The organism is Metabacillus kandeliae, from assembly GCF_021166585.1.
Classification (GTDB): domain Bacteria; phylum Bacillota; class Bacilli; order Bacillales; family Bacillaceae; genus Metabacillus_B; species Metabacillus_B kandeliae.
The window spans coordinates 1-114,254 of sequence record NZ_JAJOZE010000005.1 but is presented as its reverse complement, the minus strand read 5'-3'; the positions used below and the strand labels follow the sequence as shown (position 1 = coordinate 114,254).

The 114,254-nt window shown below is 44.8% G+C and carries 106 protein-coding genes, 10 tRNA genes, 1 pseudogene and 1 riboswitch; of the genes and pseudogenes, 49 read left to right on the top strand and 68 right to left on the bottom strand.

Annotated features, from left to right (window positions below; genetic code table 11):
* Positions 1 to 214: 214 nt before the first annotated feature.
* Entirely contained in the window at positions 215 to 1,894 is a 1,680-nt protein-coding gene (locus tag LRR81_RS13185; RefSeq protein WP_231789838.1) for a glycoside hydrolase family 13 protein, read from the bottom strand.
* A 13-nt stretch (positions 1,895 to 1,907) separates the two neighbouring features.
* Positions 1,908 to 2,903 (bottom strand): LacI family DNA-binding transcriptional regulator, encoded by a 996-nt coding sequence (locus tag LRR81_RS13180; RefSeq protein ID WP_231789837.1) that lies wholly within the window; start codon positions 2,901 to 2,903, stop codon positions 1,908 to 1,910.
* A gap of 156 nt (positions 2,904 to 3,059) precedes the next feature.
* Between LRR81_RS13180 and LRR81_RS13175 the strand changes: the two genes are divergently transcribed.
* The gene (locus LRR81_RS13175) at positions 3,060 to 3,485 is read left to right on the top strand and encodes a disulfide oxidoreductase (protein WP_231789836.1); all 426 of its coding nucleotides are present in this window, start codon (positions 3,060 to 3,062) and stop codon (positions 3,483 to 3,485) included.
* A gap of 30 nt (positions 3,486 to 3,515) precedes the next feature.
* Here the strand turns inward: LRR81_RS13175 and LRR81_RS13170 are convergent, their stop codons facing one another.
* Positions 3,516 to 3,908 (bottom strand): DUF5365 family protein, encoded by a 393-nt coding sequence (locus LRR81_RS13170; RefSeq protein WP_231789835.1) that lies wholly within the window; start codon positions 3,906 to 3,908, stop codon positions 3,516 to 3,518.
* 121 nt (positions 3,909 to 4,029) lie between these two features.
* Between LRR81_RS13170 and LRR81_RS13165 the strand changes: the two genes are divergently transcribed.
* Positions 4,030 to 4,938 carry an RluA family pseudouridine synthase gene (locus LRR81_RS13165; RefSeq protein ID WP_231789834.1) on the top strand — a complete coding sequence of 303 codons (909 nt, stop codon included), beginning with the start codon at positions 4,030 to 4,032 and terminating at the stop codon, positions 4,936 to 4,938.
* A 447-nt stretch (positions 4,939 to 5,385) separates the two neighbouring features.
* Here LRR81_RS13165 and LRR81_RS13160 read toward each other — a convergent pair whose 3' ends face one another.
* From LRR81_RS13160 to LRR81_RS13150, 3 genes are all read right to left on the bottom strand, one after another.
* On the bottom strand, positions 5,386 to 9,141 hold the full coding sequence (locus LRR81_RS13160; RefSeq protein ID WP_231789919.1) for a 5'-nucleotidase C-terminal domain-containing protein: 3,756 nt from the start codon (positions 9,139 to 9,141) through the stop codon (positions 5,386 to 5,388).
* Between the two features lie 889 nt (positions 9,142 to 10,030).
* Positions 10,031 to 10,861 (bottom strand): aldo/keto reductase, encoded by an 831-nt coding sequence (locus LRR81_RS13155; protein WP_231789833.1) that lies wholly within the window; start codon positions 10,859 to 10,861, stop codon positions 10,031 to 10,033.
* Between the two features lie 93 nt (positions 10,862 to 10,954).
* Positions 10,955 to 11,356, bottom strand: coding sequence for a DoxX family protein (locus tag LRR81_RS13150; RefSeq protein ID WP_231789918.1), 402 nt, complete (start codon positions 11,354 to 11,356; stop codon positions 10,955 to 10,957).
* 273 nt (positions 11,357 to 11,629) lie between these two features.
* Between LRR81_RS13150 and LRR81_RS13145 the strand changes: the two genes are divergently transcribed.
* Positions 11,630 to 12,475: an AraC family transcriptional regulator gene (locus LRR81_RS13145; protein ID WP_231789832.1), complete on the top strand. Its 846-nt coding sequence runs from the start codon at positions 11,630 to 11,632 to the stop codon at positions 12,473 to 12,475.
* A 106-nt stretch (positions 12,476 to 12,581) separates the two neighbouring features.
* Positions 12,582 to 12,761, top strand: coding sequence for a hypothetical protein (locus tag LRR81_RS13140; protein ID WP_231789831.1), 180 nt, complete (start codon positions 12,582 to 12,584; stop codon positions 12,759 to 12,761).
* Positions 12,762 to 13,069: 308 nt separating this feature from the next.
* Here the strand turns inward: LRR81_RS13140 and LRR81_RS13135 are convergent, their stop codons facing one another.
* A complete protein-coding gene (locus LRR81_RS13135) occupies positions 13,070 to 13,648 on the bottom strand; it encodes an NAD(P)H-dependent oxidoreductase (RefSeq protein ID WP_231789830.1) in 579 nt (192 codons plus the stop codon).
* Between the two features lie 351 nt (positions 13,649 to 13,999).
* A complete protein-coding gene (locus LRR81_RS21350; protein WP_231789829.1) occupies positions 14,000 to 15,484 on the bottom strand; it encodes a methyl-accepting chemotaxis protein in 1,485 nt (494 codons plus the stop codon).
* A gap of 166 nt (positions 15,485 to 15,650) precedes the next feature.
* On the opposite strand from LRR81_RS21350, the gene LRR81_RS13125 reads away from it, so the two are divergent.
* The 6 genes from LRR81_RS13125 (at position 15,651) to LRR81_RS13100 (ending at position 21,448) form a co-directional block, all read left to right on the top strand.
* Entirely contained in the window at positions 15,651 to 16,895 is a 1,245-nt protein-coding gene (locus tag LRR81_RS13125) for a M14 family metallopeptidase (protein WP_231789828.1), read from the top strand.
* A 92-nt stretch (positions 16,896 to 16,987) separates the two neighbouring features.
* Complete coding sequence (locus LRR81_RS13120) at positions 16,988 to 17,899, top strand: LysR family transcriptional regulator (RefSeq protein WP_231789827.1); 912 nt, start codon at positions 16,988 to 16,990, stop codon at positions 17,897 to 17,899.
* Positions 17,900 to 17,988: 89 nt separating this feature from the next.
* Positions 17,989 to 18,387 (top strand): carboxymuconolactone decarboxylase family protein, encoded by a 399-nt coding sequence (locus tag LRR81_RS13115; RefSeq protein ID WP_231789826.1) that lies wholly within the window; start codon positions 17,989 to 17,991, stop codon positions 18,385 to 18,387.
* 86 nt (positions 18,388 to 18,473) lie between these two features.
* Positions 18,474 to 18,833, top strand: coding sequence for a CidA/LrgA family protein (locus LRR81_RS13110; RefSeq protein WP_231789825.1), 360 nt, complete (start codon positions 18,474 to 18,476; stop codon positions 18,831 to 18,833).
* Between the two features lies 1 nt (position 18,834).
* Positions 18,835 to 19,521, top strand: coding sequence for an LrgB family protein (locus LRR81_RS13105; protein ID WP_231789824.1), 687 nt, complete (start codon positions 18,835 to 18,837; stop codon positions 19,519 to 19,521).
* A gap of 433 nt (positions 19,522 to 19,954) precedes the next feature.
* On the top strand, positions 19,955 to 21,448 hold the full coding sequence (locus LRR81_RS13100) for a peptide MFS transporter (RefSeq protein ID WP_231789823.1): 1,494 nt from the start codon (positions 19,955 to 19,957) through the stop codon (positions 21,446 to 21,448).
* Positions 21,449 to 22,172: 724 nt separating this feature from the next.
* On the opposite strand, the gene LRR81_RS13095 is transcribed toward LRR81_RS13100, so the two are convergent.
* Together LRR81_RS13095 and LRR81_RS13090 are read right to left on the bottom strand one after the other, a co-directional pair.
* Entirely contained in the window at positions 22,173 to 23,270 is a 1,098-nt protein-coding gene (locus LRR81_RS13095) for an ATP-binding protein (protein WP_231789822.1), read from the bottom strand.
* Complete coding sequence (locus LRR81_RS13090; RefSeq protein ID WP_231789821.1) at positions 23,248 to 23,919, bottom strand: cobalamin B12-binding domain-containing protein; 672 nt, start codon at positions 23,917 to 23,919, stop codon at positions 23,248 to 23,250. The genes LRR81_RS13095 and LRR81_RS13090 overlap by 23 nt, the downstream gene beginning before the upstream one ends.
* A 335-nt stretch (positions 23,920 to 24,254) precedes the next feature.
* Here LRR81_RS13090 and LRR81_RS13085 point away from each other — a divergent pair, with 335 nt between their 5' ends.
* From LRR81_RS13085 to LRR81_RS13070, 4 genes are read left to right on the top strand one after another with little or no spacing between them, the layout of a single operon-like run.
* The gene (locus LRR81_RS13085) at positions 24,255 to 25,640 is read left to right on the top strand and encodes a spore germination protein (RefSeq protein ID WP_231789820.1); all 1,386 of its coding nucleotides are present in this window, start codon (positions 24,255 to 24,257) and stop codon (positions 25,638 to 25,640) included.
* Positions 25,637 to 26,806, top strand: coding sequence for a Ger(x)C family spore germination protein (locus LRR81_RS13080; RefSeq protein WP_231789819.1), 1,170 nt, complete (start codon positions 25,637 to 25,639; stop codon positions 26,804 to 26,806). Before LRR81_RS13085 ends, LRR81_RS13080 begins: the two co-directional genes overlap by 4 nt.
* A gap of 17 nt (positions 26,807 to 26,823) precedes the next feature.
* Positions 26,824 to 27,921: a GerAB/ArcD/ProY family transporter gene (locus LRR81_RS13075; protein ID WP_231789818.1), complete on the top strand. Its 1,098-nt coding sequence runs from the start codon at positions 26,824 to 26,826 to the stop codon at positions 27,919 to 27,921.
* Positions 27,918 to 28,136 carry a hypothetical protein gene (locus tag LRR81_RS13070; RefSeq protein WP_231789817.1) on the top strand — a complete coding sequence of 73 codons (219 nt, stop codon included), beginning with the start codon at positions 27,918 to 27,920 and terminating at the stop codon, positions 28,134 to 28,136. Before LRR81_RS13075 ends, LRR81_RS13070 begins: the two co-directional genes overlap by 4 nt.
* A 66-nt stretch (positions 28,137 to 28,202) precedes the next feature.
* On the opposite strand, the gene LRR81_RS13065 is transcribed toward LRR81_RS13070, so the two are convergent.
* From LRR81_RS13065 to LRR81_RS13050, 4 genes are all read right to left on the bottom strand, one after another.
* A complete protein-coding gene (locus LRR81_RS13065; RefSeq protein WP_231789816.1) occupies positions 28,203 to 29,309 on the bottom strand; it encodes an acyltransferase in 1,107 nt (368 codons plus the stop codon).
* Between the two features lie 765 nt (positions 29,310 to 30,074).
* Entirely contained in the window at positions 30,075 to 30,269 is a 195-nt protein-coding gene (locus LRR81_RS13060) for a hypothetical protein (RefSeq protein ID WP_231789815.1), read from the bottom strand.
* Between the two features lie 81 nt (positions 30,270 to 30,350).
* Entirely contained in the window at positions 30,351 to 31,670 is a 1,320-nt protein-coding gene (locus LRR81_RS13055) for a Na+/H+ antiporter NhaC family protein (protein WP_231789814.1), read from the bottom strand.
* A 90-nt stretch (positions 31,671 to 31,760) separates the two neighbouring features.
* Positions 31,761 to 31,861: riboswitch (SAM riboswitch) on the bottom strand.
* A gap of 146 nt (positions 31,862 to 32,007) precedes the next feature.
* Positions 32,008 to 32,361, bottom strand: a complete 354-nt coding sequence (locus LRR81_RS13050) for a DUF3889 domain-containing protein (RefSeq protein WP_231789813.1) — start codon at positions 32,359 to 32,361, stop codon at positions 32,008 to 32,010.
* 168 nt (positions 32,362 to 32,529) lie between these two features.
* On the opposite strand from LRR81_RS13050, the gene LRR81_RS13045 reads away from it, so the two are divergent.
* The 5 genes from LRR81_RS13045 (at position 32,530) to LRR81_RS13025 (ending at position 37,414) form a co-directional block, all read left to right on the top strand.
* Positions 32,530 to 32,754, top strand: coding sequence for a FeoA family protein (locus LRR81_RS13045; RefSeq protein WP_231789812.1), 225 nt, complete (start codon positions 32,530 to 32,532; stop codon positions 32,752 to 32,754).
* Positions 32,751 to 34,730 (top strand): ferrous iron transport protein B, encoded by a 1,980-nt coding sequence (feoB, locus tag LRR81_RS13040; RefSeq protein ID WP_231789811.1) that lies wholly within the window; start codon positions 32,751 to 32,753, stop codon positions 34,728 to 34,730. Before LRR81_RS13045 ends, feoB begins: the two co-directional genes overlap by 4 nt.
* 24 nt (positions 34,731 to 34,754) lie before the next feature.
* Entirely contained in the window at positions 34,755 to 34,949 is a 195-nt protein-coding gene (locus LRR81_RS13035; RefSeq protein ID WP_231789810.1) for a FeoB-associated Cys-rich membrane protein, read from the top strand.
* 112 nt (positions 34,950 to 35,061) lie between these two features.
* Positions 35,062 to 35,298, top strand: coding sequence for a hypothetical protein (locus tag LRR81_RS13030; protein ID WP_231789809.1), 237 nt, complete (start codon positions 35,062 to 35,064; stop codon positions 35,296 to 35,298).
* 292 nt (positions 35,299 to 35,590) lie between these two features.
* Positions 35,591 to 37,414, top strand: coding sequence for an APC family permease (locus LRR81_RS13025; RefSeq protein ID WP_231789808.1), 1,824 nt, complete (start codon positions 35,591 to 35,593; stop codon positions 37,412 to 37,414).
* Between the two features lie 369 nt (positions 37,415 to 37,783).
* Here LRR81_RS13025 and LRR81_RS13020 read toward each other — a convergent pair whose 3' ends face one another.
* Positions 37,784 to 39,199, bottom strand: a complete 1,416-nt coding sequence (locus tag LRR81_RS13020) for an amino acid permease (protein ID WP_231789807.1) — start codon at positions 39,197 to 39,199, stop codon at positions 37,784 to 37,786.
* A gap of 326 nt (positions 39,200 to 39,525) precedes the next feature.
* On the opposite strand from LRR81_RS13020, the gene LRR81_RS13015 reads away from it, so the two are divergent.
* On the top strand, positions 39,526 to 39,954 hold the full coding sequence (locus tag LRR81_RS13015; RefSeq protein WP_231789806.1) for a pyridoxamine 5'-phosphate oxidase family protein: 429 nt from the start codon (positions 39,526 to 39,528) through the stop codon (positions 39,952 to 39,954).
* 22 nt (positions 39,955 to 39,976) lie between these two features.
* Here the strand turns inward: LRR81_RS13015 and LRR81_RS13010 are convergent, their stop codons facing one another.
* Positions 39,977 to 40,741 carry a DUF2161 domain-containing phosphodiesterase gene (locus tag LRR81_RS13010; RefSeq protein WP_231789805.1) on the bottom strand — a complete coding sequence of 255 codons (765 nt, stop codon included), beginning with the start codon at positions 40,739 to 40,741 and terminating at the stop codon, positions 39,977 to 39,979.
* A 154-nt stretch (positions 40,742 to 40,895) separates the two neighbouring features.
* Between LRR81_RS13010 and LRR81_RS13005 the strand changes: the two genes are divergently transcribed.
* Positions 40,896 to 42,560 (top strand): NTTRR-F1 domain, encoded by a 1,665-nt coding sequence (locus tag LRR81_RS13005; RefSeq protein ID WP_231789804.1) that lies wholly within the window; start codon positions 40,896 to 40,898, stop codon positions 42,558 to 42,560.
* 276 nt (positions 42,561 to 42,836) lie between these two features.
* Here LRR81_RS13005 and LRR81_RS13000 read toward each other — a convergent pair whose 3' ends face one another.
* From LRR81_RS13000 to LRR81_RS12990, 3 genes are read right to left on the bottom strand one after another with little or no spacing between them, the layout of a single operon-like run.
* Positions 42,837 to 43,574 carry an amino acid ABC transporter ATP-binding protein gene (locus LRR81_RS13000; protein WP_269448646.1) on the bottom strand — a complete coding sequence of 246 codons (738 nt, stop codon included), beginning with the start codon at positions 43,572 to 43,574 and terminating at the stop codon, positions 42,837 to 42,839.
* A gap of 12 nt (positions 43,575 to 43,586) precedes the next feature.
* Positions 43,587 to 44,252, bottom strand: a complete 666-nt coding sequence (locus LRR81_RS12995; RefSeq protein ID WP_231789803.1) for an amino acid ABC transporter permease — start codon at positions 44,250 to 44,252, stop codon at positions 43,587 to 43,589.
* Between the two features lie 21 nt (positions 44,253 to 44,273).
* The gene (locus LRR81_RS12990; protein ID WP_231789802.1) at positions 44,274 to 45,062 is read right to left on the bottom strand and encodes a transporter substrate-binding domain-containing protein; all 789 of its coding nucleotides are present in this window, start codon (positions 45,060 to 45,062) and stop codon (positions 44,274 to 44,276) included.
* 221 nt (positions 45,063 to 45,283) lie between these two features.
* Between LRR81_RS12990 and LRR81_RS12985 the strand changes: the two genes are divergently transcribed.
* Positions 45,284 to 46,627, top strand: coding sequence for a glucoamylase family protein (locus LRR81_RS12985; RefSeq protein ID WP_231789801.1), 1,344 nt, complete (start codon positions 45,284 to 45,286; stop codon positions 46,625 to 46,627).
* A 69-nt stretch (positions 46,628 to 46,696) separates the two neighbouring features.
* On the opposite strand, the gene LRR81_RS12980 is transcribed toward LRR81_RS12985, so the two are convergent.
* The 3 genes from LRR81_RS12980 to LRR81_RS12970 all read right to left on the bottom strand — a co-directional run bounded on the left by LRR81_RS12980 (position 46,697) and on the right by LRR81_RS12970 (position 49,880).
* Positions 46,697 to 47,572 carry a carbohydrate ABC transporter permease gene (locus LRR81_RS12980; RefSeq protein WP_408631605.1) on the bottom strand — a complete coding sequence of 292 codons (876 nt, stop codon included), beginning with the start codon at positions 47,570 to 47,572 and terminating at the stop codon, positions 46,697 to 46,699.
* Positions 47,572 to 48,459, bottom strand: coding sequence for a carbohydrate ABC transporter permease (locus LRR81_RS12975; protein ID WP_231789800.1), 888 nt, complete (start codon positions 48,457 to 48,459; stop codon positions 47,572 to 47,574). Before LRR81_RS12975 ends, LRR81_RS12980 begins: the two co-directional genes overlap by 1 nt.
* A gap of 176 nt (positions 48,460 to 48,635) precedes the next feature.
* A complete protein-coding gene (locus tag LRR81_RS12970) occupies positions 48,636 to 49,880 on the bottom strand; it encodes a sugar ABC transporter substrate-binding protein (RefSeq protein ID WP_231789799.1) in 1,245 nt (414 codons plus the stop codon).
* Between the two features lie 319 nt (positions 49,881 to 50,199).
* Between LRR81_RS12970 and bglX the strand changes: the two genes are divergently transcribed.
* From bglX to LRR81_RS12950, 4 genes are all read left to right on the top strand, one after another.
* Entirely contained in the window at positions 50,200 to 52,383 is a 2,184-nt protein-coding gene (gene bglX / locus LRR81_RS12965) for a beta-glucosidase BglX (protein ID WP_231789798.1), read from the top strand.
* Entirely contained in the window at positions 52,380 to 55,694 is a 3,315-nt protein-coding gene (locus LRR81_RS12960) for a GH36-type glycosyl hydrolase domain-containing protein (RefSeq protein WP_231789797.1), read from the top strand. The genes bglX and LRR81_RS12960 overlap by 4 nt, the downstream gene beginning before the upstream one ends.
* 195 nt (positions 55,695 to 55,889) lie before the next feature.
* Positions 55,890 to 56,846 (top strand): LacI family DNA-binding transcriptional regulator, encoded by a 957-nt coding sequence (locus tag LRR81_RS12955; protein WP_231789796.1) that lies wholly within the window; start codon positions 55,890 to 55,892, stop codon positions 56,844 to 56,846.
* Between the two features lie 382 nt (positions 56,847 to 57,228).
* On the top strand, positions 57,229 to 58,449 hold the full coding sequence (locus LRR81_RS12950) for a DUF3344 domain-containing protein (RefSeq protein ID WP_231789795.1): 1,221 nt from the start codon (positions 57,229 to 57,231) through the stop codon (positions 58,447 to 58,449).
* A 323-nt stretch (positions 58,450 to 58,772) separates the two neighbouring features.
* Here LRR81_RS12950 and LRR81_RS12945 read toward each other — a convergent pair whose 3' ends face one another.
* From LRR81_RS12945 to LRR81_RS12930, 4 genes are all read right to left on the bottom strand, one after another.
* Positions 58,773 to 61,232 carry a cyanophycinase gene (locus LRR81_RS12945; protein ID WP_231789794.1) on the bottom strand — a complete coding sequence of 820 codons (2,460 nt, stop codon included), beginning with the start codon at positions 61,230 to 61,232 and terminating at the stop codon, positions 58,773 to 58,775.
* 290 nt (positions 61,233 to 61,522) lie between these two features.
* On the bottom strand, positions 61,523 to 61,732 hold the full coding sequence (locus LRR81_RS12940; protein ID WP_155113881.1) for a helix-turn-helix domain-containing protein: 210 nt from the start codon (positions 61,730 to 61,732) through the stop codon (positions 61,523 to 61,525).
* A 9-nt stretch (positions 61,733 to 61,741) separates the two neighbouring features.
* Positions 61,742 to 62,218 (bottom strand): DUF2975 domain-containing protein, encoded by a 477-nt coding sequence (locus LRR81_RS12935; protein ID WP_231789793.1) that lies wholly within the window; start codon positions 62,216 to 62,218, stop codon positions 61,742 to 61,744.
* Between the two features lie 292 nt (positions 62,219 to 62,510).
* Positions 62,511 to 62,984 (bottom strand): DinB family protein, encoded by a 474-nt coding sequence (locus LRR81_RS12930; RefSeq protein WP_231789792.1) that lies wholly within the window; start codon positions 62,982 to 62,984, stop codon positions 62,511 to 62,513.
* Positions 62,985 to 63,140: 156 nt separating this feature from the next.
* On the opposite strand from LRR81_RS12930, the gene LRR81_RS12925 reads away from it, so the two are divergent.
* The 4 genes from LRR81_RS12925 (at position 63,141) to LRR81_RS12910 (ending at position 65,174) form a co-directional block, all read left to right on the top strand.
* On the top strand, positions 63,141 to 63,467 hold the full coding sequence (locus LRR81_RS12925; RefSeq protein ID WP_231789791.1) for an antibiotic biosynthesis monooxygenase family protein: 327 nt from the start codon (positions 63,141 to 63,143) through the stop codon (positions 63,465 to 63,467).
* 83 nt (positions 63,468 to 63,550) lie between these two features.
* Positions 63,551 to 63,976 carry a DMT family transporter gene (locus tag LRR81_RS12920; RefSeq protein WP_231789790.1) on the top strand — a complete coding sequence of 142 codons (426 nt, stop codon included), beginning with the start codon at positions 63,551 to 63,553 and terminating at the stop codon, positions 63,974 to 63,976.
* Between the two features lie 20 nt (positions 63,977 to 63,996).
* Positions 63,997 to 64,692 carry a Crp/Fnr family transcriptional regulator gene (locus LRR81_RS12915; RefSeq protein WP_231789915.1) on the top strand — a complete coding sequence of 232 codons (696 nt, stop codon included), beginning with the start codon at positions 63,997 to 63,999 and terminating at the stop codon, positions 64,690 to 64,692.
* Between the two features lie 14 nt (positions 64,693 to 64,706).
* Positions 64,707 to 65,174 (top strand): DMT family transporter, encoded by a 468-nt coding sequence (locus LRR81_RS12910; RefSeq protein ID WP_231789789.1) that lies wholly within the window; start codon positions 64,707 to 64,709, stop codon positions 65,172 to 65,174.
* 32 nt (positions 65,175 to 65,206) lie between these two features.
* On the opposite strand, the gene LRR81_RS12905 is transcribed toward LRR81_RS12910, so the two are convergent.
* From LRR81_RS12905 to LRR81_RS12890, 4 genes are all read right to left on the bottom strand, one after another.
* Entirely contained in the window at positions 65,207 to 66,133 is a 927-nt protein-coding gene (locus tag LRR81_RS12905) for a 3-hydroxyacyl-CoA dehydrogenase family protein (protein WP_231789788.1), read from the bottom strand.
* Positions 66,130 to 66,891: an SDR family NAD(P)-dependent oxidoreductase gene (locus LRR81_RS12900; protein WP_231789787.1), complete on the bottom strand. Its 762-nt coding sequence runs from the start codon at positions 66,889 to 66,891 to the stop codon at positions 66,130 to 66,132. The genes LRR81_RS12905 and LRR81_RS12900 overlap by 4 nt, the downstream gene beginning before the upstream one ends.
* Before the next feature lie 184 nt (positions 66,892 to 67,075).
* Complete coding sequence (gene hisD / locus LRR81_RS12895; protein WP_231789786.1) at positions 67,076 to 68,362, bottom strand: histidinol dehydrogenase; 1,287 nt, start codon at positions 68,360 to 68,362, stop codon at positions 67,076 to 67,078.
* 134 nt (positions 68,363 to 68,496) lie between these two features.
* Entirely contained in the window at positions 68,497 to 69,489 is a 993-nt protein-coding gene (locus LRR81_RS12890; RefSeq protein WP_231789785.1) for a LacI family DNA-binding transcriptional regulator, read from the bottom strand.
* Positions 69,490 to 69,656: 167 nt separating this feature from the next.
* Between LRR81_RS12890 and LRR81_RS12885 the strand changes: the two genes are divergently transcribed.
* Together LRR81_RS12885 and LRR81_RS12880 are read left to right on the top strand one after the other, a co-directional pair.
* The gene (locus LRR81_RS12885; protein ID WP_231789784.1) at positions 69,657 to 69,980 is read left to right on the top strand and encodes a DUF485 domain-containing protein; all 324 of its coding nucleotides are present in this window, start codon (positions 69,657 to 69,659) and stop codon (positions 69,978 to 69,980) included.
* Positions 69,981 to 71,510: a solute symporter family protein gene (locus tag LRR81_RS12880; RefSeq protein WP_231789783.1), complete on the top strand. Its 1,530-nt coding sequence runs from the start codon at positions 69,981 to 69,983 to the stop codon at positions 71,508 to 71,510.
* A gap of 68 nt (positions 71,511 to 71,578) precedes the next feature.
* On the opposite strand, the gene LRR81_RS12875 is transcribed toward LRR81_RS12880, so the two are convergent.
* Together LRR81_RS12875 and yhbH are read right to left on the bottom strand one after the other, a co-directional pair.
* The gene (locus LRR81_RS12875) at positions 71,579 to 72,463 is read right to left on the bottom strand and encodes a hypothetical protein (protein WP_231789782.1); all 885 of its coding nucleotides are present in this window, start codon (positions 72,461 to 72,463) and stop codon (positions 71,579 to 71,581) included.
* A gap of 149 nt (positions 72,464 to 72,612) precedes the next feature.
* The gene (gene yhbH / locus LRR81_RS12870; protein WP_231789781.1) at positions 72,613 to 73,782 is read right to left on the bottom strand and encodes a sporulation protein YhbH; all 1,170 of its coding nucleotides are present in this window, start codon (positions 73,780 to 73,782) and stop codon (positions 72,613 to 72,615) included.
* A gap of 321 nt (positions 73,783 to 74,103) precedes the next feature.
* On the opposite strand from yhbH, the gene LRR81_RS12865 reads away from it, so the two are divergent.
* Positions 74,104 to 74,943 carry an SDR family oxidoreductase gene (locus tag LRR81_RS12865; RefSeq protein ID WP_231789780.1) on the top strand — a complete coding sequence of 280 codons (840 nt, stop codon included), beginning with the start codon at positions 74,104 to 74,106 and terminating at the stop codon, positions 74,941 to 74,943.
* Positions 74,944 to 75,743: 800 nt separating this feature from the next.
* Here LRR81_RS12865 and LRR81_RS12860 read toward each other — a convergent pair.
* From LRR81_RS12860 to uxuA, 6 genes are all read right to left on the bottom strand, one after another.
* Positions 75,744 to 75,896, bottom strand: a complete 153-nt coding sequence (locus tag LRR81_RS12860; RefSeq protein ID WP_231789779.1) for a hypothetical protein — start codon at positions 75,894 to 75,896, stop codon at positions 75,744 to 75,746.
* Positions 75,897 to 75,984: 88 nt separating this feature from the next.
* Positions 75,985 to 77,880: a PrkA family serine protein kinase gene (locus LRR81_RS12855; RefSeq protein WP_231789778.1), complete on the bottom strand. Its 1,896-nt coding sequence runs from the start codon at positions 77,878 to 77,880 to the stop codon at positions 75,985 to 75,987.
* Positions 77,881 to 78,303: 423 nt separating this feature from the next.
* Positions 78,304 to 79,026, bottom strand: a complete 723-nt coding sequence (locus LRR81_RS12850; RefSeq protein ID WP_231789777.1) for a hypothetical protein — start codon at positions 79,024 to 79,026, stop codon at positions 78,304 to 78,306.
* Positions 79,027 to 79,211: 185 nt separating this feature from the next.
* The gene (locus LRR81_RS12845; RefSeq protein ID WP_231789776.1) at positions 79,212 to 79,460 is read right to left on the bottom strand and encodes a hypothetical protein; all 249 of its coding nucleotides are present in this window, start codon (positions 79,458 to 79,460) and stop codon (positions 79,212 to 79,214) included.
* Between the two features lie 138 nt (positions 79,461 to 79,598).
* Positions 79,599 to 80,435: an SDR family oxidoreductase gene (locus LRR81_RS12840; protein ID WP_231789914.1), complete on the bottom strand. Its 837-nt coding sequence runs from the start codon at positions 80,433 to 80,435 to the stop codon at positions 79,599 to 79,601.
* Positions 80,419 to 81,495: a mannonate dehydratase gene (gene uxuA, locus LRR81_RS12835; protein WP_231789775.1), complete on the bottom strand. Its 1,077-nt coding sequence runs from the start codon at positions 81,493 to 81,495 to the stop codon at positions 80,419 to 80,421. Before uxuA ends, LRR81_RS12840 begins: the two co-directional genes overlap by 17 nt.
* A gap of 125 nt (positions 81,496 to 81,620) precedes the next feature.
* On the opposite strand from uxuA, the gene LRR81_RS12830 reads away from it, so the two are divergent.
* Entirely contained in the window at positions 81,621 to 82,121 is a 501-nt protein-coding gene (locus LRR81_RS12830) for an RNA polymerase sigma factor (RefSeq protein WP_331716340.1), read from the top strand.
* The gene (locus LRR81_RS12825) at positions 82,111 to 82,749 is read left to right on the top strand and encodes a DUF4179 domain-containing protein (protein ID WP_231789773.1); all 639 of its coding nucleotides are present in this window, start codon (positions 82,111 to 82,113) and stop codon (positions 82,747 to 82,749) included. Before LRR81_RS12830 ends, LRR81_RS12825 begins: the two co-directional genes overlap by 11 nt.
* Before the next feature lie 148 nt (positions 82,750 to 82,897).
* On the opposite strand, the gene LRR81_RS12820 is transcribed toward LRR81_RS12825, so the two are convergent.
* The 3 genes from LRR81_RS12820 to LRR81_RS12810 all read right to left on the bottom strand — a co-directional run bounded on the left by LRR81_RS12820 (position 82,898) and on the right by LRR81_RS12810 (position 85,645).
* Positions 82,898 to 83,404, bottom strand: a complete 507-nt coding sequence (locus LRR81_RS12820) for a hypothetical protein (RefSeq protein WP_231789772.1) — start codon at positions 83,402 to 83,404, stop codon at positions 82,898 to 82,900.
* A 761-nt stretch (positions 83,405 to 84,165) separates the two neighbouring features.
* A complete protein-coding gene (locus LRR81_RS12815; protein WP_231789771.1) occupies positions 84,166 to 85,401 on the bottom strand; it encodes an aminopeptidase in 1,236 nt (411 codons plus the stop codon).
* A gap of 55 nt (positions 85,402 to 85,456) precedes the next feature.
* Positions 85,457 to 85,645 (bottom strand): DUF1272 domain-containing protein, encoded by a 189-nt coding sequence (locus LRR81_RS12810; protein WP_231789770.1) that lies wholly within the window; start codon positions 85,643 to 85,645, stop codon positions 85,457 to 85,459.
* 91 nt (positions 85,646 to 85,736) lie between these two features.
* Between LRR81_RS12810 and LRR81_RS12805 the strand changes: the two genes are divergently transcribed.
* Together LRR81_RS12805 and LRR81_RS12800 are read left to right on the top strand one after the other, a co-directional pair.
* Positions 85,737 to 86,192, top strand: coding sequence for a DinB family protein (locus tag LRR81_RS12805; protein ID WP_231789769.1), 456 nt, complete (start codon positions 85,737 to 85,739; stop codon positions 86,190 to 86,192).
* A gap of 172 nt (positions 86,193 to 86,364) precedes the next feature.
* Positions 86,365 to 88,158, top strand: coding sequence for an NTTRR-F1 domain (locus tag LRR81_RS12800; protein ID WP_231789768.1), 1,794 nt, complete (start codon positions 86,365 to 86,367; stop codon positions 88,156 to 88,158).
* A gap of 134 nt (positions 88,159 to 88,292) precedes the next feature.
* Here LRR81_RS12800 and LRR81_RS12795 read toward each other — a convergent pair whose 3' ends face one another.
* Positions 88,293 to 88,679: a MerR family transcriptional regulator gene (locus LRR81_RS12795; RefSeq protein ID WP_231789767.1), complete on the bottom strand. Its 387-nt coding sequence runs from the start codon at positions 88,677 to 88,679 to the stop codon at positions 88,293 to 88,295.
* 90 nt (positions 88,680 to 88,769) lie between these two features.
* On the opposite strand from LRR81_RS12795, the gene LRR81_RS12790 reads away from it, so the two are divergent.
* The gene (locus LRR81_RS12790; protein ID WP_231789766.1) at positions 88,770 to 89,750 is read left to right on the top strand and encodes an SDR family NAD(P)-dependent oxidoreductase; all 981 of its coding nucleotides are present in this window, start codon (positions 88,770 to 88,772) and stop codon (positions 89,748 to 89,750) included.
* Positions 89,751 to 89,800: 50 nt separating this feature from the next.
* On the opposite strand, the gene LRR81_RS12785 is transcribed toward LRR81_RS12790, so the two are convergent.
* The gene (locus LRR81_RS12785) at positions 89,801 to 90,139 is read right to left on the bottom strand and encodes a hypothetical protein (RefSeq protein ID WP_231789765.1); all 339 of its coding nucleotides are present in this window, start codon (positions 90,137 to 90,139) and stop codon (positions 89,801 to 89,803) included.
* Positions 90,140 to 90,282: 143 nt separating this feature from the next.
* Here LRR81_RS12785 and LRR81_RS12780 point away from each other — a divergent pair, with 143 nt between their 5' ends.
* Both LRR81_RS12780 and LRR81_RS12775 read left to right on the top strand, forming a co-directional pair.
* Positions 90,283 to 90,978: a VanZ family protein gene (locus tag LRR81_RS12780; protein ID WP_231789764.1), complete on the top strand. Its 696-nt coding sequence runs from the start codon at positions 90,283 to 90,285 to the stop codon at positions 90,976 to 90,978.
* Between the two features lie 571 nt (positions 90,979 to 91,549).
* Positions 91,550 to 91,888, top strand: coding sequence for a DUF3221 domain-containing protein (locus LRR81_RS12775; protein WP_231789763.1), 339 nt, complete (start codon positions 91,550 to 91,552; stop codon positions 91,886 to 91,888).
* Positions 91,889 to 92,005: 117 nt separating this feature from the next.
* Here LRR81_RS12775 and trmL read toward each other — a convergent pair whose 3' ends face one another.
* From trmL to queG, 3 genes are all read right to left on the bottom strand, one after another.
* Positions 92,006 to 92,488, bottom strand: coding sequence for a tRNA (uridine(34)/cytosine(34)/5-carboxymethylaminomethyluridine(34)-2'-O)-methyltransferase TrmL (trmL, locus tag LRR81_RS12770; RefSeq protein ID WP_269448645.1), 483 nt, complete (start codon positions 92,486 to 92,488; stop codon positions 92,006 to 92,008).
* Between the two features lie 45 nt (positions 92,489 to 92,533).
* Positions 92,534 to 93,424 (bottom strand): amidase domain-containing protein, encoded by an 891-nt coding sequence (locus LRR81_RS12765; protein WP_231789761.1) that lies wholly within the window; start codon positions 93,422 to 93,424, stop codon positions 92,534 to 92,536.
* An 87-nt stretch (positions 93,425 to 93,511) separates the two neighbouring features.
* On the bottom strand, positions 93,512 to 94,651 hold the full coding sequence (gene queG, locus LRR81_RS12760) for a tRNA epoxyqueuosine(34) reductase QueG (RefSeq protein WP_231789760.1): 1,140 nt from the start codon (positions 94,649 to 94,651) through the stop codon (positions 93,512 to 93,514).
* Positions 94,652 to 94,807: 156 nt separating this feature from the next.
* On the opposite strand from queG, the gene LRR81_RS12755 reads away from it, so the two are divergent.
* Positions 94,808 to 95,473, top strand: a complete 666-nt coding sequence (locus tag LRR81_RS12755) for a B3/B4 domain-containing protein (RefSeq protein ID WP_231789759.1) — start codon at positions 94,808 to 94,810, stop codon at positions 95,471 to 95,473.
* A 61-nt stretch (positions 95,474 to 95,534) separates the two neighbouring features.
* On the opposite strand, the gene LRR81_RS12750 is transcribed toward LRR81_RS12755, so the two are convergent.
* The 4 genes from LRR81_RS12750 to LRR81_RS12735 all read right to left on the bottom strand — a co-directional run bounded on the left by LRR81_RS12750 (position 95,535) and on the right by LRR81_RS12735 (position 98,501).
* Positions 95,535 to 95,608: transfer RNA gene (locus LRR81_RS12750), tRNA-Gly, on the bottom strand.
* 111 nt (positions 95,609 to 95,719) lie between these two features.
* Complete coding sequence (locus LRR81_RS12745) at positions 95,720 to 97,294, bottom strand: FMN-binding glutamate synthase family protein (RefSeq protein ID WP_231789758.1); 1,575 nt, start codon at positions 97,292 to 97,294, stop codon at positions 95,720 to 95,722.
* 248 nt (positions 97,295 to 97,542) lie between these two features.
* Positions 97,543 to 97,707, bottom strand: coding sequence for a hypothetical protein (locus LRR81_RS12740; RefSeq protein WP_231789757.1), 165 nt, complete (start codon positions 97,705 to 97,707; stop codon positions 97,543 to 97,545).
* A gap of 35 nt (positions 97,708 to 97,742) precedes the next feature.
* Complete coding sequence (locus tag LRR81_RS12735) at positions 97,743 to 98,501, bottom strand: helix-turn-helix domain-containing protein (RefSeq protein WP_231789756.1); 759 nt, start codon at positions 98,499 to 98,501, stop codon at positions 97,743 to 97,745.
* Between the two features lie 138 nt (positions 98,502 to 98,639).
* Here LRR81_RS12735 and LRR81_RS12730 point away from each other — a divergent pair, with 138 nt between their 5' ends.
* Entirely contained in the window at positions 98,640 to 98,978 is a 339-nt protein-coding gene (locus LRR81_RS12730; protein WP_231789755.1) for a hypothetical protein, read from the top strand.
* Positions 98,979 to 99,003: 25 nt separating this feature from the next.
* On the opposite strand, the gene LRR81_RS12725 is transcribed toward LRR81_RS12730, so the two are convergent.
* A complete protein-coding gene (locus tag LRR81_RS12725) occupies positions 99,004 to 99,549 on the bottom strand; it encodes a hypothetical protein (protein WP_231789754.1) in 546 nt (181 codons plus the stop codon).
* Between the two features lie 70 nt (positions 99,550 to 99,619).
* On the opposite strand from LRR81_RS12725, the gene LRR81_RS12720 reads away from it, so the two are divergent.
* The 3 genes from LRR81_RS12720 to LRR81_RS12710 all read left to right on the top strand — a co-directional run bounded on the left by LRR81_RS12720 (position 99,620) and on the right by LRR81_RS12710 (position 101,763).
* Positions 99,620 to 99,883, top strand: a complete 264-nt coding sequence (locus tag LRR81_RS12720; protein WP_231789753.1) for a hypothetical protein — start codon at positions 99,620 to 99,622, stop codon at positions 99,881 to 99,883.
* Positions 99,884 to 99,975: 92 nt separating this feature from the next.
* Positions 99,976 to 100,827, top strand: coding sequence for a DUF1206 domain-containing protein (locus LRR81_RS12715; protein ID WP_231789752.1), 852 nt, complete (start codon positions 99,976 to 99,978; stop codon positions 100,825 to 100,827).
* 228 nt (positions 100,828 to 101,055) lie between these two features.
* A complete protein-coding gene (locus LRR81_RS12710; RefSeq protein WP_231789751.1) occupies positions 101,056 to 101,763 on the top strand; it encodes an SDR family NAD(P)-dependent oxidoreductase in 708 nt (235 codons plus the stop codon).
* Between the two features lie 58 nt (positions 101,764 to 101,821).
* Here LRR81_RS12710 and LRR81_RS12705 read toward each other — a convergent pair whose 3' ends face one another.
* Complete coding sequence (locus LRR81_RS12705; RefSeq protein ID WP_231789750.1) at positions 101,822 to 102,433, bottom strand: TetR/AcrR family transcriptional regulator; 612 nt, start codon at positions 102,431 to 102,433, stop codon at positions 101,822 to 101,824.
* Positions 102,434 to 102,552: 119 nt separating this feature from the next.
* Positions 102,553 to 103,383 carry a COG4705 family protein gene (locus LRR81_RS12700; RefSeq protein ID WP_231789749.1) on the bottom strand — a complete coding sequence of 277 codons (831 nt, stop codon included), beginning with the start codon at positions 103,381 to 103,383 and terminating at the stop codon, positions 102,553 to 102,555.
* A 147-nt stretch (positions 103,384 to 103,530) separates the two neighbouring features.
* Here LRR81_RS12700 and LRR81_RS12695 point away from each other — a divergent pair, with 147 nt between their 5' ends.
* The 4 genes and pseudogenes from LRR81_RS12695 to LRR81_RS12680 all read left to right on the top strand — a co-directional run bounded on the left by LRR81_RS12695 (position 103,531) and on the right by LRR81_RS12680 (position 107,324).
* Positions 103,531 to 103,950, top strand: a complete 420-nt coding sequence (locus tag LRR81_RS12695) for an SRPBCC family protein (RefSeq protein WP_231789748.1) — start codon at positions 103,531 to 103,533, stop codon at positions 103,948 to 103,950.
* A 192-nt stretch (positions 103,951 to 104,142) separates the two neighbouring features.
* Positions 104,143 to 105,456: a short-chain fatty acid transporter gene (locus tag LRR81_RS12690; protein WP_408631607.1), complete on the top strand. Its 1,314-nt coding sequence runs from the start codon at positions 104,143 to 104,145 to the stop codon at positions 105,454 to 105,456.
* A gap of 90 nt (positions 105,457 to 105,546) precedes the next feature.
* Positions 105,547 to 106,585: pseudogene (locus LRR81_RS12685) on the top strand (IS1595 family transposase).
* A gap of 115 nt (positions 106,586 to 106,700) precedes the next feature.
* A complete protein-coding gene (locus LRR81_RS12680) occupies positions 106,701 to 107,324 on the top strand; it encodes a class I SAM-dependent methyltransferase (RefSeq protein WP_231789747.1) in 624 nt (207 codons plus the stop codon).
* Between the two features lie 156 nt (positions 107,325 to 107,480).
* Here LRR81_RS12680 and LRR81_RS12675 read toward each other — a convergent pair whose 3' ends face one another.
* From LRR81_RS12675 to LRR81_RS12605, 15 genes are all read right to left on the bottom strand, one after another.
* A complete protein-coding gene (locus LRR81_RS12675; RefSeq protein WP_231789746.1) occupies positions 107,481 to 110,078 on the bottom strand; it encodes a polysaccharide lyase 8 family protein in 2,598 nt (865 codons plus the stop codon).
* Between the two features lie 230 nt (positions 110,079 to 110,308).
* Positions 110,309 to 110,623, bottom strand: a complete 315-nt coding sequence (locus tag LRR81_RS12670; protein ID WP_269448644.1) for a DMT family transporter — start codon at positions 110,621 to 110,623, stop codon at positions 110,309 to 110,311.
* A complete protein-coding gene (locus LRR81_RS12665) occupies positions 110,623 to 110,958 on the bottom strand; it encodes a DMT family transporter (RefSeq protein ID WP_269448643.1) in 336 nt (111 codons plus the stop codon). Before LRR81_RS12665 ends, LRR81_RS12670 begins: the two co-directional genes overlap by 1 nt.
* Complete coding sequence (locus LRR81_RS12660; protein WP_231789745.1) at positions 110,955 to 111,524, bottom strand: TetR/AcrR family transcriptional regulator; 570 nt, start codon at positions 111,522 to 111,524, stop codon at positions 110,955 to 110,957. Before LRR81_RS12660 ends, LRR81_RS12665 begins: the two co-directional genes overlap by 4 nt.
* Positions 111,525 to 111,611: 87 nt before the next feature.
* Positions 111,612 to 112,145 (bottom strand): DUF6241 domain-containing protein, encoded by a 534-nt coding sequence (locus LRR81_RS12655; protein WP_231789744.1) that lies wholly within the window; start codon positions 112,143 to 112,145, stop codon positions 111,612 to 111,614.
* 505 nt (positions 112,146 to 112,650) lie between these two features.
* The gene (locus tag LRR81_RS12650) at positions 112,651 to 113,037 is read right to left on the bottom strand and encodes a hypothetical protein (protein WP_231789743.1); all 387 of its coding nucleotides are present in this window, start codon (positions 113,035 to 113,037) and stop codon (positions 112,651 to 112,653) included.
* Between the two features lie 263 nt (positions 113,038 to 113,300).
* A tRNA-Leu gene (locus tag LRR81_RS12645) sits at positions 113,301 to 113,382 on the bottom strand.
* Between the two features lie 60 nt (positions 113,383 to 113,442).
* Positions 113,443 to 113,516 (bottom strand) — tRNA-Cys (locus LRR81_RS12640).
* Positions 113,517 to 113,523: 7 nt separating this feature from the next.
* A tRNA-Gly gene (locus LRR81_RS12635) sits at positions 113,524 to 113,598 on the bottom strand.
* Positions 113,599 to 113,663: 65 nt separating this feature from the next.
* Positions 113,664 to 113,738: transfer RNA gene (locus LRR81_RS12630), tRNA-Gln, on the bottom strand.
* Between the two features lie 30 nt (positions 113,739 to 113,768).
* Positions 113,769 to 113,844, bottom strand: a tRNA-His gene (locus LRR81_RS12625).
* Between the two features lie 11 nt (positions 113,845 to 113,855).
* Positions 113,856 to 113,929: transfer RNA gene (locus tag LRR81_RS12620), tRNA-Trp, on the bottom strand.
* Between the two features lie 7 nt (positions 113,930 to 113,936).
* Positions 113,937 to 114,020: transfer RNA gene (locus tag LRR81_RS12615), tRNA-Tyr, on the bottom strand.
* Positions 114,021 to 114,033: 13 nt separating this feature from the next.
* A tRNA-Thr gene (locus LRR81_RS12610) sits at positions 114,034 to 114,106 on the bottom strand.
* 6 nt (positions 114,107 to 114,112) lie between these two features.
* Positions 114,113 to 114,188 (bottom strand) — tRNA-Phe (locus LRR81_RS12605).
* Positions 114,189 to 114,254 lie beyond the last annotated feature (66 nt).

Sequence of the window (114,254 nt, the reverse complement as noted above, 5' to 3'; positions counted from 1 at the left end):
TTACTTTAGCAGAGTTGGGGACAGGACATAGTACTGCAGTGTCTGTCCCCTGTTCCGTTAAAGTGATGGAGGACATGGACTAGGGATCACAAAGCAAGTGTTAACAAGGGTTTTAAAAGTAAGTGCCACGTCTTTTGTTCACTGCAGTATTGGGGGACAGGCGCCTAAGTGAAAAGGTGAAAAAGACAGGGCTGACATACGTCAGCCCTTTTATCTATTTCGATTTATAAACTCTTGCTTCCCAAGGCTCCAGTTCTATTTCTGACGGCATATCGCCACCCGATACGCCGTTGCTGATCAGCAGCTCATAGCTTCCTTTTATCTGTTCCGGCACAGTAAAGACCGGATTATTTCCCGAGAAATTTGTCACTACGAGGAGTTTTTCATCTCCAAGTGTTCTCGTATAGGCAAAAATTTCCGGATGTTCTTCAAGAAGGAGATCATAAGTGCCGTAAACGATGATGTCGTGCTGCTTTCTAAGCTGGATCAATTTTTTATAGTAGTGGAAGACAGAGTCTTTGTCTTCTAATGCCTGTGCGGCATTGATTTCAGTATAGTTCGGGTTCACGCCGAGCCATGGTGTTCCTTCTGTGAAGCCTCCGTTTTCTGTGCTGTCCCATTGGACAGGTGTCCGGGCGTTATCGCGGCCTTTTCGGTAAATGGAGGCCATGATTTCTTCTGGGGCTTCCTGTTTGTCATTGACGCGCTCGTTGTACATGTTAAGTGTTTCAATATCTTTGTAGAAGGTGATGTCATCGTATTTGACATTTGTCATTCCGAGTTCTTCACCCTGGTAAATATACGGTGTTCCCTGCATCATGTGCAGGCAGGTTGCGAGCATTTTGGCTGATTTTACCCGGTACTTGCCGTCGTCGCCGAAGCGGGACACAATTCTTGGCTGGTCGTGGTTGTTCCAGTACAGGCTGTTCCACCCTTTTCCTTCAAGGCCTTTTTGCCATTTGGTCATGGTTGTTTTGAGGTCTTTCAGGTCAAGGTCTTTGTAGTGCCATTTGTTTTGGCCGTGAACAGTGTCGAGGTCCATGTGTTCAAATTGAAAAACCATGTTGAGTTCATTTCTGGATGAGTCTGTGTAGAGAATGCCTTCTTCAGGCGATACGCCGGGCATTTCGCCTACTGTGATGAGGCCATTACCAGACAGGACTTTTTGATTCATTTCCTGCAGGTAGTCATGAATTTTCGGGCCGTTCATGAAATAGTCTGAGCCTGAGGCATAGTCGCTTCCTTCAATAGGCTCTCCGTCCGGCAGTCCTTCTACTTTTGAGATAAAGTTGATGACGTCCATCCGGAACCCGTCAACGCCTTTGTCGATCCAGAATTTCATCATATCGTATACTTCCTGTCTGACTTTTACATTTTCCCAGTTTAGGTCAGGCTGTTTTTTGGAAAAGATGTGCAAAAAGTATTCATCTGTTGCTTCGTCATATTTCCACGCAGAGCCGCTGAAGACGGATTCCCAGTTGTTGGGTTCCCTGCCGTTTTTTCCTGGGCGCCAAATGTAGTAGTTGCGATACTCGCTGTCTTTTGATGATTTGGATTCAAGAAACCAGCCATGTTCATCAGATGTATGGTTCACCACAAGGTCCATCATGAGCTTGATGCCGCGCTTGTGCATTTCCTGGAGCATTTCCTCCCAGTCTGCCATTGTACCGAATTCATCCATAATGTCTCTGTAGTCGCTGATATCATAGCCGTTGTCATCGTTTGGCGATTTATAGACAGGTGAGAGCCAGACAACATCCACTCCAAGCTCCTGCAGGTAATCAAGCTTTGAAATGATGCCTTTGATGTCCCCGATTCCGTCCCCGTTCGAGTCCTTAAAGCTCCGCGGATAAATTTGATAGACGACCGCTTCTTTCCACCATTGTTTCTCCATTTTTCTCTCTCCTTTAGCTCAGTCTTCTGACTGATTTTCTTTCTTTTATAAAGTAAGGCATATACTTGCTTTCTACAGGCTCTTCCTGAATGAGGGTAATTAGCTTCCTCACTGCTTCTGCCCCCATTTCCTGGATTGGCTGATGGATGGTTGTCAGCGGCGGCACTGCCATTTCAGCCATTTCTGTGTCATCATATCCAATGACCGACAGCTCATCAGGTACATGAATGCCTTTTTCATAGCAATAGGAAAAGATGCCGAGTGCCATTTCGTCGCTTGCAGCGAAAATGGCTGTTAAGAAAGGGTTTTTCTCAATAAGCCTTGTGATGGCTTCATAGCCGCTTTTAAAACCAAAATCCCCGTACTCGATCAAATTCGGTTCTGGCATAATGCCGTGATCGGCAAGGGCTTGAAGAAATCCAGCGACACGGGGTGCGCCGGAAATGGGATCTTCCTTTGTTCCGCTGATCATTCCGATGTTTTGATGTCCCATTTTTATTAAATATTCAGCGGCAGCATAGGCCGCTTCCTGATCATTTACTTTCAGGTAGGGAATATTTTCAGAATAGGCATCAACAGCAAGTACCGGTATTTTTAATGCGAGAATTTCCTCCTCGTACTGGTCAATTCTGGCTTCACTGGCGAACAAAATGCCTTCGACCTGCTTTTCTCTCAGCAGATTTAAATAGTCCATTGTCCGTTTTCCATTCGAATCTGTGTTGCAGATTATCACGCTGTATTGGTGGATGTGTGCTTCTTCTTCAATTCCGTGAAGAAGTTTGGCTGAAAAGCTTGAAGAGACTTGCGGCAGCAGAACGCCGATTGTATTCGTTTTTCTGTTGACGAGGTTTCGGGCAACGGCATTCGGCTTGTATCCCAACGAAGCGATCACCTCGGCAACTTTTTTGCGGGTTCCTTCTGAATAGCCGGGAAGACCGTTCACAATACGGGAGACCGTTGCAACAGAAACACCCGCTTCTCTTGCGACATCCTTTATCGTTGGCTTCATTTTTCTTCATCCTTTTCAAACGTAAACGTTTACGTTATTAGTTTATCGAAATGTTGAAAACGTTGTCAATTCATAAGATGACTTTCTTCCAATTTACAATACTTTTTCCCCATACTATAATTTTCTTAGATAAAAACTGACTAACAAGGAGAAATTATGGCAAGATTGAAAAACCCTTCCTTTTTGCTGGCCGTCGCGTGGATTGCTTCTATTGTGTCAACGCTTGGAAGCCTCTATCTTTCAGAAGTGCTGCATTTCCTTCCCTGCAAGCTTTGCTGGTTTCAGAGAATCTTTATGTATCCGCAGGTGCTGCTTCTCGGTATTGCTCTCTATAGAAAAGAGTATACCATGGCTATTTACTCCCTCGTATTGTCAATTGCCGGAGCCTGTATTTCTCTTTACCACTATGGCGAGCAAAAAATTCCTTTTTTGCAGCAAAATTCGGGGTCGTGCGGAGTCGTATCGTGCGGCAATGATTATTTGAATTGGTTCGGCGTCATAACAATTCCGCTGCTTGCGCTGATTGGATTTGTCATTATCGCTGTTTCCAGCACTTTGCTTTTAAAAGCAGAAAGAGCATGAAAAAAAGCAGCCCCCGAGGCTGCTTTTCCATTAAATCATCCAGTCATTCGCCGCTTTCCCCAGCGTTCCAGGCTGGTTTCTGCGCGTGAGAAACTGTTCGAAGGAGAGCGGAAACGCGAAGCCGTATTCATTTAAAATACGGATATTGCGGTAGTACATATCCTGATATTTGCTTTCGATCTGGCAGTTCGGGCTTTCTAAAAGCGCAACAAGGGTCTGCAGGCTTGAAATAATTTGAAAAGCTTCTTCAATTGTGCCATTGTAGTATTGCTTACTTTCTTCAGGCAGCAATATTGAAAGCTCTTTGAATTCTTCAATATCATCGTTGGAAAAATGCAAAGGAAAGATGTCCTCATATATTTTTCCGATCAGTTCCTCAATATGTTTTTCCTGTTCTTCCGTGGAAGCTGTTACGATTTTCATCATTCTCATCCTTTGTAATTGACCTTGATAATTAAAAGGATAGCATACGTTCAAGCAGTGTTTTTAGAGGTAAGTGTTTCCTAGACAGCATGGATCAGTAATAAAGAAAGAAGGTGCTTTAATGAAAATTAAAGGCGAATGGCTTGAATATAAAGCCGAGCTGAAAAACGGCCCAGTTTATTTAAATGAATATTTGCAGAAAGTAATTGGTGCCTCTAAAGCCAATATTTTGGAATGGAGGAAAACTGGGGCTATTCAGTGGAATAATGAAATACTTGGCGACTTCAATCCGCTTGTACAGGATGGCGACCAGATTCTGCTTCATGTGTTTGCGGAAGAAACGGAAGACCTGCAGCCAGAGTATAAAGAAATCGAAGTGCTCTTTGAAGACGAGCATCTTCTTATAGCCAATAAGCCAGCCGGTATGGCAACCCATCCGAATGAACAAAACCAAAAGGGCACTTTTGCCAATGCGCTTGCATTTTATTATCAAATGACTGGCCAGCATTGCAGAGTCAGGCAGGTTCACAGACTGGATCAGGACACATCAGGGGCGATCGTCTTTGCCAAGCATGCCCTCGCTCAGACGCTCCTCGATAAAGCCCTGCAGGAGCACCTGATCAAGCGGACATACATCGCGCTCGCTGAAGGCAGGCTGCACCGGAAAAAAGGGACATTTAACGATCCGATCGGCAAGGACCGCCATCATCCGACGAGAAAAAGAGTATCAGAAAACGGACAGGCTGCTGTTACCCATTATGAAGTAATCAAAGGTCTCAGGGAGCAAAAGCTGACCATCGTGAAGCTGCAGCTTGAAACAGGCAGAACGCACCAAATCAGGGTGCACCTGAGCCATGCAGGAAATCCAATCGCAGGCGATGAATTATACGGAAGCGAAAATTCCCAGTTCAGCAGCCAGGCGCTGCACGCCGCAGAAATTAACCTGACCCATCCGTTCACAGGGGAAGCATTAACCATCAGAGCACCCTTCCCTGAAGAAATGGCAGATGTGATTGGGGATATTTTTTAAATAAGCGGGAGTGCAGCGCTGGGCATGCTCCTCCTGGTCTGCTGCCTGCAGCCAATGGCTGGCTGCTCCATATTGGGTGATTTCCACTTGCAAAACAGTGGTATTGAGTGATTTTCAGCCAAAAATGAACCCTTTTGCAGCTATTTCATTCATTTTTACTTTATCTGACTAAAGAAAATCACTGATTTTCGAAGTTTATATGCGGGTTAGAGAGATTTATTTGCAGCTTTTCGAATTTTATTTGCAGGTTTTGGAATTTTATCTGCAAGTTGCATTGGAAATTTGCGGGTTCGAACTTTCACGTGCAGGTTCAGCTTTTTATTTGCAGGTTCAGCTTTTTATTTGCAGGTTCAGCTTTTTATTTGCAGGTTCAGCTTTTTATTTGCAGGTTCCACGCAAGACAAATAAATAACAAGAGGGCAGCCCTCCTAGGCTGCCCTCCTTCTATTAAGATGCTTTCGTATTGCTCTTCTTCTCTGCTTTTTCCTGTTCAATCAGCTGATTAATAGCTTTCACAATCGCTTCGCGGTCTTCCTGAACGATGTCCTTATCCTTGTAGCGTGGAATTCTCATCGCTAAGTCAGTCAGCTCATCCAGTCCCCTTTTTTGGAATAGGCTGCGGTAGCTAGGGATTTTATCAGCAAGCACGAAGTTCAGCTCAGCTTTTGCCAGCTGTGCCAGAATGTTTGCTTTGACTGATGCCTTCGCTCTTGCATTGGCAACAAGCGTCACCAGTTCCTTGAATGTGATTTTTTCAGCTTCTGCTTCAATGACTGCTGTGATTGTTTTGGCTTCTTCTGCATTGTGCACTTTATCAATTGCACGGTAGGAAACGTTTTGCTCTCCGGCCTGCGTCAGTTTGACTGGCTCTGTGTAAGTCATCCATTCGCCGCTGCCGAGTTTGTACTGAATTTTATCAACGCCTGTTCCAGTATCCTGCGCTGAGAGCGTCAGCACAGCTTCCTTGGAGTAATGTCCGTTTGCAAGATCCGGCTTGGAAAGTTCAGCAGTTGTTACAGGTGCTGCGATATCATCTGAAATTCTTCCTTCAGCCTTGTAGTTGAACGGGCTCTTCAGGCTTTTTACATAGGCAACGGTTGCTGTCAGGTCTTCTGGACCCTGAACAGGATTTTTCCCAAGCTCGCCGATCGGCTGGTATTTACCGCTTGTGGCTGTTGCCATAAAGTTGTTGACTGTAACAGTGTAAGTTGCGTTACTATCGATCTCTTCACCGTTTGGCAAATAGATGTCTTTTACCTTCGTTGTTGCAGGGTCCCAAGTATACGTAAAGCCGCCAATGCTGTAGTCTGGACCATATTGAGCCGAAAGCTGGGCATTCATGATCGTGTAAAGGTCTGCCCCTTTGATTTCAAGCTTAACCAATGTGTTTCCGAAAGGCTGAATGTTGAAAAGCTCACCCCATGTAACAGGTCCTGCATTCAGCACATCTCTGATTCCGCCGCCGTTCATCAGCGCAAAATCACTCTTCATGTAATACTTCATGCCGTCTGCGATCAGATTTCCAAGGCCGTTGTCACCGATAGGACCTTTCACGCCGTAGCCGCCTTTAATTTCAGCTGCTGCTTCGCCTTCGACTTCATTGATTTTGCCTGCTGACAGATCCTGATATTTTTTCAGGATGGCGCCAACCTCTGGATCAGGCTGGATTTTACTTTGGTCCACCCAAACGATTTCACCATTTTTCTTTGTAATATCACCTGTTTTTCTGTCAATCTCCAAATCAACATCAGAAATGGCTTTTCCGTATTCAGATGCCTGGACAATCAGTTTGTTATCGACCGTTCCATTATCAACCATATGATTATGGCCGGCAAAAATCACGTCTACTTCGTCATCCACATTTTTCGCCATGTTGGCAGCGTCGCCTGTAATCACATCACCCTTTTGCTCTGCATCCATATGAGCAAGAACAATGATGGATTTTACGCCCTGTGCTTCCAGTTCTTTTGCTGCTTTGTTCACTGCTTCTGTTTCATCTGTAAACGTAATGTCTTTGATTCCTTCAGGCATAACGATACCTGCTGTAGATTTCGTCACCACACCGATAAAGCCGACTTTTACACCATCCACATCTTTAATGGCATATGGCGGCAGGAAATCGCTGCCGTCAGATTTGTATTTGCAGTTCGCACAAAGCTCAGGGAAGTTTTGGCCGTCATAGCCTTTTGTTCCTTTGCCTTCAGGATGCTCGCCGCCGTTTAAAATCCGTTTTAATTCATCTGTTCCTTCATCAAATTCATGATTCCCGACAACGCCGACATCAAAGCCGATGTTCTCCATCATTTCAACAGTCGGCTCGTCCTGGAACAGAGCCGATACTGGCGAGCTTCCGCCGATCATATCGCCGTCATGCACTATAAGAGTATTAGGATTGTCTGCTGCTCTTTGCTTAAGATAAGCCGCCGTATAGTCCATGCGGCCATACGTACCGTCATTTTTTCCGTCACCGTTAATATCAAGCGCATAGGACTGGTCAATTTTCCCATGAAGGTCATTCATGCCAAGCAGCTGAAGGGAAACCTTGCCCTCTTCAGGAGCCGGCTCATCGCCTGCTTTTGTATAGCCGTTTGCTTCTGCTTCATTTGTGCTGGCGAAGAAAATTCGCTTTTCGACCGGAACATCTCCCCATTTTTCAGGCTCAACGTATTTCTTTGTATCAGAATTGCCTACATAGCGGGTAAAGCCTTTCCCCTGCTCTCTCGCACGGAAGGCAAAAGGAAGCTCCATCAATGGATTTTTTTCATCCCAGATTCCAAGGTGCTGATCTTTCGCTTCTTTTACAGCAGCCTGGAACATTTCGTAATCTTTCATATCGCCGACAGGCCAGATAAAGTAAGTGGCAGCATACCCCTTCTTCACCATTTCAAGATTCGTATTCAAATTATCCTTTTTGCGGATAACTTGGGCAAGCAGTCTGCCGTAGTCATCTTTCGCTTCTTCGCCGACTTTCACGATGACGTCATCGCCCGATCTTAGAATTTCATTTAAGTAAGCTTTCGCTTTTTCGCCATAATCCTTTTGATTTTGATCTGCTTCATTTTTCGGAGTGTGGTACGTTTCTGGTGTATCAATATTCACGTAGCGAACTTTGTCAGTGCCAAGAACAGGCGTCTGCAAATGGATGGTGTCGCCGTCTACAATACTTTCTACTTTAGCCGTGTATTCACCCTTTGTTTGCGGTGCTTCAGGCTGCGGATCCAATAGTTTCATATCTTCTGCTTTTCTTGGAAGCAGCTGATAGGAATCATATTGGCTTGCAATCGCTGTGAATTCGTACCATTTGCCCTGCTGGATGCTCTTAATGGCATTTGTGCCTTCCATGACGCGAAGAGTTGTACTGTTATACTCGCTGTCAAGAATGGACACATTGTAGCCGCCGCCAGCAGCGGTTTCAGGAACAGACTGCACATACCCTTTTACTTTTACAAGCTGTCCTTCAACAGGCTCTGCTTTTGCAGCATCCTGAAGATCTTTAATCGTGAATTCCTTTGCTGCAGGAAGCGGCTTAGACTGATTAACCACTTCAATTCCGCCGGCAGCAGGTTCAATTTCTGTCAGCTTTTTATATTCTTTAATCGTACCCTTTACTTTAATTTCCTGTCCTTCTTTCAATTCAGGATATTTGGAAGCATCGAGTGCGAACACATTGATGCCGCCTGTTTCATCCTGGATGTAAGTGGACAGCTTACCGCCGCCGATTGCCGTATTATCAGCAGTGACAATCCCTGTTACGGTTGCCTCTTGGCCGATCTTTTTCTTGGCATCGCTGATTTTAACATTACCGGTGCTTCCGCCAGGATCCTGACCTGGATCAGTCGAAGTGCCAAGCTTTTCAATGGCTGTCGGTGATTTCAGGCCCGGAACAGTAAAATATGCTTCAAGGCTTCCTGTTACGCGCACCTTTTGCCCGATTAACGCAGGGTTGGTTTTCAAGCCAAACTGGCTTCTGAAGGAGGATGGAATTTGTACTGGCAGCAGTTTCGCAGAATCTTTCTCAGTTGGAGAGTCGGCCAATGCAAAATTGTAATCATCACCAAATGGAGCTTGGAAATTATAGCTCTTCGTCCCTTTCGTATGCGCTACAACATACCCCTCGACTGCAGCTGTACCAGAATTATTGGCAATTGCTTCAGCCACCGTCTTGACAGCGGTTTCAGCAGAAGCCTGGTTTGAAAAATTCATCAGCACCCCAGGAACAGTCAGCATAAAAATGAATAAAAAAAGCATGCCTTTTTTCACAGAATTGTGCTTCATTTTTTTCCTCCTTTTAGATAGTCGATACATCATCCATCATAAAGGAGGAATATATAAAAACTATTAAAATATTGTAAAATTTCGTTAATAAAAGTAAATAATAGCAAAAATGTGTCGATATAACTAAGTTGAAGGATTAAAATTTCTGGCAGAAACGGTCTTTTCACCTACTTAGCGAGTTAAGCTATTGAACTATAAGATGCAGGATCCGTTTAGTATTTAAGGAGGAGTCCGATAGAGGGAGACAATGCGGCAAGGCACTGGCAGACCCATGTTTAACTCAGTGGTAAAGCGTGCTGTGATCAAAGCCGGCCTTTTGTAAAATTGGCTTTTTCGCTCTCAAAATTAATTTTTACTGCTGCACGATACAATGGGATTCTGCTTACTGTCCAAGTCCACCACTTCACTGTCCGGTTTGCTCGCTTTACTGTCCGATTTCCATACTTTACTGTCCGAGCTGGGCACTTCACTGTCCAAAACCCCCACCCTACTGTCCAAAGCCCAATTCCTCAGTTAGAGCGCGATGCTCTCACAGCCGGCTTTTCATAAAATGGCTTTTTGCACTTTCAAAATAAATTTTCACTGCTCCTCCACAAGCCGTGATCCCGCTTACTGTCCAATACCACCACTTTACTGTCCGTTTTGCTTATTTCACTGTCCGTTTTCCATACTTTACTGTCCAAACTGAGCACTTCACTGTCCAAAACCCCAACTCCACTGTCCAAAGCCCAATTCCTCAATTACTTTCACAGCCCGCATTGCTCTCAAAATCGAAATAAAAAAACCCGCCCGCATCACTGCGGACAGGTTTCTTCAATTAAAAATCAAAGTTATCCGGATCTGGCCCGATTCTTTCATCTTTGTTAAGAGAATCGATTTTTTCCATATCCTCGCGGGAAAGCTCGAAATCGAATACTTCAGCGTTTCCTTTGATGCGGTGCTCTTTTACTGATTTCGGAATTGTCACTACGCCGTTTTGAAGATCCCAGCGCAGGATAACGTGTGCTGTTGATTTGCTATGCTTTGTTGCAATTTCCTGCAGAACAGGGTTGTCCAGAAGTTTGCCCTGCATGAGCGGTGACCATGCTTCAAGCTGGATTTGGTTATCCTTGCAGAATTGAAGCAGATCCTTTTGCGCAAGCTGCGGGTGGTACTCAACCTGGTTCACCATAGGAGCGACTTCCGCTTCTTCCATTAAATCCTTCAGATGATGAATTTGGAAGTTGCAGACGCCGATGGCTTTTACTTTGCCGTCTTTGTAAAGCTTCTCCATCGCTTTCCAGGTATCTTTGTATTTGCCTTCAACAGGCCAGTGAATCAAGTACAGATCAAGGTAATCAAGGCCAAGTTTTTTCATGCTTTCATCAAATGCTGCGAGTGTTGAATCATAGCCCTGGTCAGCGTTCCAGACTTTTGTTGTAATGAATAGATCTTCACGGTTTGCGCCGCTTTCTTTAATGCCGCGGCCAACCCCGTCTTCATTTTTATAGGCTGCTGCTGTGTCAATGCTTAAGTAGCCTGATTGGATGGCTGTTTTTACAGCGTTTGCCACTTCATCGCCGTTTTCCGCTTTCCAGACGCCAAGGCCGAACCAAGGCATTTTCACGCCATTATGCAGTGTTGTTTTGTCTTGTAAACTGTTAACCATTTTCATACCCCTTTCCAAATGAATATCTTCATTATCTTTTAAGCGGCTGAAAAATACAAAAAAGGTGCCTGAGTACGGCACCTTTATAAGTCATTAAAACAACAGCGCATCAATGGAAAATTGGCCTGCCCCGATCAGCGCTGTTCCAAGAGCAGCAGCAATCAGGACAAGGTTAAATTCGTAGCCGTTTTGTGTGGACCAGTAACCATTCGGTCCGTGAACCTTCGCAATGGCCATGATCATGGTCAAAATGATCAGCGCCGCCCCAACGGGAGTAAGAAAACCTAATGCGAACAAAAGACCTCCGCCCAATTCTGCCAGACCAGCAAGCAGCGCCATCGTTTTTCCAGGCTTAATGCCAATGGATTCAAAAAAGCCGCCTGTTCCTTCTAATCCGTGTCCCCCAAACCAGCCGAACAGTTTTTGCGCGCCATGGCCTGCAAAAGAAAGTCCGATCACTAAGCGAATAATCAATAATCCTAATCCTGCTAACATCATTCATTTCCTCCCTGAATTCTTTTTAGCTGAGATTTATCTGAAAAAATAAGTGCTAAGACAAGTTATCTCACTTTAAAACATCTCAACTTCAAGATTTATTATATGAGGATTTTCTTAAAACGTCAAACCTTTTTTTAACCTTTATAATAAAAAGGTCAAATTTGTCTTTTATGGTATTCTATTTACAGCACCTTCCTACTTTTTTAGGCAAATAATGTCGGATGGTATTTTTTCGGATGCTTTAAAATAAACCATGAAAGGAGGTTAGATATGGACTGGCTTGACCGAATGAATGCTGTATTGGATTATATAGAAGATCATTTAGAACAGGACATAGATTACAAGAGGTTAGCAAGAATTGCTCTTTGTTCAGAGTTTCATTTTTCAAGAATGTTTGCATCACTAACAGGATTTTCACTGTCAGAATATATTCGGCGCAGAAGATTAACACTGGCTGCTTTTGACTTGCAAAAAAGTGATCTTCGAATTTTAGAAGTTGCGAATAAGTACGGCTACGAATCTGCTGATTCATTTTCTCGCGCATTTCAAAAAACACATGGCATCAAACCATCTGAATGCCGGCACCAGGGAATACAGTTAAAAGCCTTTCCGAAAATATCCTTTCAATTATCGATAAAGGGAGACACTGAAATGGACTATAGAATCGAAAATCTGGATTTTGAGATCAGAATTGCAGGCAAAGGCGAACCAGTGAAAACAAACAGAGCCTTTAAAATCATTCCAACCCTTTGGAGCAAAGCAAAAAAAGAGGGATTTATGCAGCAGTTAAAAGATATGTCCTGGGAGAATCCAAAATGCTCCCTGGAAGGCATCTTAGGTGTATGCGGCAAAGAAGCGGCCATTACTGATGAAGAATTTCAGTATTTTATGGGTGTCAGGTATGAGGAGGCCATTCCTGAAGACATGCAAACTCTGGTGATTCCTCCAAGTACATGGGCTGTCTTCCCGAATGTTACAGAAGCGTGGAAGCGGCTATATTCTGAATGGGTTCCCACATCAGGATATGAGCTGGCTAATTTACCGTGCATCGAATGTTATTATGGGCCAGGGCGAAAACCCCGCCATGAACTTTGGGTGCCGATTATTCCTAAATAGCAGCAGCAAAAACCATTGACAAACCTTGTCCTCCACAAGTATCGTGAAGAAAGCATCTTAACGGGGCTTGCTTCCCCTATTGCCTGAAGGAGGCCGTACATAAGCCATGAAATACCCATTCCGCACCTTTGCAATTCTCACATTAATTCTGGCGATCTTAAGCATGTTTCTTTTTTATTTCACGTTTCAGCCGGATCAAAAGCCATCACCGCAGGAAAAAGACAAGGTTTCGCTTCAACTGGAAAAGGCACAGACTGCTTCAAATGAGTCCGTGTCTTTTTTATGAGAACAGAATTTATAAACTATTTCGCTTGTCGGGGCTGAACCAGGCGCTTCCGCTTTTCTTCATTGTCCAGCTCCAGCGCCTAGCCCCTCGAGTCGCTTCACAAAAATCCATAAAGTCAAAACCGGACTTTCTGGATTTTTGCTCCAGCGCTTGTCGGGGCTGAACCAGGCGCTTCCGCTTTTCTTCATTGTCCAGCTCCAGCGCCTAGCCCCTCGAGTCGCTTCAGAAAAAACCAAAAAGTCTAAGACCGGACTTTTCGGTTTTTTCTTCCAGCGCTTGTCGGGGCTGAACCAGGCGCTTCCGCTTTTCTATATCCCCTGTACGATCTCCTTCACTTCATTCAGCATCACTTCCCGCTCTTCCTGATCAACGTAGGGAACAGAATAGAAGAATTTATGGGTCATGGTTTCAATGCCGCAGTATTTCATGATGCCGAGGTCTGTGATGGTTTCAACGGAGCTTGTCAGCTGCTTGCTTGTGAGAAGCTTTTGTGCCTGGCCTGTTGTTTGGAAGATGTACGCTTTTTTTCCATTGAGAAGGCCTTCTGCGCTGTCTTCAACAAATCGAAAGGCAAAGCCGTTCGTTAACACTTTATCGATGTAGCCTTTTAGTATAGCCGGCATAGACACCCACCACGTTGGATAAATAAGGATCAGGTGCTCAGCCCAGCCGAGGTATTCCTGTTCTGCCGCAATATCCTCAGGCAGTTTATTTTGATAAAACTGCGAGTAGTTATCCTCATAAAGCACTGGCTGGAAGTTCATCGCGTAGAGGTCCCTTATGTAAAATTCATGCCCCATCTCCCGCAGCTGCTGCACACAGGCTTCTTTTACGGCATGGCAAAAGCTCTTTTCGCTTGGATGCGCATATATAATGACCGTTTTCATTGGATACCTCATTTCTTCAAGTGTTATCCCTTCCATTAGTATCCAGCTTTTGTTAAGAGTTATTCTGATACACAGTAAAAAACAGCCTTTTTAGAATGGCTGTTTTTTTACTTGCTTTCTTTTTCCTTTTGCAAAAAAACCACCCAAGATCAGCAAGATACCCACAATCCCCATAATAAACTCCGCCAAATAAAAGTCCCCATCCCGAAGTAAACGAATGAGAAATTGAATCCCAAAGATAGTCACAAGCAGTACCCCATAGAAAAATAACGGCCTCAATCCCCTCACCTCTCAATATCCTATTTATTTACAACTATACCAAAAAAGAGGCCTCAAATGGCCTCATTTCCCTTAACTGACTCCCAGCTTCTTCGCCCGCTCATCTACCTGCTCCACATAGGAGGCGACTTCCTGAAGGGAAGCGGTGACCTGCTCTGCGGCAGAGGCAGCTTCTGCGATACGGTCTTCGTTTTGTGTATGCTGTTCTTTTAAAAATGCCATGCTGGCTTTGACTGTTCCGCTTTTTTGGGCGAGTCCGTCAATTTTTTCGGCTATGTCATTCAGCTGGCTGCTGCTTTCTTCCTGCAGCATGGCCATTTTGTCAAAATCACCGGTTGTTTTATTGATTGTGTCCACACTGGCATTGACGTACTGCGATGTTTGCTGCAGTGATTCCTGTACTTGATCCTTTGCATTCAGTATTTCTTTTAAAATGCTTTGGATAATTTCCGATGAATGAGCTGATTGCTCAGCAAGCTTCCGTACTTCATCAGCTACAACGGCAAATCCTTTTCCGTGCTCTCCTGCCCGTGCTGCTTCAATCGCGGCATTGAGCGCGAGGAGGTTCGTCTGGTCGGCAATCGTTCGGATGGCTGCCAGCACCTGCTCTACTTCAGCGGTTTTATTGGTCAGCACTTCCACATTTTCAATAGAAGCTGCGGATGCCTGTTTCACTTCATTAATGGTCGTGATGGCGCTTTGCAGATGGCCTTTGTTAATGGCGACAATCTGGCCGACTCTTTCTGTCTGTACGTAAATGCGCCCGGCAAGTTCCTTAGAAAGCGACAGTCCATTTGCCATTTCAGCTGCTTCTTCAGCCGATTGTTCCACATTTGTGTAAAAGCCTTTTGAAGCTTCGTGAATGGTTTGAAGAGAATGGTTGATTTGGGTAAGGGCGCCGTTTGTGTCAGAAATGTTGTGATTCAGTTTTTCAACATGCCCTCCAAGCTCTACTGATGCCTGGCGGGTGTTATTAAGCATTCCGTCGACATTTTCCTTCAATCCTTCACTTTCATTCAGCATCTTATTGGAGCGCTTTGTGCTGTTAACAAAAAGCCAGCCGACAAAAAGGAACTGCACGAGATAGTAGATGCCGGTCAGGATCGAGCGCCTCATGCTTGTCTCAATCGTCATCGGCTCTGCCAGCCACAAATGCGTAAACTGGGAAAGAACAAGCAGCGGCAGTGCAGCGGCAAACGTTAATTTAATTAGTTTGTAATCTGCATATAAAGCCGCGATTCCAAGAGGAAGCAGCCAGAGAAAAGGAACATTCACCCATGAATCTGTATGGAGAATAAAAGCAAGCAGCGTCACGCAGATGACTGATACGAGCTTAAAGCGCTCGACCTTTCCGCTGATTTTATAATCAAGAACAGGATACAAAAGCAGCAGGAACAGCAGGTTATAAAGCACCGACAATACTGTCAGCTTAGGTACTCCATACAGGACGAGCTGAAACACATCATTCAGCAGCAGCCCCGCTCCAGCGACGAAAAAAATGCGGATAATGATTTTAACGACATTTTCAGTATTTTTCAGTTTAACACTTTCAGGCACGTTTCTATCCTCCTGGGTATTTTATCCTCAAATTATGTAAAAATATGAATTTTTTACACTATTTAACTAGAATATCTAATATAATTGGATTATTCAATAAGCAAAGGTGCTTTTTTCCATTAGAATTTGACTATTCATCGACAATATTTTCAGGAGGAACAACTGCATGAAAAAACTGCTGCTCATCATCGTATCCGCCCTATTTCTGCTCTTCTTTCTTGCGCCTAACTATCTTTTGGCTATTAATCAGTACAAATCGCCTGAAGGCAATGGGGGCGAGCTGTCCTATTTTCCGGAAAGCTATGACGGTTCTAAAGCAAGATTCAGCACCTATAGCTCTCTCTTTCAGGATAAATGGAAGGATGTAAAAGAAACCTCCTATAGAGTTGACCAAAAAGAAAATCTATCAATTGATCTGCTGCAGGCTGATGCTGCTAAAGAAAAGAAAAAGCTTGTGATCCTGTCAAGCGCCACTCATGGGATCGAGGGATACACAGGTTCTGCGATGCAGGACGTATTTGTGAAGGAATATTTGAAAAAGCTTGACCCTGAAACGACAGGCGTTCTGCTGATTCACGGTGTCAATCCTTGGGGAATGAAGCATTTTCGAAGATACACAAAAAACAATGTGGACTTGAACCGCAACTTCATTTATGACTGGAACAATTTTGACCGGAATACGAATAAAAAGTACACAGAGCTTTCAGCTTTTATGGAAAAGCCTTCTGGCATCAGCTCTATCGGCATTCATGATTCAGCCTTTTACGGAGAGCTTGCTGTAAAAGCGGCCACAAAGGGAACAAGCGTGATCAAGGATGCCCTGCTGAACGGCCAGTACACAAATCCAAAGGGCGTCTACTATGGCGGCAATGGAGATGAACCTTCGACAGTCATTATGAAGCAGCTGTTTGAAAAGGTGCTGAAGGGTCCTTATCAGGACATCATTCACATTGATCTTCATACAGGTTACGGGCCGCGCTATCAAATGAGCATTTTCAGCTCCGTCTCAGAAACAATGAAGGAAGCAGAAGCGAAAAAAGCCTTTCGCTATCCGCTCGTTTTCACCCCGGACTCGAAAGAATTTTATGTAACAAACGGCGATATGACCGAATACTTTTACAAGCGGAAGACGGCCATTGCGCCTGAAAAAAAGCTCTATTCTACAACCTTTGAATTCGGCACTCTTGGCGATGATACAATCGGGAGCATTCAGTCGCTGAAAAGAACCATTGAGGAAAATCAGCTTTTTCAGCACGGAACAAACAGCAGCGCTTCAAGAACGATCATCCAAAACCGCTATAAAGAAATGTTTTACCCGTCAGAAGCCGAATGGCGCATCAAAGCTGTGAAGGATTTCCGGCAGGCACTGAACGGCGTGATGATGAATAAAGGCTTTTTCAGCAGCAAATAATGACTTTAGAGTACCTGTGACAGGTGCTCTTTTTTCTTGAATCTTTGGAGAAATCCTTTACACTTAGAAAAAAACAACCCGGGGTGCTGCACATGGAGCTTAGACAGCTGCGCTACTTTCTGACAGTAGCGAAACATAAAAATTTCACAAAGGCAGCAGGGCTGCTGCACGTTTCACAGCCCGCACTCAGCAAGATGATCCGCAGTCTTGAAGAAGAGCTTGGCGAAAAGCTGATCGAGCGGACGAATAAAATTACCGAGCTGACAGATGCCGGCAAAGTGGTTTATGAGTACGCCGCAAACATTTTAAGCCTCACAGAGGATTTGATCCATTCTCTGGAGGATTTAACGGACCTGAGACGGGGCGGTATTTCGATCGGCATCCCCCCTATTATCGGCAGCCTCTTTTTTCCGCGCGTTCTTGCCGCTTTTCATAAAAAGCATCCAAATATAAAAGTCGACATTAAGGAATACGGCGCCAAAAAGGTCGCAGAAAGCATTCTGGAAGGCGAAATTGAAATTGGAGTGGCTGTGATTCAGATGATCAGCGAGGAGGATTTTGAAACCTATCCGATTGTGGAAGAGGACATGGTCATTCTTGTGAATGATCAGCACAGGCTGGCTAAAAAGGCATCCGCCGCCCTTCACGAACTGAAGAATGAAGAGTTTATTTTTTATAATGAAGATTTTGCTTTGTTCGAGCTGGTGAGGCAGCATTGCATCAGTGAAGGCGGATTTGAGCCGAACATTCTCTTTCAAAGCTCTCAGTGGGATTTTATGTCCGAAATGGTCGCTGCCGGCATGGGGATCACCATCCTGCCGCAGTCCATCTGCAACAGGGTGCAGAACACTTCTGTTGTTCAGGTAAAGCTTACAGAGACAGATTTAAAATGGAAGCTTGCCATCATTGCCGCAAGCGGAAAATACCTCTCTCACGCGAGCAAAGCCTTTATTCACTTTCTTATGGAAGGGAAAAAATCGCTGCTTCACAGCCATAACCAATAGTTATCGCTCTTATAAAATATATGTATTTTAAACATATTGAATCCTGTAGTAAAGTGATTACCAGAGACTTATTACTGGAGGAATGCAGCATGGAAAACCGCCATCAAGTTGGTATGGATAAATTAATGGAATATACAGATACATCAAATAAAAAGATTTCAACTCATTTAAAAATCGTGGATGATTTAAAGGATATCGCACCAGATGTAGCCGACATGATCATTGATTTTGGCTATGGTGAGGTTTATGCAAGAGAAGGCCTGACAAATAAGCAGCGAGCGCTTGTGACCATCTCTTCCCTTGTAACGCAAGGAACAGAGCCGCAGCTTGAGCTTCATTTGAATACAGGTCTGACAGCCGGCCTGACACGAAAAGAAATTGTGGAATCCCTCATTCAGCTGATCCCTTACACTGGATTCCCGCGTGTATTGAATGCTCTTCGTGTAGCGAAAAAAGTTCTTGAACAGCGCGAGCAGACAACAAACTAATGGCAGCTGTCTTTTTGCATAAAGCTTTAAAAGATCCAAACAAGGGGCCAAATTTGGCTCCTTCGTTTTTTGCGGAGGAGAAATAAGTGAAGCTCCTGATCATCATTGCGCAAATTATGCTGATTAACTGTTTTTATTTACTTGGCGCCCTTACCGTTAAATTAACGGGCTGGCCGCTGCCGTCAGGCATGCTTGGCATGGCCTTCCTTCTAATTGCGCTCTATTTAAAAATCATTCAATTAAAATGGGTGGAAAAAGGGGCCGGATGGCTGCTCGCAGAATTGCTGCTCTTTTTTGTCCCGTCTGCGGTAGGCGTTGTTCAAATTAATGATCTCTTCAGTACTCTGGGCCTGAAATTTCTTGCGATCATCATATTGAGCACCATGATCGTGATGGGAGCCACCGCATTTACAGCTGAAAAATTATTTGAAAGGCGAAAAGGATAACATGACCATTCTAGCGATAGCTGTTACGTACCTGGTTTATCTTGCCGCGAAAAGGCTCAACAGGCAGTTCAAAAAAATATGGACGCATCCGCTGATTCTTTGTCCGCTCGCCCTGATTTGTCTGCTCATGCTCTTTAAGCTTCCGGCATCTGACTATATGGCATCCTCTGCCCTTTTAACCGACATGCTCGGACCGGCCACTGCTGCATTCGCAATCCCGATCTACAAGCACAGAGCCTTGATCAAACAGCATGCCGGCATTATTATCAGCAGTGTTGCAGCAGGCTCGCTTGCTGCCATATTTTCTTCTTACTTTATGACACTCTTAATCAAAGCCAATTCAGAATGGATCTTAAGCGTGCTGCCGCGTTCCATTACTACGCCGATTGCGATCGAGGTTTCCAAGGAAATTGGCGGGCTTCCCGCGCTTACCACTGTTTTCGTGATTATTACCGGCATCGCCGGCGGAGTGGTAGGGCCGATGATTATTAAATGGATGTCTGTCCGCTCTCCTATCGCAAGAGGATTGATGTTTGGCATGGCAGCACACGGTGTCGGAACTTCAAAAGCGCTGGAATACGGAGAGCTGGAAGGAACATTTTCCAGCCTTTCCATGATTACGGCCGGCGTCATGACATTATTGTGGTCTTACTCGCTGATTCCTGTCATGATGCATGTGTTTTCCTAAATAGCAAAATCAGCATTCATGGAAGAATGCTGATTTTCATTATTCTGTAAACATATTAAATTTTGATTATTTTTACTTTAAGATAATTTAAATATTTATAAAATCCTTTAAACACCGTATATAAAGGGTTTAAGACTAAATACTACCTTTTTATTTCGTTATTTCCAAATAAAACTATTGACTCGAAATATTTTGTCAATTAATATTTTAACATATCTTTAGTTGGAGTTTTCGGTAGAAAGCAACAGATAATGCGCGACGATAGATAGAAAAAACGTCTGGCGCCTCTTTGGCAGGGAACAACGGAAAGCCTTCCCCTTTAGTTATTATCTACTATTTTCTCTCGGAACCCTTTTTCAGATGACACTTTTTTCGCCCTCATTTTTCTGAAAGTTCAAAAACACAGCAAGATTTGCTTGAAGGGAGACATCATATGTCTGATAAAAAAAGTCTGAACATTTATGAAACGGTGCCTCAAAAAGGATTTTTCGGCCATCCGAAGGGTTTGTTCACTCTCTTTTTCACTGAATTCTGGGAACGGTTTTCCTACTATGGCATGCGCGCCATACTCATTTATTACATGTACTACCAGATCAAAGACGGAGGGCTCGGCATTGATCAGCCGACAGCCGCTTCCATTATGGCCGTATACGGCTCACTCGTTTATATGTCCGGCATACTCGGAGGCTGGATTGCTGACAGAATCCTCGGCTCCTCCAAAACGCTGGTTTACGGCGGCATCTTTATTATGTTCGGCCATCTCGTTCTTGCCTTCCCTGGCGGATTGACTACGCTGTTCCTTTCCATGGCACTGATCATTATCGGTACCGGGCTCTTAAAGCCGAACGTATCAAATGTTGTCGGTGATATGTACAGCAAAGAGGACAACCGCCGTGATGCCGGCTTCAGCATTTACTACATGGGTGTTAACCTCGGAGCTTTCCTTGCACCGCTTGTGGTTGGAACGATTTCTAACAAATACAACTTCCATGTCGGCTTTGGTATTGCCGCATTCGGAATGCTTTTAGGGCTTATCGTTTACTGGGCAACCAGGAAGAAAAACCTTGGCCTTGCCGGAACAGTCGTGCCAAACCCGCTGACAAAGCCTGAAGCGAAAAAGGCTGCTGTCCGATTCACAGCGGGCGCCATCGTTCTCGTGCTGGTCGGTGCTTTGCTTTCTATGTTCGGTCTGCTGACAGTGAAAAGCTTTACGATGATCGTCAGTATTCTCGGCCTCATCATCCCTGCTGCTTATTTCATCGTGATGTACCGCAGCAAAAAAACAACAGCTGATGAAAAATCCCGTCTGATTGCCTACATTCCGCTGTTTATTGCAGCCATCATGTTCTGGGCAATCCAGGAGCAGGGCTCCATCATCCTGGCAACCTATGCCGATCAGCGCACACAGCTGAACCTCGGCGGATTTAAAATTGAACCGGCCTGGTTCCAATCTGTTAACCCATTGTTCATCATTGTGCTTGCCCCTGTTTTTGCATCACTATGGGTAAAGCTTGGAAACCGCCAGCCATCAACACCTAAAAAGTTTTCCTACAGTCTTGTTTTTGCAGGTCTGTCCTTCTTGATTATGATTATCCCTGCAGCAGTGAACGGCACTTCAACACTCGTAAGCCCGCTATGGCTTGTGCTGAGCTTCCTGCTCGTTGTCATCGGTGAGCTTCTGCTCTCACCAGTAGGACTATCCACAACAACAAAGCTTGCGCCTGCAGCCTTCTCAGCCCAGACACTAAGCCTCTGGTTCCTGACAAGTGCATCAGCACAGGCCATTAACGCTCAAATTGTTCCGCTTTACAACGCTAAAACGGAAATCGCCTACTTCGGAATCATCGGCGGCCTGTCCATCGTCCTCGGTATCGTGCTATTGTTCATGGCTCCGAAGATCTCCAAGTGGATGAGAGGGATTTTATAATTTTGATGCAGCTGCTGTTATGGCAGCTGCTTTTTTTTGTTTAGATGGAGGATTGATCGGGTGCAATAGTGAGCCTGTGCATAAATGTAAATCCGCCGATATAATGAAAAATGCGCTCGATTTAATTGAAAATTCGCCAATATCCGCTTTACATCATGTGGATGCGGCTGATAAAGGACCTTAGTTAATGAAAGAGCCAGACAGATAACCAATCCGCCGATATAAGCGGAATTTCGCCGATATCTCGAACTCAACCGCCGATATCTGGTGAGAATCCGCCGATATCGGCTTCCTATACAGGCTCTTTAACTCGCGATCAGCGCTTAATACTGGGCATGTGGCTATGACCGGGCATTTAGTTAATGAAAGAGCCAGGCAGATAACCAATCCGCCGATATAAGCGGAATTTCGCCGATATATCCTGGTGATCCGCCGATATAATGAAAAATGTGCTCGATATAATTGAAATTTCGCCGATATCCCGAACTCATCCGCCGATATCTGGTGAGAATCCGCCGATATCAGCTTTCTTTACGGCTCTTTAACTCGCCAAACAGCGCAACATACAGGTGCATATGTCTAAGACCAGACCTTATTTAATGAAAGAGCCAGGCAGATAACCAATCTGCTGATCTATCCTCTGAACCGTGGATATAATGAAATTCCCGTTGATATTTTTCCAGGTTCCAAATAAAAAACTCCCCGGTTCCCCGGAGAGTTTTTCTTATGAAGACAGCGGCAGCATGATCTTTGCTTTTGTGCCATCCTCTGTGCTTTCAACTATTTCAATTTCGCCTTCGTGCAGCTTCATAATTTCCCTGCTGACAGCAAGTCCAAGGCCTTTATTGGTTTTCCTGGTTGTAAAAAATGGCGTATACAGTTTACTTAAAATACTGCTTTCCATTCCATGGCCGCTGTCTTCCAAATGAATTTCGACCGCATTTTTTGTGAGTCTTGTATATAAATTGATTTGCTTAGTGCAATCTGTATTTCCCTCACATGCTTCAAATGCGTTTTTGAGCAGGTTCATCAGCACCTGCGATATTCGTTTTACATCAATCTGAATCAGGGGATTTTGAAAATTGGCTTTATAGGAGAACGCGCAGCCATAATGGACAGCTTCATTTTTAGAATGGAGAACCACTTCATCAAGCAGCTGGGACAATTGAATTTTTTCCTTGTTCAAGGAAAGAGGATGATTGTCAAACAAAAAATCGAAAAGAATATGGTTTGCTTTGTCCAATTCCAAGTAGCGGAACGCTCCGCTTTCAACTCCGACAAGATTTGGCTTTACTTGCTTGAAAAAGCCTTTCAAGCTCCCTTGTCTTGCTGAATCCTTTGAAAAATTGGAAGCAATGCTTTTAAAGCTTGTTAAATTCTGCGGTACCGCTGTTAATTCCCTAAGCTTTTGGAGTGCGTCCTCTAACTCTGCATTTTTTTCAAGCAGGGAAAGATTCGCATCCAGCAGATCCAGTTCAAGATTTTTCATCGCCTGATAGACCGGCTCAAGCGCCTCTTCTTTATTCACACAGAAAATGTGAATTAAATCTTTTGTTTCATACTGCACATAAATATCAAACAAGCAGAGGGCTTTATTTTTTGTTTTCAGGTTCAATTCGACCTTTGAGATCGATGGTGTGTCCAAAATAAATTTCGCCGCTTTTTTCTTGCTGCCGATTCCGACAATATCCAGGAAGCTGACGGCTTCATCAAACTCAGCAAACGTTTTTCTGGAAACAGACAAGATATTGAGCTTTCGATCCACCAAAAAATAAGGAAATGGGACCTTCTCATACCGGTTAACCACTAATTGCATTTCCATGCTGAACAGTCCCCGTCTTTTTAATTAAATCTTCTAGCTGCCTTAAATCCTGGATAATCATGACGTTTGGCGGACAATGAAATTCAAGATCGTAATTGGCAGCAAGTCTGCCTCCAACCATAATCGTTGGATAAAAATCGAGCTTTTCAAGTTCTTCTATATAGTTGGAAATCAGCGGCAAATAGTAGGCAATATTAGCTGAAATTCCAATAATTTCGGGCCTGTATTTTTGAGCATAGCTTACAGCGTGTTCTAAAGGTAGATCTGCTCCCAAGCACTTCGTCTGCCAGCCGTATTCCTCAAAGATGTTTGAAACAATCTGGATTCCAAGATCATGCTGCTCGCCTTCCACGCAGAAGAACATAGCCTTTCTGATTCCTGACTTCTGATTGTAGTGATGCTGTCTCGCATTCAAGTGCTGTTTGTACACAAGCAAATTTTTGCACACCTGTGACGCAACATGCTCATCCGCGACAGTTATGGCGTTTTCTTCCCATTGCACACCAATGTAATACATTGCCTCTCGAATTACTTCGTAAAAGCTTGAACTGAATGTTTCCTGAGATGTTTTTTCATTAAGATACTGCCAAGCACTGTTTACCTTTCCGCTTAAAAGCAGCTCTCCCAGTTTTTCAGCCTCAATTTTCATGCCTTTCACCTGCCTCTATCTGATTTTTCCCTTTTATTTTAGGATTCTCTGAAAGCCAGAGACTCAGGAAAAGAGACGCCTGATTTATGTGAGTTCATTTTTGTCAACAGCGTTTCTCTCCAAGCGTAACATATATCCAGAAGATTAGATATGATAGTGGTTTAAATATCAAGGAAAGAAGAGTATCGAATAATAAATTTGGGAAATTCGAAATGTATTTGTTAAATTCACCAAAAATCAATCGTAATTTTTTTATGCCCTCCCATTCCCACATAATTCCTTCTTAATTAGCAAGAATAGTAATAAATGCTTTTTATGGGAAAGAGGGATATAGAGTGGCACAAAGCTTGACAGAACATCTTGCAGACAATCAAAAAGCAATCAGTGAGGCCTTTCAAGCCTTTTCTGATTTGGTTGAGCATCCCTTTTACCTGGACAGTGATGAATTAATTGAAGCGAGCATGATGAGAATTGACGGGCTGACTGACGATAAAAAAGCAATGGAGTATACCCTGCGTCCGCTTTTGACGGGCTCGGCCCTTTCAAAGGACGAGGATATTCTGCAGCAAGTCTTGAAAAAAATGCTCTTGTACGATCAAGTGAAAAGCAGCAGCAAGTTAGATGATTGCATTAAGGCTCTATTGGAAGGCAGCGTTGTCATCCTGATTGATTCTGTATCAAGTGCAGTTATTGTAGCAGCACAGGGCGGGGAAAAACGGGCCATTACAGAGCCGACGGCCCAGATGGTAATCAGAGGCTCTAAAGAAGGATTTGTGGAGAATACCAGAAGCAACACAGCGCTTGTCAGAAGACGGCTGAGAACGGCAGATCTGAAGCTCGAAAGCTTTACAGCAGGAGATATTTCCCAAACAGCTGTTGAAATCATGTATTTAAAAAGCAAAGCGAGCGATGAAACAGTGGGTACGATCCGGCAGCGCCTGAACAGCGCGGATCTCCAAATCGTACTCGAATCAGGCTACATAGAGAAAGTTCTGCAAGATAAGCAAAAAACCCTTTTTCCTACAATAAATTTTACTGAAAGGCCTGACGAGGTTGTCGGCAGCCTTCAGGCAGGAAGAATAGCAGTATTTACCGAAGGCACCCCTTTTGTGCTGTTATGTCCGACGTGCTTTCACCACTTCTTTTATTCAACAGAGGATCAGTATTTACCGGGAGTCATCGGAAAATCGCTTAGAGGCCTGCGGATGATTGCATTTATGCTTTCCATGTTTGCCCCGAGCCTTTATATTGCCATAATGACACATCATCAGGGGCTGATTCCAACTTCCCTCCTAATCAGTCTGTATGCACAAAGAGAGGGCGTTCCCTTTCCGGCACTTGTTGAAGCTTTGATTATGGAGGTCACCTTTGAAATTCTTAGAGAAGCAGGAGTCCGAATGCCAAGAGCCATTGGACAGGCAGTCTCCATTGTCGGTGCACTTGTGATCGGGCAGACGGCTGTTCAGGCAGGACTTGTCTCGACCGCAGTCGTTATTGTCGTATCCATTACAGCCATCTCAAGTTTCACTACACCTAATTACAGCCTTGCCGTAACAGCAAGATACTACCGCTTCGCCTTTATGTTTGCCGCCTATTTCCTTGGCTTTTACAGCCTCATTTTAGGAGCATTGGTTCTTCTATCCCACTTGCACGGGCTGACAACCATTAAAACGCCGTACATTTTCATTAACCGCAAGCTGCTTGGAGGCAAAAAAGGATGAGAAAGCTCATCTTGGTGCTTTTATTGCTGCTTTCAGGCTGCGGCTCGACGAGAGAACTGAATGAGCTTGCGGTGATCATTGGAATGGGACTGGATTATACCGAGCAGGAAGGCTATACGATTACTTTTCAGATCCTTAACCCTGCAGAAGCGGGAAGCCCTGGGTCTTCAGGGGGCGGAGGAGTGCCTGCTTTTAATGTGACAGGAAATAGCCAGTCCCTCGGAGAAGCCGTCAAACAGGCAGAAGCCAAGCTTCCGAGAGAAGCGTTTTATCAGCACCTCTCGCTTGCCGTTATTGGGGAAAGCCTTGCCAGACATGGAACAAACGATGTCATCGATCTGCTGGAAAGAAATCCGATTATCAGGAGCAATCTGGCGCTGCTTGTGGCAAAGGGTCAGACCGCTAACAGCGTATTAGCAGGACTAACGCCGCTTAATCAAGTTCCTTCGCTTTCTGCCATCAATGTGACAAAAACAAATCAGGAGTCAATTGGAACAGCCAAGAATGTCACACTGATTCAATTTATTCAAGAAGAAGAGTATTTGGATTCCTTTCCGCTTGTAAGCGGAATTCAGCTTAAGGGTGATCCAATGGCCGCGGGAACGAAGGACAATATTGATCAAACAATGCCAATTAAGCCAACAATAGAGGGGCTGGCCGTTTTTAGCCACGACGGAAAATTGCTGACGTGGCTAAATCCCGAGGAGGCGAAATACACGCTTATGATAAATGGCGACTTGAAGAGAACAACCATCTCCTATCCTTGTGGTTCTTCAGAAAACATTTACCGGGTGCTCGTTTCCAAAAGCAGAATGTCAGCTGATTTTAAAGACGGGAAGCCCATCTTGACTGCAAGCGTGAAAGTTTCAGGTGAATTATCCATGATTACATGCGAAACAAAGGAGTTGAGCAAACATTGGAATAAAATGGAGGTTAATATTGCCGGCTATGTAGAAAAAGAGATGGCCAAAACCATTGCCGCTGCTCAGGATAAAGGCATTGACCCTTTTGGGTTTAATGAGAAAATCGCTTCAAAGGACCTTGCACATTGGAACAAAATAAAGGATTCCTGGCCCGAGCTTTTTAAAAAGGCAGAAGTTCGTACAAAAGCAAAAATTGAGCTCTTCCGGTCAGGGTTAATGCTTGATCCGAAGCAAAACAACTAAGAAGGAGGGAATATGAGATGCAGCCCCTAAGCCCACGCATGCTATTTGCGCTTATCACCCTGTTTGAACTTGGCAGTGCCGCTCTTCTCGATCCGGGAAAAGGAGCCTATGAAGATGCCTGGCTAGCGATTATCATTGGATATGTATCTGCGCTCCCTCTTCTTTTTTTATACGGGCATTTAGGAAAAGCGTTTCCGGAGAGCAACATGCTGGATTTACTGCAGCTCGGTTTCGGGAAATACGCGGGAAAATCCCTTTCCGTTTGTTATCTGGCTTACTTTTTATATTTAAGCGCGCGTGTTCTGCGGGACTTTGATGAGCTGCTGACCATCTCTGCCTATTCCGCCACGTCGCTCCTTTTAATCAGTTCATGCATGATGATGGCCATTATGTATTTCAGCTTAAAAGGCATTGAATCCATTGCCAGCATTTCGCCGATCTTATTCTGGATTGTCATTATTCCCGTCGTCTGCATTACATTCCTTCACTTTTTTTCCGGCAATGCATCGTTTGAATTAATCAAGCCAGTACTTGGACACGGGATAAAACCGGTCCTTCAAACGGTTTTCCCTCAAATCATTACCTTTCCTTACGGTGAAATGGTTGTGTTTACGCTGTTCTTCCCCCATTTAAAAAAGAAAGACAAGCTGCTTAAAGTGATTCTGACTTCAACCCTTTTGGTCACAGTAATTTTAAGTTTGCTTGCGGCTATTCATGTCATGGTGCTTGGACCGCAGTCAGTATGGCGATCGGCCTTTCCAATGATGAACTCCGTCTCCTCCATTAACATTTCTGATTTCATCCAGAGACTGGATATTTTTATTGTTGTCATTATGGTCATCGTCGGATTTGCGAAGATCGCTGTTTTTTTCCTGGCTGCTGTACATGGCACGCTTCAGCTGTCCAAGTTCGACTCCCCTGCCCCGGTAACGGTTTTATTTGGCCTTGTGACCATGTATATTTCTATTGCCATTGCACCCAACTATTTCGCTCACATCAAAGAAGGGCTGATTGTTCTGCCGCTTTTCATCCACCTCCCTTTTCAGGCAATTATCCCCGCCTTGCTATTCACTGTCCTTTTTATCAGAAGGAAAAGAAACAAGGTGAAAATATGAAGCGGGTAAAAAAATGGATCTATCCATTTTTGGTGATTGTTCTAGTGATATTACTTGTCATCGGGCTGGATTACTTCGAGGGCTCAACCTCTCGGGAGCTTGAGGAATCTTTTCTGGACCGGCTCACCATGAGACAGTCAGAGGATTACGTGTCCCTTTCGCTCGTATTCGGGCTCGGTGTGTTTTATTTGTATCGGATGAAAAAGCATAAATAGGAGAGGCTGGTGTCTGGTTTTAATCGTGTAAAAAAAGGCGCCCTGACAATACAGGACGCCTTTCTCTTATGCCGGCTGTCTTTCTGCTGCAGCCGCCGGATTTGGCTGCTTTTTGGAAGAAGTAATTTTCGGCACAGGAATGAAATAGCTTGAAAACGGAATGAATTGAATGATGCGGATTCCTGCTGCGGCAATGAGGAGCACTGCTGCGAACATGATTGCTGCATAATTCATATTCCAATATTCCTGCGGCAGGTGCCTCGCCATTAAATAAAGGATCAGCGGATGGACCAGATAGATGCCCATGGAATACTGCCCAATGACAACAAGCGGCTTTTTAATCACATTCCATTTAGCAAGGAATGGGTAAAGGCCCACAACACCAATAGACAGAAGCGGGATATTGACCAGGTTGGAAATCCTGCGGTTGGATACATAGCCTTTCACGTTGTACTCTACAATGGCGCCTGCAAAAATAGCGAGTGACAGGATGAGCATCAGCCACTTTCGTTTTTTAGCAAAAGCGGTAATGCCTTTCCAATAAAAAGCCATGAATCCGCCGAAGGCAAAGTAGAAAATCCAGATCGGCATAAAGGATTTTCCGCCAAGGTAGTCCCCAAGAGGCCCTTCAATATTCGGATGAAAGCCATATAGCTTATAGCTGATAATAAAAGAGATAAAGGCAAACACCATGATCAGCGACTGGGTTTTAAACAGCTTTTGAAGAAGAGGAAAAACGATATAAAATTGCACAACTATTGCTACAAAATAAAGATGATAAAAAGCATTCCCGCTGATGATCGTGATCGCTTCCTGCATTGGATCGCCAAACTGCCACTTTTCATAAATGAACCGGACATAGCGGTAAACGATGCTCCAAAGGAGAAAAGGGATCAGAATCTTAGAGATTCGAGATTTCAGGAAATAGCCGAGTTTAAACTTTTTCCGTGTCAGCGGCAAAAAGAGCAAAAACCCGCTGATGAGAGCAAAAATTGGTGTACCGAACCGGCCAATTTGATTGAGGAAATAAGTGAACGTATTGTAGGAATCGTCGTTCATCGCAGCATTTGTTGCAGACACATGAACACCTACTACCATCAAGCATGCCAAGGCCCGCAAAAAATGAATTTCGAATAAGTACGCTTTCTTCTGGCCGTTTTCTGACTCCGCCATATCTTCCCTCTCCTTTGCTTTGCATTTTTAAATCCGTTCCTATTTTATAGTCTATTGAAAGGAATAGGGGGGCATTTTCACAAAACTGTCCATTAGTCGCGAATGCCGATTGAGGACCAATGGCGGGCAAATTCATTGTTTCTCTTGCATTTTCAGCATAAGGAGATAGTCCCCTGAGACACTATTTTAAGAAAATAAGGGACAAAGTCGTATGCTGTCGTAATTTACCAAGAAAGCGAGAACAATGGAATAAATCGAGATTAGGCGCTGGTTTTAACTGTGAAATGCTATTCTTGCCAGTTAAGGAAATTAGTGCGCTGATTTGGGAAGATGGAGCGGCGCGGAGGCACAAATTTCAATTTTCTTTTGACAAAATACAATTTTGCAAAGGAGCTGTGCTATGTACTCCCTGGATTCCACGGGGCTGCTCTTTGTAACCGGCCGTTCGGGAAAATAAGGGCCAGGTTTGAGAATATAACAGCCGGTTTCGGAAAATTCCACTTTCCATTCGGGAATATGCTGGCGGAATTCGGGAATATGGAGCGGGGCGCGGACTCAAATTTCAATTTTCTCTCGGCAAAAAGCAATTTTGCACGCGATTGGAATAAGAGCTAATCTATGTACTCCCTGGATTCACGGGGCTGCTCTTTGTAACCGGCCGTTCGGGAAAATAAGGGCTGGGGTTGAGAATATAACTGCCGGTTTCGGGAAATTCCCTGCTCCACTCGGGAACATAAAAAACAAAAAGCCGATATCCAATAGGAATCAGCTCTTTTTCTTCCTCCCATATGTCAGGGCGTAGACTAAATAGAGAATCCATCCGATCACACCGCCCGATATGATAGAGCCCGCCAGGATTCCCGCTAGATCGCTTGGTCCAATGGGTTTTCCAATTATGGAGATATGATAGATAAAAAACAAAATGGCGGGATACAGCATCCACTTGTATATTTTTTTCATTAGTTTCTCCTTTACGAATGTCTCATTGATTGTACCCGAAGGTTCTTCAGAAAAAAAGCCCAGCCGCTGGGGCTGAGGCTTTTAAACAATTTCTCGGGCTTCTTTGTAGTCTTCTTTTGCCGGAGAGAATCTTGGATAGTTGGTGATGATCGCAATGATTCCGCAAACAGCAATCAGCATCGGGTAAACGGTATACGGCAAGATGGCGAGCGGCGAAACCTTTGCCATCTGAGATGCTGTCAGCATCTGTGCGCCATATGGAATCAGTCCTTGTACAGCACATGAAAAGATATCAAGAATACTTGCGGATTTCTTTCTGTCAATCTTGTATTGCTCTGAAATATTCCTAGCAAGCGGACCTGTTGTAATTATGGAGATTGTATTATTGGCAACAGCAAGGTTTGTGGTGCTCACAAGCCCTGCAATCCCGAATTCCGCGCCTCTTTTTGATTTAATCCGTTTGGACATGCTTTCCATAATCCATTGAATGCCGCCGTTATGGCGGATCAGCTCAACCATGCCCCCAATAAGGATTGATAGAATCACAAGCTCAAACATGTTCGTAATCCCTGCTGGAATCTTCTGAAGCAACGTGGACAGAGTATAGCTTCCATCAGCAAGTCCTATAACGCCAGCAAAGACAATTCCGCCTGAAATAACAGCTACTACGTTAAAACCGAGCAATGCTGTGATCAGCACGGCAAGGTACGGAATTATTTTTATCCAGCTGTAGCTGCCGGCATCAACATTTGTCGTGATGCCCATTGTCATGACATAAATAATGAAGATTGCAGCAATCGCAGCCGGAAGGACAATGAAGAAGTTTGTCTTAAATTTATCCTTCATTTCCGTCTGCTGAGAACGCACAGCGGCAATGGTTGTATCCGATATAAATGAAAGGTTGTCCCCAAACATCGCACCGCCGATAACGGCAGCGATTGACAAGGCTGCCGGAATTTCCGTTTGGCCGCTGATGCCTGCAGCGATCGGGCCAATTGCTGCAATGGCACCCATTGAAGTCCCCATGGAAAGCGACACAAAAGCCGCGATGACGAACAGGCCGACTGCGAGGAGATTTCCCGGCATAATCGACATAGCAAGATTCACCGTCGCATCAACGGCCCCCATTCCTTTGGCAACCTCTGAGAAAGCACCGGCCAGAATATAGATGAGAACCATGATCATAATATCCGGATGGCCTGCACCTTTTGAAAACCGCTCCACTTTAGCTGTGAACGATTCTTTCCGGTTCATGATAAGCGCAGCTGCCGCCCCCGCCATAGTCGCCACTACGATCGGCATCTTGTAAAAATCCCCTGTAATAATGCCTGATAGTAAAAATAATCCAATAAATACGGCCAATGGCAAAAGAGCCAATGGACTTGCTTTCTTTGATGTCAAAGCAAAACAGCTCCTCTCCATTTTTAAATAAAAAAACCTCTTCTGATGAAAAGAAGAGGTTCCGCATACATTCATAATAAAGAAACGCTCTTCTCATCTATCAGGCATACACCTGCTGGAATTGGCACAGCGCATGACGCACCGCAGCCGAGACATCATTGGGCCAGTCCCTCCGTCTCTCTCGATAAGAAGCTCATAAAATTGTCAAGTCAGCTTTAAAAACAGCCTTTTATCACCATAAAGGGTTGTATGTGAAATGTCAAACAATAATGATGGCAGAAAAAGAAAAAGCCCCTTAAACCATCGCTGTATCAAGGGTTAAGAGACTCATTTAACATTAATTACCATTATGCGCACTGTCTGTTTTCTGAAATGTGATGTTCTTTAATCCCTCTGTTTCAATATCAAATTCAACGGTAACATAAAGCCCGTATTCCTTGCCTTTTTCTCTCATCCAAAGCTTGAATTTTTCCTTCGCTGTCCGGTATCCTGTCTTTTCTCTTCCTATATGAAGGTAATCAACGATTTCTGCATCCGGATATTTTTCTTCTGTCTTTTTCAAAGCGATCCTTGACCATTTGGCATATTCCGGCGGTCTTACTGTTCCTGATACATGCTTTACCACAGCCTCAGGCTCTGGTGACGGATGCTGGCACAGCATATTCAAACAGATCATCATGGACATGAACATGGCCTATTCCTCCCTTTTGCTTTTTACTATTAGTCTGCCTATTTAAGCTCCTTCCATGTGCTTAATTTTTTGCAAAATACTAAAATTGCCGTGTACGTTTCTCATTTCCCATGCTATACTTGAGAAAAGATTGATAATGATTCTCATTATTAAAGGAACGATGCCGCGATGAATTTATATAATTGTCAAAAAGGCGAAAACGCCATAATTAAATATCTTCCTAAAACGGATGAGCTTTCTTATAAACGCTTTGTTTCACTCGGAATTAACATTGGGTCCAATGTCTGCCTGAAGCAAAAATCGGCTTTCGGAGGTCCATGTATCATTGAATGCAATGGAAAATGCATCGGTCTTAGAAAGCTTGATGCGGTTCAAATCGGAGTAGAGCAATGAATACGATCGCACTGCTAGGAAACCCGAATACCGGGAAAACCACACTCTTTAACGCCTTAACCGGGTCCTACGAGTATGTTGGCAACTGGAGCGGTGTTACCGTTGATAAAAAAGTCGGCCGTTTGAAGCAGAATGCCGGGCAAATTGTAGATTTACCCGGAGTTTACAGCCTGAATCCCCTCTCGAACGATGAAGCGGTTGTCTCCAAATACTTGCTTTCAGAGGAATTTGACGGCTTTTTGAATGTTGTGGATGCCTCACAGCTTGCTCAGAACCTTCATTTAACCCTGCAGATGCTGGAGTACGGGAAGCCGGTCATTATCGGATTAAATATGATCGATGTCGCGAAGCAGCGGGGTGTGCAGATCAATCATGAACTTCTTGGCGAGCAGCTCGGCGCAGACATTGTCCCTGTTATCGCGAGAAGCGAAAAAGGCTGCAAGGAGCTGGTTGCTTCTCTTGGAAGTCCGAAAAAGCAGCCATCCTTCTCGATCAGCTATGGTAATGAGGCAGAGGCTGCTCTTGCTAAGCTGACGGAGATCCTTGAAGGCGAAGAGCATGCAAGATGGAAGGCAATTCAATTTTTGATCGGCAATCCCGAAATGGAGCGCGGTCTCAAAGGGCACATCTCTTACGCCAGCATGTCCGACACTAGAGATAGTCTTTCAAGCTCCTTAGAGGAACCGATTGAAACTCATTTTTATCTTAAGCGCCAGGAGCTGATTCAGGGGCTTCTGGAAAAGGCTGTTACATACAGTAAAGAAGGGAAAACCGCGCTTTCGGATACTGTGGATAAAATTGTGACCCACCGCTTCCTCGGCATTCCGATTTTTATCGGCATCATGTATCTTGTGTTTCAGCTCACCTTTGCCTGGGTCGGGACACCGCTGTCCGATCTTCTGGACGGATTTTTTAACGGTTCTTTAAAGGAATGGGCGATTGCAGGCCTTCAGGCTGCAGGCGCTTCTGAATTCATTCAGGCGCTTGTAACAGACGGCATTATCGCCGGAGTCGGCGGCGTTCTTGTTTTCCTTCCGCAGATCTTTGTGCTTTTCTTCTTTATCTCTCTTTTAGAGGATTCAGGGTATATGGCAAGGATTGCTGTTGTCATGGATAAATTTATGGAAGCCTTCGGATTGAACGGCAAAGCTTTTATCCCAATGATTATCGGCTTTGGCTGCAACGTTCCAGGCATCATGGCGGCAAGAACGATTGAACAGTCCAAAGAGCGGCTGCTGACCATTCTGGTTACGCCTTTTATGAGCTGCTCTGCACGGCTTCCCGTTTACGCTTTGTTTGTAGGGGCATTTTTTGCCCAGCATCAGGCGCTGATTGTTCTTTCGCTTTATTTGCTCGGCATTGTGCTGGCCCTGCTCATTACAAAGCTGTTATCAATGACGATGCTGAAGGAAGAGCGTTCCTTCTTCGTGATCGAACTCCCGCCCTACCGGATGCCGCAGGGAAAAACCCTGTTCCGCTCCACATGGGATAAAGGAAAAGGATTTGCAAGAAAAGCCGGAACCTTTGTATTTGGTGGCTCTGTTGCCATCTGGCTCCTCACATATGCAGGCCCGGGCGGATTGAATGTCTCGATGGACCATAGCTTTATGGCATTGATCGGCGGCCTGTTGATCCCGATTTTCGCTCCAATCGGCTTTGGAACCTGGCAGGCTGGAGCCTCTCTGATCACAGGCTTTCTTGCCAAAGAAGTCATTGTGGCAACGATGTCCATTATTTATGCGGTTTCTGAAAGCGAGCTCGGACAGTCGCTGCAGTCCTTTTATACACCGCTTTCTGCCTACAGCTTTATGGTGTTCGTTCTTTTGTACATCCCATGTCTTGCAACAGTCGCTGTGATCAAAAGGGAAACGGGCTCTGTGAAATGGACGGCTTTTTCCATCGTCTACCCTCTCGCTGTTGCTTATGGATTGTCTCTGTTGATCTTCCAGATTGGAAGAGTGATGGGGCTCGCCTAACCTATAGAAAAGGTGGTAGAAAACATGCTCGTCAGCATTTTGATCGGCGTTTTAATTTTCGGCTATGCCGGATATACGATTTTCAAGCATATTCAAAAAAGCAAAATGGGAAAATGCGCGTCCTGTGAACTCAACAAAGCCTGCAGCAAACAAGTTTGCACAGTACAGGAGTTCAAGCCGGAAGACAGCCGGTCGTTTACGAAACCTGATGCACTATAGATCAAAGACAGCCTGCAATTCAGCAGGCTGTTTTTTTACCTTTAATTTACAGATTTCTCATTAGTAAGGTATAATTGTCCGTAATTTCATGGTTTCGGAAAGGGAGAAAGGTATGGCAATTTGGGAAAAAGCTCTGCGCATTGGACTAGCTGCTGCAGGTTTACTGTTGGTGGCAGCCGCAATAGTATTGGATCGCCATGTCTATATTACAGCTGCACTCGCTCTTCTCGGGGCCAGCATGGTGTTCAGCGGCTTGCGTGATAACAGGAGAAAAAAAAAACAGAGCAAAATGATCGCCATTTTAGGGATTTTCCTGCTGGCAGGAGCAGCTGCAGATTTGTTTATTTAATCCTGAATAGCACCAGTACAATTGAGGCCTTTTTTCTTTTTTAGGAACAAGGCTTTTTGTCAATTCTTTTTTTCATATTACGTCACAAAAAATTCGGATTTTCCTATTTGAAAAAAAATCAAATTGCGTTACATTAGTTATTGTGTTTCCATTGAATTCAATATGTGTCCTTCGCGGTTAGCCCCCTGGCTATTGGGGATGATATTTTATACTCAGTGTGTCTGAAAATAGACCGCTTAGGGTATAGGCACAAACATAAATATTCTGTATTTTACTATGGCGGTGAGCAGTTTTGTATTCAACATTAAAAAGATTAATTATCGGGAAGCCCTTAAAATCCAACCAGTTGGGCGAACAGCGCCTGAATAAACTGAAGGCGCTGGCTGTGCTGTCTTCAGATGCCCTGTCATCTGTGGCGTACGGGACTGAACAGATCCTGATTGTTCTGGCCACCATCGGTTTCATCGCTTTCTGGTATTCTGTTCCGATCGCCGTCGCTGTCCTGGTATTACTGGCTGCTCTTATTCTTTCATATAGACAAATCATTCATGCTTACCCTCATGGCGGCGGGGCTTACGTTGTATCAAAGACCAATCTCGGTGTAACGCCTGGCTTGATTGCCGGCGGCAGTTTGCTGGTGGATTACATTTTGACCGTTGCGGTAAGTGTAACTGCCGGTACAGAAGCGATTACTTCTGCATTTCCGGCATGGCATGAACACAGAATTATCATATCGGTCATAATGGTCATTGTCATTACAATTCTCAATCTGAGAGGATTAACTGAATCAGCGACATTCTTAGCTTATCCTGTTTATTTGTTTGTTCTCGGCCTTGTTGTTTTAATCCTGTTCGGTATTTTCAGGGTGGCGACAGGCCAGGTTCCGCCGGAAACCCATGCTCCGCTCGGCGCAGCTGTCCCTGGTATCAGCCTGTTTCTATTGTTGAGGGCATTTGCATCAGGCTGTTCGGCGCTTACCGGAGTTGAAGCCATTTCAAATGCGATCCCGAACTTTAAGGAGCCTGCTCCGAAGAATGCGGCCAATACACTTGTGATTATGGGTGCGCTGCTGGCGGTTCTTTTTACAGGAATTACACTCCTTGCCTACTGGTACGGCATCTCTCCAAAGGCAGACGAAACCGTTGTTTCGCAAATTGCTGCACAGACTTTCGGGCGAAACTTTATGTACTTTTTCGTTCAGGCGACAACGGCTTTGATTCTCGTATTGGCTGCCAATACCGGATTTTCGGCATTTCCGCTGCTTGCCGTTAACCTGGCAACAGATAAATACATGCCGCGCATGTTCCTGCTTCGCGGGGACAGACTCGGGTACTCAAACGGAATTTTGGCGCTCAGCATCGGCTCCATTATTTTGATCGTTGCCTCAGGAGGAAGAACGGAACAGCTGATTCCGCTTTATGCGGTAGGCGTATTCATTCCATTTACTCTCTCCCAGACTGGGATGATCATCAAGTGGCTCAGAGAAAAGCCAAAGGGCTGGCTGCTGCCGTTATCCATTAACCTGCTCGGGGCGCTTATTACACTGACTGTCCTGATTATTTTCTTTGTAACAAAGTTTTCTCAAGTCTGGTATGTACTGATTTTCCTTCCGATCATCGTTTTTATCTTTATGCGGATTCACAGGCATTACGATGATGTCGGGCAGCAGCTGCGCATTAATCCTGAAGAACAAATTCCGCCGATTGAAGGCAATGTGATCATTTTGCCTGTTGCCGGCATCACGAAAGTAGTCGAAAACTCTTTAAACTACGCCAACAGCATCGGTGACCAGGTTATTGCCGTCTATGTTGCCTTTGACAGGGAAAGCGAAAAAAGGTTTGAGGAGAAATGGAAAAAGTGGCAGCCGAACGTCCGGCTCGTTACATTTGTCTCTCAATACCGAAGCTTAATTCGTCCGATTGGCCGAATCGTTGACGTAATTGATGAAAAAGCTCATGACTACAATTATGAAGTAACAGTTCTGATTCCGCAGTTCATTACAAAGCAAAGCTGGCACTACATTCTTCATAACCAATCAAGCCTTGTGCTTAGAACCTATCTTCTTTATCGGAAAAATATCATCGTAACAACGGTTCCGTACCGTTTTACCAAATAATGAAACGCGCCGGATTGAGTGAATCCGGCGCGTTTTTTCATGTGTTAGAGCAAAAATTAGGGGGATATGGTCCCAAATCGTTGAAAAATGTCTCTAAGTTCTCATTTTGATGCCCTTTAAGAACCGAAAAAAGCTGTTTATGTGCGGGTTTCGAAGTTTTATATGCGGCTTTTAAATTTTTATTTTCAGGTTTTGGAATTTTATATGCGGCTTTTTAAATTTTATATGCAGCTTCTGTTTTTCACATGCAGCTCAGGCTCTTTTTATGCGGCTCTATAAAAATCCATGCGGGTTTTAAAGCATATGTGCGGTTCGTCTTCCCCCATAAAAACAGGCTGCCGCAGTTCCCTGCAGCAGCCTGAATCTTCCTTATACAATCTTTTTCGCCGGCGGTTCTTGCCCATTCAGGGTGCTGTGTCTTCTTCCGTAAACGAAGTAAACGACAAGGCCGACTACGAGCCAGATTAAGAAAAACTGCCATGTAATAGCCGGAAGCTGAATAATTAAGTAGCCGCACAGCAGGAATGCGAGAATCGGCACTGCCGGTACAAACGGCACTTTAAAGGCAGAGGCTGCGCTCAATTTATTCTTGCGGAGATACAGAATCCCGATAGATACGGTCATAAAGGCGAACAGCGTGCCAATATTGGTCAGCTCAGCAAGGCGGCCAAGCGGCACAAGCCCTGCGAAAATGGATACGGCCACAAATGTCACCCATGAAGAGAAAACTGGCGTGTTCTTCTTGGCGCTGACTGTGGACATTCTTTTCGGCAGCAGTCCATCACGGCTGATCGCATAGAACAAGCGCGTCTGGCCGTACATCATGACGAGAAGCACTGTTGTCATCCCTGCAATGGCACCGAGCGAAATCAATCCAGCCACCCAGTCCTTGTGGATATACATCAAAGCAAATGCCACAGGGTTGTCTACATTCAGCTCTTGATAAGGCACAATGCCTGTCAGTATGCCTGAAACAACGATATAAAGCACAGTACAAATCAGAAGCGAGGTAATGATGCCGATCGGCATGTTGCGCTGAGGATTTTTTACTTCCTCTGCAGCAGATGAAACAGCATCAAATCCGATGTAGGCAAAGAAGACGGTTGCGGCTCCTACCGCTACACCCTGGAAGCCCATCGGCATAAACGGCGTCCAGTTTTCCGGCTTTACGTACCAAACGCCGACTGCTATAAATAGCACAACAACTGCTAATTTAATGATAACCATGATGGCATTGAAGCGGGCCGATTTTTTCGCACCCTGTGTGATCAAAAGCGTGATCAGGAAGACAGCAAAAATTGCCGGAATGTTAACATATGTTCCTTCAGCAGGATTGAAGGCACCTGTGATGGCTTTTGGAAGATGCACCCCAAAGCCTTCAAGAAAGCCCTGGAAATAGCCGGACCACCCAACAGCAACCGCTGATGAGGCAAGCCCATATTCCAGTATCAAATCCCATCCGAGTATCCATGCGATCAGCTCGCCGAACGTTGCGTAGCTGTATGTGTAGGCACTCCCTGATACAGGGACTGTTGAAGCGAACTCGGCATAGCACAGTGCAGCAAATACACAGGCAAAAGCCGACATGACAAATGAAATAATAAGAGCAGGACCGGCATGCTCAGCGGCCGCAACACCTGTCAGAACGAAGATCCCCGTTCCAATAATGGCTCCTATTCCAAGCATGGTCAGGTCAAAGGCACCAAGTTCTTTTTTCAGTGTGACATTTTTCTGACCGGTTTCTTTAATTAATGAAGCAATCGATCTCTTTCTGAACAAATCCATAAACATCCCTCACCCGCTTTTGCATAATATTCTGAAATCTCTAACTATACTTTCTAGGAATAATTTAATCTTTATTGAGACAAAAAGCAATCATTTTCTGAAAATTTCTGCAATAACTTATTTCAAACGGAGGAACGTCCTTACAATTCCTGTCATCTTGTGGATGTTTTGACCCTCTGCCGTACTAATGCAACTTTTGAAAATATTGGAATATATTATTTAATCTTCAAAATACTATCCTAAAACGCAAACCGGCTGCTTTTGGTTTAAGAATTGCTCTGAAAAGGAACATTAACAGTATCCATTTTTCTAAAGGAGCTGTTAGCATGAATCAACAGGAGTTAAGAGATAGCATTCTTGGCATCATTGAAAAAAATAAAATCGGGACGCTGGCTACAGTCAAAAACAATAAGCCGCATTCCCGCTACATGACCTTTTTTAACGAAAGCCTGACCCTTTACACACCGACCAACAAAGAAACGCACAAAGCGGATGAAGTTGAGTCCAATCCGTATGTTCATATTCTGCTCGGATATGACGGTGAAGGCTATGGTGACAAATATGTTGAAATCGAAGGAAAAGTCTCCATCCGGGATGATGAAGAGCTGAAGCATAAACTGTGGAATGACCATATGAAGCCATGGTTCGAAGGCCCGAACGATCCTGAATACATTGTGCTTGAAATCAAACCTTCAAAAATCACTTATATGAACGCAAATGGCGAGTCACCTCAGACTCTTGAGATGGCAGAGTAAACAACACAAAACGGAGCTCCTCTTATGGAAGCTCCGTTTTTGTTTTGTTTTCCGAATAATTCTCCGTCTCCTCTGCTGCACTTCCTGCATAAAAAGCGGCAGGCTCCGGAAAATGGGCCAGCTCTTCTGTTCCTTTTTGGCTAAGCGTATATTTTCCCCTCGCCACTTTTTCATACCAGCCGTAATAATTTTTATTGAGGATAGACAGGGTTTTAGCACCTGTGCCATGCTCTCTCAGCTGCTTCGGCGAAAGAGTTCCGTGTTCTTTCAGAAGGCAGGCAATGTGGATGCAGTTTTCTTTGTAGGCTGTTAGAATTTTGGTCTTGCTGCTGCCGCCGACATTGTAATCGCCATTCCGGCCGCTGATTTCCTGCAGCAATTTTTTCCGCTTCGCCTTCCCTCTTTGGAGGCTTTTCTTCCGATCAAACCGCGCGGGAGAAATTGCCACTTCCACTGCCGCCGTTCCATTCTCCCTGAACTGAACCAAAATCAGCCCGAGCTCAAGCCGCTTAATTAAATGGCAAATGGCAAGCCATTTTTTTGACCGAAGACGCATCTTTGGTTTTGGAATCGCAATATAAACCAAATCCGTCATCCGCTGCCGCTCCACCGCCTGTGTCAGCAGTTCCACATTTAAATGGAGCTTCAGTTCTATAATTGCCAGCTCATCATCCTTCAAAGCTGTGACATCACAATGATTCACTTCCCCATTAACGGCAAAGCCTTTCTTCATAAAATACCTTCTGACAGGCTCGTACAAGTCTGTCTCATAGCGCTTTTCCTTCATCTCGTTCACCTTCTTGGTGATAGTATAGCATTTTTTATAAGAGCTGCAGGGAGAAAAATGATGGGGCACATATGCCGTTGCGGCTATCACACTTTTTCATAACATATAGTGATTTCTATCACTAAAAAAGCCAGAAAGGAGGATTTCACTTATATTGAGCATTCAAAATTTTATTATAAATGGCAGCTTTGAAACGGGCAGTCTCCCTCCATGGGTCGGACAAAATGCCATCGTCACCAATCAGTTTTCACACTCAGATACATCTTCTGCACGATTGCAGGGAGGAAATGTTGTTTCGTTTATTAATCAGGTTGTTTCCATCCCGCCAAGCCAAAGCTTTGAATTTCTCGTTTCTTTAACCAAAATTGGGACAGCTCCTTCTCCGCCTGTTCAAATTCAGGTTGTTTACTTAGACAGCTCCTCAAACGTTCTCGGAACCGGGCTTTTCACAAACGTACTATCCGGCCGGATCACTTTAGAGCTTATTTGGCTCGAAATATATAAAACCACCAGCCAGGCTCCGGCAAATGCCACCCAGGCTTTTATCCTCATCAACACCCTCCCGCTTGCTGGTTCAGCTGATCTGTTAGTGGATGATGTGGCTTTATTAAATGCACAGGGCGGCGGAACGCCAGGACCAACTGGGGCTACTGGAGCTTCTGGCGCTACTGGCGCTACTGGCGCTACTGGTCCTACTGGCGCAACGGGGGCTACAGGTAACACCGGAACTACTGGAGCTACTGGAGCTACTGGAGCCACTGGCGCAACAGGGGCTACAGGTAATACTGGGGCTACTGGGGCTACTGGGGCTACAGGTAATACTGGGGCTACTGGGGCTACTGGGGCTACTGGAGCTACGGGGGCTACAGGTAATACTGGGGCTACTGGAGCTACGGGCGCAACGGGAACTAGCGGCAGTACTGGACCTACTGAAACCCGTATTTATGTAGCTAATGAGGGGGGCGACAGTGTTTCCGTCATTAACGGAAACACTAATCTTGTTGTCGCTACCATTCCTGTCGGAGGAAATCCAATTGGTATAAATGTAAACCCTGCAACAAATTTTATCTATGTCGCGAATTCCGCCAGTGAATATGTTTCTGTGATCGCTGGGATATTCAATGCTGTGATCGCTACAATTCCAGTCGGCATTGACCCAAGAGATACAGCAGTAAATACAGTAACCAATAGAATATATGTACCAAATTCTAGCAGCAACAATGTTTCGGTAATTAATGGAGCAACCAACACGGTAATTGCAACAATTCCTATCGGCCCCAACACTGCCCCTTCTGACTCAGCCGTCAATGCTGTAACAAACCGTATCTATACAGCTAATTTTAACAGTGGTACTATTTCGGTTATTGATGGTTTGACCAATAGTGTGATAACTACCATTTCTGTTGGACCCGGTCCTTTAGGAGTAGAAGTAAATCCTGCAACAAACCGTATTTATGCGGTAAATGCTTTTTCCTCAAATGTTTCGGTTATTGACGGAGCAACCAGCACAGTGATCGCAACAGTTCCTGTAGGCACCACGCCTACTCAAGCAGCAGTAAACCCTTCTACAAACCGCATCTATGTCGCTAATTTTGACAGTAACAACGTATCGGTTATTAACGGTGCAACAAATACCGTTATAGCAACAGTTCCTGTAGGAAACTCTCCAGCTGGAGCAGCTGTTAATTCCAATACAAACCGCATTTATGTCACAAACGAGGGAACCACCGATGTATCCGTCATTGACGGAACTACAAACAGCGTGATTGCGACGTTTCCTGTGGGAAGTATTCCAACAGGAATAACGGTAAATCCGTAATGAACCAGGAGCCTTTTTTGAAGAGCATGCATGTTTTCTACGTCGAACAAATAGATCTGCCTCCACATACTGCCGCAAAATTCACTTTTGCAAAGGGATAACACCTTTTTCAATCCAGGCTCTGCCCCATATTTACCGAACCAGCCAATATATTCACCAAACTAAAGAGAATATTCACCAAAAAGGCTGTTATATTCACCAAACTGCCACTCATTTTCACCAGCAGCCGCCCGGCCCCGCAAAAAGCCCCCAAGCTAAAACGCCTGGGGGCTTTTTTCACATCATTGCATCCAAAAATTCCTTCGTTCTTGTTTCCTTTGGATTGTCAAAAAAGCTTTCGGGATGGCCTGTTTCTACAATTCGCCCTTCGTGCATGTAGATGATATAGTCGGCCACTTCGCGGGCAAATCCCATTTCATGGGTCACGATGATCATGGTCATCCCTTCTTCAGCGAGCTCCTTCATCGTCTGCAGCACTTCCCCGACAAGCTCTGGGTCAAGGGCTGATGTTGGTTCGTCGAACAGCATGATGTCAGGCTGCATAGCAAGAGCTCTTGCAATCGCCACCCGCTGCTTCTGACCGCCTGAGAGCTTGTTCGGATACACGTCTGCTTTGTCTTCGAGCCCTACTTTTTTCAGGAGCTCTTTCGCTTCGCGGACAGCATCTGCCTTTGACAGCTTTTTCACCTGTGTGGGTGCTTCGATAATATTCTCAATCACCGTTTTGTGCGGAAAGAGGTGAAAGTGCTGGAACACCATTCCGACCTTCTGCCTTACTTCATCAATCTTATGTGTTTCTTTTGTTACTTCTTTGCCTTCAATGATTACTTTTCCGTTGTCTTTTTTTTCGAGAAAATTGAGGCAGCGGAGCAGTGTGCTTTTTCCGCTTCCGCTCGCACCGACAAGGCACACCACATCACTTTCCTTAACGGTCAAGTCAATGTCTTTCAGGACGTGCAGCTTGCCGAAGGATTTATTCAGCTTTTCCACTCTGATCATTTCTCTTTCGCTCATGATTCATTCCCCCTATCGGTCACTGATCGCCATGCGGTTTTCAATCGCTCTGACAATCAGCGTTAAAATGGCTACAAGGATTAAATAATAAACTGCAACGATCAGCAGGTAATTCATTTCATCAAAGTTGTTGGAGCCGATGGTTGAGGCGACATTAAACAGCTCGTTCATGGAGATGAAGGCTGCGAGAGATGAATCCTTCAGGCCGATGATAAATTGGTTGCCGAGCGGCGGCAGTGCTCTGCGGAAGGCCTGCGGCAAAATAATGCGGCGCATCGTAAGACCGTTTGACATCCCGAGTGATCTTCCTGCCTCCATCTGTCCTTTGTCAATGGATTGAATGGTTCCTCTGAAAATTTCAGCGATGTAGGCGCCGTTATGAAACGCAAGAGCAAGCGATGCCGCCCAGAAGTCAGGCAAAAGGAAAATTCCGCTGATCCCGAAATACAGGATAAAAATCTGCACAATCAGCGGCGTTCCCCTGACAAGATAAATATAAATATCTGCTATGTAACCAAGCACCTTTAATTTTGAAAGCTTTAAAAAGGCAAAAAAGAGTCCAATGACAATTCCGACTAAAACAGAGACAACAGTCAGCTCAAGCGTCAGCAGCATCGCTTGGAAAAATACGTTTTTGCTTTCTGCGAGCGTCTGAAAAAAGTGTGAAAAACTAGGCAATCTCCCCAGCTCCTTTACCAGTTATTTTCCTTCTTTCGGTTCATGAGTAATGTCTTCGCCAAAATATTTCTTGCTGATTCTTGGCAGCGTGCCATCTGCCTTCAGCTTCTCGATTGCTTCATTGATCCGCTTTAAAAGCTGCGGATTATCTTTTGGCACTACAACAGACTGGGCACTTCTTTCAATCAGCTGCTGGCCTTTTACTTTAAAGCCCTCTTTAATGGAGCTTCTGCCTGTCACAAAGTCTGTAATAACAGCATCGTGCCTTCCTTGGCTTAATGCCTGAAGCGCTGTGATATCACTGTCATAAATTTTCACGTTGCTTGTGTACTTTTTCGCAATCTCGGCATAGGTAGAGCCTTTTGCTGCCGCAACTTCCTTCCCCTTTAAATCATCAACTGTTTTGATATTGCTGTCAGGCCTTGTGAAAATCTGCGGCCCGGAATAATAGTAGGGTACGGAGAAATCCGCCTGCTTGGCGCGAAGGGGGGTTACCGTGTGGCTCGCTACGGCTGCATCTGCCCTTCCCGTTTTGACCCCTTCGACAATTCCTTTAAATTTGATCCGCTTTGGCACAGGCTTTAACCCGAGTTCCTTCGCAATCGCTTTTCCTACCTCTACATCAAAGCCGGACATTGTCATATCATCATTTACATAGCTGAACGGCTTGAACTCGCCTGATGCCGCAAACACGAATTCTTTTTTGTTAATGAGCTCTGACCCATCAGCAAGCCGGTCTTTTTGTGCGCATCCCCCGAGAAAGCCAACCAGAAAAATAAGCGACAGAAAAAATTTGCCTCCTGACTTCATGTAATGTCTCTCCCTCCCTTTGTTAACAGCGTTTTCCTCATTATGTAAACCACTAACAAACTAATTACCCCAATATTCAAATAATTAACCTGGTTATTTAGGACTTTGCTCCTCACTGCTTTTTAAAAGATCATGCTTTGTAATGATTGCGCTTTCATATAAGCCTGCTATGCTAGTAATAGAAACGTTTCGACAAATAACGTTTTCAGGAGTGAAAAAATTTGAAACCTAGCAAATCTCTTCTCATGCTGCCGCTGCTCTGTTTTGTTTTTGCCACTGTTTTCTCTTCTTCTGTTTATGGAGAAGCGCCCGGAAAAGATAAGCATGCTCTCCGAATGATCGCAAAGCAAACGTATGGCTATTTTGAAAAATTTACCGACAAGAAAACAGGCCTCACGTATGATGAAGTGCGGATGGAAAATGATCAGCCTGTAAGCGAAGCTAAGCATACGTCCCCGACAAATGTTTCGATGTATCTTATGAGCACTGTTTCAGCTCAGCGTCTTGGCATTATTTCAAGAAAAGAAGCCGTAACTAGAATAGAAACGACCCTCACCACGCTAAAAGGCTTAAAAAAATGGAATGGACTATTCTACAACTGGTACAACATTGACGGCTCTTTAAAAACCGACTGGGGCCAATTCATTTCACAGGTTGACAATGGCTGGCTGTCAGCTGGATTGATTGTGGCAGGACAGGCGTATAAAGAGGTTCACAAGGATACGGATGCCCTTGTGAAAAATATGGACTACTCAAAACTGTACGATCCGAAAGAAGGACAATTTTTCGGAGGATATGACGTCGCATTAGGAAAGCACACAGACCACCATTACGGATTGTTTTATACAGAGCCAAGGGTTGCAAGCTATATTGCCATCGGTAAAGGCGATGTTCCGAAAGAGCATTGGTGGAAAATGTTCCGGACAATGCCGCCTGAATGGGACTGGCAGGGTCAGATTCCTGAAGGAAAAGAAGCCGTGTATGATGGAGTCAAAGTTTTTGAAGGGCATTACACATATAAAGGAACAAAGTTTGTGCCATCATGGGGCGGCAGCATGTTTGAAGCTCTTATGCCAAGCATGGTGTTAAAAGAAAAAGAGCTTGGCAAAAAAGCGCTTGGATTAAATAATGAACGATATGCAAAGCTTCAAATTCAGTATGCCAAAGAAAAAGGCTATCCGGCATGGGGCTTCTCACCGGCTGCGACACCTGACGGCTACAGCGAGTTTGCCGCAACACCGCTTGGAACATCAGGGTATAAGGATGACGGCACGGTTACGCCTCACGCCACATTCCTTGCACTGGATTATGCACCGAAAGAAGCAATGGAAAACATTAAAGCCCTCGTTAAGCTGAAAACATACGGAAAATATGGATTCTATGATTCTGTAAATGTGAAAACAGGCAAGCTTGCAAAAGCCTACCTTGCACTGGATCAGGGCATGATTATGGTTTCCATAGCCAACCACACGGACCGTGCTGTGATTCGTAATTTGTTCCATCATGACAGCATCGGACGAAATCCGGAAGATTTGCTGAAGAAAGAGGAGTTTTCTATTCAGTAAGAGTGTTAAACTTATCCCCCCTAAGCAAGAAAAAAGGCTGGCTCAGCATCTGCTGAACCAGCCTTTTTCTTATTTCATTCCTGATATGTTGTAGCCGTCAATGATATGTCTCTGGAAGATGATAAAGATGATCACAATTGGCACAACCATGAAGGTGGAGCCTGCCATTTGAAGGGCAAAGTTGCTGTTATACTGCCCTTTTAACAGAGAAAGTCCGACTGAAAGTGTATACAGGCTTTCATCGTTTGCGATGATCAGCGGCCAGAGGAAGCTGTTCCAGCCGGCAATAAAGGTCAAAATCCCCTGAACGGCGAGGATCGGTCTGGACATTGGCAGGATAATCTGCATGAAAACCCTGAACTCCCCTGCCCCGTCAAGCCGTGCTGCTTCCAATAGCTCATCTGGAATGGTGGTCATAAACTGCCTGAACAAGAAGATACTGAAGGCTCCAACAAGTCCTGGGAGTACGATGCCGGCCATTGTATTGACGAGATGAAGCTGGTTCAAAATCAGGTAAACCGGAATCATTGTTACCTGGCCTGGAATCATCATCGTCGCAAGCACCAGGTAAAAGAGCTTTTCTTTTCCTCTAAAGCGGTGCTTCGCGAACGCATAGCCTGCCATTGCATTCAGGAAAAGACCGGCAAATGAGCAGATTACTACGATAATCGTATTTTTTAAATAGACGGCGAAATTCATATTTTCAAAAAGGTTCTTAAAGTTATCCAGTGTAAATTCCTTCGGGAAAAGGGACGGCGTCAGCTGCAAAACTTCACTTTCCGATTTAAAGGCAGAAAGGATCATCCAAATGAAAGGGAGAGCGAACAGCAAGCCGCCAAGAGCAAGGATAATCCCTGCCGTCCATTGCTGGGCGGTGCCCGGTCTTACTCTCCGGCGCTCAGATTTTACCGCAGGAACAGATGTATTCATCATGGCTTTGCTCATCAAATATCCGCTTCCTTTCTAGTAAACTTAAACTGGATCAGTGTAATAACGATAATCGCTATAAAGAGAACAAACGAACCTGCTGCTGCATAGCCGAAGTTGCTTTGCTGGAATCCGTTTCGATAGATAAAGAGAGCGACAGAGGTTGTGCTGTCCAGCGGTCCGCCCTTTGTCATAACAAACGGCTCCTCGAAGAATTGCAGCCAGCCGATCATTGTTGTGACAGACACAAAGAAAATCGCATAGCGGAGAAGCGGCAGCGTAATGCTGAAAATTTGCCTGAAGTGCCCTGCTCCATCAAGCTCTGCTGCTTCATAGTAGGTTCTCGGAATTCCCTGGATCGCTGCTAAAAAGATAATCATATTCAGCCCGATTGCCCGCCACAAAGCAAGAATGATCAGTGAGATTTTGGCGATAACAGGATCTGTCAGCCATGGCACTGCCGGCAATTGGATGAGCTTCAGAAGGTAGTTGAATAACCCGTACTGCGGGTTGTAGAGGTAGCTCCACACAACCGCTACAGCGACAACGTTTGTGATAGAAGGCATGTAAAAGATGACCCGGAACGCTTTAAAAATGCGCGCTTTGCCGAAGTTGATCAAAAGCGCAATGGAAAGCGAGCAGATAATCACAAACGGCACACCGAATACGACATAAAACAAGGTATTCAGGATTGATTTAACAAAGATCGGGTCTTTGACAACATCCAAATAATTTTGGAGTCCGATAAAATTAATGGCGGACCAGTCCGCAAGACTTGATAGATTGATATCGGTAAAGCTGATCATCAAGGCAACCGCAATGGGCAGAAGCGAAAACAGCGATAGCAGGATAAGGGCTGGTGCTATAAATAAATAAGGCGTTTTGCTGTTTCCCGTGCTTTTCATAAGTATCCCTTCCTTCTTCATCCCGTGCAGGAGGCAATTTATAAGGCTCTTTTCTTAAAAACTTTGGCTGCCGCTCCGCAGCAATCGCCAGGGCAGAATTTCTAAGAAAAAAGCCCTCTAGCTTTGCGGAAACTTTATAAAACCGGCAGACAGCTTCCTGCCTGCCGGTCAATGGCTTACTTTTTCAGCATTTCTTCTGCTTTTTTATTAAAGGCGTCCATTTCTCTTTGAGGATCAGCCCCGGTTCTGTAAATTTTCTCAAATGTTGTGAGGTAGCTTTGCGCAAGCGGCTCCCACTGCTTCACACCCGGCATCGGCTTTGCGTTAACCATTTGATCGCCAAATGTTTTATAATTTTGATCTTCTTTCAGAGAAGGATCGTTCCATGCTTCTTTTGCTGCAGGAAGCGCATTTGTCATCTTCAGCCATTTCACCTGTGTTTCAGGCTTGCTCATGAAGGCCATAAATTTAAGGGCTTCTTCTTTATGCTTTGTATATTGGAAGACTGTCAGATCACAGCCGCCAAGTACAGAAGTATTGTTTTCTTTTTTTGGCATAACGGCTGTTGCCCATTTGCCTTTCAAGTCAGGCGCCTGGTCGTTGATCATCTTGACCATCCAAGGGCCGCTGATGAACATTGGGATGATGCCGTCTCCTTTGAAAGCCTGCACAATATCAAGACCTGAATCAGGCGGAGCATTGGAACCGTTTTTATAGAAGCTGTCAATATAGTTTACGGCTTCTATAAAGTCCGGTTTGTTGAATAAAGGCTTATTCTCTGCATCAAGAAGTTCTGAGCCGTTTTGGCGGGCAAACATAAAGGAAAGCGTCTGCTCTTTCGGATCAAGCGTAATGCCGTACTTGCCTTCACCGCGTTTGCTCAGCTTTAATGCCGCATCGCTCAGCTCTTCCCACGTTTTCGGTGCTTCGCTGTAGCCTGCTGCTTTCAGCAAGTCCGTTCTATAGAAGAGAACCCGTGTATCCACATACCAGGGGATTCCGACTGTTTTGCCGTCTGCTTTTGTTGTTTCTATAGAACCATCAAAAAACTTGTCCTGAGCAAACTCAGGGTATTTATCGATATATGGTGTGAGATCCATCAGCGCATTTGCTGAAGCAAATTCAGGTACCCATGTTGTCCCCATTTGCAGAACATCCGGACCATTTTTTGATGCAACAGCCGTCAGCAGCTTGTCATGTGCTGTTTCCCAAGGAATTGCCTGTACCTTTACATCGATATCGGGATTCGCTTTTTCAAACTCCTCTGCCATTTTCGGCAAAGACTTCGCCTCTTCGCCCATCCCCCATACATTGATGGTTGTTTTGCCTCCGGAAGATGCTGAATTTGACGAGCATCCCCCAAGAACGCTTGCTGCAAGCAGCAGGCCGCAGCCCATTGAAGCCATCCACTTTCTTTTCATTGATATCCCCCCTGCATAATGATAAAGCTGGCAATCATTGGTGAATCGTTTCGATTCTCTGTAAAAAAATATTTCGAAGCTTGTTTTTTGTAGAAACGTTTCGACAGGCTTATTATATTCCACATTGTAATCGGTTTCAATAGCTATTTTCATTTTTTCTGATATTTTAATAATTTACCAAGTAATCCTTATATAACAACGAATACAGGAAACAAAGTTCATTGACTGCCAGTTTGAAAGCGTTTATAATCCAGGTGTAGCTTTATCGAAACGTTTCAATAAATTAAATGATTCACCATTCAGATAGGAGGACTGTAATATGCTGACTGCCCCGCGCGAAACCTTGCTCGCTTCCATGACCCTTGATGAAAAGATTGCCCAGCTTCTCCAGCTTGCCGCTCCTTTCTTTAAAGGCTCCGAGCACGAAGGACAAATTACAGGACCGCTTGCCGGTCTCGGCATTTCAGAAAGTACCGCCGCTGCTGCAGGCTCCGTTCTTGGAGCTTCAGGTGCAAAGGAATCCATCTCTATTCAAAAAGCCTACTTAGAAGAAAGCCGTCACGGCATTCCGCTTCTCATTATGGCCGATATTATTCACGGCTATAAAACCATCTTTCCAGTTCCGATCGCCATCGGGTGCTCATGGGATACCGTCCTTGCCGAAGAAAGCGCTGCAATCGCAGCTTTAGAAGCGGCTGTTTCCGGCATCCACGTTACCTTCGCCCCCATGGCTGACCTAGTTCGCGACCCGCGCTGGGGCCGTGTGATGGAATCTACCGGTGAAGATCCTTACCTTAACAGTGTGTTTGCAAGAGCGTTTGTCAGAGGATTCCAAGGAAAGAACCTTACAGAAGATCTCTCCAAAATCGCTTCCTGTGTGAAGCACTTCGCCGCTTATGGAGCTGCTGAAGGGGGACGCGATTACAATACTGTCAACATGTCAGAGAGAGAGCTCAGGGAATTATACCTCCCGGCCTACAAAGCAGCCCTTGAAGAAGGCGCTGAAATGGTGATGACTTCCTTTAATGTAGTGGACGGTGTTCCCGCTACAGGCAACAAATGGCTGATGCGAAAGCTGCTGAGAGAAGAATGGCAGTTTAACGGGATCCTGATCTCAGACTGGGGCGCCGTTAAAGAGCAGATCCCCCACGGCACGGCAGAGGATGAAAAAGAAGCGGCGAAAAAAGCCATCGAAGCCGGTGTGGATATCGAAATGATGACGGCGTGCTATCCGGGATATTTGAAAGAACTGATTGAAGAAGGCTCAGTGAACGAAGGGCTTGTAGATGAAGCTGTGCTCAGAATACTGGATCTGAAAGAAAAACTCGGTCTATTCGATAATCCCTACAGAGCGGCTGATGAGGAAAAAGAGCAGGAAATCGTATTCTCTAAGCAGCATCGGGACACAGCCAGAATCCTGGCGGAAAAATCGTGTGTTCTTCTGAAAAATGAAGGCGTGCTGCCGCTTCAAAAAGAGCAGAAGATTGCGGTGATCGGTCCTTTTGCAGACAATGGCGATATTCTTGGTCCATGGTCATGGCACGGCAGCAAGGAAGATGCTGTCACAGTCCTTGCCGGATTACAAAAGAAAAACTTGCCTGAAATTTTAACAGCACAAGGCTCCCATATTGAAACTGGATCAGAAGAGATGCTGAAGGAAGCTGAAAAAGCGGCGGAGCAAGCTGATGTCATCGTGCTCGCGCTTGGCGAAGCCTCTGAAATGAGCGGTGAAGCTGGCAGCAGAGCTTCGATACAGCTTCCTCCTGTGCAGCTCCAATTAGTACAGCGCATGAAAGCAATGAAAAAGCCGATTGCCGCTGTTCTGTTCAACGGCCGTCCGCTTGATCTGCACGGTGTAATCGAGCATTGCGATGCGGTTCTGGAGGCATGGTTTCCAGGTTCTGAAGGCGGAGATGCCATCACCAATCTGCTTTTAGGAGAGGCCAACCCTTCCGGAAAGCTTTCGATGTCCTTTCCTTATTCAGCCGGACAGATTCCAGTCTATTACAACAACTACAATACAGGCAGGCCGAAGGATGCTCCAGATGCACAGGAACGCTATGTTTCCCAGTATTTAGATATCCCGAACGAGCCGCTGTTTCCATTCGGCTTCGGCTTAAGCTATACAGCTTTTGACTGCAGCCATGCCAGCCTTTCTTCAGAAATACTCAGCCCGCAAGGCGAGCTGACCGTATCCGCTCAGGTAACGAACACCGGTGAATATGCCGGCGAGGAAGTAGTCCAGCTTTATGTGCAGGACTTGTCCGGCGAAGTGGTCCGTCCGTTAAAAGAGCTGAAAGCCTTTCAGAAAATAGAGCTTGCGCCGGGAGAAACGAAAGAAGTCTCCTTTACGCTTAGTGAAAAGGATCTTCGCTACTATCACTCAGACTTAAGCTTCAAAAGCGATGCGGGCAAATTTCATGCCTTTATCGGAGGCAGCAGCAGAGATCTTGCACCGCTTTCCTTTGAACTGCTGCATATGAAAGAGGAGGATATGAAATGACAACCTTGATTCAGACAAACCACAGCATCTCTCTTGGCGGAACAAGCTTTACTTTTCTCCCCGGCGGAGATTTATATGAGGCAGCGCACGGCCCGATCATGATTAACCAGGTGCTCGGCAACCCTGTTGACGGCTCTCTCAATAATCTTTATTTACGGCTGCACCGCAATTCGGAAATCAGCGTATTCCCGCTGCTTGGCGCAAAATCAGGCAGCACGGTTACTTTTTCAGAAAATCAGGCTGTTTTTCAAGGCACAGCTGAAAACGTCCGCTATGAAGTGACATTTTCTCTTTCAACTCTTGGTGTTTGGTTCTGGGAAATAACTCTTGAGGGGTCAGGTGTGACAGCTGATCTTCTCTACGGCCAGGACATCGGCCTTGCTCACAGAGGAGCAGTCAGGACAAATGAAGCATTTGTTGCCCAGTATATTGACCACAGCGTTTATTCGGACGAAAAAACCGGCTATGTTGTCTGCTCGCGTCAGAACCAGCCGCAGGACGGCAAGTTTCCGTATCTGCAGCAGGGCTCGCTGACAAAGGCTGCCGGGTATTGCACGGACGGCTTTCAATTTTTCGGCCTTTCTTATAAAGAAACAAATGAACCGGAAGCTTTTTATCAAAGAGATCTTCCGAATGAAATCTATCAATATGAATTTGCCTATACCGGCCTGCAGTCGAAACGGATTGCGCTTGAAGGGAAAGCGGAATTTGTTTTTTATGGCCTTTTCAGGGAAGACCATCCCGAGGCTGTTGCTGCCCCTGAATTCGAAGATGTTCTTTTTGAAGCCTGGAACGAAACGAGAAGCTTTGACGGAACCTTCTCTGCTGAGAGCAAAATAGCCTCTATTCCCCTTCCTTCCGCTGTTTTAAAAACATTCAGCATGCAAAAGGAAGATGTGGACCTGCTTTTCCCAGACCGTATTCAGGAAGAGTACAGTGACGGACAATTGCTTTCCTTTTTCACAGGCAGCTATGAGCATGCCGTATTAAAAGAAAAAGAGCTGCAAATGGAGCGTCCTCACGGGCACATTTTGATGAATAGCGTTCAATTCCAACATCCTGAAAAAACGATCACAACAACAAGCCATATCTATGGCATTTTCAACTCCCAGCTTGCCTATGGCAACACATCGTTCCATAAAATGCTGACAAACCAGCGCAATCCGCTGAATATCCTGAAAACTTCAGGCCAGCGCATTTATCTGGAAACGGAAAGCGGCTATGAACTGTTAGGCCTCCCTTCTCTTTTTGAAATAGGCTTTAATTATGCCCGCTGGTATTACAAAACAGCTGATGACCTCATTGTTGTCACGAATTTTACAGCTGCCGGCTCCCCTGCTGTTCAGCTCGTCCTCCGCTCCATGCAGGGGAAAGCGTACCGCTGTCTTGTGACACATCAAGTGTCCATGAACAACAATGAATATGAAGTGCCGTTTGGCGCTGTGAGAAATGGACAAACCATTGCTTTTACAGCTTCGGAAAAGGCAGACAGCGCTGGCAAATATCCCGGCCTGCAGTACAGCATGACGCTTGATGCAGAATTTAACATTTCAGAGCATGAAGCCTTTGAGGCAGCTTCGCTGTTTGTCATCGAAACGGAGCAGACCGCATCTTTTACCGTGACCATTAAAGGAAGCTTTGACAATAGTGACGGGCTCCCGGCAGAACAGCTTGATGCAAGTGAAGAAATCGAAGAATACCGCCGCTTTTTGAAGAACACAATGAACCATTTTCAGCTCCAGCACCCTTCACAGGCTGCTGAAAAATTGAACATTCTCTCCTGGTGGTACACGCATAACATGCTGGTTCATTACTCTGTGCCGCACGGTCTTGAGCAGTACGGAGGCGCTGCATGGGGAACAAGGGACGTGTGCCAGGGACCAGCTGAATATTTCCTCGCCACCCGGAATGATGAAGCAGTCAAGCACATCCTGCGGACTGTCTTTTCTCATCAATACGAGGATACAGGCAACTGGCCGCAGTGGTTTATGTTCGACCGCTACTCCAATATGCAGCAGGAGGAAAGCCACGGTGATATTATCGTCTGGCCGCTCAAGCTTCTGAGCGACTATCTGCTTGCAACAGGCGACACGGCGATTTTGAAGGAGAAGGTTTCTTATACTGACAGAGAAAGCGGGCTTTCTACCGGCAGCACGGCAACGATCCTGGAACATGCCCAAAAAGAAATACGCTTTATCAAAAGCCACTTCCTTTCTGGCACTTCTCTTTCCGCTTATGGGGATGGAGACTGGGATGACACACTGCAGCCTGCCAATCCTTCTTTGAAAAAACATATGGCGAGCAGCTGGACAGTGGCGCTTACTTACCAGGCTTTCCGTCAGTTTTCAAACGCGCTGTCAGAGTATAGCCCAGAGCAGGCAAAAGAGCTTGCTGAGCTGGCAGATTCGATTCAGCAGGATTTCTCCAAGTACATGCTCGATACACCTGTGATTCCTGGATTCTTATATATGGAGAATGAAAGCCAGCCTGAAAAAATGGTTCATCCTGAAGACAAGAAAACCGGCATTCAGTACAGGCTTCTGCCGCTGACGCGAAGCATGATTGCAGAGCTTGTGTCACCAGAGCAGGCAAAAACGAACCTGTCCATCATTAAAGAGCATCTTTCTTTTCCAGATGGCGTCAGGCTGATGAACCGCCCTGCTTCTTACAAAGGCGGCGTCAGCACAAACTTTAAACGCGCTGAGCAGGCAGCCAATTTCGGCCGTGAAGTGGGCCTGCAGTATGTTCATGCTCATATCCGCTTTATCGAAGCAATGGCCAAACTCCGAAAACCGGAAGAAGTATGGCAGGGACTTGAAGCGATTAATCCAGTCGGCATCACCTCTGCCGTTCCAAATGCAGCGCTTCGCCAAAGCAATGCCTATTTCAGCAGCTCAGACGGCAAATTTTCAACTAGACATGAAGCAGAAGAAAACTTTGAAAAGCTGAAAACAGGCGAAACAGCTGTGAAAGGCGGATGGCGCATCTATTCCAGCGGCCCTGGCATTTACATGAACCAGCTGCTTTCCAACTGCCTTGGCATCCGCTTCCATGCAGACAGCCTTGTGCTCGATCCCGTTCTTACGGAAAGTCTTGATGCCCTGAAAGTAAGGTCCCTTCTTTATGGGAAACCGGCGGTGTACAGCTTCAGCCTTGGATGCACAGAGAGCAAGGTATTGGTTAACGGCAAAGAGGTTCAGACTCAGAAGCTTGATAACCCTTACCGTCAGGGAGGCTTGCTTGTACAAAAAAGCACTCTTCTCCCCCTATTGGATCAGGAAGAAAATGTCATAGAAATACAGTGCAATTAATGGGATTACCGTCTTCTTAACTGTATAATAATAGAAAATACTCAGCTTTACGGCTCTTATTTTAAAGGGACTCTGTTATTGAAAGGGATTGATTTTTTTACCTGCTGATTGGAAAGCGGACGCCTCGTGCTTGAGATCAGCAGCCAATTTAACAGAGCCTTAAAAATAAAGGCTTAATAGATAGGAGAGAAACACGTGGTCAGTATTAAGGATATTGCTAAAAAAGCTGGGGTTTCCATCTCCACCGTGTCCTATGCTTTGAACGGCAATCCGAAAGTGACGGAGGAAACGACAGCCCGGATTCTGGCGATAGCAAAAGAACTGAATTACATCCCGAATGCTGCTGCCAGAAATTTAAAAAAGCAGGAAACGAAAATTATCGGCGTATTTTTAACAAACTACAGCGGCGCCTTTTACGGGGAACTGCTTCAGGGGATGCAGGAGTTTTTATCTGAGCGCGGCTATGACCTGATTGTCTGCAGCGGCAAGCGGTCGCACCGCATGCTGCCGGAACGGATGATCGACGGCGCGATTGTGCTCGATGAAACGTTCACCTCAGAGGAACTCCTGTCACACGCGGACAGAGGTCACAAGCTCGTTGTGCTTGACAGGGAAATACCCCACCCGAACATCAATCAGGTGCTGCTCGACAATAAAGCAGGTGCTTCCCTTGCGATGGAACACTTGATTGAAAAAGGCCATCGCACCATTTATGCCGTGTCAGGCCCTTCCGGCTCCTATGACAGCAATCAGCGGCTGAAGGCTGCGAGACAGGTTGCGGACAGGCATCCTGACATCCGCTTCATTGAGATCAGCGGCAATTTTAACAAAAACGCGGGCGAAAAGGCGGCCATGCAGATCTCGGCTGAAATGACAGAGCCTGTCGGCGTATTCTGCCTCAACGACGAAATGGCGATCGGCATGTACAACTATCTTTCCGGAACACCGCATGCGGTCGGGAAAGATATTGATATCATCGGCTTCGATAATATTGAAGTATCCCAGTATGCCTCCCCAAGGCTTTCCACAATCGATTATTCCAAGCATAAATGGGGAGCGCTCGCTGCTGAGCAGCTGCTGAAGCTGATTGCTTCAGAACCGATAGATCATGAACGGATTTATGTTTCATTAGTAAAAGGGGATTCTGCTTGAGGGTTTTTAGGCCGGCATTGTAGCCGGTCTTTTTCTATTATTGCTGTTCTTATAATTTGGCTGTTGATTTCCGTTTCAGGCGTCCGCTTTCCGCGGGGCGGGCGGTGAGCTTCCTCGGCGCTTTAGCGCCTGCTTAGATCTCACCTGTCCCGCTGCTCCCGCAGGAGTAGGCCGCCTTCCCCTCCAATCAACAGGTGTTCACCACAACATTTAACGCCGATCCATTTCTTCCTCTTCATCTGAAATAGTTCTCTCTCAACCCGTAAAGACAAGGTGTTTCTAACATTTTTTTTATGATAGAGAAATTCGTACAAGCTGATTATTCTATTTTTCATACTTTATAGCGTACAGCTATTTTAATAGTGAAAGGATGGATAATTATATGGCTGATACTTTCGGCTCAAATACAGGCAATGCTGATATTATCTACCCGCCGTCCGTTCCTCTTGCTCCTTTTTACAGCAACACGCTGAATGGTGATTTTGCTGCAAATGGCGTGGGCCTGCGCAATGTTAATCAGGCTAAAAGAGGAATAATCGATATGAGCGGGCTTGTCCCTGCAGGCTCCACGATCGTTAAGGCTTTCTTGTATTGGTCCTACCTGCGCGAGAACACGAAAGCGCCAAACCCTACAGGCCTTTTTAACAGCACACTTATTACCGGTACTCCTGTAGCAATAGCGATAGGAGATCCCTGCTGGCCAAATGTAGATGTGGAGGATGTTTTTCGTGCAGATGTTACAGGCCTTGCAAATACCGGCATAAATACACTAACCGCTTTCCCATCAGGCGTACAGGACAATTCAGACCCAGCTGCCCAAATTATTCCTCCCCTTCTAGAAGGGGCATCGCTTGTTATCATTTATGCCAACGAGAGCCTTCCAAGAAAAACAATCATCATAAATGAAGGCGGCGTAACCTTCAGCGGCCAAACGGTCTCAACATTACTCAGTGGATTTCGCGCTTCCTCTTCTCCAAGTGCCAGAACAGCTTATATTGTAGCGGATGGACAGGCAAACATTCCTCTTGACCAGGCTTTTTTCAATAATACGGCGGTTGCTGGCCCAGGGACAAATGTCAAACCGGAAGATGCCTTTAATGGACAGGATGGGATTGGTGTAACAGGAAACCCTGCTTATGGCCTATGGGATACATTGGTTCTTGACGTAAGCAGTCTTGTTGCCGCAGGAGATGCTTCAGCAGAAGCAGCCATTGTTTCCCAGAATGACTGCCTGACTTATATCGCACAGGTATTTTCTGTAACGGCAGGAGGAGAGCAGCCTTCTAAAACGTTTATTAATAACAGTGCAGCTACTTTGCAGATTACCCTGTTTCTGCGCCAGGGAACAAATCCTGTTAATCAGGATGGAACCGTTTCCTTCAATCTTGCACCTTTCGAAAGACGAACAGTCTCTTATGGCGACGCCGAAAATCCATTTTTGAACGGGCTTATTTTAACTACGCTTTTCGACAATGATCTTTACAGCAAAGCGGAGTTTGTCTTGGAAAGAAGCAGTGAGCTCGATAATCTGCTCAACACGAATGATTTTATTTCCTTCTCTAAAATTTTGACAGACTATGTGACTTCCGGATTTAATGCTTAAGAGTTTGTGCTGATCCATTTGTTCAGCAGCAAAACGCTCAGAAATATTCCTGAGCGTTTTTTTCGTTATGAACCTTTTTTAAACTCTTCTTTTTTGAACGGATAAGGAGAATTCAGCAGGAGCATTTTTTAAGAGTTTCCTCCTTTATGCGCCATCAACAGCGAGTGAATGAGCATGCCGGCTCATGGGCTTTCTTCTTATTTCAAAACTATCCGATACAGCCATTATAAAAACAGCATGCCCCATTCAGGGACGCGGCCTATTGATTAACAAAACAAAAAAGAAACCAGCCATTTTTTGTCTGGTTTCTTTTTTTCGAAAATTTATTTTCGGTTTATTATTTTAGAGGTAATAGGTGTTACATCCATTGTTGCGTTAACAAAGGAGAAGCCATTCCCACTTTCTTCAAACCCCATCGTTTCTTTGTTTTTCCCAAAGGTCAGCTGGATACCCTTTCCTTCTGAAAAGCTGTAAGCATGTGAGTTTTTTACCCCTGCATGACCGAAGAGAGAGTAAAAAGTGTAGTGGCTTAGAAGACTGTGAGGCGTTAAGACTCCGGAAAAAGGAGCAGGCTTGTTATCACTGCTTCTATCTTTTATCAGAGATTTTGATTTTATGATCGAGATCTTCTTTGTTTTTAAATCTACTGAATCCCCAGCCTGTATAAAAGAATAGAGAATTTTTCGATAGACGCTTGGCTGGCCTTTTGGCTGAACAGCTTTCGATAGATCAAGCACGGTAATACCGCCTCTCCCTGCCGCTTCCGCTCTGTGCTCTTTATTATTGATGACCAAAGCGGTGTCTTCGTCAATTCCAAAGGCCAGCTCGTTCCGATTCCCTTTTTCATAAGCAGCCGCAATCAGTCTGCCGAGCCTTGCTTTATTGTCAAAATGCTGATCGACCATACCATACGGGAAGAAACCAAGTCCTTTTTCAAGGTAAGCGGGTCCGCCCTCCTGCTGCTGTTCCCCTTCGTATTCATTTGTAAAGCCCTTTTCAAGGGTATCGAGACTGCCCCCGCCGGCAAGCATGACAGGACTCATAATGGCAGCCCCAGCACTTGTTCCTCCCAGAACGGCCCCATTGAGGTAAATGTCCCACATGCTTTTCAGCGCCTTTGATTCGGATCCGTCTTCGTTGAAAAGAGCGGCGGTAATATTCGTTTGGTCTCCTCCGACAAACCAGATCCCGCTGAGCGATTGAATGTCCTTTGCAACAGAATCGCTGTTTTTATTCCCAGCCCATTCTGCTTCATTTTCTGGCGTACCTTTCAGATCATGAGTCGAAAGCGGAATAACGCTGATGTTTACTTCCGGAACACCATAATGGATCAAATCCGCTTTGAATGATTTGGTCGAGCTGATGCTTGAGCTTGCAGCTGGGACGATGCCGATCTTTCCGTTTTTCGCTAAAGAAATAAATTTTTGATAGATTCCCTTGTTGCTTGAACCAAGAGCTCCTCCCGTAATCACGAGATTTCCTTTTAATGGCTCCTTGTGCGTGTCTGGGAGCGGAAATTCCGATTTTTTATAGTCTTTGAAAAGCGTTGGATTCTTTTTAAACAAAAATTTCTTCGGAGAAATTTCGAGCTCCGCGTTGACAATGGAGTAATCATCCTTTTGACCGTCTTTGTAGCCCCAATATCCATTTGAGTCAGCTGTTTTTCTGAAAATCAGCTGGAAGCCGTCCCCCTTGCTGGTAAAGAGAGCACTTTCCACTTGATCGGTGCTGCTGTTATCCATCAGTGAATAAGCCAGATAGTTTTTCAGCCTGCCGTATGATGTCAAACCCCCTGTGGCAGGAAGAGGCTTGGAGCTATAGTATTCATAGCCCTTCGTCCCTTCTTTGTCTGCCCGGATGGTCCACTTCTTTGCTGCAAAATCAACCGTATCACCTGGGGCAAACAGATGAAGTTTGATATTTTTTATTCGGGAATTCTTAACCGAAGCGCTGCTCACATCAATAACGGTCATCCCTCCTCTTCCGAAGATCTTCATCGTTTTTGACGCATCATTCACACTGACGGCCGTATACTCGTCAATTCCATAGGAAAAAAATGACTTGTTATGATGAAGAGCTGCTGCTGTCAGCCGGCCCAGTCTGGATTCTTCGTCAAAATGGGAATCCAGAAGTCCATATCGGAAAAAGCCTAAGCCCTTTGTGACATGAAGCGGTTCGCCTTCCCCTTTTGGAGTTTTATTCCCCATTAATGCCCCAAGGCTGTCTCCCTGGACAATCATCTTATCTCCCAGCACCTCAGCCGAACCTCCGACCAGAGCGCCTTTTTGATATATAGACCAAATAGCCTGAAGTGCCTTCGACTTTGTCCCATCCTTTTGCTGAAGGGCGTTTCTAATCTGAAGAACATCATCTCCCGCAAACCAGATGGCAGATAATTTGTTAATTTTGGAAGCAAGGACCTCTTGCTGAACATTCTTCTTCCATTTCGCTTCATTTTGCTTCGTATCCTTGAAATCATGATGGGAGATTGGAAGAATCTCAATCTGCTCTCCCTTTACTCCATAGCTCTCCAGCTCTTTTTTTAATTCAGCCGGTTCAGCCATCGTGCTTGAACCAGCCGGTACAATCCCAATTTTCGCCTTCTCTTCCCCCCCGGCAAGCCGGATCAATTCATTAAAAACCTCCTGATTGCTCTTTTCAATTCCCCCTCCTGCAACAAGCAAATTTCCTTTTACTGTTTTGCCAGTCTCCGCTGCTGCAGGGATTTCTGCATAACTAAAGACTAAACATATTGCCAGCAACATGAACCAAATTTTTTTCATCCTTCCCTCCACCTCCATCATTTTCCTTCTCTTAAGTGAATAGCAAGAACTGTGCCAATCCGACAAATGGCTTAACGTCAAGATATTTTCAGAAAATTGGATCTTTTTGGGTGTTTTTTAAAACAATCAAAAACCCCCATCTGCTGATAACGGGTTGACTGTTGGGGGGCAAAACTTTACATCTCAATATTAATCGCAGGGCAATTCCCAACAATTTTTACTATCATTCAAAGATGAATTCGCATAAAAAATAGCTTGGAATTATTCCAAGCCATTTCCTTATTAAATGTTCAATCTTCACTTCTATATTCAAGAATATCACCAGGTTGACATTCCAGTGCTTTGCATATTGCTTCTAAAGTCGAAAACCTAATGGCTTTTGCCTTTCCGTTTTTCAAAATAGAAAGGTTAGACATTGTAATACCAACTTTCTCAGTTAGTTCTGATACACTCATTTTTCTTTTCGCAAGCATTACATCAATATTAATGATTATCGCCATTTCTCCACCTCAAACCGTTAAATCATTTTCCGATTTCAATTCAATTGCACTTCGTAAAAGTTCTTGGAGAATGGCAGAAAAAACAGCAATAACAAGTGAAGCAAAAGTTATTACAATCCCCACAAGGGCAATGCCAGGGTGTAGCGTATTTAGCGCTGTCAGCAAAATCATCCCTATTAAATATAAAACGATAATGGCTATTGCACAATTTTTTATATACCCTAAAGAAGTTACAGATAAATTCGTAAAGGCAGCCTTTCCTTTTATATAGTTTAAAATTTTTAAGGCTTGGTATAAAGCTAGAAAAAATGGTATGGCTGATAAATATATTCCCATAAGAACTGGCATTTTCAAATAAGCATACTCAGGGTCCATCGCTGCTGCTTCTTTCGCTAAGTTGGGTAATAAAAATATACATAATGAAAGTATAGTAAGCCCGATGATAAAGATCGTTATTTTTAAAAAAGTGACTTTATATTGTTTCATATGCAAATCATCCTCCATTTTTTGTTAATTATAATTTACAATTTATTGTTTATCAATAAATATTTATTATTTATTACTAAATTCCTGTTGTTAGTGAAAATTCCTTTTCAAAAAATAAATCACCCATTTTGAAGTGGGTGATTTATTTAAACTATAAAATATCATTCAAGGTAAATTGTTTATCCGTAATGCCAAGTTGTTGGGCAGGAGGTAATTCTCCTTTTCCTTTAACTTCAAGCATCTGCCTACAAACCTTCCGATTTTTAACAGTAAGTCTTCGGCTGGCGGAGGTTTATTGATCGCGAAGATAAAGAAGATAGTCCGTTGAGACGCCTTTGTGACCGAGCTGCCGAATTATCGTCAGGGCATTGCCCCGATGATAGGTCCCATGATTGACCGTTTGAAAAATGATTTCGTCTGACGTATTGGAAAACGTTTCTCCCCTTAAGTCGGTATAGGTTATGGTCCAAGAACCTTCTCCCCGCTGCTTGAAAAGGCGGATCATTTCATCCGAGGCTTTCGTTAAATGCTCTCGTGCCTCCTTTGCATCTTCAAATCCATTGGCCAGATTTCTTTCCTTCCCGGATAATCTGCTGAACCAAATTTGATCTGCACGGTACATATGATAAAAGACATCCGCCAGAGCAGAGAAGGACCCTGCTGCTTTTATTTGAAACACGTTTTCTGATAAGCATTCAATATGGGACAGCATGGTTTGATTCGCCCACTTGTGGTAGTTCAGGAGTTCACTAGGCAGTTGTTTCATTTGCTTCTCCCTCCATGACTTATTGGATTCCATAAAATCATACTCCCTTCTGGAAAACATCGTCAATCTGGATCAAATTGATTAAAATAGACTATAAGAGTAGAAAAAGCGCCCGACAAAACGGGAAGCAGCATAACACGAAAGAAGGCATTCACTATGAACGAAAGCTCATCAGCACCTAAACCGCCCTATTACGCCGTCATCTTCACCTCAAAGCGAACAGACGGAGACAATGGCTATGGGCAAATGGCCGCTAAAATGGATGAACTGGCTGCCGGGCAGCAAGGGTTTTTAGGCATCGAAAGTGCAAGAGTCACAGGTCTCGGCATCACCGTTTCTTATTGGGAAAGCCTTGAAGCCATTCAGCAGTGGAAAGAAAACAGCGCGCATCAGGCTGCACAGGCAAAAGGAAAGACAGACTGGTATCAATCTTATACAGTGCGAATCTGCAAGGTAGAGCGCGATTATGGATTTGAACGTTAGCCATTTGCTTTTTTGCCTTTTGAGGACATATGTCCTTTTCTTCCTCCCCTTTAAAAAGCGATAATAGCGATGGGGGTGACATGATGAAAGGAATTCTTTTTGCCTTTTTCGGCGGTGTGTTTATTACACTTCAAGGTGCAGCCAACTCGCGGATCGGCCAGGATATCGGTACATGGCAGGCTGCCGCTATTACACAAATGACAGGTTTTATCCTCGCACTTATTTTAATGTTTTTGCTAAAGGACAAATCGTGGAGGCAATTTAAACAGGTGAAGCCGATTTATTTGCTTGGCGGATCTTTTGCAGCGATTGTGATTTTCAGCAATGTAACAGCCATCCATCTTGTCGGTATGACGATTACGATCTCAGCCCTTTTGATTGCCCAGTTATGTGTAGCCTTTTTAACGGACAGCTGCGGCTGGTTCGGAACTAAAAAGCAGAAGATGAGATGGATTCAATTTATTGGGATCGGCTTGATGGCGGCAGGGGTCATTGTCATCAGCATGTAAATCAGGCCATGGAGGAAGCGATGGGAAAAATATTTGAGGCTGAAATGCTCGAGTCCTATATGAAGGCTTTTCAGCTGGACAGCATTTTCAATCAAAAAGTACAGCCATATATGAAGCTTGCTCATTTTAACAGACAGGAAATCATCTGCTCGCAGGGCGGAATTTCCGAGCACTTGTACGTGCTTGTGGAAGGAAAAGTGAAGGTTTTTACAACATCGCCTGAAGGAAAAACGCTCATTCTTTCCTTTAAAAAGCCTCTTGAACTGATTGGCGACATTGAATTTGTAAGGGGTACCAGTACGGTCAATACAGTTGAAGCTGTTTCTGCTGTTACGATGATCGGCATCCCTTACAGGGAGCTGAGAAAATATGCCGGAGAAGATCCTGCCTTTCTTCAGTTTCTGCTCGGCATTATTACCGATAAATTTTATATCAAATCGAGTACGCTCCAGTTCAATATGCTTTACCCTGTTGAGGTCAGGCTCGCAAGCTACCTGCTCTCTGTTTCCTATGATGACGAAACATTCCTCACAGGCCGGCACAGCTCGAAAAACCTGAGGGACGCAGCCAATCTGATCGGGACAAGTTACAGGCACATGAACCGCGTGATTCAGCAGTTTTGCGGAGACGGCCTGATTGAACGGACGAAAAAAGGCATCATCGTGAAAGACAGAGAAGGCCTTGGCCTGATCGCAAACGGCAATATTTACGAATAAGAGGAGAGAAAAAAATGCTAGCAGGAATACTTTTCGCCATTGTTGCAGGGTCCTTTGTCGGCCTGCAGAACATTTTTAACAGCAAAGTGAACGAGCATGCCGGCTCATGGGCTGTTAATGTGCTCGTACTCGGACTTGGTTTTCTCGCATCTCTTACCCTCGGTTTACTATTTGAAGGCAGGCAGATGTTTCAGCTGCATAACATGCAGACATGGTACTGGTTCAGCGGCATCATCGGTGTTGGTGTTGTCACCTGTGTGGTACAGGGCGTCAGAAGGCTTGGGCCTACCCTCGCCATCTCAATAGTTTTAGCCTCTCAGCTTGGTGCCGCCCTTGTTCTCGACTCCATCGGATTTATGGGGCTGGCACCCGTTCCGTTTTCGTTTAAAAAGCTGTTTGGTGTGCTCCTGATCATTGCTGGAATCATTCTTTTTAAATTCAGCGGACAAAGGGCAGCGGGAGAGATGAAAAAAGCTTCCTGAAGAAAGGAAGCTTTTTTCTATTCTATTTGTTCTCAGTCCTTTTTCAGCCAGTAGATTAATTCTTTCTCCCGCTTTTCGCTCATTTCCTTCGACAGGGAAGCCGGCCATTGGTAATAGCCTTCCCCGGTTTTTTGGCCGTATTTGCCTTCTTCCTTAAGCGTTGTCAGCAGACTTGACGGTTTATCGCTTTTTGATAAGTCTGGGAAAAGATAGTCAGAGATGGAATGAAAAACATCCAAGCCGCCCATATCGGCTGTCATAAACGGACCAGTCACCGGAAGGCGCCTGCCGATGCTGTATTTCACTGCTGCGTCAATGTCCTCCATTGAAGCGATGCCCTGCTCCAGGATATACTGTGCTTCTCTGAACAGCGCATACTGCAGCCTGTTTCCGATGGATCCGAGAATTTCTTTTTTGATCACGATCGGTTTCTTGTTCATTTTTTTCAGCAGCTCTAATGTTGTATCAACGGTTTCTTCAGCTGTTTTCTCCCCGAGCACAACCTCAACGAGCGGAATTAAATGGCCGGGATTCCAAAAATGCGTCCCGATCGTCCTTTCCGGAGCTTTCGCATAAGCAGCAACCTCAGTGGGCTTTAAGCCTGAGGTGTTTGTTGCTAAAATAACATCTTTAGAGCAAAGCTCGCTGAGGTTTTTGAAAAGATCCTGCTTCAGTTCCAGATTTTCCGGCGCTGCTTCAATCACATAGGATGTTCCAGCCGTACACTCCTCAAGCGAGGTTGTAAAGGATATGAGCGATTGGGCTCTTACCATCTCCATTTCTGTGATAACCCCGTTATCTTTCAGCATTTCTGCCTTTTCCCTTACACCGGTCTTTCCCCTGCCAAGATCTTCTTCATCTATGCCCCAGACGCTTGTTTTAATTCCGGCGGCTGCAGCAGAAAAGGCAATGGAATGTCCCATCGTGCCGGCTCCAATGATCGAAAGCTTTCCATTCATATGGCCGTCCACCCGCCATCGACTTTCATCGTCTCACCTGTTATAAAATCAGCCATATTTGAGGCCAGAAACAGGACCGCACCTGTGACATCTTCAGGCTTTGACAGCTTTCCTAAAGGAATGCGGCTGATCACATCATCGTAAAAGTCCCTGTCCTCAAACATTTTCCCTGTCATTTCTGTTTCAATAAACGTCGGGGCTACCGCGTTCACTTTAATGCCAAGTGATGCCCATTCCACTGCCAGCGCTTTTGTGAGCTGCACCGCGCCCCCTTTGCTTGCACAATAGGCTGCCCGCTTGTAATAGCCGACAAACGCCATTTGAGACACAATATTGATGATCTTTCCTTTTCCTTTTTTCATCATGTGCTTACCGGACCGCTGCGAGCAGAAGAAGGTGCCTTTTAAGTTTGTATCAAGGATTTGATCCCAGTCCTCTTCCGTTACGTCCAGTGCCGGCTTTGGAATATTGATTCCTGCATTATTAACGAGCAGATCAATTCCTCCTAAAATCTCTGCCGCTTTGTCTACCATTTCATATACGCTGTCTGTCTGCTGCATGTCTGCCTGCAGGCTAAAGCAGTTTGGATGGATGCTCTTCAGCTCTTCCTCCGCGGAAGCAAGTGCATCAACGCTTCTGCCGGCAATGACGACGTCTGCCCCAAGCTCGGCAAAGCCCTTTGCCATGTTTTTGCCGATGCCTCTGCTTCCGCCTGTCATCAGCACTTTCATTCCTTTTATTTCATCAAAGTACGCCATTTTAGCCTCTCCCCTAAAACCTTAAAATCAATAACGGGCTGTGACCATTTTCTGCGAGTGTAAAATATCACTCCGCCTTTTCCATGTGCTTGAAGATCTCCGGAAAAGGATTTTTATACCCAACGCCATTGGAGCCGGCACGCCAAAACTATTTGTCCCAAGTTTAGGAGCGTTATCAATCAAACTATTGAACAGCAGCCTTGCCGTATCTTTTCACTCTCAGCAGCGCCTGCTCGGCATGGCCTGCAAAGTTTTCAATCTGGCACAGCCTTGCTGCATATTCCCCAATTTCTGCGCTCGCTTCTTTTGTTACTTTTTGATAAGTGCAGGTTTTCAAGAATTTTCCAACCCACAGTCCGCCGGTATAGTGGGCAGCCCCCTTTGTCGGAAGGGTATGGTTTGTGCCAATCACTTTGTCCCCGTAAGCGACATTTGTTTCCGGCCCAAGGAACAATGCTCCGTAATTGGTCATGTTATTTAAGAAATAATCCGGATCTTTTGTTAAAACTTCCACGTGCTCATAAGCGAGAAGATCCGCTTCTTTTACGGCTTCTTCCTCGTTTTCTACTAAAAGGATGGTTCCGTTTTCTTCCCATGCCTGTCTTGCCACCTCTCTTGTCGGCAAAGTTTCAAGCTGTCTTTCAATCTCCTTCAGCGTATCCTCTGCCAATTTTTCAGAGGTTGTTATGAGCGCCCCAGGTGATGTCGGTCCGTGCTCTGCCTGGCCTAAAATGTCACAGGCCACCATTTCACCGTCAGCTGTTTCATCTGCGATCACAAGGATTTCAGTCGGCCCTGCAAATAAATCAATTCCGACTCTTCCGAAAAGCTGTCTTTTTGCTTCAGCCACAAACGCGTTTCCTGGTCCAACAAGCATATCAACCGGCTCGATCGTTTCTGTTCCGATAGCCATCGCTGCCATCGCCTGAACTCCGCCGAGCAAATAAATTTTATCCGCTCCGGCAAGGTGCATAGCGGCAATGGTCTCTTTCGGAATTTCTCCTTTGTTTGGAGGCGTGCAGGCAATCACCCGTTTCACACCAGCTGTTTTGGCAGTCAGTACACTCATATGAGCGGAAGCCACCATCGGATAGCGTCCTCCTGGGACATAGCAGCCAACACTGTTTACCGGAATGTTTCTGTGCCCGAGAATAACGCCGGGGAGCGTTTCCACTTCAATATCCTTCATGGATTTCAGCTGCTCCTCTGCAAACCCGCGCACCTGCTTTTGGGCAAACTTGATATCTTCAATTGTTCTTTCATCAATGCTGCTGACGATTTCCTCAATTTCTTCTTTTGACAGCAAAAAACTTTCCGGCGACCACTGATCAAATTCCTCTGAGAGCGCCCTGACAGCTGAATCGCCATTTTCTTCGATTCTCTTAATCATGCTGCTGACTGCCTCTGATACTTTTGCATCCTCCTGAATTGATTCTTTTTTACTTTTCCCCTGCTTCAAAATCTTTGTCATGCTTCATCATCCTCCAAATTTTGCATACGTATGCAAAAATGATTCCTTTATTACAGGCCTACTTTATGGCCGCTTCTCAAAGTTGTCTGAATAGTCCATATTTAAAGGATAGAGTGATTAATCCAGCCTGTCAACTAATACGTGAAAGCGCCTACAGAATCCCGTTCAACCAGCTTCCCTTTCAGCATAACGGCAGCCGGCCCCTTGCTTTCATTACCCATTTCACTCAGTAAATGCTGGATTGTTAACAGAACCATTTCGTCGACAGGCTGCTGCCAGGTTGTGAGCCTGTACGGCGGCCAGGAAGCCATGCTGATGTCATCAAACCCGATGACAGAGAGCTTTATTCCAAGAGACTTAGCGGCATCCACCGCTCCGAGGGCCATAATGTCATTGCCGCAAAAAACAGCATCAGGCGGAGAGGATTTTTTCAATAACCGCAAGACCGCCTGGTAGCCGCCTTCATATGTAAAATTCCCGTGCTCCACAGTGCAGTTCTGCTGCCGTTCCTTCAGCCCTTCCCGAAATCCGCGCTCGCGTTCAAGGCTTGTTGAGGTATTGGCTTTGCCGGCGATATAAGCACAGCGCCTGTGGCCTCTTTCAGCCAGGTATTCAGCAATCTCTTTTCCTGCCTGAAAATTATCGCAGCACACATAGTGGCACGAAGCGTCTTCCGTATACCTGTTGAAAAGGACTGCAGGGATGCCTTTTTCCGATAACCTGGAGGAAACATTGGAAGACAGCAGCGCATCTGTCACAATCACTCCAGCCACATTGTATTCAAAAAACTGCGTGATTTCCTCTTGCTGGATTTCTTCATTTGCTGCTTGAACAAAAAGCACTTGAAAGCCTTTCTCCTGAAGCCCTTGGGTAAACTTCTCCAGTATTTCCGGATAAAAAGGATTTTTTATATCCCCCATCACTAGTCCAATCATATTTGTTTTCTTTTTAATCAGTCCCCTTGCAAGGGCATTTGGCCTGTAGCCAAGCTGATTGGCTGCCTTCAGCACTTTTTCTCTCGCTTTAGCTGATACACTTGCTCCAGGGGTAAACACTCTTGAGACTGTTGACTGGGAAACTCCTGCTGCCCTGGCAACCTCCATGGCGTTAACATGCTTCGTATCCATTGCGTTCCTCCTCTCACGAAAACATTTCTTTCCAGTGAAATTATTATGGCTTATCAAAGACGTTTTTGTAAACACAGACTTTTTTTGTAATTTACAAAATATTTGAAAAATAACATAATGAAGATGGGCCGTTTTTAGGCTAATCCGCAAAAAGAAAGGAGATTCACATGAAAGAAAAGCCAACTGTCGATTATTCCGCCATTGCTCAGTCTCAGTCGTTTAAAACACTGCTCAGCAAAAAACGCCGTTTCATTTTGCCAGCCTCCTTGTTTTTTCTCATTTTTTACTTTGCCCTGCCTGTCATGACCTCTTATTTTACGTTTTTAAACCATCCAGCCATCGGGCCTGTCAGCTGGGCATGGATCTTTGCCTTCGCCCAGTTTATTATGACATGGGTATTATGCACGCTGTATTCAAAAAAGGCTGCTGAATTTGACAAGATCGTTGAAGGTATTGCTGCTGAAGCCGGCGGCAGCAGGGAGGTCTCTTAGATGAATGTACTCGCCTTTGTGCTGTTTTTGATTATTGTGGCTTTGACGTTAGTCATCACCTATTTCGCCTCAAAAAGGACGAAAACAACCAGTGATTTTTATACAGCTGACTCTAGTTTATCAGGCTTGCAGAACGGCTGGGCGATAGCGGGAGATTACATGTCAGCCGCTTCGTTCCTCGGCATAGCTGGTATGATTGCCCTGTCAGGCTTTGACGGCTTTTTCTACAGCATCGGTTTTCTCGTTGCTTACCTCGTTGTGCTCTACATTGTCGCTGAACCGCTCAGGAACCTTGGAAAATATACATTGGCTGATATGATCGCCGCCCGCTTTGACCAGAAAAAAGTCAGAGGCATTGCGGCACTGAACACGATCGTGATCTCGATTTTTTACATGATTGCTCAGCTTGTCGGCGCAGGAGCACTTATTCACCTTCTGCTCGGCCTGGACTATATTTATTCCGTGCTCATCGTCGGGGTCCTTATGACGGTGTATGTTGTCTTCGGCGGTATGACTGCCACAAGCTGGGTGCAGATTGTCAAAGCAGTTCTTCTTATGATCGGCACGTTCATTATTTCCATCATGGTGCTGGCCAAGTTTCAGTTTAATATTTTCACGATGTTCGAAAGCATGAAAACAGCCACACCTCTTGCAGAGGGCTTCCTGAATCCCGGAAACAAATTCACAAATCCCCTTGATAATATCTCTTTAAACTTGGCGCTTGTTCTTGGAACGGCCGGACTTCCTCATATTCTGATCCGGTTTTTCACCGTGAAGGATGCTGTGACAGCAAGAAAATCTGTCGTGTATGCCACATGGATTATCGGCGTCTTCTATATCCTGACCATTTTCCTTGGCTTCGGTGCTGCCGCTTTTGTCGGCTATGACCAAATTGTTGCCGCAAACGCGGCAGGCAATATGGCCGCTCCGCTTCTTGCCAAATCTCTCGGCGGCGAGTTCCTGTTTGCCTTTGTTTCAGCTGTTGCCTTTGCCACCATACTGGCTGTCGTAGCAGGCCTTGTTCTGTCAGCCGCTTCCGCCTTTGCCCATGATTTTTACGGCCATATTCTAAAAAAAGGAAAAGCAACCGAAAAACAGCAGGTCGCTGCAGCAAGATGGGCATCAATCGGTGTTTCCGTCCTGTCCATCCTTCTTGCCTTGTTTGCACAGCAAATGAATGTTGCCTTCCTCGTTTCCCTGGCGTTTGCCGTTGCAGCGAGTGCCAACCTGCCGATCATTTTATTTACGATTTTTTGGAAGCGTTTCAATACCTCAGGAGCTGTAGCAGGGATGCTGACAGGGCTGATCAGCTCGCTCATTCTTGTTGCCGTAAGCCCGAATATTTGGGCTCCTGAAGCCGGAAAAGCCATCCTTGTCGGCACTCCGCTCATTGACCTGGCAAACCCCGGTATCATCTCCATCCCTCTCGGCTTTATAGGGGCCTGGGCCGGAACTGTGCTGTCCAGGAAAAAAGAAGATGTGCAGAAGTTTGATGAGATTTTGGTGCGGGCGAATACTGGGCTGAAGTAATTTTATGCCGCACAGAAAAAGCCGGATGCCTGAAGCATCCGGCTCTTCTGTCATTCCTTGCTTTAAGCTCAGCCTTTTTTCAAAATGGACTTAAGGGTATTCTCCGTCAGGCTCCAGGCACCTTGTCCCAATTTCATAAGCTCAGCGGTTATTTCAGAAGCCCTGAGAGCATTTGCCTGTGGAACGTTCTGCCGCACATTAACGATGGCTGCAAATGTGACAGGCAGATCAGTGTAAATCCGACCTGTGAACGTTTCGACAAACGTTCTGTATGAAAAGCCTTCCGCCGTGACGTCAAAAGATGCAGCACCCTGGCTAATCGGTTCGTCTCCAGCACAGCAGCAGGCACAGCAGCTGCAGGCAGGACCTCTCAAGAAATCAAAAACTTGAACCTGCAATCCTGCCGGAATCAGCAGGGTCACCTGCAGTTCAGGTCTAAAGCGGACCGTGTAATACCCTGGAAGATTCGGATTTTTTTCAACCGTAAAGGCAAACCTGCCATCAGGCAGCTTTGTCCCGCTTTCCACATTGCCTTCAGCCGAAATTCTGCCTGTAATATAAGCAGCAGCTTCTCCTGCTCCTGGTGCACTGAAGCCGGCATCAGGAATTACTTGAACATTCGGCTCTTCGTTCGGCATAACAATGGAGAACTTTCTCGTGAAAATAACATTGTACGTTCCTGTTCCCGGAACATGTTCAACGGTAAAATCACCTGTGCCAGAAATAATTGAACCATCCCGGCGAACAGATCCTGAAATCGTGCGGACATCAATAAACGGGAAGTTTGGAATAAAATTAAACCCTATGGCACTAAAAGAAACTGCACGCTCCAGCTGTTCACCGCCGCGCGAAATCACATAGGTAAAGCCGGATTCATTAAACCCGAAAACACGCACCTCTATGAGATTAGAAGCACAGCAGCAGCAGTTGCACGGATTGCATCCACAGCTCATGGCATGACTCCCATTCTATTAAATTTTTAGCTGAAGTATACTTCCCTATATTTTATGTTTCAAAAAAGAATCAGTGTGGACAAACCTTCTGATCAAAAAGAGGATTTTATCAGATTAAAAGGGCGGCTGTTCTCGGCAGCCGCCCTTTTTTATGCCAGAATCTTATTCTCTTCCTTTTTAAAAAACGTCTTCATCGCATGGAATACATCGGATTTTTGCTTAAGGATGTAGTAGCGGAACTTCTCATGTTCAATATTTTTATAGGCAGACATTAAGGTGGAGTGGCGGTTGTATTGATTCACTTCCCCGTAGCCGAACATACTGGATACCTTCACCAGCTCCTCTACGAGCTTCACGCAGCGGGCGTTGTCAGAGGTTAAATTGTCTCCATCTGAGAAGTGGAACGGATAAATATTAAAGCGGGATGGCTGATACTTTTCCCCGATCAGGTCGAGTGCTTTCCGGTAGACGGAGGAGCAGATCGTTCCGCCGCTTTCTCCTTTTGAGAAGAAATCCTCCTCTGGGACAACCTTTGCCTCTGTATGATGAGCGATAAACTCAATCTCAACTGTTTTGTATTTCGTGCGGAGAAAGCGGGTCATCCAGAAAAAGAAGCTGCGCGCCATATACTTTTCCCAAATCCCCATGGAACCGCTCGTATCCATCATAGCCAGTACCACTGCTTTAGAATCCGGCTTCTCAACCTCGTTCCACGTTTTGAACTTCAAATCCTCCGGATAGATCGGATGAAAAGCCGGTTTTCCCATCATGGAATTCCGTTTAAAGGCTGTCATCATCGTCCGCTTTTTATCAATGTTCCCCATCAGCCCGGTCTTGCGGATATCATTGAATTCAATGTTTTCTACTGTATTCTGGTCCAATTCCTTCCGCTCAAGGTTCGGCAGCTCAAGCTCCTTAAAGAGCGCCTCCTCAAGCTCCATCATGCTTACCTCTGCTTCAAAATAATCCTCGCCTGCCTGGTCTCCTGCCCCCTGGCCTTTTCCAGGGCCCTGCTGCGGCGAGCCTCCGTCACGGGCTACAACATCCCCGACCTTGCTCTCCCCGTCCCCTTGGCCGACGTGCTTGTTCTTGTCATAGTTATAGCGGATTTTATATTCATCCAATGAACGGATCGGTATCTTCACAATGCTCTTTCCATTTGACATGACAATGCTTTCTTCCGTAATCAAATCAGGCAAATTGCTTTTGATTGCCTCCTGAACCTTTTCCTGGTGCCGTACTTGATCATCATGACCTTTACGGTGGAGGGACCAATCTTCATTTGAAATGACAAAGTTTTCACCATTTCCTTTAGACATATCCCATTCCCCTCCAAACTTTTTATTATTTTTTATCCAAGATCCATCGGAATCGTTTTCTGAAAAATTTTTAAAAAAGATACACATAATGGCGCATTCATGCATAAAGTAAAGTTGAGTGATTATTTACCGGTGACTCTTTTTTAGAGATTACTCTATCCTATGCGCCAGCTAAGGATAATTGACAAATAATTTCGAAAAATGGGCTGAGCCGAGAGAAAATAGACAAGTCCCCTATAGAAGGGACAAGCCCTGTTTTAGGGGATTATTTTTTTACAGAAGCCTGTTATTCTAATAGAAGAAACAGGGACGGAGGATTCCATGAAAACCATTCTAATAACAGGCGCATCAAGCGGGTTCGGCATGCTCGCCGCAGTGGAGCTTGCTGCAAGAGGGCACCGTGTGATGGCCACAATGCGAACTTTAGATAAAGCAAAGGAACTGATAAAGCTTGCTGAGGAAAAGGATGCGGGAAGTCAGGTTTTGCTGCATCAGCTTGATGTTGCTTCAGCGGATTCGATCGCTTCATTGAAAGAATACCTGCAGGGCATAGACAGAGTGGACGTGCTGATCAACAATGCAGGCTTTGCAGCAGGCGGGTTCAGCGAGGAAATCTCAATCGAAGAATATAGAGAGCAGTTTGAAACCAATTTCTTCGGTGTAATGGCTGTGACACAGGCCGTACTGCCGATAATGCGAGCGCAAAGAAGCGGAAAAATCCTGAACATGTCAAGCATCAGCGGGCTCATCGGGTTCCCCGGACTCTCACCCTATGTATCTTCCAAGCATGCACTGGAAGGCTACAGTGAAAGCCTAAGGCTCGAGATGAAGCCATTCGGCATCGACGTTGCCCTGATCGAACCCGGCTCCTTCTCAACAAACATATGGACAACCGGCAAAAAAGTCGCTGACGCTTCCTTGGATGAAGCCTCTCCCTACTTTGGCTATATGACAGCGATTGAAAAAGAAATGGAACGCGGCAGTAAGAACCATGGCGATCCAATGGACGTCGTCAAGCTCCTCGCTGACCTATGTGAGCGTGACAGATTGAAGGAACTACGGTTTCCCATAGGAAAAGGAGTAAAAGCAGCCATTCTTCTAAAAAAAGTGATTCCGTGGAAGAAATGGGAAGCGGCTGTGATGAAGAAGCTGGGTTTTTGAAATTGAAACCTAGTGTGGCCTTATTACAAAGACCGCTTCTATTTCAGATATCGGCGGATTGAAGCTTGTTATCAGCGAATCAGAGCGGGATATCGGCGGATTTCAAAATATATCGAGCACTTTTCCTGATATATCAGCGAACTTTCCATTATATCGAGCACTTCTTTTGATATAACGGCGACCTTTCTTTTTGAACAGCGGGAAGCGGCACTTGATGTAACCGGCTCTTCGAAAAATGGGTTTTCAGCGGTGAAAATTGAATTTTGAGCTCTAACTAATTGACTGGCGACACCCAGATTTCTGATATCGGCGGATCGAGTACATATATCAGCGGATTCCAAAATATATCGACCACTTTCTCTCATATATCGGCGAACTTTCCTTTATATCGAGCACTTTTCCCGATATATCGGCGACCTCTCTTTTTGAACAGCGGGAAACTGCTCTTAATGTAACCGGCTCTTCGGAAAATGGGTTTTCAGCGGTAAAAATTGAATTTTGAGCTCTAACTAATTGACTGGCGACACCCAGATTTCTGATATCGGCGGATTGAAGCTTGTTATCAGCGGATCAGAGCGGGATATCGGCGGATTTCAAAATATATCGAGCACTTTTCCTCATATATCAGCGAACTTTCCATTATATCGAGCACTTCCCTCGATATATCGGCGACCTCTCTTTTAATTACCGGAAACCAATTCCAAAGCAATAATGAATAAAAAGCCGGCTTTCTTTTCGCCTGGCAATAAGTTTATTCCAGTACAAAGCCCCTCCCGATTACCGGAAGGGGCTCTTCATTCTTATTCTTTCTCGCGGTCCGCTCTGCGTTCGCTTTCGCTGACACGCTTTACTTTTTGATCCGTTTTCATATGCTCAGCCTGCTGCGTATAATCACTGTCTTTTTCGTTCTCTTTAAGCTTCTCGTTTTTTTCTCTGAAATTATCTTCTGACATAACGCATCACCTCCGATGTTCTTACACTATATTTTCCCGATTCACCGGAGAATAAACAAAACCGGGCTTTTACGCCCGGTTTAGTCTGTTATCTGTTCAAGAGGCTTCCTACATAGCGCAGCAGTTCATTGGCAGAGGTTGAGTTGTAGCCGTGCTCATCTATCAAGCGTGCCACTACTTCATTGATCTTTTTCAGCTGCTGCTCATCAGGCGTTTTGGAGGAAGTGGTGATTTTCACAACATCCTTCAAATCAGCAAACAGCTTCTTCTGAATTGCTTCACGCAGACGCTCGTGCGAATTATAGTCAAAGCGCTTGCCTTTTCTTGCATAGGCGGAAATCCGGATCAATATTTCTTCGCGGAAAGCTTTCTTGGCGTTTTCCGAAATGCCGATCTGCTCTTCAATGGAACGCATCAGTTTTTCATCCGGATTCATTTCTTCGCCTGTCAGCGGATCGCGGAGCTTGTTTTTGTTGCAGTAAGCTTCAACGTTATCCAGATAGTTATCCATCAATGTCTTCGCCGATTCTTCATAAGAATACACAAACGCTTTTTGGACTTCTTTTTTGGCAATATCATCGTACTCTTTTCTCGCAACAGAGATGAAGTTCAAATAACGCTCGCGGTCTTCATTGGAAATGGACGGATGCTGATCAAGGCCTTCCTTCAGAGAACGCAGCACATCAAGAGCATTGATGGAAGGCGTTTCTTTTCGGATAATCGTAGAAGAAATCCGGTTGATAACATAGCGCGGGTCAATGCCGCTCATGCCTTCATCCTGGTATTCCTTCTTCAATTCCTCGAGATCCACTGTGTTATATCCTTCAACGCTTTCCCCGTCATAGAGCCTCATCTTTTTGACTAAATCTATGTCCGCACGCTTCGCTTCCTTCAGGCGCGTCAAAATAACGAATGTTGCTGCAACCTTCATTGTATGAGGGGCAATGTGGACATCTGACACATCACTTTCAGAAATCATTTTTTGATAAATGCGTTCTTCCTCTGAAACTCTTAGATTATACGGAATCGGCATCACAATGATCCGTGAGTGCAGGGCTTCGTTCTTTTTATTGGAAATAAACGAGCGATACTCCGTTTCGTTGGTATGCGCCACGATTAGCTCATCAGCTGAGATTAACGCGAACCGTCCCGCTTTAAAATTTCCTTCCTGTGTCAGCGACAGCAAATGCCACAGGAATTTCTCATCACATTTCAGCATCTCCTGGAACTCCATCATCCCCCGGTTCGCTTTGTTCAGCTCCCCGTCAAAGCGGTACGCACGCGGATCAGATTCCGATCCGTATTCGGCAATCGTTGAAAAGTCAATGCTTCCGGTCAAATCGGCAATGTCCTGTGATTTCGGATCAGACGGGCTGAACGTTCCAATCCCTGTCCGTTTGTCTTCGGAAAAAAAGACGCGTTCAATTTGAACATCTTCAATCCGGCCGCCGTATTCCTTTTCAAGGCGCATCATATTGAGCGGCGACAGGTTTCCTTCAATGCGAATGCCATATTCCTTATGGAAATCTTCCCTTAAATGATGGGGAATTAAATGAAGCGGATCCTCATGCATCGGGCAGCCCTTAATCGCATACACGGCGCCTTTTTCGGTATGAGTGTATTTTTCAAGCCCTCTTTTCAGCATTGTCACAAGCGTCGATTTCCCGCCGCTGACAGGACCCATTAACAGCAGGATCCGTTTTCTGACGTCCAGCCGCTTTGCTGCAGGATGAAAATATTCTTCCACTAAGCGCTCCAGCGGTTCCTCAAGTCCAAACAGCTGCTTGTCAAAGAATGAGTACTTCTTTACGCCGTTGACTTCATCAATGCCTTGATCTTTGATCATATTGTATACGCGCGAGTGTGCGGATTGCGCTACCCATGGTGTTGTTTTCAGGATTTCGAGATAATCGGTGAAGGTACCTTCCCACTGTAAGCGTGCTTCATCTTCTCTGAACATTTCAATTTTCTTTAAGATATCCATAAGGACCTCCTCTAACTTGCATTTATACAATCTATGAGAGGACACAGGGTTACATGCTCCTTTTCGAATGCTTTGAACAAGTTCGCGATATTTGAAAATAAATGGAAAAGAAGATTCACAGCGCTTACAAGATCGTTTATAATGAGTCTAACTGAAGCGAGTCCGGGCTTGACCCGGCACATTCTTTAAGGGCAAGCAAATAAGCCGGCATTGGGGGATTGGAAATGACTGTATTTCTCATATTGGCAGTATGCTTTACTTTCTTAGTATCCATTTTAACGGCTGGCTACGATGACAAGCCGGGTCTCAGAAAGAAAAAAGGATAAAAAGCAGCCTTCTGGATGGAGGGCTGCTTTTTTCATATAAAGAGATTTAATAATGAAGAAAATGGAACCGCAGCCTTCAAGCTTCGATCAGCTATTCTTACACATACACAATCGTCCGAGGACGGAAAAACGCTGCACTCCTCGGGTTATAAACCCGCCTGAAGGTCCGCCGCATCCTGATGATTTCCCCATTTGAAGGAATCCTCAATTTTTGAACAAAAATATTCGTTTGCCCTGTAGCTGGACCAATATTTCTTTTTCTTGCAGCAATCGTTCCCTGGGTGTCTGTCAGCACATAATGAGAATAATAAATTTGTCTCAGCGCTGGTAGATTGGTGTTCTGATTGAGAATGCAGCGGTTTGCTGCACCCCGCCAGTACAAATATCGGCCGTTCCCAATGTTCCAGCGGCCGGTTGCAGTATCAAAATAGCGAATTCCAACTCCTTCGCCAGGGTAAACTCTGATCGGGTCATTATAGTGATTCTCTGTTGTGCACCCAGGCAGCCCGAAACCGGCATAAGGGGTCACTCTTATGTTCGGCTTGCTCGGCACAACCTGCAATTGGCTTCTTGAAAAATAAAGAAATTGCTGTGTAATCGCTCCTGATTGGTTGACTGCCAAGTGGCTGAGAATGATGCCCCTGTAATTTTGCAGGGCATTTGTATTGACCGTTGTGGAGACCCGGATCGTTGTTGATGTAATACTGAGGATTCCTCCGACAAGCCTGCCGTTATGGACGCAATAGGCTCCCCTGCAAGAAGCGCCGCTTTCAGCCCTGTACGAAACCCCAACAACTTGTCCTCGATTAATAATAGCCAAACCTTTTCACCCCCGAAAGTTATAGTTAAAGATATTAACGGGGGTGGGAATCTGCTTGTACACTTGTCCCTTTTTAAAATAAGGTTCTGTTAAATTGGCTGTTGATTTCCGTTTCTATTAATTAATACTTTTCATTTTAATGGTAAGGAGCCTGAATCTTTGAAGCAAATGACATTTGTGAAATTTCAATCTATAATTAGCGCCCATATGGCAGTTACAACCGTTAATGCCAGTGAAAGATAGCCAGCCATTTTGTATTTTTTCCCAGTATAAAATACTGAGTAAACTACGCCAATATACAAGAGTGTTGCCGCAAGAAACCATACTAAATTTATTTGAGGATTTCTCATACTAATGGCAGTCATAAGAATAAAATAGGGCCCTGTTATACCAGCAACAATATTTCTATGTTTCAGCTTTTTTGTATTTCCCATTTCACCTCTCCTAATTTAAGGAAATTCTTTGTGTATTATAACTGTATAATATCTCCAATTCATAATCCATGATTCAAAAGGCTGAAAATTCAATGAAAAGGCCCCCGTTCCTTGGAGCAGATTGGCATTCCTGTAGCCTTAAACCCCCGAATAAGCCATAAACCCGCCATCCACCGGGACCGTTATCCCAGTCACAAATCCAGAATAAGCCGGATCGGCAAGCCAAAGCAGCGTCCCGAGCAGATCCTCCGGCTTACCGAACCGCTTCATCGGCGTTCCAGCAAGTATTTTTTCAGAACGGGCCGTATAGCTTCCGTCCTCATTTGTGAGCAGGCTGCGGTTCTGATCCGTTAGAAAGAAACCGGGTGCAATGGCATTTACGCGCAGGCCTGTTTCGGCAAAATGAACCGCCATCCACATCGTGAAATTGTTGATCGAGGCTTTTGCCGCACTGTACGCCGGCACCTTTGTCATCGGCGAGTAGGCGCTCATTGACGACAAATTAATAATAGACGGCGATTCTGCATCAAGCAGAGCCTTTCCGAATACTTGGGACGCCAAAAACGAGCCTGTAAAATTTGTCGCAAAAACCGTCGTAAACCCGTGCTCATCTAAATCGAAGAACGACTTGCCTCCTGGGACCGATTCAAACACTTCATGATCTGTGACCGCATCCGGATGATTGCCCCCTGCTCCATTAATGAGCAGATCTACTGAACCGAAAGTTTCTATAATCTCTTCCTTTGCTTTGGTAAGTGACTCCCTATCCAGAACATTGGCGGCATAGGCAGTTGCCTCTCCCCCCGCATGCCTTATCTCATCCGCTACCTGCTTTCCTTTTTCCGCCGTCCGGTTCATGATCGCAATTTTCATCCCGTGCCGCGCAAGCTCCCGTGCCATTTCCGAACAAAGTACACCGCTTCCGCCCGTAATCACCGCTGTTTTCCCCTTCAATGCTTCATGCATTCCGCTCATCCTCCATCGCTTTGTAGGCATCCCAAAGCCCATGCAGATACATGATGCCAAGTGCCCTGTCATAAAGCCCGTATCCGGGACGGCACTTTTCACCCCAAATATGCCGTCCGTGATCCGGTCTTACGTATCCGGTATAATCTTGCTGATAGAGCGCTTTCACAACTCCCCTGATATCGATGCTGCCATCCTCTGTGTAATGGGACGTCTCAGCAAAATCGCCATTCTCAAAAATCTTCACATTCCGGATATGGGAAAACGGTGCCATGCCGGCATATTTCTTTGCAATAGCTGTCATATCATTTTCAGGGTTCGCTCCCATCGAGCCTGTACACATTGTAATTCCATTAGAAGGAGAATCCGAGATCTTACGGAGCCGTTCATAGCTTTCTGGTCCTGTGATAATTCGCGGCAATCCAAAGATGGACCACGGCGGATCGTCCGGATGAATCGCCATTTGAATGCCCGAAGCCTCTGCAACAGGCAGAATTTCCTGCAAAAATTCCTCCAGATGGTTCCACAGCTTTTCTTCATTGATCTCTTTATAGGCCTCAAACAGTTCGCCGATTCGCGCTAATTTTTCAGGCTCCCACCCAGGCAGCGTCAGATTGGAAGCTTCACTGACTTCGCGAACAAGCTCTCTTGGATCCAGCCTCTCAATCTTCACTTTTTCAAAAAACAGCGCTGTCGATCCATCCGGCAGCGGATGATGCATATCGGTTCTTGTCCAATCAAAAATCGGCATAAAGTTGTAGCAAATCACCTTTACTCCAAATTCCCCAAGATTGCGGATGCTCTCTTTATAGTTCTCGATGTACATCTTGCTCTCTTCATTGCCGAGCTTGATGGATTCATGCACATTAACACTTTCCACGACCTCTGCATGAAAGCCCATCGATTCAATGTACTCAACTTCCCGCACGATCTCTTCTTTTTTCCAAACCTCGCCAGCCGCCTTCTCATGCAGCGCCCATACGATTCCCTTTACACCTGGTATCTGCTTCACCTGCTCAAGCGTGACCGTGTCATTTCCCCTTCCGTACCACCGAAAGGTCATGTTCATAAGATCCCTCCTGTTTTATAAAAAAAATTAAAATATTTTCCCAAAATCTGAAGCTAAATCAAGCTTCATTTTGTCTAATAAGTAGAAGCCAAAATCTGAGAGGGGGAATCACCATTCTGCGCCTTGTGAAAAAAGCCCAGAAAGGGAATGATCAAGCGTTTCTGAAAATTTTTCAGAAATATGAGGAAGATCTGTACCGGATGGCTTATGTGTACGTGAAAAACAAAGAAGAAGCGCTGGATATTGTGCAGGAAACAGCCTATCAATCATTCAGCAACATACATACGCTAAAACAGCCGGAAAATACGAAAACATGGCTGATCAAAATTACGATAAACTGTACTATGAATCTATTGAAAAACAAACGAAAAATCGTCCATTTAAAGAAGGAATACGAGAACATACCCTCTGCAGAAAATGAATTTTCCCTAACGTTGCAGGAAATCATCAACACATTAAATGAAATCGAAAAAAGCATTGTCCTGTTAAAACACTACCAAAACTATACCTTTCAGGAGATATCGGACTTCCTGAACATTTCGCCTGGAGCGGCAAAATCCCTTTGCTACCGGGCCTTAGACAAACTTCGGCTGGGATTTGAGGAGGGAGACCGCTGTGAATCATAAAATCAGAGAAAACTTGAATGAAATCCCTCTCCCCGGAAACATTCATGAACGGGCTATTCTTGGTGTAAAAGAAGTAAAAGAAGAAAAACGCAAAGCAAAGTCGCGTATGATTCCCGCTGTATTATCTGCTGTCATCGTGCTCTCTTTATTCTTCGCTTCCTCTTTTTCTCCTGCTTTTGCCCATAAGCTGAAATCCCTGCCAGTGATCAGCGCCATCTTTGCTTCGTTTGGTGACCAAGGATTGCAGCAAGCGGAAAAACAAGAGCTATCCCATAAAACCAATCAGTTCGTAACCATTGGGAAATCGACTTTTCAGCTCACAGATGTCGTGTATGACGGGGCCAGGTTATTTTTAGGATATCACATTGCCAATTACCAGAAAGAGGATGAACTCATTTTCAGCAAGTCTGCTTTATATATCAATGGGAAAAAGTTTAGCGGTGGCGGCAGCGGGTCTGGGGCGGTTATCCAGCCGCACGAATACGCGGGAGTGAGGACATATGATCTTCCGGCAGAAATCAGGGATCAGAAGGGGATTGCCACACTTGTTTTTAATGCTAAACAAAAACTCCACTTTCCGATTCAAGTCAGCAAAGGAGCTGGGGATGGAGATTCTGCTGAAAAATAAATAAACGTAAGTCCAAAAAAGCGGTGGAAGCATGGGGACGGTTCTCCTGCTTCAGAAGCAGGAGAACCGTTCCTGTGGTTTACATGACTTAGCGAGAGAGAAATTTCTTTTTCCATTAAGCATGGATACCTCCCATTAAGTATAAGTGTTATTCGTCACCATCTTCTATCCCTGCACCAGTAACTACTAGATGAGAGCGGAGATCTCCTGGTACAAAAAACCTCCAAAATTCCTCATCATACGAGTCATTGGGAAAAACCTCTATCCTAGCACTTCCAGACAAATAAATTCTCAGTCCTCCAACCTGATCGGCCTCCGATTTTAGAACCTTGAATGAAGACAAAGGAAGCTGCTCAATTTGTTCATCAAATCTGCTAGCACCCTTTTCTTCCCAATCAAAATCCTCTTCTTCACTCCAGCTGCTTCTGGGCAGATACATATCACTGGAACCAATCAAAATTTTATTATCATATAAAATTCTCCAGCTGCATTGAACGTGCAGAGCAAATTCCCCTGCCCTTGTCTCATTTCCCCATTTGTCCTTTCCATAAGTCATCTTCCCAAATTTAAACACAGCCATGTCAAGAGATCTGTCAATTTCAGATAGCGGCAATCCGGTTATTTGGTTAAGTTCTTTTTCTATTTTGTTTTTCAAGTTAAACTCCTTTAATATTTGGGTAGGAAGCATTGGGACAGTTCTCTTGCTTCAAAAGCGAGAGAACCGTGTTGTGGTTTATGATATATTTGGGTAGGGTGAAGTACAATGAGTCTTTAGAGTGCTTCCAAAACATCGTTTACCTATTAACAGGAAAAAGGAGAAAACATGAGTAAATTAGTTGGATCCTTGGGAGTTTATATAATTTTTACTCTTATAATGATCTTTTCATCCATGATTAACCCTAATATCAGATATCCAAATATTATATATTCATTTTATTATAGCTTCATATTTGCTGTGCCCTTAATAATCTTGATCTTGATCCCCTGTTCACTTCTATCAGATTTTATATCAAAAAAACGACGTAGTACATCTAGGAGGAAAACATCTTTATTCCTACATGTTGCTACAGGTATAGGTTTGTTTATGTTCTTTTCTATATACCTTTCCACCCAAAACCTTTTAAATTTATACGCTTTTTTGCTAGTATTGATTTACTTTTTTGCAGGTTCTATTATTTTTTGGATTTTTGAATTAGAATTCTTAAAATACAAAACTAGGATTACCAATTTGAATTAGTCGTTTCAAAATATCAAATTGCTATATTTTCTACAGAAAGCGTCTTGAAAGAAAAACCTGGATTCATTCAAATCCAGGTTTTTCATAATTTTATCTGACAAGCGATAGAAACGGGAAGCCAGAAAAGCAGTAAAATTTTGTGACTTTCCCCTTCACATGACATGTCCTTGCTTTTATCATTAAATCGCCCAGTTCCCATCACGGAATAACGGAATCCGTTTCCCGTCCTGATACTCTGCTTCAATAGTAAGGTCAGCAGAACCAATCATGAAATCAGTATGCCCATTGCTTTGGTTAATCCCTTTTTCGACAAGCTCTTCTTTGCTTAATTTTTCTGCACCCGCCACCGTCATGGTAATGGCTGTACCGATCGCTAAATGACAGGAAGCATTCTCATCATAGAGGGTATTGTTAAAGATGATCCCTGAGTTCGAGATTGGGGAATCATGAGGAACCAGTGCTACTTCACCTAGATAATTCATGCCTTCATCAATATTTAACAGCTGTTTTAACGTCTCATAGCCTTTCTCGGCTTGCACATCGACTACTTTTCCCTCTTTAAAGGTCAGGCTGAAGTTTTCAATAAGATTTCCCATGGCGGATAATGGTTTCTTGCTTTTTACTGTACCGTTGACGCCATTTTTCAGAGGTGTGGTGAATACCTCTTCTGTCGGCAAGTTGGGTATGTAAGAAGTACCGAATGTGGAGTGATGTCCTCCGCCGATCCATGTATGGTCAGGATGAAGATCAATGCTTAGATCCGTACCTTCAGATTTGTAATGAAGCGTTTTAAAACGCTGTTCGTTAAGGTATGTGACTTTTTCTTTTAATGTTTCACCATGCTCTTCCCATGCTGAAACCGGATCTTCTTGGTCTGCACGGACCGTTTGAAAAATTGCGTCCCATAATGCAGCGATGGCATCGTTTTCATTTTTCTCTGGAAAGACACTTTTCGCCCAGCCTGCCGTAGGAGCACCTGCGATAACCCAGGGAACTTCTCCATTTAATCGAGCTTTTGAAAAGGCTTGAAGGCGTTCACCGGAGTTTTGCTGAACGAGTAAAAGCCGCTCTGGAGCTACGTCTTTATAAGCGCTTGGATCGCTGCCTGTGACCATTAGATAACAATCATGGTTTTCAATGAGGCTGTCATATTTATCAAGATCCCATTGCGGCAAGTTATCCTTCAGTACTTCCTCAGAGGCATTGTTTAAGTGAATGCGGTTTGTAACCGTATCCGTCCATTCAACAAACACACGTTTACAGCCGTTTGCATAGGCATGCTCTGTTACTTTGCGCGTGAATACTGCTGCCTCAATCGGTGAATTGATCACAAGGCGCTGACCCTCCTGGATGTTCAAGCCTATTTTTACAACCAGCTCTGCATACGCATCTACTTTTTCACCAAATGTTTTCATTTTACAATCCCTCCCTTAAGTTCATCTTACTATAAATAGGAATCCGGCTAACAGTTTAAGAGACTGCAGCCTTCCCCTTCTTCGGTCTCCTCACAAGCTCTCCGCCGCAATTCGGGCACACATTATTCATGCTCTCTGTGCAATCAGCACAAAACGTGCATTCATGCGTGCATATGTAAGCAAGCGAATCATCTTTCAAACCTGCATGGCATTTTTCACATTCGTTCCTCATCTCTAAACCCATCGCTAGCTCCCCTTTGCTGATTGTTAAAATTTGTTTTTTATTAGTATAATGCAACTTAGGAAACTAGTAAATTCGAATCGGAGGCGTACATATGACAACAAATCAGCTGCTGGCCATCCTGCCAGAAATGGCAGAAATGAAAAGCCAGCCGGAGAAGCTGCTGACAGAGCCGCTCGAAACCAATAAATGGTCCATCCGCGAGATCGTCGGACACCTCTTCTATTGGGACAAATTCAATCTTGAAGTCATGGTGCCAAAAATGGTCGATGGTGCAGCGCTGCCGCCATTTCCGGATCTTGATGCTCATAATGCAGAAGGCATCCAGTACATAAACAAATTTGCTTCTGCCGAGGTAGTGATGGATGCTTTTATCAGAACGAGAAAAGAGTTTGCTGAAAAAATGGACAGTTTGGACCCTGAGATGAGCTTTCAAATTGAAGGGGAATCTGTTTCTTTCATGCCTGCTTCGTTTGCGGAGATTTTTATTGAGCATGATGCGCATCATTTGCGCCAAATGCATCGTTTCCTTTTAGGAAAAGTTCGCTAGAAACTCGGATGATTATCTCTTAAATCAAATAGAAAAGGACGAAAGCAGCGGACCCGATCCCGCTGTTTTTTTCTTTTTAAGCAATTTAACAATAGCCGTGGCGTCCCCATGTCAATTTCATAGAATAGATGGATAAGCTAACTAAACTTAACTGAAAGGATGGCTTCTTTCTATGAGCATCCAAAATCATGTTATAAATGGCGGCTTTGAGACCGGCACTTTTCCCCCTTGGGTGTCTCAGAATGCGGCTATTACTAATCAATATTCACATTCTTATATCTACTCTGCCCAATTGCAGGGAGGAAATGTTGTTTCCTATATAAATCAAATCGCCGCTATCCCTCCCAGTCAAAGCTTTGAGGTTCTTGTTTCTTTAGCTAAGGTCGGAACAGCCCCATCGCCTCCTGTCCAAATACAGGTTGTCTATTTAGACAGTTCATCAAACGTGCTCGGGGAAGGTATTTTCATAGATATCCTAGCAAATAGAATACCGTCTGTAGCCAACCTAATTTGGCTGGAAATCTATCATACGGCTGCCCAGGCACCTGCGAATGCAGCGCAGGCTTTTATTTTAATTAATACTCTTCCTCAAGCAGGGTCGGCAGATGTACTAGTTGATGATGTAGCTTTATTAAGCTCCCTTTCATTCGGAATAACTGGTCCGACTGGGGCTACTGGTGCCACTGGAGTTACCGGGGAAACTGGAGGTACCGGGGAAACTGGAGGTACTGGAGGTACAGGTCTTACTGGAGCCACTGGTCCAACTGGTTCAACAGGTGCTACCGGGGAAACTGGATTTACTGGCGCTAGTGGAGCTACTGGGCTTACCGGCGTCACAGGATCTACAGGAGCTACTGGGACTACCGGCAATTCTGGAGGTACTGGTAACACTGGAGCAACTGGTTCTACTGGAGATACCGGGGCTACCGGAGGTACTGGCGCAACTGGAGCCACCGGGGCTACTGGGGCTACCGGGGTTACTGGAGCAACAGGTTCTACTGGAGATACCGGGGCTACCGGAGGTATTGGCGCAACTGGCGCTACTGGGGCTACCGGGGTTACTGGGGCAACAGGATCTACTGCAGCAAACCGTATCTATGTTGTAAACTCTGGCAGTCAAAATGTTTCGGTGATTGATGGAGCTTCTAATAGTATCGTTGCTACCATTCCTGCTGGCAGTGCTCCGCTGCAAGCAGCCGTCAATTCTGCAACGAACCGCATTTATGTAACAAACCAGGCAGGCGGCGATGTGTCAGTCATTAACGGCTTTTCGAACACCGTCATTGCTACAATAACTGTAGGAGAATTACCTAATGGAGCTGCCGTCAATGCTGCTTCCAACCTCATTTATATAGCAAACCAAGGTGCTTCCTACGTATCGGTCATTGACGGAACAACCAACAGCATCATTGGTACGGTTCAAGTTGGTCCTAGTCCAGTAGGAGCAGCTGCCAATCCTGTAACGAATCGCATCTATATAACCAATCAAGGAGGCAATAGTGTTTCAGTTCTTGATGGTGCGGCCAATATCGTCATCGCAACTGTTCCTGTCGGCTTTCTGCCATCCGGAATAGGTGTCAATCCTGCTACTAATCTCATTTATGCAGCAAATGAAGGCAGCAACAACGTATCTGTCATTAATGGCGCTAACAATAGCGTCATTGCTACAGTAGCTGTAGGAGCTGCACCAGAGGGGGTTGGCGTTAATCCGTCAACAAATCTCATCTATGTCGCGAACACCAGCAGCGACAATGTCTCGGTCATTGACGGCAGCACCAATAGCGTTATTGCTACAGTCCCTGCCGGAAGCGCCTCAAACGGTGTTGGAGTCAATCCAGTAATAAACCGCATTTATGTAACAAACTTTAACAGCAACAATGTGTCAGTTATTGATGGCCTATCCAATAGCATTATCGCTACAATTCCTGTTGGCTTCTTCCCTAGAGGCGCAGGAGTCAACCCTTAAAATTATATTTGCGGAAAAAGCCTGGGTTTTTAACATCCAGGCTTTTTCAATTGAAGATCATCAGCAATTGAACAGCCTCGCTTTCAATGGAAGGGGAAACTATTCTCTTCACTCCTGCAACATTTCCTGAAATTTTATTTCTTGCTTTTTTTGTCCAATATTTTTTTTAATGTTTCTTTTGGTATCTTTTCATCATAATAATCGAGCTTTGCATTTACTGTTTCAAGAAGTTCGGAGTACTTTTTTAATTCCTCTTCAATCAGTTGTTTTTGTTCTGTCATTATTATACGCCGCTCTTGAATAGAGGAAAGACCAATATAATTTTTTATGTAGGCAATTGTCATCCCTGTGGCCTTCATGCATCTTATGATTTGAATCATTCCTAAATCATCATCGGTATAGAGGCGATTGCCGTTGTTGTCGCGTTGGATAGGAGGCAGAAGCCCCTCTTTTTCATAATATCTCAAAGTATATGGTGAAATATGGCATATTTCAGAAACACGTTTAATGGTGTAGCTCATCTTTATCCTCCAGAAAATTACTTATTGACTTAGAGTGTACTCTAATAAATAAACTAAACACAATGTTATAAAAGAAGGGGAGATTAAAAGATGAGTACATTACAAAAACCGATTCAATCGCAATATGGTTTTTCTAACACCGCTAAAGATGTAATAGGAAATATAAACTTAGATGGAAAAACGGCAATCGTTACTGGAGGTTATTCAGGTATCGGGCTGGAGACAGCCAGGGTATTGGCAGAAGCCGGAGCAGAAGTTATTGTACCAGCCAGGAATATAGAGAAAGCTGTTAAAGCCATTGGCCAGATTCAAAATATAACGGCAGAGACATTGGATTTAATGGATCCATCTTCAATTGACCGTTTTGCTGAAAAATTTTTAAACTCTCACTATCAATTAGATATTCTGATCAATAGCGGAGGCATCATGGCTTCACCGCTGATGCGGGATCACAGGGGTTATGAAGCTCAATTTTCGACCAATCATCTCGGACACTTTCAGTTGACTGCAAGGCTTTGGCCGGCCTTAAAAAATGCCAAAAGAGCAAGAGTTGTGTCTGTCTCCTCGAGAGCTCACCGTTTGGGAGGCGTTCATTTCGAGGATCCAAACTTTGAGAGAGTAGAGTATGACAAATGGAAGGCATACGCACAGTCAAAGTCAGCCAATATTCTCTTTGCCGCTGAATTGGACCGATTGGGGAAAGATTGCGATGTTCGGGCTTTCTCGGTTCATCCAGGCTTAATCCCCTCAACGGGTATAGGCAGATTTAATGAAGAAAATAAGGCCACACCAAAACAACTTGATGGTAATGAGAAAAAAGCTGATAACCGCCATGATGCATTCAAAACAATTGAACAAGGAGCAGCCACCTCTGTCTGGTGTGCAGTAAGCCAAGAGCTTAACGGCATGGGCGGCGTCTATTGCGAGGATTGTAATATTGCAGAAGCAGTTCCAGCTGACAGCTTAAAAGGGAATGGGGTGCGTCCTTGGGCGATCGATCCTGAGTATGCGAAACAATTGTGGAAACTAAGTGAAGTGCTGACTGGAAGGGAATTTAATCCATATTCTTGATGAGAAGAAAAACCAAATGCCTTATCCATTGAGGATAGGCATTTAGTTTTTTATTTCTTGTATAACGCAATCGGAACGGCTTTTACAAACAAACCTCGCTTCTCCTCAACAGCTATTCCATTCTCTATCTCAACATTTTTAATTTTATAAAGGCTGGTACCTTCTTTGTACCACGAAGAGGAATTTTCTTTATCAGCCTTTGTTTCTTCGTCTGTATACTTTTTAATGCTGCCTATTTTTCTTTCAACCTCTGTGATTTTTTCATCAGGGTCAGCCACATAAGTGATGCCGTGATAGCTCAGCTGTCTTTCATGAGGAAAACTTGCGCTTACGGCCGTTTTTTCCCCATTGTGCGGACTGCAGCCTGCGAGTAAAATAAATATCAGCATGAGATATTTTCTAATATTTCCCACCTCCTCTTTAACCAATAGACGCAGTTTGAAGAAGAAGGTTTCATTTCTTCTCATTTATTCAAAGAAGGTATGGGAAAAATAAAAAAGAAAAAATTATTTAAAATAAGGAGACTCATTCCATGATTATGAAAAGGTTCATCCTCTTTACACCGCTCTTATTCCTGGCATTCTATTATTCTTTGATGAAGTATAACATCCTATATGCAATTCCAGATGCTCTTACTTTACTAGAAATGTTCCTTAATCTGATTCCCTTTATTTTTCTAGCGGTTATAAGCTATAGAAAGCTGAAGAAAATATCCTTATTCCAAACGATGGTATTGTCTGTTTTCTGCATGTATTTATTCTGTTTATGGTTTTATACACTAGGATATTTTCCATACAGGGAGATTTTCGCTGGAAATATGCTAAGTCTGGAACAGCAAACCTCCCCACAAGTCAATCTTACTTTGTTAGGTACAATTAGAGGTTCCATCACACCAGAAAACATATACGGCAACATTTTACTATTATTTCCGCTGGCAGTGTTTTTGGTTATTCTTTCTCCTCGTTTCAGGAAATTCATTCCTGCTATGTTAGTTATCATCTGTGTTACTTTGTGCATCGAATCTCTTCAATATTTTTACTCTTATATCGATGGGAAATATAGTGATTATCCTAGAAACAGAGCCTTTGATGTTGATGATTTGCTGTTAAACACTGTTGGAGGGTCTATTGGGTATTTGTTTTCTAAATACCTATGCTTGCTGCTAATCCGTTCGACTTCAAAAATGAAGACAAAGAATTTGAGAACTTCCACTCATATGAAAAGCTAAGATACTAAAAAGAGAAGGATAAAATCATAAATGATTTTATCCTTCTCAGCCTGAGCTTGCTAACTCAGACTGTTTTTAGTTTGGCTACTTATTGAAGAAATTCTCAATATTAAGGACCAGTGCCACATGACACATCATACGCGGATTGGCCGCCCTTTTTTGCATAGCATAAGTGGCCAGTGTCACCCGTTGCACTATTCCAATCATTCCATAAGACATCATACAGCATCCCGTTTTGTGTATCCTTACTATCCTTGTCACTTATCACAGCGAAGAAGCTTTGATAAGGATGCCCATTATTTTGTAAATAGTTTCTTATAGCACTTTTTGGAGAATGATCATTGTGCACGATTGGAGCTAAGATTGGAGGCAAAATAATAAGTGTTAAAAAGACGATACAAGCAATTAAAATAATGTTCCTTTTCCTCATAATTATTTAACCTCTCCACTTACTAATTTTATGTTTATTTGATGCAGTAATTAATGTCTTTTTTACTTAATTAACCATTATAATTATAACAAAAATATCCAATTTACATATAATATATGATAGAAAAAGGTTAAAAAAGAGGTGTTGGAAATTAAATTTTATTTAAGATTATTAGTTTATTCTTCCATTTTCCTGATGCTAACTTCTTGCAAATCTCCTGGTTCAACTTTTGAAGGATATATATTAAATAGCCATGATGGAAAAGTAGAAGTAATAAAGGGGATTACTCTAGATGAATTCAAAAAAATAGACACATTGCCAAATGGTAACGAAGATACGATGTATGAGCGTTATTTGCTTAACTATGATTCGAAAGATTTGAAAAAGGGCCAAAAGGTAAAGGTTTGGTTACCTACTGGGAATGTAAGAACTTCAAACCCTATAAAAGCTAAGGCAGAAAAGATACAAATATTAAATTAGAATTTTTATGGTTTTTCAGTGCTTATGCAATCCGTCCTGATCCATACTTTTGAAATTTTCCTGGCTCGTTGTTTCGTACAATACAAAAAAGCCCCATCCTTAACGGATGAGACCTTCCTAAATCTCCTTCAGTAAATCCCGGTAATTCTGCTGCCTCAGCGCCTCATACACCAAAATCGCTGCTGTATTGGAAAGGTTCAGCGACCGCACATTTTCCGTCATAGGCAGACGCAGGCACTTTTCCATGTTCTCTTCAATAAGCGGCTTCGGCAGGCCTGTTGTTTCTCTGCCGAAAACGAAGAAGTAGTCTTTTTCAAGGCTGCTGTAGTCAAAGCTTGTGTGCGGCTTTTTGCCGAACTTCGTGATCAGGAAAAACTCTCCTGCAGGGTATTTTTCAAAAAGCTCTTCTAAAGAGTCATAGTAGAAAATATTGACGTATTCCCAGTAGTCAAGGCCTGCACGGCGCAGCATTTTATCGTCTGTTGAAAATCCGAGCGGGCGGATCAAGTGAAGGGTTGTGTCTGTTGCGGCGCATGTGCGGGCAATGTTTCCCGTATTAGCCGGAATCTCTGGCTGGTAAAGTACAACATGTAGTCCCAAAAGTGTCACCTCATCTGATTTCTTTGCATCCTTATTATATCACTGTTAATCGGCGTGCGTACTGTCCTTGAGCCGATAAAATTTGTACTTGATGTTCTCGGTGTAAGCGGTGGAATCTTCGTAAGACCAGTACCTCATGCGGCTGTTGTACGTGTTGGCATTCACAAGCGGCATGTCGTCTGAGTCCTTCGCCACAACAATTGTTGTGTGGTCAAACCGGCCGTCTCCCTGAAAGTCGTAGCAGATAATATCTCCTGCTGAGAGCTTATCAGGCGAGGAAACCTGGTGGCCCCTGATTCCTTTTTTTGAATTGGCCAGATACGTCGTCAGGGAATGCGCCACTGTCCAGCTGTAGCTCCAGTTGCTGCTTTTCATCCACCAGCCTTTTCCGCGTCCCGGAAATCCGTGCATCGGGGAATTGCCGGCGAACAGACACTGGGAGATAAAATTGGTGCAATTGTCCGTAAAGCTTTTGTATCTCGGATTGGACGTGTTCCAGTAGCGCTCAGCGTACTGCACAGCCGCCATCCGGTCGTATTCAAAATGAAAGCGTTCCTCGTTGTCGGTTTCAAAGGAGAGAAATTCCTCCTCTTCAGGTGTTGGCAGCGCCATATCCTCGACCAGCTCATCACCGGCAACGAGCGCCTTTCGCTTTTCCACGATTTCTTCGAGGTAAAAGTCATCTTTATCCTTGAAAAAAAGCTTTGTATGGCCGTCATAGTAAATCGCCTGAAGACGCTCATCTTCATCTGCTTCAAGCTCTGTTACATTAACGAGCACCTTGCCTTTTATGGCATACACTTTTCTTTGGTCCATCAGTTCAAGCTTTCGTTCAAGCACCTCAAGATCGCCTGGCGAAATGCCCCTGTCCGCTTTTTTGCGGTTAATTAAATATTGCAGTCTATGGTTCGTAAGCTTTTGAAGCTGCTCTTTCACCGCGTCCACCTGCCATCTGTGTAGTCGGGCTCTTCCCTTTTTCGGGAAAAATGCCTCTCCTACACCATATGAGGCAGACAGGTTTGTTTAGTATTCCTTTTGCAAAAGCGCTAATCCCTTATGGATTTCTTCTTTTACCTGGCTGTCAGTTTCTTTCGCCAGTGCTGCCTCTAAGCGGCTCCTTGAGTCATCATCGCCGATTTTTCCGACGGCCCACGCAGCAGTTCCGCGAATGACCGGTCTTGGATCGTCTTTTAATAAATCATACAGGGCAGGAAGTGCTGTCTGATCTTTAAAATGTGCGAGCGCAATAATGGCATTTCGCTGAATCGGCTTTTTGCCGCGCCAGGAGCCTGAGACAGGTCCGAACGTTTCTTTGAAATCTCTGTTTGAAATCGTGAGCAGCGGCTTGAGTTTTGGCTTCGCAACCTCCGGATCAGGCTTCATTTCCTCGTGCAGCAGGAAGTTCTTTCCTTTATTTTCAGGACAAACCGTCTGGCACGTGTCACAGCCGTACAGCCTGTTGCCGAGCTTGGTCCGGAATTCATCCGGCAAGAAGTCCTTCGTCTGCGTCAAATAGGCGATGCAGCGCTGCGAATTCAGCTGCCCGCCCTGCACAAGCGCCCCTGTCGGACAGGCGTCCACACACTTATTGCACGTTCCGCAGTGATTTTCCGCCGCCTCGTCCGGTTCAAACGGAATGTTTGTCACGATCTCACCGAGGTAAACGTAAGAGCCGAATTCCTTTGTAATAATCGCGCAGTTTTTCCCGCTCCAGCCGATTCCGGCGCGCTCCGCAACGGCTCTGTCAGAAAGCTCTCCTGTATCCACCATCGATTTTACTTTGGCTTCAGGCAGCTTTTCTTCAATAAAAGCTTCAAGCTTACGGAGCCTGTCACGAAGTACATCATGATAATCCCGGCCCCATGAAGCCCGGCAAAAAATCCCGCGCCGCTCGTCTTTCGTGCTCTTCGGCGGGTTCTCAAGCTTTGACGGATAGGCAAGCGCAATCGATATAATTGAGCGCGCCTTCGGAACAAGCAGAGCCGGATCTGTCCGTTTTTCAATATCCGGCTCTTCAAAGCCTGACTGATAACCGAGCGCTTGGCTGACAAGCAGCCGCTGCTTCAGCGTTTCAAACACATCCGCCCCGGCAAAGCCGATTTTATCAATGCCGATTTGCCTGCTGTAGGCGATAATGTCTTGTTTTAAAGTAGAGTAATTCATTAGGTGACCTCCTTTCTGTTTTGGATGTGGGCAGCTTCAAGGCCGCTCATAAACGCCTTTCAAAGGACCTAATCGCTGCCTTTCGTTCTCAAATTGAGCCCCAGAGCTCTGTATATGTTAAAATATTGCTTATTCTCACTTGGAGGGTGTTGCGAAATGGACATTCATATAGATTCTAAAATCAAGAGCCGTATTCCCGATTTTAAAATCGGTGCTCTCTTCTACCATCATATCGAAATTGGCGAAGCCCCTCAAATGCTGAAAGGGCGCTTCCGTCTGTATCAGGAGTCGCTGTACTTCGACCTGGAAGATAAAGAGGTCGGCTCCCTTTCCGGAATTGCCGAATGGCGCGACGTGTTTAAGAAAACGGGTCCTGACCCTAACAGGTATCGTCCATCGAGCGAGGCTTTATACCGCCGCATTAAGAAACAGCAGTTTTTAGAGCCAGTCAATTCAGCTGTAGATGTGAACAACTTCTTTTCCCTGAAGCATCAGGTGCCGATCGGCATTTATGATGCAGACAAGCTCACTGGCCCAATCTCCATCACAATCGGTGATGAAAACGCCAGCTATGCTGCTTTGAACGGCCGCGACGTCAGCTTAAGCGGCAAGCTTCACTCAGCTGACAGCAGTGGTGCATTCGGCAGCCCATTTGTTGATAGCAAGCGGTCTGCTGCCGGCGAACAAACAAAAAATGCCCTGCAGCTTGTGTACTTAAGGCCATCTATGGAAGAGGACGAAGCGAAAGAAATGCTTCAATCACTATCTGACATGTTCATTCAGGTTCACGGAGGAACTTCAGAAATCGAAGTCATACGGTAACATGAAAAAACGCAATGCTTCGTTTAGTGAAAAACGAAACACTGCGTTGATGCCATATGTATGGAGCGGGTGATGGGAATCGAACCCACGACATCAGCTTGGAAGGCTGAGGTTTTACCATTAAACTACACCCGCAAATGATTGATAAGATCTATTTTAGCAGATTTCAAAATGCTATGCAACGATAATTTTATTCCAAGTTACTCTATTATATGAAAAAGGAGTGCGTCCTCAGCACTCCTTTTTTCAGCTTTTTGCAGGCTCCAGCTCTTTAAGCTTGCCTGCTTCATTCAGCAGGGAAATATGCTTTGCCTCAAACTGCACAGGTGATTCCAGTCCTGCCGCTGCTGCCAGATTGAAAAGCCCCTCCCGCAGGGAAACAACGTAATTGCACACGCGGTATTTTTTCTCTTCAATGCTTAAGGCTTTCTGCAGCTTCGGATCGGTTGTCGCCACTCCGACTGGGCAGTTATTTGTGTGGCACACCTGCGCCATGATGCAGCCGACACTGAACATCATGCCTCTTGCGATATTCACAAGATCGGCTCCGAGCGCGAGCGCTACCGCAATCTTGTCCGGTGTTAAAAGCTTTCCGGAGGCGAAAATTTTCACCCTGTCACGGATGCCGTATTTTATCAAGGTTTCATGCACAATCGGCAGCGCCTGGTGAATCGGAAGGCCGGTTGAATCCGCGAGTTCCTGAAAGGATGCCCCTGTTCCACCTTCTCCGCCGTAGACCGTAATAAAATCCGGATGAACGTTCCGCTCCTTCATTCTCGCAAAAAGATGCTCCAGATCGCCTCTGTTCCCAACAACAATTTTGATGCCGACAGGCTTTCCGCCAAGGTCCCTTAGCTCATCCACAAAATTCAGCAGGCTGTCTGCGTCAGGCAGATGCTCGAACCGGTTCGGGCTGTCGACGGTTTTCCACGGCTCCACATTCCGGATCTTGGCAATTTCCTCATTGACCTTCTGCCCTTCCAAATGGCCGCCGCGTACCTTTGCTCCCTGTGCAAGCTTCAGCTCAAATGCCTTAATCTCGGGAATATCGCTTTTTTTCTTAAACTCTTCATGTGAAAAATTCCCGTCCTTGTCGCGCACCCCGAAAAGCCCGGGACCGATCTGGCAGATGATATCAGGGCTTCCTTCCAGGTGAAAGGAGGACAAACCGCCTTCCCCTGTGTTCATCCACGTGCCGCCAGCCATGCCAAGTCCCTTTGACAGCGCTGTGATCGCATGGTCTCCAAGCGCCCCGTAGCTCATGGCCGACTGCCCGACAAGCCCTTTGACCCGAAACGGCTGCCTTGCCGTGCTTTCGCCAATCACAACCTCATGCTCCTCAGCTAAATAGAACGGCTTGATGACGGCAGTTTCCCCATGCTCCCTCCGGTTAAAAAGCTTCTCTTTATCGATATGATAAAGTCTCGTATCAATTTGCGGCTCCTGCCGGATTTTCAGCTCGGCACGCTGCTTCGGAAACATCGCATTATTAATGAAGTAACCGCCTTCCTCGAAATTCCGCTCTGATCCAAACCCCATGGAACGGCTGTTGTATTTTCCGGCCAGCACCACATTTAAGTAATCCCGCCGCGAAAAAGGCTTTCCCTCATTGTCATTATTGTAGAGATACTGCCGGAGCTCTGGCCCCATCTTCTCAATTATGTAGCGCATTTTTCCAAGCACCGGGTAGTTGCGGAGAATCGCATGCTCCTGCTGCCGCTCATGCCGGAATAAAAACCATCCAGTTAGAAATAAAATTCCTACAATAGGAATGATTAGTAAACAAAGCAGCACCAGGGCCGCCCAGTCTGCAATACTCATCCTATTTCCCCCTTCCGAAAGTCTCTATTGTTTGCTTACCCACTTCGGAAGGGAATGAACCTTCTATCAATTTCCAGCTATGGTACTTAACGAACCTTCCGATAAGCCCTTCTCTCCGCATACTCCGAACAGGGCAGGCAAACCTTAATCGTTTTCCCCTTGTCGTCCACATACTTTCTGAGCGGCTTTTTCTTTTTATGGCAAATAGCGCACTTGCTGCTGAAAAGTGAAAACATGCTGGGCGGCTCCTATCTTTTGTCAGCCTGCTGCTCTTGATGGTATTTTTCTGCCTGTTCCTGCTTTTCAAGATGAGAATCCGGCACCTTGACGCGAAGCAGCACTTCCCCGGCAAAAAAGCCAAGCGATCCTGCGAGCGCAAGAAAAACAAGAGAGTATTTTAAGTATTTTTTCATGATGCATTCCCCTTAGTTTATGAGTCTTATTTCCATTAAATCAAAATTGGATACTTTTCCAAGAATTTTTCTTTATGCAGGCGGCGCTGCTCGACGGATAGAATACCAGCGAGCGTCCCCCAGTAATAAGCGCCAAAACCCGTATGAATTTTTTTCATTTTATAGGCATACACAGCAGCCTTAAAGGCTCTGACGGCAGGCACCTCAATATTTAACGCATGAGGAGCGTGCTTTTTCGCTGCTGCTTCAGCTTTTTTCCAAAGTGATCCTGTCTCTTCAGCTGAGAAAAAAGGTTTCACAGCTTCGATAAAGGAAGCAGGAACCCATTCTTCAAGAAAACTATGATCTATTTTGGCCTCTTGTCGTAATTCTTTTAAATCTTTTTGATATGTTTTTAAAGGGAATGCTTCGTTTTTGCTAAATGCAGCTTCAGCCTTGTCCTGACAAGCATTCTCAGCCTCTCCTCGATAGGACAAAGCGATAGGACATAGAATGGTTAAAGAAGTCCCGTACCCGCCTCTCACAGGGCGAATCGTGCGGATTCTTTTAACAAGACCCAGCTCGCTCAGCTTTTTATATGCCCTTTGAATCGTTTTACTGCTCACACCAAGAAGCTCTGCGGCAGAGGCAACCTTCAAATAACTGACACCCGGAACCTTGCACGAATGCCCTGCCAAAAGCCTGACTAAGCTTCTCTCAAGTAAGCTTAAATCCAGCATTTCCATTGCTTCATTGATAAACGCATCTATTGCTTTCACACTCTCAAACGACTGATAGTCCCGCAGCTGCTCCATTTTCTCCTCCGTGGAAGATCTCTGTTTTTGAAAATAGATCTTCTACTAGTTACATAAAGAAATAGAGGTGAAAAAGGAGCATGCTTTTGAAACTTTTTTTATCTAAAGATGACTATTATTAGAAAGGGGTGGAAAAAGATGGTTTTTAAATGGAGGATGCTCATTTTTATATTCGCAGTATTCCTGAGCGGATGCAGCCCAAAAAGCGAAACCGAAAGCAGGAGTCATGAAATAAAAGGCGGGCACAACTTGGAAGGCTATGTGCTGAAAATTGAAAAAGACAGACTGTACCTATCGGTCACCCCTGTCAAAGAAGGATACCAGGAATCACAGGCAGCCGAGCCCTCTCAAAAATCCAGCATGAAGAAAATATGGATAGAGTATGACCGGACGAAAGAATTCCAGGTTGGAAACAAGGTTTATATTTGGAAAGGAGACAGCAATCCGGAAGCTTTTCAAGTTTTGAAAGTAAACTAGGGGTTTTCGGTTTAGGGAGAATCGGTTATTTCCAAACCTTTATCAATTTCTTTTTCTGCTTATCATCTGTTTCGCTTTCTATCAATTCCATGGCAAGTTCCCGAATCCCCTCATCCGTCCTGGCTTCATACAGTTTTCTGAGGCTTTCCATTATATCGGAACGGATCATGGCAGGGTGCTTTTCCTTTGTGCAACTATGAAAACGGTCCGCCAAATATTCTAACACCAATTTCTTTTGCTCAGCGCCAGCAAGAGCAATCTTCCAGATAGACTGAAGGCTATGCCGTGCTGTCACGAATTTTTCATCAAAGGTAACCTTCCAAATCAAAGGGAAATCATTCAGGATTCTTTTTTCAGGATCACTGATCGCCAGGCCAGAAAGAAACTGTGCTGCTCTTGAACGGCGATGTGCATCAGCGTTTGTCAGCTCTGCCTTTAATCTGTCCCACACTTCATAAGCCCAGTCTGCTTTCTCCTCAGTTGCCTTCAAAATATGTTCATAAGCTTCATAAATTGCCGTCTTGTCAGTAGAATTAAAAACTTCAAAAGAATCATGAATGGCTTTGTCCATACTAACCTCCTGTTTTTACTTGCTAGCTCCATTTTATAAAATCGGCAAGATATTGGAAAGAGAAATGACTATGAAAAAAGATGTTGCTCTGTCCATTGTTCTTCACCTGTTTTTAGGCTGTTTATTTATTTCGTTTGTTCTGACAGCCATCCGGCTGGGACTGTCTTTTGCAGAGAAATCTGTCATTCTTATAGCCGGCATCTACCCCGCGCTGAAAATTTCTGACAGGATTACCGCTTCAAAAAGCCCTTATAGCAGTCATCCTGTTAAAATAGCGGAGACTGTCTCCCTATTCATCATTCCATTTGCTTATCTCATTATGATATGGACCTAGCCTCTTCAGTGTAGTTGCTTTATTTCCCATGTTTCTCCTTCCCCTGCACCGGGAATCAATTAGTAACAAAGTTAGCGGAGGGAGCAAGAAAAATGGAAGTTACCCGAACAGGTACAGGCGGCATGCACAACGAGCGCGCCAAGCAGGAAACAAAGCCGTGGATCCGCAGAATGGGACGCGCCGGATACATGGCGCAGGGGGTTGTGTACGGATTGATCGGAATCCTTGCCTTCATGACAGCCATTGGCGCAGGCGGAGAAAAAACGGATTCAAAAGGCGCGCTGCAATCGCTGAAAAACCTTCCGCTCGGAAGCGTTCTATTATGGCTCATCGGCCTCGGGCTGATTGGCTATGTGATCTGGTCTTTTGTAAAAGCTATTAAAGACCCCGAGAACAAAGGAAGCGATGCTAAGGGCATTGCAACAAGAATCGGCTATGCCATCAGCGGAATCATTTATGGAAGCCTTGCGTTTACAGCCATTAAAACTGCTGTCAGTTCAAGCGGCTCAGGCGGCTCAAATGAGCAGTCCATGAGCGCTCAGATGCTGTCACAGCCATTCGGCCAGTGGATCATCGGGATTGTCGGCGTCATCACATTCGGCTACGGCTTATATGAAATTTACTCAGGCTGGAAGGAAAAATTCATGAGCGAATTTAACATCAGCGACATGAAGCCTGGCGAAGTCAAAACTGCAAGAAGATCCGGAAAAATCGGCCTCATTGCCCGCGGCATTGTTCTTGCCATGGTTGGATTCTTTATTACCCAGACCGCGGTCACTGCTGATCCGGGAAAAACAAAAGGCCTTGACGGCGCACTCTCACAATTGTCCAATCAGCCTTATGGCCAATGGCTGCTCGGAGCCGTATCGCTTGGTCTGATCTTATTTGGAGTTTATGGAATTTTTAGAGGAAGATATATGTTTATGGGGTATGGTGGGAAATAACCAGATCCCTCCTCATATTAAAAGGCTCAGAGATTTTTTCTCTGAGCTTTTTATATGTTCTTCTGCAATTTTTATGAATGTCCTTCTGCTATTTTCTCCACTATTTAACTCTTATTCTAAACTATGAAAATTAAATGTTGCAACCGGAACAAAGTTCCATATATAATCGGAATGTAGTTCCGTTTATATATGGAACTAGAAATCTCACTTAGGGGAAGGAAGATCACTATGAAAATTCGAAACAAGGTTGTCCTTATCACTGGGGCTTCTGCTGGAATTGGTTTAGCTGCTGTTCGGCGTTTTGCTGCAGAAGGAGCTAAATTGGCGCTTGTTGCCCGTTCTGCTGATAAACTCCAGGAGCTTGCAAAGGAGCTGCAGCAGCAGGGAAATGAAGCAGTTGCTCTGCCCGCTGACGTAAGCGATGCAAAACAGGTACAAAAAGCTATTGAGGAAACTGTGCGCCATTTTGGCCGCCTCGATGCAGTCATTAACAACGTAGGGCAGGCTGCAGTTGGCACAATCGCTGACATGGATCCTGATAATTTCCGAAAAATCGTCGACCTCAATGTATTCGGTCCATTAGCCGCAATGCAAGCCGCCATACCGATCATGCGCGAGCAAGGCGGCGGTCTGATCATCAACATCAGTTCTGTCGTTTCTAAAATGAACATTCCAGGCTTGGGAGCTTATGCCGCAACAAAGTCTGCACTGAATATGCTGACTGATACAGCCCGGGGTGAGCTGGCAGCTGATAATATTCGGGTGATTACCGTCTATCCCCGTTCAACTGCTACAGACTTTGGCAAGAACGCGCTGGGCCAGCCGAGCAGCGGGCAAGAGCGAAAAGGCGCACCAAACGCGGATACTCCTGAATACGTTGCTGAAAAAATTCTGGCTGCAGCAGTTGAGGAGCCTGAGGAGCAGTTTATGGATTGAGGGATGAACAAAAAAGCAGCTGCAGACTGCCTTTTACGCACTAGTCTGCAGCTGCTTTTTAATTTTGTGAAGCCCGATACCTCATCCCATCCACAATCAGCGCAGCCATCTTCTTCGCATGCACCGCATCGCCTTTTTTCACAGTCGTACATAGGCTCGCTGCTGCCCTCAGCAGTTCATCAGGCTCGGCGTCAGCGCGCACCTCGCCGGCAGCTTCTGCTGTTTCAAGCAGGGTTTTCAGCGCCGGGTTCAGCCGCTCTTCAAAATAAGCCGGCAAAGCGCTGTAAGCTGGGTCTCCTGAATGAAGCGCAGCGGCTAGCCCCCGCTTCGCTGCAATAAAATCTACGAAACGCTGCATCCATTGTGACAGGGCTTCAGCAGGCTCATACCTTTCAGCCAGCTCCTCTGCTGCTTCTGCACAAGCATCGACCTCCTGGCGAAAGACTGCCTGGATCAAATCGGACCGCTGCGGGTAATGGCGATAAACCGTCCCTACACCTACACCGGCTGCCTCGGCAATCTCCCGTACAGGAGCGTCCACTCCAGATTCTGCAAAAACTTTCATGGCTGCTTCCAGCAAAGCCTGTATGTTCCGTTTAGCATCGGCACGTATTGAGCGGCCGATAGGTTCTGTCACTTCACCTGGGTTTTCCGTTTTTTTGTTCATCATGCCTTTCCCACCCATAAAAGTAGTTTTCGCGTTCACGAATTTATCTCTTATGATTTTACCATAGTTCACGAAGGAAAAATCTGACTCAGGCAGAACGGCTGCAAAAAAGCAATGGCCATTTAACCATTGCTTTTTTGCCGAGTAATATCTTCTTCCTTTTCTCCCCAAACCGAAACAGTCTCTCTCCTCATATCCTGGGAAGTCATGGTGAGATAACCAACCAGCACCGCGATCACAATCGTCATCACGATACTCACCGGCCCCTCCCCTGCACCAAGTCCTCCTTTATCATGTGGAGAAGATACCCAGTCAGAAAAGGAGGCGCCGACAGGGCGCGTCATAATATAAGCAAACCAGAAGGCGCCGATTTCGCCGAACAGCTTGGCCTTATATCCAGCAGCCGATATGGCAAGCAGCACGGCAAACAGGACTCCCGACCAGAAATACCCTAAATTAAAGGCGTTCGCGGTAAGATCGCCTGCTGCCGTCCCAAGGGCAAAGGTTGCAAGGACAACAGCCCAGTAATAGAATTCCCGTTTCTTCGTGTAAATGCTGTGGATGGACAATGTCTTTTCTGAGCGGTGCCAGGTATACAGAAGACCTGCGAGCACGAGCGCAAAAAATATTGCCGAAATTACATAGGATATACCAAGAACAACGTGGACAATATCGGCAGCCATCGTTCCAAAAATACTGACCATCACAACAACGAGCCAGTAAATCCAAGGAACATAGCGATCTTTAGAAAATTGAAGAATAAACACAGCAGCCAGGCAGACGCCCGCTGCCGCTACAGCAATAATGGGATCAATGTGCTTTACAAGGTAATCGGAAAACACTTCTCCCATCCCCGTTGTCAGAAGCTTCACAATCCAGAAAAGAAGCGTCACTTCCGGCACTTTGGAAAGCAGGCTGGATGACAGGCCTTGCTTTGTTAGATCTCTATACATAAAAAGCACTCCTAAATGGATATTTTGTTTTCAAGATCCCATTATACGGAGCGATTATGAAAATTTGCTGTGAATGGCCTAAATTTTGTCTAAAGACTGTTTTTCGTTATGATAGAAAAAAAGACAAACCCGCCAGGAGGAAAAATCATGAAGTATTCACTAAACATTGAACGGCAGATGGAAACAGATGCAAGCACCCTTTACCAAGCATGGACAGAGAACTTTGACAGCTGGTTCGCCGCTCCTGGCACAGTACGCATGAAAGCGGTGATCAACGAGCCCTTCTACTTTGAAACACATTTCGAAGACCAGCGCCATCCGCATTACGGCAGGTTCCTGAAGCTACAAAAGGACAAGCTTGCGGAACTGACATGGATGACAAAGGGAACCAAGGGTGCAGAAACGATTTTGACAGTCAAGCTCGAACCGGCAGGCAGCGGAACACACGTCACACTGTCTCACAAGGGGTTTTCTGATGAGGAGTCGAAAAATCAGCACGAAATGGCCTGGGGCTTTGTTCTCGAGCAGCTGGATCAAAAAATGCAAGAGAAAAAATCCCGGCAATAAGTCTGCCGGGATTTTTTATTCGCTCTTAAATTAGACTTCATAGCTTCTTCCGTTATGGCTTTCAAAAAGAATAGAGGAATCTCCCCCTTTCCCTATCTTTCGTCAAGTTTCTTCCCATTTAACAAGGATTATCACCCAATGAAAGCGAATTCACTGATTAATACATATGGGAGGGATGCTCTTTTGAAAACGATGACACTATGGTCCAACCGGCTGATGCAGCGTTATTTGCCTGATCCCTTTATCTTTGTGATTTTGCTGACATTTGTTGTTTTTATCGCTGGATTAATCTTTACCCCAAGCTCGCCGCTCCAGCTTGTGCAGTTCTGGGGTGATGGATTTTGGAGTCTTCTCAGCTTTACGATGCAAATGGTGCTTGTTCTTGTAACAGGCCATGTGCTGGCAAACAGTCCCCTTTTTAAAAAGGGCTTGAGCCTGATGGCGAGTGCCGCCAAGACACCTGGCCAGGCCATTCTTTATGTGACCGTCATTTCCATGATCGCAAGCTGGATCAACTGGGGATTCGGGCTTGTCATTGGGGCGCTGTATGCAAAGGAGCTTGCCAAGAAGGTGGAAAAAGTGGATTACCGCCTGCTGATTGCCAGTGCCTACAGCGGATTTATTATCTGGCATGCCGGCATTTCAGGCTCCATTCCTTTAACTATCGCCACAAAAGGGCATTTCACCGAAAACTTAATCGGTGTGATCCCTACAAGCGAAACGATTTTCGCTCCCTTTAATCTGATCATCGTTCTGGCACTCTTTATTGTGCTTCCTCTAGTGAACAGGTTTATGATGCCTGCAAAGGAGGACGCCGTTATCGTTGATCCTTCCCTTTTGGAGGAACACACCGCTGAAGCAGCAGCCATTGAAAAAGAAGCCGTAACACCTGCAACACGCCTTGAAAACAGCCGGGTACTCTCCATTTTAATCGGGATAATGGGCATCATTTTCTTAATCGGCTACTTTGCCTCAAAAGGGTTTTTGCTGAACCTTGATATCGTAAACTTCCTCTTCTTGTTTTTAGGCATTCTTTTTCACGGCACACCTAAAAACTTTCTCATTGCAGTTGCGGAAGCGGTCAAAGGAGCTGCAGGTATTATCATACAGTTTCCTTTTTACGCTGGCATTATGGGAATCATGGTCACATCAGGTCTTGGAAAAGTCATCTCTGAAGCCTTTGTTGCTATTTCCAATCCTCATACTTTTCCGATGTTTGCCTTCTGGAGTGCCGGCATCCTGAACATTTTTGTTCCGTCCGGCGGCGGCCAATGGGCCGTGCAGGCGCCTGTTATGCTTGATGCAGCCAAAACACTCGGCGTCTCTATCCCCAAAACAGCAATGGCTGTGGCATGGGGGGATGCCTGGACCAACTTGATTCAGCCATTCTGGGCGCTCCCTGCTCTCGCCATTGCAGGCCTAAAGGCGAAAGACATTATGGGGTTTTGCGTATTCGTTTTATTCGCAAGCGGTATTGTGGTTAGTTTAGGAATGCTGCTTTTATAGGTAGGCTCTGTTAATCATCTCTGTTGATAATTGAATAAAACGAACAATTGTTCTGAAATAAAGAAAAAAGATGAGAGTGAGGGGTATTGAATGGCGTTGAAGGAGATTATTAAAGAAATTTAAAAACTTAGCACAGCCGAACAATATCGTTTAAAAGAGTTTTTCACGAAATCCCTTGCGCCTTATGCTGCAAGTGAACCTGTGTTTAAAGAAGTATCCGAACAAAAACATAAAGATGGGTAGACTTGCATTCATTGCCATTCGAAAAGTGTTGTTCGCTTTGGTAAATATTCAGTTAAAGTTGGAATGAAAACAATGGAGCGTCAACGTTATCGCTGTAAGGATTGCCGAAAGTCTTTTATAGATGTAACTACTACTCCACTACACCGAACTCACCTTCCTCATAAATGGTTGGATTTTATCCAGTGTATGATTGAGGGGTATTCTTTACGCAAGTCATCAGAGATGATTGAAGTCCACTTCATAACGCTCTTTTATTGGAGACATAAATTATTATCAGCTTTAAAACAAATGGATTTTGAACAATTTTCAAGTATCGTGGAAATGGATGAAACATATTTCCTTTACTCAGAAAAAGGGAAACGAAAAATAACTGGTCGTAAATCCCATAAACGAGGTGGTACCTCCAAATATCGAGGCATCAGCAATGAACAGGTCTGTGTTCTTATTGCAAGAGACCGTCAGAAATCCACCTACTCAAAGGTCATCGGTCAAGGTCGTATTGTTAAGTCTCGTTTAGAGAAAGCCATTGCTTCCAAATTATCAACTTCTAATGTCCTTAGTACAGATGCGTGGAGAGCGTTTAAGACCTATGCAACTGAAAAAGGATTAGAACATTATCGTTTCAAATCTGATGGAAAAGAACGAGTAAGAGGTCTCTGTCATATTCAAAACGTAAATAACTACCACAGTCGTCTTAAAGGCTGGATGGACCGTTTCAATGGCGTTGCAACTAAATACCTCGCCTTATTTGAGTTGGTTTCAATTCTTAGATATTATCAAACACCGCAATGATAATACTACGGTAAGCAAAATGATTGTTGATAGTTGCTTTTTATCAACAAATGTCACTTATGATAAGCTCAGATTAACCACTTTTCAGTTATAATAAGATTTTTTCTTGTTCAGGAACGAAGCAGGATTTGCAATAATGGTTTAAACAAAACTTTAGGAAACATTTAATACAAACATAACTTTTAAACTGAAGAGGGAGGGTTATGGATATGATTAAGCTGATTAAGGAATTAATTGATAAACAGTATGGAAAGCCGCAAGGTCTATTAGGTACGTATATTGGTGAAAAGATGGTACGGCAACATAAACCTGAAACTTTATGGACTATTGAGCTATTAAACATTGTGCAGGGCGAGCATGTATTAGAATTAGGATGTGGTGCTGGTTATGCAATGAAACTTATCCTAGACCAAACTTTAGTAGAACAAGTAGTAGGAGTGGACCTTTCACCTACCATCATTCGGTCGGCTACGATTAGAAATAAAAACGCATTAAATGCTAAAAAGGCAAAATTGGTTCAAGCAAATGTTAATAGATTACCGTTCCAAGATGGAAACTTTGACAGAGTGTTTAGCATACAAACAATTTATTTTTGGGACGATTTATCTGCGACTTTACCAGAAATTTACAGGGTATTAAGACCTGGAGGTTATTTCGTAATCACCCTTTGTGATGGCAAAGATGATGAGATATGGGAAGGGATAAAAAGTATGATTGAAGAACGATTAATTCCTATTGCTAAGGAAAATGGATTTCTCGATGTTGCAATATTAAAAGGTCCAAAATCTAGACAATTCCATACAATTGCAGTTTTGGGTCATAAACATTCCTAAGTATATAATCCCTTTTCAACAAACAAGTAGCATTTCTTAGAAAACGAACAAAAGGACCTCTGGGGTCCTTTTGTTTTTAGAGTTTATCAACATTAACGTTTAACAGAGCCTATAGGTAAAAAAACATCCCGGCAGCTGAGACTGCCGGGATGTTTTTTATTGGCTCTTCAATTTGATCTCATAGCTTTTCCCGTCATGGCTTTCAGAGTTGATAAACATGATTACCTTGCTGCCCATTACGTAAGTTTTCGCTTCCCTGCTATGTGAAAGAACCTGCGGTGAAGGCAGCTCTATTTCAAGCAGCATCTTATCCAGCCGCAGCGTTGGATCTGATACGGCCACGGTGACGGTTCCCTGCTCTTCTTTTACAAGAACAGATGCCTGGTTATAGGAGGTGACGCCGCCTGCTTCTGTTTTCTTTGCTGAAAAGAAATTCATTCCTTTTAGGCCGAGAGCTTTATTTTCCACAGCCTGAACATTTTTTGTATTGGCTAGTATCTTAATCTCAGGCTTTTTCGCATATTCCTTCGTTTGTTCTTCTGAGAGATTCGGAAGCAGCACAACCGCATACTTCGCATTTTTAGGATTGGTGCCATGGTCAGCGCTTAATGAAAAGTAATTTCGTGACACAGTTGTGTTTGGATTGGAGGTTCTTATTTTTTGCAGAGATTGTGATACAGCTGTTTTTGCTACAGCTATCGGTGCTTTCTCCGGAAAGTAATACCCTACCTGTGTTCCTGCCGCATCTGTTTTGAAATTCATCCATTTGAGCAGATAACTGCCATCTGAAGGATCTGCAAGGGACTGCTGATCATAGGTCCCGCCGGTAACCGTGCTTTTCTCGTCGGAACCAAACATCCGGTTTTCAAGCGTTGTTCTCACTTCTCTTCCAAGCTTGTCGCTGATGCCTGACCCCATCAGCACAATCTCCTTGTCGAACATAAAAGCTGATTTGTTGCCTTCCGCGTTTTTGTACGTAACAAAATCATCCGGGAGCAGCCCATTGAGTTTGTCAGGATAGCTGATCTCATCGCCAAGCTGAATCCCTGCTGCCCCGTACTTTCCAAGCTTTGCCCCTCCGGAATAGGTGTTTGTTGCAACCGGGAAGTACACGTATTTATTTTCCGATTCAGAAGACGAGTAAAAATCCCATGGAGGCGTTGTATTTTCATAGTATGGCTTGCCGTATAGCTCCGGAACGCTTTTTCTCATTTCTACAGGGACAGTTGTGCCTGGGATCTTAAGAGGATTAACGGTTGCGAAATAATTCGCCCCATACTGCTTTGTCTGATCCCTGCCGGCCAAATACAAATAATAAGCTCCATCACTTTGAAACCATGGCAGCAAATTTTCCCCGCTCATGTATTCATACTTGCTGATTCTGTCAGAGCTCCTGGAAAAAGCGAAGCTGTAGGAATCCCTCAGCTGCACATTTTTATCCATCATATTAAAGGCATACTGATCTCCTACTGCCAGGTTTTCAGCAGGAATGAGAGGATCCTTCAAAATCTGATCAAGATCTGCAATAGCACTGAGCGAGCTGAAATTGCCTGTTGAAAAGCTCGACTTCATCCCGGAAACGAGATATTTAATATAGGATTTCATTTTCAGGGCATCACTGCTGCCTAAATTGCGGCTCAAGTCTACCAGTGATTCCACAATGCTGTAGACATCCTGATAGCCTGTCCCGGTTCTTGAAACAGCCCGGCCTTTCACGATTTCCATCATATAGCCCTCAAAAATAACAGGAGCAAACCCTTTTGTCACCCACTCTTTCACAGTGGATGTGAGAAGTTCTTTCGGATCAAAACTCGTGCCGTTCAGGATCACCATCGTTTGGATAATCCGGTTCAGGAGGACTTTTCCGTAGGATCCTGTGTAGGCAACTGATTTATGCTGAACAAAGGAGCCGTCACGGTAAAAACCATCCGTGTTGTCATTAACAAGATGATTGGGATCAACGGTCTGAAACACTGTCAAGAGGTTGTCGACCGCTTTTGAAACCCTTGCCTCATCCCCCGTAATTGCTCCCTGAAGAATCCGGTCTGTCGCAATATCAGCCAAATTCGATCCTCTGTGAAAACGCGAGGCAAGATCAATGTCACCGTTTTTTCCGTTCCGCAAATACTTGTCCATTGAATCAATATAGGCATTTATTAGATCTGGCTTATAGCTTTTTATCTCATCCTCCAGCAGCAGCAGTGTTTTCGTAATGTTCATCGGCATGCCGATCTCCCACGCATACCAGTTGCCGTAATACCCTTTTTCCTGATCTTTAAAGTAGTGGTTGTAAAGCCAGTCCAGGCTGTCAATCACTTGATGAACAGCTTCCTGATTGCCGTAAAAATTCGGCGTGCTTCCCGGCTTCACACTCGTTTTAGCGGCTAGGGCAATTTGATAGAGATAAAGATAAGAGTTGCTCAAGTTACTTTCATCACTGCCAAGCGGAAGGTTTTTAAAAAGGGAACCTTCCCTGCTTTCCAATGGAAGAAGAGCAGCAAGCCGGGTAGCGGCTGTTTTTTGGACAGCGCTTATTTTGCTCTGCAGCAATGGATTATTATTTAGCTGATCATTTCCTGCCAGATATTGTGTGAAATTCGCTTTCAGCTGGTCCAATTCAGTCACTGCCTTTTGTGTTGTATCGTATGAGTTAGTTGGCTCTGAGGCTTTTACGTTAGCCGGGTGCAAGGGAAAGGAAAGAAGAGCAGTAATCGCAAGAGATGAGGCAATCAGCTTTTTCGGATACTGATTCAATTATGACACATCCTTTTTTGTATTTCATGCGGATTCTCAGGTGAAAAGTCGCGCAATCATAGGAAGTGTGAGGTTCCAAAGGAGGGGAACGCTTACAGGTAATTTACCAGTCTTTTACACATGTTGCAATCGCTTACAAAATAATAAGGAAGATAGACCTTCTCAAAAAATTCAAGGACTTCAGGTACGGTCCTGAAGTCCTTTTTATGTGTGCGTGCTATGACCTATATTTAGGCCAGAATCTTCAAGCCAATGACAGATGCCAAAATCAATGCGATGCAGAAAATCCTTTTCCACTCCCTGGACTCGCCATAAAGCATCATGCCTAGAATCGATCCGCCGGCTGTACCGATACCTGTCCAAATCGCGTAAGCTGTCCCCATCGGAAGCGTCTGCATGCCGACGGACAGCAGTGTAAAGCTTACCGTAAAGGAACAGGCAAGCAAAAGAATATTTCCAATTGTTCTGTTTCTGGACACTTTATTCAGCAGGACAACGCCAAGCATTTCAAACAGCCCTGCCAGTACGACAGCTCCCCATGCCATTATGCTTTCTCCCCTTCCGAGTCTTTCGTGACAGCTTTCAAGCCAATGACTCCGGCAAGAAGAAGCGCAATCAGCACAAGCTTAAGAGGATCTGCCGATTCATGGAAAAACAAAATATCCGCGAGAACCGTTCCTGCTGTCCCAAGCCCTACGAAAACCGCGTATACTGTGCCGACAGGAAGATTTGAACTCGCTGCAATCATCCCCGCAAAGCTGATCACAATGCAAATCACGGTTCCTGTCCATTCCAGCCAATTGTCTGCATGCTTCAAGCCTGTAACCCAGCCAACCTCAAACATAGCGGAAATCACTACATATACCCAATACTTATTCAATTTGTTCCCTCCTGATTTATGCCTTTCCAAAAGATGCGGCAGGAGGCATGCAGCCTTTTCAGCTGCCTCTCTCTTTCACTGTAAAGCATCTCTACAAACAAACTGTCCAGCACACCAAGAAACGCCACCGCTGCCTCACCCGGATCTGCCTTAACGGAAGACTCCCTGAAAAGGTCTGTCAGCAGAGCTTCCAGCGTATCCAAATGCCTGTACACCTGTACCATCACAGCATCATATAAATGCGGGGGCGGAAAAAACGACATCCGGAGCCAAAACCTCGTCTCAGGACTGCTCTCATACCGCTCCATATAATCCGTTAAAAAAGAAAAAAGCCTCTCCTGAAGCCCAGACCCGGTTCCTGCAAGCTGCTCCTGCGCCTGCTCCAGTTCCATTGAAAACACATCTTCCGCCGTTTGTAAAAACAGCTCGTCCTTGCTTTTAAAATGAGAATAAATGGACTGCTTTTTAATGCCGGCTTCCTCAGCAATTAAGGAAAGGGATGCTCCCTCATAGCCATGCTCTGAAAAGATAGCGAGCGCTTTTTGCTTCAGTTCCTCTGCTGTCATACTTTCACTCCCTTACGACCGTTCGTAAGTTATTATAGCAAGAAAATGACGGAAGAGCAAATAAAAAACCGCTTGCTGGAAGCGGCTTTACTGTTTTACCGGAGCTAAATCATTCGACGCAACCATTGCAGCTGCTGTCTCTTCTCCGTATTCCTTCACACAATATGTATGCTCTTCCTCAGCACTCAGCTTGCCGTAGGCTTTGCCGATCGTGCCCTTCAGCTTTTTCCAAAAGTAATTATGATCGCTTACGGCAGAGTTAAAATCTCTATTTTTCCATCTCTCAGCGATCTCAAGAAGATCAGACTTGTCTTTAAAATGGCTGTTGTTAATCAATGCATAAACCTCTGCCGCATTCTTCTGGCTCAGTACTGCAGCTCCCCACTTTTGGTCCGCTTTAATCTTTTGATGCGACATCTTATGCATCACATCAATCACATCCTCTTCACTGGAAGAAGCATTCAGCCCGAGAACACTCGGCGTGGAAGAAGCATTCTCTGCAGTTGCCTTGTCTGCTTGAGCTCCCGCCTTTTCATTTTTGGAAGTCATGAAATGAGTAACCCCGAAATACAAACCTGCACACAATACGACGGCACCTGCAATGATCCATATCGTTTTCATAGCTTCCCTCCGGCCTGGATACTGTAGTAGTTACATTTTACCATAATCATCCAAGGTGGTGGTTATTATGTTTCTTAATTACAGTTTTTTCAAAATATAAGCTAACAGGTACCGCCTTTATTAATTCACTAGTCTATTTCTGCCCTTATTGATTGAAATGATATAATAGTGAAAAGCACACCTAGAGAGGCGGTAAAACAGAATGGCCCCTAAAAAAGAAAATAAGTACTCAACAACGATTGCGAGTATATTAGGTATACTAGTTGGTGTTCCAATTGGATTGACAATGCACAGTATGTCGTTTGGAATTGGGATTGGAATTGTTTTTGCGATAGCATTTAAGCTGATTTTGGATCGGAAGAGGAAATAAGGCTAATTTTAAGACCCGGGTGGCTGATCTCTTAAAAGAGGTTGAGTCATTTGGGTATTTTTTTCATCTGTGCTGCTCAGTTTGTTATACTAATATTCCTCCAGCAATGGAACAATGATTTGGTACTGAATCACGTTACTGGGTTTCCCTTGGAAAGAAGTGCCTTAAAGGAAGGATTAAACCCAGAAGAGACATGACAATAAAAACAATCTGATGTACATGATCATTACCTGGCGGCAGTTTTCCTAATAGATGAAAAACCCAAAATATTGGGTAGTACCAAAGCACAAACCAAGCCCATTTTTCTTTCTTTCTATAAGACATAACTGTGATTAATATACCAAAGAGCCCCATGCCAGCAGTAGAAGCCCCTATCGCCTGAATCATTCCTAATTCATTTGAATCTGTACTCATCGGAAATACTCCGGTTAAAACACCAAATCCCAAAATAGCTGCTCCTATTAATAGCAGGAACATCCAGCTAATTCTGAACAGCAAAGTTTGATCTTTTTTCCTTATCAACTGCAGCACCCCCCACACTTGATTTATGGATTTAAATTTCAATTTATTTAATTAGTTAAATTTACTTGCTCTCATTTCCTTTTATAACTCAAGAATTATTTCAAAAGTACTGGTGATTGTTGTGACTAAGGCATTCTGAAGATAACGATTTTGAGGCAGAAAAAAAGGGGGACTATAACTGAATCCGAATAGGATCTATTATGTAGTATTAGAAAATAAAAAGGACTTTGACATAAGGTCAAAGTCCTTTTAAAATCTTCAGATACCGGTGGCCGGGGTCGAACCGGCACTCCCGAAGGAACACGATTTTGAGTCGTGCGCGTCTGCCAATTCCGCCACACCGGCATATCAGGCAGTTTTTAGTGCTGAGAGCTTTTAGATGTTATCCAATCTCTATTTAGAAATTGGAGGCGGCACCCGGATTCGAACCGGGGGTAAAGGAGTTGCAGTCCTCTGCCTTTCCTCTTGGCTATGCCGCCAGCACTCTGGAGCGGAAGACGGGATTCGAACCCGCGACCCCCACCTTGGCAAGGTGATGTTCTACCACTGAACTACTTCCGCACTTGCACCATATATAGTAGCCTATGCAGCAATCATGTGATTGTTGCTGGCTTTTAAAAAAGAAATGGCTGGGCTAGCTGGATTCGAACCAGCGCATGACGGAGTCAAAGTCCGTTGCCTTACCGCTTGGCTATAGCCCAATATAGTTCCATCATTTCATAAAAAAATAATGGGGCGATTGATGGGAATCGAACCCACGAATACCAGAGCCACAATCTGGCGTGTTAACCACTTCACCACAACCGCCACAATTTAATTGGCAGGGGCAGTAGGAATCGAACCCACACCGGAGGTTTTGGAGACCTCTGTTCTACCGTTAAACTATGCCCCTATATAGATGGTGGAGGGGGGCAGATTCGAACTGCCGAACCCTAAGGAGCGGATTTACAGTCCGCCGCGTTTAGCCACTTCGCTACCCCTCCAGCTAGAAAACAGTGCCGGCAAGAGGACTTGAACCCCCAACCTACTGATTACAAGTCAGTTGCTCTACCAATTGAGCTACACCGGCAAATAATGGTGGCTCGGGACGGAATCGAACCGCCGACACACGGATTTTCAGTCCGTTGCTCTACCGACTGAGCTACCGAGCCATACTCTTTTGAACTTAGCTCGGTCCAGGACTCCGCTAGTCAAAACTGTTTGCTGCTAATATTTAG

What these genes read in the sequence shown, in the direction of transcription:
- LRR81_RS13185 (WP_231789838.1), bottom strand. Translation starts at nt 1,894, where the DNA reads ATGGAGAAACAATGGTGGAAAGAAGCGGTCGTCTATCAAATTTATCCG.
- LRR81_RS13180 (WP_231789837.1), bottom strand. Translation starts at nt 2,903, where the DNA reads ATGAAGCCAACGATAAAGGATGTCGCAAGAGAAGCGGGTGTTTCTGTT.
- LRR81_RS13175 (WP_231789836.1), top strand. Translation starts at nt 3,060, where the DNA reads ATGGCAAGATTGAAAAACCCTTCCTTTTTGCTGGCCGTCGCGTGGATT.
- LRR81_RS13170 (WP_231789835.1), bottom strand. Translation starts at nt 3,908, where the DNA reads ATGAAAATCGTAACAGCTTCCACGGAAGAACAGGAAAAACATATTGAG.
- LRR81_RS13165 (WP_231789834.1), top strand. Translation starts at nt 4,030, where the DNA reads ATGAAAATTAAAGGCGAATGGCTTGAATATAAAGCCGAGCTGAAAAAC.
- LRR81_RS13160 (WP_231789919.1), bottom strand. Translation starts at nt 9,141, where the DNA reads ATGAATTTTTCAAACCAGGCTTCTGCTGAAACCGCTGTCAAGACGGTG.
- LRR81_RS13155 (WP_231789833.1), bottom strand. Translation starts at nt 10,861, where the DNA reads ATGGTTAACAGTTTACAAGACAAAACAACACTGCATAATGGCGTGAAA.
- LRR81_RS13150 (WP_231789918.1), bottom strand. Translation starts at nt 11,356, where the DNA reads ATGTTAGCAGGATTAGGATTATTGATTATTCGCTTAGTGATCGGACTT.
- LRR81_RS13145 (WP_231789832.1), top strand. Translation starts at nt 11,630, where the DNA reads ATGGACTGGCTTGACCGAATGAATGCTGTATTGGATTATATAGAAGAT.
- LRR81_RS13140 (WP_231789831.1), top strand. Translation starts at nt 12,582, where the DNA reads ATGAAATACCCATTCCGCACCTTTGCAATTCTCACATTAATTCTGGCG.
- LRR81_RS13135 (WP_231789830.1), bottom strand. Translation starts at nt 13,648, where the DNA reads ATGAAAACGGTCATTATATATGCGCATCCAAGCGAAAAGAGCTTTTGC.
- LRR81_RS13125 (WP_231789828.1), top strand. Translation starts at nt 15,651, where the DNA reads ATGAAAAAACTGCTGCTCATCATCGTATCCGCCCTATTTCTGCTCTTC.
- LRR81_RS13120 (WP_231789827.1), top strand. Translation starts at nt 16,988, where the DNA reads ATGGAGCTTAGACAGCTGCGCTACTTTCTGACAGTAGCGAAACATAAA.
- LRR81_RS13115 (WP_231789826.1), top strand. Translation starts at nt 17,989, where the DNA reads ATGGAAAACCGCCATCAAGTTGGTATGGATAAATTAATGGAATATACA.
- LRR81_RS13105 (WP_231789824.1), top strand. Translation starts at nt 18,835, where the DNA reads ATGACCATTCTAGCGATAGCTGTTACGTACCTGGTTTATCTTGCCGCG.
- LRR81_RS13100 (WP_231789823.1), top strand. Translation starts at nt 19,955, where the DNA reads ATGTCTGATAAAAAAAGTCTGAACATTTATGAAACGGTGCCTCAAAAA.
- LRR81_RS13095 (WP_231789822.1), bottom strand. Translation starts at nt 23,270, where the DNA reads ATGGAAATGCAATTAGTGGTTAACCGGTATGAGAAGGTCCCATTTCCT.
- LRR81_RS13090 (WP_231789821.1), bottom strand. Translation starts at nt 23,919, where the DNA reads ATGAAAATTGAGGCTGAAAAACTGGGAGAGCTGCTTTTAAGCGGAAAG.
- LRR81_RS13080 (WP_231789819.1), top strand. Translation starts at nt 25,637, where the DNA reads ATGAGAAAGCTCATCTTGGTGCTTTTATTGCTGCTTTCAGGCTGCGGC.
- LRR81_RS13075 (WP_231789818.1), top strand. Translation starts at nt 26,824, where the DNA reads ATGCAGCCCCTAAGCCCACGCATGCTATTTGCGCTTATCACCCTGTTT.
- LRR81_RS13070 (WP_231789817.1), top strand. Translation starts at nt 27,918, where the DNA reads ATGAAGCGGGTAAAAAAATGGATCTATCCATTTTTGGTGATTGTTCTA.
- LRR81_RS13065 (WP_231789816.1), bottom strand. Translation starts at nt 29,309, where the DNA reads ATGGCGGAGTCAGAAAACGGCCAGAAGAAAGCGTACTTATTCGAAATT.
- LRR81_RS13060 (WP_231789815.1), bottom strand. Translation starts at nt 30,269, where the DNA reads ATGAAAAAAATATACAAGTGGATGCTGTATCCCGCCATTTTGTTTTTT.
- LRR81_RS13050 (WP_231789813.1), bottom strand. Translation starts at nt 32,361, where the DNA reads ATGTTCATGTCCATGATGATCTGTTTGAATATGCTGTGCCAGCATCCG.
- LRR81_RS13045 (WP_231789812.1), top strand. Translation starts at nt 32,530, where the DNA reads ATGAATTTATATAATTGTCAAAAAGGCGAAAACGCCATAATTAAATAT.
- feoB (WP_231789811.1), top strand. Translation starts at nt 32,751, where the DNA reads ATGAATACGATCGCACTGCTAGGAAACCCGAATACCGGGAAAACCACA.
- LRR81_RS13035 (WP_231789810.1), top strand. Translation starts at nt 34,755, where the DNA reads ATGCTCGTCAGCATTTTGATCGGCGTTTTAATTTTCGGCTATGCCGGA.
- LRR81_RS13030 (WP_231789809.1), top strand. Translation starts at nt 35,062, where the DNA reads ATGGCAATTTGGGAAAAAGCTCTGCGCATTGGACTAGCTGCTGCAGGT.
- LRR81_RS13020 (WP_231789807.1), bottom strand. Translation starts at nt 39,199, where the DNA reads ATGGATTTGTTCAGAAAGAGATCGATTGCTTCATTAATTAAAGAAACC.
- LRR81_RS13015 (WP_231789806.1), top strand. Translation starts at nt 39,526, where the DNA reads ATGAATCAACAGGAGTTAAGAGATAGCATTCTTGGCATCATTGAAAAA.
- LRR81_RS13010 (WP_231789805.1), bottom strand. Translation starts at nt 40,741, where the DNA reads ATGAAGGAAAAGCGCTATGAGACAGACTTGTACGAGCCTGTCAGAAGG.
- LRR81_RS13000 (WP_269448646.1), bottom strand. Translation starts at nt 43,574, where the DNA reads ATGAGCGAAAGAGAAATGATCAGAGTGGAAAAGCTGAATAAATCCTTC.
- LRR81_RS12990 (WP_231789802.1), bottom strand. Translation starts at nt 45,062, where the DNA reads ATGAAGTCAGGAGGCAAATTTTTTCTGTCGCTTATTTTTCTGGTTGGC.
- LRR81_RS12980 (WP_408631605.1), bottom strand. Translation starts at nt 47,572, where the DNA reads ATGAGCAAAGCCATGATGAATACATCTGTTCCTGCGGTAAAATCTGAG.
- LRR81_RS12975 (WP_231789800.1), bottom strand. Translation starts at nt 48,459, where the DNA reads ATGAAAAGCACGGGAAACAGCAAAACGCCTTATTTATTTATAGCACCA.
- LRR81_RS12970 (WP_231789799.1), bottom strand. Translation starts at nt 49,880, where the DNA reads ATGAAAAGAAAGTGGATGGCTTCAATGGGCTGCGGCCTGCTGCTTGCA.
- bglX (WP_231789798.1), top strand. Translation starts at nt 50,200, where the DNA reads ATGCTGACTGCCCCGCGCGAAACCTTGCTCGCTTCCATGACCCTTGAT.
- LRR81_RS12960 (WP_231789797.1), top strand. Translation starts at nt 52,380, where the DNA reads ATGACAACCTTGATTCAGACAAACCACAGCATCTCTCTTGGCGGAACA.
- LRR81_RS12950 (WP_231789795.1), top strand. Translation starts at nt 57,229, where the DNA reads ATGGCTGATACTTTCGGCTCAAATACAGGCAATGCTGATATTATCTAC.
- LRR81_RS12945 (WP_231789794.1), bottom strand. Translation starts at nt 61,232, where the DNA reads ATGAAAAAAATTTGGTTCATGTTGCTGGCAATATGTTTAGTCTTTAGT.
- LRR81_RS12940 (WP_155113881.1), bottom strand. Translation starts at nt 61,732, where the DNA reads ATGGCGATAATCATTAATATTGATGTAATGCTTGCGAAAAGAAAAATG.
- LRR81_RS12935 (WP_231789793.1), bottom strand. Translation starts at nt 62,218, where the DNA reads ATGAAACAATATAAAGTCACTTTTTTAAAAATAACGATCTTTATCATC.
- LRR81_RS12930 (WP_231789792.1), bottom strand. Translation starts at nt 62,984, where the DNA reads ATGAAACAACTGCCTAGTGAACTCCTGAACTACCACAAGTGGGCGAAT.
- LRR81_RS12925 (WP_231789791.1), top strand. Translation starts at nt 63,141, where the DNA reads ATGAACGAAAGCTCATCAGCACCTAAACCGCCCTATTACGCCGTCATC.
- LRR81_RS12920 (WP_231789790.1), top strand. Translation starts at nt 63,551, where the DNA reads ATGAAAGGAATTCTTTTTGCCTTTTTCGGCGGTGTGTTTATTACACTT.
- LRR81_RS12915 (WP_231789915.1), top strand. Translation starts at nt 63,997, where the DNA reads ATGGGAAAAATATTTGAGGCTGAAATGCTCGAGTCCTATATGAAGGCT.
- LRR81_RS12910 (WP_231789789.1), top strand. Translation starts at nt 64,707, where the DNA reads ATGCTAGCAGGAATACTTTTCGCCATTGTTGCAGGGTCCTTTGTCGGC.
- LRR81_RS12905 (WP_231789788.1), bottom strand. Translation starts at nt 66,133, where the DNA reads ATGAATGGAAAGCTTTCGATCATTGGAGCCGGCACGATGGGACATTCC.
- LRR81_RS12900 (WP_231789787.1), bottom strand. Translation starts at nt 66,891, where the DNA reads ATGGCGTACTTTGATGAAATAAAAGGAATGAAAGTGCTGATGACAGGC.
- hisD (WP_231789786.1), bottom strand. Translation starts at nt 68,362, where the DNA reads ATGACAAAGATTTTGAAGCAGGGGAAAAGTAAAAAAGAATCAATTCAG.
- LRR81_RS12890 (WP_231789785.1), bottom strand. Translation starts at nt 69,489, where the DNA reads ATGGATACGAAGCATGTTAACGCCATGGAGGTTGCCAGGGCAGCAGGA.
- LRR81_RS12885 (WP_231789784.1), top strand. Translation starts at nt 69,657, where the DNA reads ATGAAAGAAAAGCCAACTGTCGATTATTCCGCCATTGCTCAGTCTCAG.
- LRR81_RS12880 (WP_231789783.1), top strand. Translation starts at nt 69,981, where the DNA reads ATGAATGTACTCGCCTTTGTGCTGTTTTTGATTATTGTGGCTTTGACG.
- LRR81_RS12875 (WP_231789782.1), bottom strand. Translation starts at nt 72,463, where the DNA reads ATGAGCTGTGGATGCAATCCGTGCAACTGCTGCTGCTGTGCTTCTAAT.
- yhbH (WP_231789781.1), bottom strand. Translation starts at nt 73,782, where the DNA reads ATGTCTAAAGGAAATGGTGAAAACTTTGTCATTTCAAATGAAGATTGG.
- LRR81_RS12865 (WP_231789780.1), top strand. Translation starts at nt 74,104, where the DNA reads ATGAAAACCATTCTAATAACAGGCGCATCAAGCGGGTTCGGCATGCTC.
- LRR81_RS12860 (WP_231789779.1), bottom strand. Translation starts at nt 75,896, where the DNA reads ATGTCAGAAGATAATTTCAGAGAAAAAAACGAGAAGCTTAAAGAGAAC.
- LRR81_RS12855 (WP_231789778.1), bottom strand. Translation starts at nt 77,880, where the DNA reads ATGGATATCTTAAAGAAAATTGAAATGTTCAGAGAAGATGAAGCACGC.
- LRR81_RS12845 (WP_231789776.1), bottom strand. Translation starts at nt 79,460, where the DNA reads ATGGGAAATACAAAAAAGCTGAAACATAGAAATATTGTTGCTGGTATA.
- LRR81_RS12840 (WP_231789914.1), bottom strand. Translation starts at nt 80,435, where the DNA reads ATGAGCGGAATGCATGAAGCATTGAAGGGGAAAACAGCGGTGATTACG.
- uxuA (WP_231789775.1), bottom strand. Translation starts at nt 81,495, where the DNA reads ATGAACATGACCTTTCGGTGGTACGGAAGGGGAAATGACACGGTCACG.
- LRR81_RS12815 (WP_231789771.1), bottom strand. Translation starts at nt 85,401, where the DNA reads ATGAAAACATTTGGTGAAAAAGTAGATGCGTATGCAGAGCTGGTTGTA.
- LRR81_RS12810 (WP_231789770.1), bottom strand. Translation starts at nt 85,645, where the DNA reads ATGGGTTTAGAGATGAGGAACGAATGTGAAAAATGCCATGCAGGTTTG.
- LRR81_RS12805 (WP_231789769.1), top strand. Translation starts at nt 85,737, where the DNA reads ATGACAACAAATCAGCTGCTGGCCATCCTGCCAGAAATGGCAGAAATG.
- LRR81_RS12800 (WP_231789768.1), top strand. Translation starts at nt 86,365, where the DNA reads ATGAGCATCCAAAATCATGTTATAAATGGCGGCTTTGAGACCGGCACT.
- LRR81_RS12795 (WP_231789767.1), bottom strand. Translation starts at nt 88,679, where the DNA reads ATGAGCTACACCATTAAACGTGTTTCTGAAATATGCCATATTTCACCA.
- LRR81_RS12790 (WP_231789766.1), top strand. Translation starts at nt 88,770, where the DNA reads ATGAGTACATTACAAAAACCGATTCAATCGCAATATGGTTTTTCTAAC.
- LRR81_RS12785 (WP_231789765.1), bottom strand. Translation starts at nt 90,139, where the DNA reads ATGCTGATATTTATTTTACTCGCAGGCTGCAGTCCGCACAATGGGGAA.
- LRR81_RS12780 (WP_231789764.1), top strand. Translation starts at nt 90,283, where the DNA reads ATGATTATGAAAAGGTTCATCCTCTTTACACCGCTCTTATTCCTGGCA.
- queG (WP_231789760.1), bottom strand. Translation starts at nt 94,651, where the DNA reads ATGAATTACTCTACTTTAAAACAAGACATTATCGCCTACAGCAGGCAA.
- LRR81_RS12755 (WP_231789759.1), top strand. Translation starts at nt 94,808, where the DNA reads ATGGACATTCATATAGATTCTAAAATCAAGAGCCGTATTCCCGATTTT.
- LRR81_RS12745 (WP_231789758.1), bottom strand. Translation starts at nt 97,294, where the DNA reads ATGAGTATTGCAGACTGGGCGGCCCTGGTGCTGCTTTGTTTACTAATC.
- LRR81_RS12740 (WP_231789757.1), bottom strand. Translation starts at nt 97,707, where the DNA reads ATGAAAAAATACTTAAAATACTCTCTTGTTTTTCTTGCGCTCGCAGGA.
- LRR81_RS12735 (WP_231789756.1), bottom strand. Translation starts at nt 98,501, where the DNA reads ATGGAGCAGCTGCGGGACTATCAGTCGTTTGAGAGTGTGAAAGCAATA.
- LRR81_RS12730 (WP_231789755.1), top strand. Translation starts at nt 98,640, where the DNA reads ATGGTTTTTAAATGGAGGATGCTCATTTTTATATTCGCAGTATTCCTG.
- LRR81_RS12725 (WP_231789754.1), bottom strand. Translation starts at nt 99,549, where the DNA reads ATGGACAAAGCCATTCATGATTCTTTTGAAGTTTTTAATTCTACTGAC.
- LRR81_RS12720 (WP_231789753.1), top strand. Translation starts at nt 99,620, where the DNA reads ATGAAAAAAGATGTTGCTCTGTCCATTGTTCTTCACCTGTTTTTAGGC.
- LRR81_RS12715 (WP_231789752.1), top strand. Translation starts at nt 99,976, where the DNA reads ATGGAAGTTACCCGAACAGGTACAGGCGGCATGCACAACGAGCGCGCC.
- LRR81_RS12710 (WP_231789751.1), top strand. Translation starts at nt 101,056, where the DNA reads ATGAAAATTCGAAACAAGGTTGTCCTTATCACTGGGGCTTCTGCTGGA.
- LRR81_RS12705 (WP_231789750.1), bottom strand. Translation starts at nt 102,433, where the DNA reads ATGATGAACAAAAAAACGGAAAACCCAGGTGAAGTGACAGAACCTATC.
- LRR81_RS12700 (WP_231789749.1), bottom strand. Translation starts at nt 103,383, where the DNA reads ATGTATAGAGATCTAACAAAGCAAGGCCTGTCATCCAGCCTGCTTTCC.
- LRR81_RS12695 (WP_231789748.1), top strand. Translation starts at nt 103,531, where the DNA reads ATGAAGTATTCACTAAACATTGAACGGCAGATGGAAACAGATGCAAGC.
- LRR81_RS12690 (WP_408631607.1), top strand. Translation starts at nt 104,143, where the DNA reads ATGACACTATGGTCCAACCGGCTGATGCAGCGTTATTTGCCTGATCCC.
- LRR81_RS12680 (WP_231789747.1), top strand. Translation starts at nt 106,701, where the DNA reads ATGATTAAGCTGATTAAGGAATTAATTGATAAACAGTATGGAAAGCCG.
- LRR81_RS12670 (WP_269448644.1), bottom strand. Translation starts at nt 110,623, where the DNA reads ATGGCATGGGGAGCTGTCGTACTGGCAGGGCTGTTTGAAATGCTTGGC.
- LRR81_RS12660 (WP_231789745.1), bottom strand. Translation starts at nt 111,524, where the DNA reads ATGACAGCAGAGGAACTGAAGCAAAAAGCGCTCGCTATCTTTTCAGAG.
- LRR81_RS12655 (WP_231789744.1), bottom strand. Translation starts at nt 112,145, where the DNA reads ATGAAAACGATATGGATCATTGCAGGTGCCGTCGTATTGTGTGCAGGT.